Annotated in this window: 107 protein-coding genes, 2 tRNA genes and 2 pseudogenes (1 of these 111 only partly in view); 39 read left to right on the top strand and 72 right to left on the bottom strand. The window is 57.3% G+C overall.

Annotated elements, in window-relative coordinates; genetic code table 11:
- The 4 genes from HBO24_RS11525 to HBO24_RS11510 all read right to left on the bottom strand — a co-directional run.
- Positions 1-1,568 carry the 5' portion of a LeoA/HP0731 family dynamin-like GTPase gene (locus tag HBO24_RS11525; protein ID WP_047306887.1) on the bottom strand. 139 nt of this gene lie to the left of the window's left edge, so the window shows 1,568 of its 1,707 coding nt (coding positions 1-1,568); the start codon lies at positions 1,566-1,568; its stop codon lies off the left edge, out of view.
- Positions 1,568-3,778 carry a hypothetical protein gene (locus HBO24_RS11520; RefSeq protein ID WP_047306886.1) on the bottom strand — a complete coding sequence of 737 codons (2,211 nt, stop codon included), beginning with the start codon at positions 3,776-3,778 and terminating at the stop codon, positions 1,568-1,570. Before HBO24_RS11520 ends, HBO24_RS11525 begins: the two co-directional genes overlap by 1 nt.
- 499 nt (positions 3,779-4,277) lie before the next feature.
- A complete protein-coding gene (locus tag HBO24_RS11515) occupies positions 4,278-5,330 on the bottom strand; it encodes an ADP-ribosylglycohydrolase family protein (RefSeq protein WP_047306896.1) in 1,053 nt (350 codons plus the stop codon).
- An 11-nt stretch (positions 5,331-5,341) separates the two neighbouring features.
- Entirely contained in the window at positions 5,342-5,596 is a 255-nt protein-coding gene (locus HBO24_RS11510) for a hypothetical protein (RefSeq protein WP_047306885.1), read from the bottom strand.
- Positions 5,597-5,715: 119 nt separating this feature from the next.
- Here HBO24_RS11510 and HBO24_RS11505 point away from each other — a divergent pair, with 119 nt between their 5' ends.
- Positions 5,716-6,591 (top strand): WYL domain-containing protein, encoded by an 876-nt coding sequence (locus HBO24_RS11505; protein ID WP_047306884.1) that lies wholly within the window; start codon positions 5,716-5,718, stop codon positions 6,589-6,591.
- An 83-nt stretch (positions 6,592-6,674) separates the two neighbouring features.
- On the opposite strand, the gene HBO24_RS11500 is transcribed toward HBO24_RS11505, so the two are convergent.
- Together HBO24_RS11500 and HBO24_RS11495 are read right to left on the bottom strand one after the other, a co-directional pair.
- Entirely contained in the window at positions 6,675-7,352 is a 678-nt protein-coding gene (locus tag HBO24_RS11500) for a hypothetical protein (RefSeq protein ID WP_170059735.1), read from the bottom strand.
- A 210-nt stretch (positions 7,353-7,562) separates the two neighbouring features.
- Positions 7,563-7,802: pseudogene (locus HBO24_RS11495) on the bottom strand (transporter substrate-binding domain-containing protein); the annotation flags it as partial.
- A gap of 125 nt (positions 7,803-7,927) precedes the next feature.
- On the opposite strand from HBO24_RS11495, the gene HBO24_RS29340 reads away from it, so the two are divergent.
- Positions 7,928-9,268 carry a hypothetical protein gene (locus HBO24_RS29340; RefSeq protein ID WP_178124547.1) on the top strand — a complete coding sequence of 447 codons (1,341 nt, stop codon included), beginning with the start codon at positions 7,928-7,930 and terminating at the stop codon, positions 9,266-9,268.
- Positions 9,269-9,270: 2 nt separating this feature from the next.
- Here the strand turns inward: HBO24_RS29340 and HBO24_RS11485 are convergent, their stop codons facing one another.
- A complete protein-coding gene (locus tag HBO24_RS11485) occupies positions 9,271-9,705 on the bottom strand; it encodes a hypothetical protein (protein ID WP_106120184.1) in 435 nt (144 codons plus the stop codon).
- Positions 9,706-9,810: 105 nt separating this feature from the next.
- Here HBO24_RS11485 and HBO24_RS29825 point away from each other — a divergent pair, with 105 nt between their 5' ends.
- Positions 9,811-10,806: a WYL domain-containing protein gene (locus HBO24_RS29825; RefSeq protein ID WP_047303191.1), complete on the top strand. Its 996-nt coding sequence runs from the start codon at positions 9,811-9,813 to the stop codon at positions 10,804-10,806.
- A 71-nt stretch (positions 10,807-10,877) separates the two neighbouring features.
- Entirely contained in the window at positions 10,878-11,042 is a 165-nt protein-coding gene (locus tag HBO24_RS11475; RefSeq protein ID WP_170059734.1) for a hypothetical protein, read from the top strand.
- 36 nt (positions 11,043-11,078) lie between these two features.
- On the opposite strand, the gene HBO24_RS11470 is transcribed toward HBO24_RS11475, so the two are convergent.
- The 7 genes from HBO24_RS11470 to HBO24_RS11440 all read right to left on the bottom strand — a co-directional run bounded on the left by HBO24_RS11470 (position 11,079) and on the right by HBO24_RS11440 (position 31,524).
- Positions 11,079-15,335, bottom strand: coding sequence for a sensor histidine kinase (locus tag HBO24_RS11470; RefSeq protein WP_047303184.1), 4,257 nt, complete (start codon positions 15,333-15,335; stop codon positions 11,079-11,081).
- Positions 15,332-17,449: an exodeoxyribonuclease V subunit alpha gene (gene recD / locus HBO24_RS11465; RefSeq protein ID WP_057978566.1), complete on the bottom strand. Its 2,118-nt coding sequence runs from the start codon at positions 17,447-17,449 to the stop codon at positions 15,332-15,334. Before recD ends, HBO24_RS11470 begins: the two co-directional genes overlap by 4 nt.
- The gene (gene recB, locus HBO24_RS11460; RefSeq protein WP_047303180.1) at positions 17,446-21,141 is read right to left on the bottom strand and encodes an exodeoxyribonuclease V subunit beta; all 3,696 of its coding nucleotides are present in this window, start codon (positions 21,139-21,141) and stop codon (positions 17,446-17,448) included. Before recB ends, recD begins: the two co-directional genes overlap by 4 nt.
- The gene (gene recC, locus HBO24_RS11455; protein WP_170059733.1) at positions 21,138-24,617 is read right to left on the bottom strand and encodes an exodeoxyribonuclease V subunit gamma; all 3,480 of its coding nucleotides are present in this window, start codon (positions 24,615-24,617) and stop codon (positions 21,138-21,140) included. Before recC ends, recB begins: the two co-directional genes overlap by 4 nt.
- Positions 24,618-25,319: 702 nt before the next feature.
- Positions 25,320-28,517 (bottom strand): DEAD/DEAH box helicase, encoded by a 3,198-nt coding sequence (locus HBO24_RS29820; protein ID WP_170059732.1) that lies wholly within the window; start codon positions 28,515-28,517, stop codon positions 25,320-25,322.
- On the bottom strand, positions 28,514-30,304 hold the full coding sequence (locus HBO24_RS11445; RefSeq protein ID WP_057978568.1) for a phospholipase D family protein: 1,791 nt from the start codon (positions 30,302-30,304) through the stop codon (positions 28,514-28,516). Before HBO24_RS11445 ends, HBO24_RS29820 begins: the two co-directional genes overlap by 4 nt.
- A complete protein-coding gene (locus HBO24_RS11440) occupies positions 30,298-31,524 on the bottom strand; it encodes a DUF6361 family protein (protein ID WP_047303174.1) in 1,227 nt (408 codons plus the stop codon). The genes HBO24_RS11445 and HBO24_RS11440 overlap by 7 nt, the downstream gene beginning before the upstream one ends.
- Before the next feature lie 631 nt (positions 31,525-32,155).
- On the opposite strand from HBO24_RS11440, the pseudogene HBO24_RS29380 reads away from it, so the two are divergent.
- The 11 genes and pseudogenes from HBO24_RS29380 to HBO24_RS11390 form a co-directional block, all read left to right on the top strand.
- Positions 32,156-32,434 (top strand): annotated as a pseudogene (locus HBO24_RS29380) (hydrolase or metal-binding protein); the annotation flags it as partial.
- Between the two features lie 223 nt (positions 32,435-32,657).
- The gene (locus tag HBO24_RS11435) at positions 32,658-33,527 is read left to right on the top strand and encodes a WYL domain-containing protein (protein ID WP_047303172.1); all 870 of its coding nucleotides are present in this window, start codon (positions 32,658-32,660) and stop codon (positions 33,525-33,527) included.
- A 2-nt stretch (positions 33,528-33,529) separates the two neighbouring features.
- Positions 33,530-34,138 carry a DUF1819 family protein gene (locus HBO24_RS11430; RefSeq protein WP_047303170.1) on the top strand — a complete coding sequence of 203 codons (609 nt, stop codon included), beginning with the start codon at positions 33,530-33,532 and terminating at the stop codon, positions 34,136-34,138.
- A 25-nt stretch (positions 34,139-34,163) separates the two neighbouring features.
- Positions 34,164-34,739 carry a DUF1788 domain-containing protein gene (locus HBO24_RS11425; protein ID WP_047303169.1) on the top strand — a complete coding sequence of 192 codons (576 nt, stop codon included), beginning with the start codon at positions 34,164-34,166 and terminating at the stop codon, positions 34,737-34,739.
- 18 nt (positions 34,740-34,757) lie between these two features.
- On the top strand, positions 34,758-38,429 hold the full coding sequence (gene brxC, locus HBO24_RS11420; protein ID WP_170059731.1) for a BREX system P-loop protein BrxC: 3,672 nt from the start codon (positions 34,758-34,760) through the stop codon (positions 38,427-38,429).
- Positions 38,430-38,515: 86 nt separating this feature from the next.
- Positions 38,516-42,052, top strand: coding sequence for a BREX-1 system adenine-specific DNA-methyltransferase PglX (gene pglX, locus HBO24_RS11415; protein WP_047303165.1), 3,537 nt, complete (start codon positions 38,516-38,518; stop codon positions 42,050-42,052).
- Positions 42,053-42,074: 22 nt separating this feature from the next.
- On the top strand, positions 42,075-44,840 hold the full coding sequence (locus HBO24_RS11410) for an NERD domain-containing protein (protein WP_047303163.1): 2,766 nt from the start codon (positions 42,075-42,077) through the stop codon (positions 44,838-44,840).
- Positions 44,837-46,282, top strand: coding sequence for a tetratricopeptide repeat protein (locus HBO24_RS11405; RefSeq protein ID WP_047303161.1), 1,446 nt, complete (start codon positions 44,837-44,839; stop codon positions 46,280-46,282). The genes HBO24_RS11410 and HBO24_RS11405 overlap by 4 nt, the downstream gene beginning before the upstream one ends.
- Before the next feature lie 188 nt (positions 46,283-46,470).
- Positions 46,471-49,095 carry a BREX-1 system phosphatase PglZ type A gene (gene pglZ, locus HBO24_RS11400; RefSeq protein WP_047303159.1) on the top strand — a complete coding sequence of 875 codons (2,625 nt, stop codon included), beginning with the start codon at positions 46,471-46,473 and terminating at the stop codon, positions 49,093-49,095.
- A 14-nt stretch (positions 49,096-49,109) separates the two neighbouring features.
- Positions 49,110-51,149 carry a protease Lon-related BREX system protein BrxL gene (gene brxL / locus HBO24_RS11395; protein ID WP_047303156.1) on the top strand — a complete coding sequence of 680 codons (2,040 nt, stop codon included), beginning with the start codon at positions 49,110-49,112 and terminating at the stop codon, positions 51,147-51,149.
- Positions 51,150-51,401: 252 nt separating this feature from the next.
- Positions 51,402-51,734: a hypothetical protein gene (locus HBO24_RS11390; protein ID WP_047303154.1), complete on the top strand. Its 333-nt coding sequence runs from the start codon at positions 51,402-51,404 to the stop codon at positions 51,732-51,734.
- A gap of 879 nt (positions 51,735-52,613) precedes the next feature.
- Here HBO24_RS11390 and HBO24_RS11385 read toward each other — a convergent pair.
- The 33 genes from HBO24_RS11385 to HBO24_RS11225 all read right to left on the bottom strand — a co-directional run bounded on the left by HBO24_RS11385 (position 52,614) and on the right by HBO24_RS11225 (position 78,158).
- Positions 52,614-54,191, bottom strand: a complete 1,578-nt coding sequence (locus HBO24_RS11385) for a hypothetical protein (RefSeq protein ID WP_170059730.1) — start codon at positions 54,189-54,191, stop codon at positions 52,614-52,616.
- A gap of 23 nt (positions 54,192-54,214) precedes the next feature.
- On the bottom strand, positions 54,215-55,837 hold the full coding sequence (terL, locus tag HBO24_RS11380) for a phage terminase large subunit (RefSeq protein WP_170059729.1): 1,623 nt from the start codon (positions 55,835-55,837) through the stop codon (positions 54,215-54,217).
- Complete coding sequence (locus HBO24_RS11375; protein WP_170059728.1) at positions 55,827-56,165, bottom strand: hypothetical protein; 339 nt, start codon at positions 56,163-56,165, stop codon at positions 55,827-55,829. Before HBO24_RS11375 ends, terL begins: the two co-directional genes overlap by 11 nt.
- The gene (locus HBO24_RS11370; RefSeq protein WP_170059727.1) at positions 56,165-58,597 is read right to left on the bottom strand and encodes a hypothetical protein; all 2,433 of its coding nucleotides are present in this window, start codon (positions 58,595-58,597) and stop codon (positions 56,165-56,167) included. The genes HBO24_RS11375 and HBO24_RS11370 overlap by 1 nt, the downstream gene beginning before the upstream one ends.
- A gap of 60 nt (positions 58,598-58,657) precedes the next feature.
- Entirely contained in the window at positions 58,658-59,155 is a 498-nt protein-coding gene (locus HBO24_RS11365; protein WP_170059726.1) for a KilA-N domain-containing protein, read from the bottom strand.
- Positions 59,156-59,590: 435 nt separating this feature from the next.
- Positions 59,591-61,528, bottom strand: a complete 1,938-nt coding sequence (locus HBO24_RS11360; RefSeq protein ID WP_170059725.1) for a hypothetical protein — start codon at positions 61,526-61,528, stop codon at positions 59,591-59,593.
- Positions 61,528-63,534 carry a hypothetical protein gene (locus tag HBO24_RS11355; RefSeq protein WP_170059724.1) on the bottom strand — a complete coding sequence of 669 codons (2,007 nt, stop codon included), beginning with the start codon at positions 63,532-63,534 and terminating at the stop codon, positions 61,528-61,530. Before HBO24_RS11355 ends, HBO24_RS11360 begins: the two co-directional genes overlap by 1 nt.
- On the bottom strand, positions 63,534-64,094 hold the full coding sequence (locus HBO24_RS11350; RefSeq protein WP_262381517.1) for a hypothetical protein: 561 nt from the start codon (positions 64,092-64,094) through the stop codon (positions 63,534-63,536). Before HBO24_RS11350 ends, HBO24_RS11355 begins: the two co-directional genes overlap by 1 nt.
- Entirely contained in the window at positions 64,094-64,543 is a 450-nt protein-coding gene (locus tag HBO24_RS11345) for a GNAT family N-acetyltransferase (RefSeq protein ID WP_170059723.1), read from the bottom strand. Before HBO24_RS11345 ends, HBO24_RS11350 begins: the two co-directional genes overlap by 1 nt.
- 8 nt (positions 64,544-64,551) lie before the next feature.
- Complete coding sequence (locus HBO24_RS11340; RefSeq protein WP_170059722.1) at positions 64,552-66,702, bottom strand: hypothetical protein; 2,151 nt, start codon at positions 66,700-66,702, stop codon at positions 64,552-64,554.
- The gene (locus HBO24_RS11335) at positions 66,702-67,283 is read right to left on the bottom strand and encodes a hypothetical protein (RefSeq protein WP_222933241.1); all 582 of its coding nucleotides are present in this window, start codon (positions 67,281-67,283) and stop codon (positions 66,702-66,704) included. The genes HBO24_RS11340 and HBO24_RS11335 overlap by 1 nt, the downstream gene beginning before the upstream one ends.
- A 73-nt stretch (positions 67,284-67,356) precedes the next feature.
- Entirely contained in the window at positions 67,357-67,818 is a 462-nt protein-coding gene (locus HBO24_RS11330; protein WP_170059721.1) for a hypothetical protein, read from the bottom strand.
- Positions 67,819-67,860: 42 nt separating this feature from the next.
- Positions 67,861-68,721: a phage capsid protein gene (locus tag HBO24_RS11325; RefSeq protein ID WP_178124546.1), complete on the bottom strand. Its 861-nt coding sequence runs from the start codon at positions 68,719-68,721 to the stop codon at positions 67,861-67,863.
- A gap of 203 nt (positions 68,722-68,924) precedes the next feature.
- On the bottom strand, positions 68,925-69,779 hold the full coding sequence (locus tag HBO24_RS11320) for a hypothetical protein (protein ID WP_170059719.1): 855 nt from the start codon (positions 69,777-69,779) through the stop codon (positions 68,925-68,927).
- The gene (locus tag HBO24_RS11315; protein WP_222933239.1) at positions 69,776-70,027 is read right to left on the bottom strand and encodes a hypothetical protein; all 252 of its coding nucleotides are present in this window, start codon (positions 70,025-70,027) and stop codon (positions 69,776-69,778) included. The genes HBO24_RS11320 and HBO24_RS11315 overlap by 4 nt, the downstream gene beginning before the upstream one ends.
- The gene (locus HBO24_RS11310) at positions 70,024-71,625 is read right to left on the bottom strand and encodes a portal protein (protein ID WP_170059718.1); all 1,602 of its coding nucleotides are present in this window, start codon (positions 71,623-71,625) and stop codon (positions 70,024-70,026) included. The genes HBO24_RS11315 and HBO24_RS11310 overlap by 4 nt, the downstream gene beginning before the upstream one ends.
- The gene (locus tag HBO24_RS11305; protein WP_170059717.1) at positions 71,622-71,831 is read right to left on the bottom strand and encodes a hypothetical protein; all 210 of its coding nucleotides are present in this window, start codon (positions 71,829-71,831) and stop codon (positions 71,622-71,624) included. The genes HBO24_RS11310 and HBO24_RS11305 overlap by 4 nt, the downstream gene beginning before the upstream one ends.
- 4 nt (positions 71,832-71,835) lie before the next feature.
- Complete coding sequence (locus HBO24_RS11300; RefSeq protein WP_170059716.1) at positions 71,836-72,273, bottom strand: hypothetical protein; 438 nt, start codon at positions 72,271-72,273, stop codon at positions 71,836-71,838.
- Positions 72,274-72,324: 51 nt separating this feature from the next.
- Positions 72,325-72,537 carry a hypothetical protein gene (locus HBO24_RS11295; RefSeq protein WP_170059715.1) on the bottom strand — a complete coding sequence of 71 codons (213 nt, stop codon included), beginning with the start codon at positions 72,535-72,537 and terminating at the stop codon, positions 72,325-72,327.
- A gap of 77 nt (positions 72,538-72,614) precedes the next feature.
- On the bottom strand, positions 72,615-73,061 hold the full coding sequence (locus tag HBO24_RS11290; protein ID WP_170059714.1) for a lysis system i-spanin subunit Rz: 447 nt from the start codon (positions 73,059-73,061) through the stop codon (positions 72,615-72,617).
- Between the two features lie 2 nt (positions 73,062-73,063).
- Entirely contained in the window at positions 73,064-73,417 is a 354-nt protein-coding gene (locus tag HBO24_RS11285; protein ID WP_170059713.1) for a hypothetical protein, read from the bottom strand.
- 23 nt (positions 73,418-73,440) lie between these two features.
- On the bottom strand, positions 73,441-73,950 hold the full coding sequence (locus HBO24_RS11280; protein WP_170059712.1) for a glycoside hydrolase family protein: 510 nt from the start codon (positions 73,948-73,950) through the stop codon (positions 73,441-73,443).
- Positions 73,950-74,156, bottom strand: coding sequence for a hypothetical protein (locus HBO24_RS11275; RefSeq protein WP_170059711.1), 207 nt, complete (start codon positions 74,154-74,156; stop codon positions 73,950-73,952). Before HBO24_RS11275 ends, HBO24_RS11280 begins: the two co-directional genes overlap by 1 nt.
- 100 nt (positions 74,157-74,256) lie before the next feature.
- Complete coding sequence (locus HBO24_RS11270; RefSeq protein ID WP_170059710.1) at positions 74,257-74,580, bottom strand: hypothetical protein; 324 nt, start codon at positions 74,578-74,580, stop codon at positions 74,257-74,259.
- Positions 74,581-74,590: 10 nt separating this feature from the next.
- The gene (locus tag HBO24_RS11265) at positions 74,591-74,977 is read right to left on the bottom strand and encodes a hypothetical protein (RefSeq protein WP_170059709.1); all 387 of its coding nucleotides are present in this window, start codon (positions 74,975-74,977) and stop codon (positions 74,591-74,593) included.
- A 2-nt stretch (positions 74,978-74,979) separates the two neighbouring features.
- A complete protein-coding gene (locus tag HBO24_RS11260) occupies positions 74,980-75,255 on the bottom strand; it encodes a hypothetical protein (protein ID WP_170059708.1) in 276 nt (91 codons plus the stop codon).
- The gene (locus HBO24_RS11255) at positions 75,252-75,524 is read right to left on the bottom strand and encodes a hypothetical protein (protein ID WP_170059707.1); all 273 of its coding nucleotides are present in this window, start codon (positions 75,522-75,524) and stop codon (positions 75,252-75,254) included. Before HBO24_RS11255 ends, HBO24_RS11260 begins: the two co-directional genes overlap by 4 nt.
- Positions 75,521-75,964, bottom strand: a complete 444-nt coding sequence (locus tag HBO24_RS11250) for a RusA family crossover junction endodeoxyribonuclease (protein ID WP_170059706.1) — start codon at positions 75,962-75,964, stop codon at positions 75,521-75,523. The genes HBO24_RS11255 and HBO24_RS11250 overlap by 4 nt, the downstream gene beginning before the upstream one ends.
- Positions 75,957-76,148 (bottom strand): hypothetical protein, encoded by a 192-nt coding sequence (locus HBO24_RS11245; RefSeq protein ID WP_170059705.1) that lies wholly within the window; start codon positions 76,146-76,148, stop codon positions 75,957-75,959. The genes HBO24_RS11250 and HBO24_RS11245 overlap by 8 nt, the downstream gene beginning before the upstream one ends.
- The gene (locus tag HBO24_RS11240) at positions 76,141-76,860 is read right to left on the bottom strand and encodes a replication protein P (protein ID WP_170059704.1); all 720 of its coding nucleotides are present in this window, start codon (positions 76,858-76,860) and stop codon (positions 76,141-76,143) included. The genes HBO24_RS11245 and HBO24_RS11240 overlap by 8 nt, the downstream gene beginning before the upstream one ends.
- Positions 76,787-77,632 (bottom strand): DnaT-like ssDNA-binding domain-containing protein, encoded by an 846-nt coding sequence (locus HBO24_RS11235; protein ID WP_170059703.1) that lies wholly within the window; start codon positions 77,630-77,632, stop codon positions 76,787-76,789. The genes HBO24_RS11240 and HBO24_RS11235 overlap by 74 nt, the downstream gene beginning before the upstream one ends.
- Before the next feature lie 2 nt (positions 77,633-77,634).
- A complete protein-coding gene (locus HBO24_RS11230; protein ID WP_170059702.1) occupies positions 77,635-77,943 on the bottom strand; it encodes a CII family transcriptional regulator in 309 nt (102 codons plus the stop codon).
- Positions 77,944-77,945: 2 nt separating this feature from the next.
- Positions 77,946-78,158: a Cro/CI family transcriptional regulator gene (locus HBO24_RS11225; RefSeq protein WP_170059701.1), complete on the bottom strand. Its 213-nt coding sequence runs from the start codon at positions 78,156-78,158 to the stop codon at positions 77,946-77,948.
- A gap of 104 nt (positions 78,159-78,262) precedes the next feature.
- Between HBO24_RS11225 and HBO24_RS11220 the strand changes: the two genes are divergently transcribed.
- From HBO24_RS11220 to HBO24_RS11175, 11 genes are all read left to right on the top strand, one after another.
- A complete protein-coding gene (locus HBO24_RS11220) occupies positions 78,263-78,931 on the top strand; it encodes a helix-turn-helix transcriptional regulator (RefSeq protein WP_170059700.1) in 669 nt (222 codons plus the stop codon).
- 564 nt (positions 78,932-79,495) lie between these two features.
- Complete coding sequence (locus tag HBO24_RS11215) at positions 79,496-79,738, top strand: hypothetical protein (RefSeq protein WP_170059699.1); 243 nt, start codon at positions 79,496-79,498, stop codon at positions 79,736-79,738.
- A 25-nt stretch (positions 79,739-79,763) separates the two neighbouring features.
- On the top strand, positions 79,764-80,051 hold the full coding sequence (locus HBO24_RS11210; protein WP_170059698.1) for a hypothetical protein: 288 nt from the start codon (positions 79,764-79,766) through the stop codon (positions 80,049-80,051).
- Positions 80,048-80,281 (top strand): hypothetical protein, encoded by a 234-nt coding sequence (locus HBO24_RS11205; protein ID WP_170059697.1) that lies wholly within the window; start codon positions 80,048-80,050, stop codon positions 80,279-80,281. Before HBO24_RS11210 ends, HBO24_RS11205 begins: the two co-directional genes overlap by 4 nt.
- Positions 80,278-80,412 carry a hypothetical protein gene (locus HBO24_RS29535; protein WP_262381516.1) on the top strand — a complete coding sequence of 45 codons (135 nt, stop codon included), beginning with the start codon at positions 80,278-80,280 and terminating at the stop codon, positions 80,410-80,412. The genes HBO24_RS11205 and HBO24_RS29535 overlap by 4 nt, the downstream gene beginning before the upstream one ends.
- Before the next feature lie 125 nt (positions 80,413-80,537).
- Positions 80,538-80,813 (top strand): hypothetical protein, encoded by a 276-nt coding sequence (locus HBO24_RS11200; RefSeq protein WP_170059696.1) that lies wholly within the window; start codon positions 80,538-80,540, stop codon positions 80,811-80,813.
- Positions 80,814-80,868: 55 nt separating this feature from the next.
- Positions 80,869-81,630: a recombinase RecT gene (locus HBO24_RS11195; protein WP_170059695.1), complete on the top strand. Its 762-nt coding sequence runs from the start codon at positions 80,869-80,871 to the stop codon at positions 81,628-81,630.
- Positions 81,617-83,260: a YqaJ viral recombinase family protein gene (locus HBO24_RS11190; protein ID WP_170059694.1), complete on the top strand. Its 1,644-nt coding sequence runs from the start codon at positions 81,617-81,619 to the stop codon at positions 83,258-83,260. The genes HBO24_RS11195 and HBO24_RS11190 overlap by 14 nt, the downstream gene beginning before the upstream one ends.
- 2 nt (positions 83,261-83,262) lie before the next feature.
- Positions 83,263-83,463: a hypothetical protein gene (locus tag HBO24_RS11185; RefSeq protein WP_170059693.1), complete on the top strand. Its 201-nt coding sequence runs from the start codon at positions 83,263-83,265 to the stop codon at positions 83,461-83,463.
- A 9-nt stretch (positions 83,464-83,472) separates the two neighbouring features.
- The gene (locus HBO24_RS11180) at positions 83,473-84,294 is read left to right on the top strand and encodes a DNA translocase FtsK (RefSeq protein WP_170059692.1); all 822 of its coding nucleotides are present in this window, start codon (positions 83,473-83,475) and stop codon (positions 84,292-84,294) included.
- A gap of 61 nt (positions 84,295-84,355) precedes the next feature.
- Positions 84,356-84,967 carry a 3'-5' exonuclease gene (locus HBO24_RS11175; RefSeq protein ID WP_170059691.1) on the top strand — a complete coding sequence of 204 codons (612 nt, stop codon included), beginning with the start codon at positions 84,356-84,358 and terminating at the stop codon, positions 84,965-84,967.
- Between the two features lie 88 nt (positions 84,968-85,055).
- Here the strand turns inward: HBO24_RS11175 and HBO24_RS11170 are convergent, their stop codons facing one another.
- Positions 85,056-85,568: a hypothetical protein gene (locus HBO24_RS11170; protein ID WP_170059690.1), complete on the bottom strand. Its 513-nt coding sequence runs from the start codon at positions 85,566-85,568 to the stop codon at positions 85,056-85,058.
- An 82-nt stretch (positions 85,569-85,650) separates the two neighbouring features.
- On the opposite strand from HBO24_RS11170, the gene HBO24_RS11165 reads away from it, so the two are divergent.
- The 3 genes from HBO24_RS11165 to HBO24_RS11155 all read left to right on the top strand — a co-directional run bounded on the left by HBO24_RS11165 (position 85,651) and on the right by HBO24_RS11155 (position 88,852).
- Positions 85,651-85,962 (top strand): hypothetical protein, encoded by a 312-nt coding sequence (locus HBO24_RS11165; RefSeq protein ID WP_262381515.1) that lies wholly within the window; start codon positions 85,651-85,653, stop codon positions 85,960-85,962.
- Positions 85,959-87,218 (top strand): DNA methyltransferase, encoded by a 1,260-nt coding sequence (locus HBO24_RS11160; RefSeq protein ID WP_170059689.1) that lies wholly within the window; start codon positions 85,959-85,961, stop codon positions 87,216-87,218. The genes HBO24_RS11165 and HBO24_RS11160 overlap by 4 nt, the downstream gene beginning before the upstream one ends.
- Before the next feature lie 437 nt (positions 87,219-87,655).
- Entirely contained in the window at positions 87,656-88,852 is a 1,197-nt protein-coding gene (locus tag HBO24_RS11155; RefSeq protein ID WP_170059688.1) for a tyrosine-type recombinase/integrase, read from the top strand.
- 69 nt (positions 88,853-88,921) lie between these two features.
- On the opposite strand, the gene HBO24_RS11150 is transcribed toward HBO24_RS11155, so the two are convergent.
- The 9 genes from HBO24_RS11150 to thrS all read right to left on the bottom strand — a co-directional run bounded on the left by HBO24_RS11150 (position 88,922) and on the right by thrS (position 96,376).
- Positions 88,922-88,998 (bottom strand) — tRNA-Pro (locus HBO24_RS11150).
- A 90-nt stretch (positions 88,999-89,088) separates the two neighbouring features.
- A complete protein-coding gene (locus HBO24_RS11145; RefSeq protein WP_003174972.1) occupies positions 89,089-89,445 on the bottom strand; it encodes a MerR family transcriptional regulator in 357 nt (118 codons plus the stop codon).
- Positions 89,426-89,728 carry an integration host factor subunit alpha gene (gene ihfA / locus HBO24_RS11140; protein WP_002553164.1) on the bottom strand — a complete coding sequence of 101 codons (303 nt, stop codon included), beginning with the start codon at positions 89,726-89,728 and terminating at the stop codon, positions 89,426-89,428. Before ihfA ends, HBO24_RS11145 begins: the two co-directional genes overlap by 20 nt.
- A gap of 3 nt (positions 89,729-89,731) precedes the next feature.
- Entirely contained in the window at positions 89,732-92,110 is a 2,379-nt protein-coding gene (pheT, locus tag HBO24_RS11135) for a phenylalanine--tRNA ligase subunit beta (RefSeq protein ID WP_115128621.1), read from the bottom strand.
- Positions 92,111-92,136: 26 nt separating this feature from the next.
- A complete protein-coding gene (gene pheS / locus HBO24_RS11130; protein WP_057438636.1) occupies positions 92,137-93,153 on the bottom strand; it encodes a phenylalanine--tRNA ligase subunit alpha in 1,017 nt (338 codons plus the stop codon).
- A 108-nt stretch (positions 93,154-93,261) separates the two neighbouring features.
- A complete protein-coding gene (gene rplT, locus HBO24_RS11125) occupies positions 93,262-93,618 on the bottom strand; it encodes a 50S ribosomal protein L20 (protein WP_003174975.1) in 357 nt (118 codons plus the stop codon).
- A gap of 29 nt (positions 93,619-93,647) precedes the next feature.
- The gene (gene rpmI / locus HBO24_RS11120) at positions 93,648-93,842 is read right to left on the bottom strand and encodes a 50S ribosomal protein L35 (RefSeq protein ID WP_002553160.1); all 195 of its coding nucleotides are present in this window, start codon (positions 93,840-93,842) and stop codon (positions 93,648-93,650) included.
- A 60-nt stretch (positions 93,843-93,902) separates the two neighbouring features.
- A complete protein-coding gene (gene infC / locus HBO24_RS11115) occupies positions 93,903-94,454 on the bottom strand; it encodes a translation initiation factor IF-3 (protein WP_169960276.1) in 552 nt (183 codons plus the stop codon).
- Positions 94,454-96,376: a threonine--tRNA ligase gene (thrS, locus tag HBO24_RS11110; RefSeq protein ID WP_057960165.1), complete on the bottom strand. Its 1,923-nt coding sequence runs from the start codon at positions 96,374-96,376 to the stop codon at positions 94,454-94,456. The genes infC and thrS overlap by 1 nt, the downstream gene beginning before the upstream one ends.
- A 349-nt stretch (positions 96,377-96,725) precedes the next feature.
- Between thrS and HBO24_RS11105 the strand changes: the two genes are divergently transcribed.
- Both HBO24_RS11105 and HBO24_RS11100 read left to right on the top strand, forming a co-directional pair.
- The gene (locus HBO24_RS11105; RefSeq protein WP_029294244.1) at positions 96,726-97,037 is read left to right on the top strand and encodes a hypothetical protein; all 312 of its coding nucleotides are present in this window, start codon (positions 96,726-96,728) and stop codon (positions 97,035-97,037) included.
- 289 nt (positions 97,038-97,326) lie between these two features.
- The gene (locus HBO24_RS11100) at positions 97,327-97,539 is read left to right on the top strand and encodes a cold-shock protein (protein ID WP_007905882.1); all 213 of its coding nucleotides are present in this window, start codon (positions 97,327-97,329) and stop codon (positions 97,537-97,539) included.
- A gap of 72 nt (positions 97,540-97,611) precedes the next feature.
- Here HBO24_RS11100 and HBO24_RS11095 read toward each other — a convergent pair whose 3' ends face one another.
- Together HBO24_RS11095 and HBO24_RS11090 are read right to left on the bottom strand one after the other, a co-directional pair.
- Positions 97,612-97,932 carry an I78 family peptidase inhibitor gene (locus HBO24_RS11095; RefSeq protein ID WP_057438633.1) on the bottom strand — a complete coding sequence of 107 codons (321 nt, stop codon included), beginning with the start codon at positions 97,930-97,932 and terminating at the stop codon, positions 97,612-97,614.
- Between the two features lie 147 nt (positions 97,933-98,079).
- The gene (locus HBO24_RS11090; RefSeq protein WP_057438632.1) at positions 98,080-98,385 is read right to left on the bottom strand and encodes a hypothetical protein; all 306 of its coding nucleotides are present in this window, start codon (positions 98,383-98,385) and stop codon (positions 98,080-98,082) included.
- 135 nt (positions 98,386-98,520) lie between these two features.
- Between HBO24_RS11090 and HBO24_RS11085 the strand changes: the two genes are divergently transcribed.
- Entirely contained in the window at positions 98,521-98,733 is a 213-nt protein-coding gene (locus HBO24_RS11085; RefSeq protein WP_029294233.1) for a hypothetical protein, read from the top strand.
- 33 nt (positions 98,734-98,766) lie between these two features.
- Here HBO24_RS11085 and HBO24_RS11080 read toward each other — a convergent pair whose 3' ends face one another.
- From HBO24_RS11080 to HBO24_RS11050, 7 genes are read right to left on the bottom strand one after another with little or no spacing between them, the layout of a single operon-like run.
- Positions 98,767-99,795 carry a nucleoside hydrolase gene (locus HBO24_RS11080; protein WP_057438631.1) on the bottom strand — a complete coding sequence of 343 codons (1,029 nt, stop codon included), beginning with the start codon at positions 99,793-99,795 and terminating at the stop codon, positions 98,767-98,769.
- Between the two features lie 28 nt (positions 99,796-99,823).
- Entirely contained in the window at positions 99,824-100,225 is a 402-nt protein-coding gene (rbsD, locus tag HBO24_RS11075; protein ID WP_057438630.1) for a D-ribose pyranase, read from the bottom strand.
- Positions 100,222-101,139, bottom strand: a complete 918-nt coding sequence (gene rbsK / locus HBO24_RS11070) for a ribokinase (RefSeq protein ID WP_169960202.1) — start codon at positions 101,137-101,139, stop codon at positions 100,222-100,224. The genes rbsD and rbsK overlap by 4 nt, the downstream gene beginning before the upstream one ends.
- A gap of 22 nt (positions 101,140-101,161) precedes the next feature.
- Positions 101,162-102,184 (bottom strand): LacI family DNA-binding transcriptional regulator, encoded by a 1,023-nt coding sequence (locus tag HBO24_RS11065; RefSeq protein WP_057960167.1) that lies wholly within the window; start codon positions 102,182-102,184, stop codon positions 101,162-101,164.
- 3 nt (positions 102,185-102,187) lie between these two features.
- The gene (locus tag HBO24_RS11060; RefSeq protein WP_057960168.1) at positions 102,188-103,165 is read right to left on the bottom strand and encodes an ABC transporter permease; all 978 of its coding nucleotides are present in this window, start codon (positions 103,163-103,165) and stop codon (positions 102,188-102,190) included.
- Positions 103,162-104,715 carry a sugar ABC transporter ATP-binding protein gene (locus tag HBO24_RS11055; RefSeq protein WP_169960203.1) on the bottom strand — a complete coding sequence of 518 codons (1,554 nt, stop codon included), beginning with the start codon at positions 104,713-104,715 and terminating at the stop codon, positions 103,162-103,164. The genes HBO24_RS11060 and HBO24_RS11055 overlap by 4 nt, the downstream gene beginning before the upstream one ends.
- A gap of 58 nt (positions 104,716-104,773) precedes the next feature.
- Positions 104,774-105,733, bottom strand: a complete 960-nt coding sequence (locus HBO24_RS11050; RefSeq protein WP_057438626.1) for a sugar ABC transporter substrate-binding protein — start codon at positions 105,731-105,733, stop codon at positions 104,774-104,776.
- A 517-nt stretch (positions 105,734-106,250) separates the two neighbouring features.
- Between HBO24_RS11050 and HBO24_RS11045 the strand changes: the two genes are divergently transcribed.
- The 3 genes from HBO24_RS11045 (at position 106,251) to HBO24_RS11035 (ending at position 108,478) form a co-directional block, all read left to right on the top strand.
- Entirely contained in the window at positions 106,251-107,339 is a 1,089-nt protein-coding gene (locus HBO24_RS11045) for an asparaginase (protein ID WP_057438625.1), read from the top strand.
- 193 nt (positions 107,340-107,532) lie between these two features.
- Positions 107,533-107,784, top strand: coding sequence for a DUF1654 domain-containing protein (locus HBO24_RS11040; protein WP_057438624.1), 252 nt, complete (start codon positions 107,533-107,535; stop codon positions 107,782-107,784).
- 4 nt (positions 107,785-107,788) lie between these two features.
- A complete protein-coding gene (locus HBO24_RS11035; protein WP_057438623.1) occupies positions 107,789-108,478 on the top strand; it encodes an endonuclease I family protein in 690 nt (229 codons plus the stop codon).
- Positions 108,479-108,515: 37 nt separating this feature from the next.
- Here HBO24_RS11035 and HBO24_RS11030 read toward each other — a convergent pair whose 3' ends face one another.
- Complete coding sequence (locus HBO24_RS11030) at positions 108,516-108,890, bottom strand: SPOR domain-containing protein (RefSeq protein WP_115128626.1); 375 nt, start codon at positions 108,888-108,890, stop codon at positions 108,516-108,518.
- 248 nt (positions 108,891-109,138) lie between these two features.
- Here HBO24_RS11030 and csrA point away from each other — a divergent pair, with 248 nt between their 5' ends.
- The 3 genes from csrA to HBO24_RS11015 all read left to right on the top strand — a co-directional run bounded on the left by csrA (position 109,139) and on the right by HBO24_RS11015 (position 110,153).
- On the top strand, positions 109,139-109,333 hold the full coding sequence (csrA, locus tag HBO24_RS11025; protein ID WP_007920550.1) for a carbon storage regulator CsrA: 195 nt from the start codon (positions 109,139-109,141) through the stop codon (positions 109,331-109,333).
- Between the two features lie 211 nt (positions 109,334-109,544).
- Entirely contained in the window at positions 109,545-109,811 is a 267-nt protein-coding gene (locus HBO24_RS11020) for a hypothetical protein (RefSeq protein ID WP_057438621.1), read from the top strand.
- 21 nt (positions 109,812-109,832) lie between these two features.
- Positions 109,833-110,153, top strand: coding sequence for a hypothetical protein (locus HBO24_RS11015; RefSeq protein WP_057438620.1), 321 nt, complete (start codon positions 109,833-109,835; stop codon positions 110,151-110,153).
- Here the strand turns inward: HBO24_RS11015 and HBO24_RS11010 are convergent.
- The 5 genes from HBO24_RS11010 to HBO24_RS10990 all read right to left on the bottom strand — a co-directional run bounded on the left by HBO24_RS11010 (position 110,140) and on the right by HBO24_RS10990 (position 113,841).
- Complete coding sequence (locus HBO24_RS11010) at positions 110,140-110,820, bottom strand: HAD family hydrolase (RefSeq protein ID WP_170059687.1); 681 nt, start codon at positions 110,818-110,820, stop codon at positions 110,140-110,142. The genes HBO24_RS11015 and HBO24_RS11010 overlap by 14 nt on opposite strands.
- Positions 110,821-110,918: 98 nt before the next feature.
- Positions 110,919-111,557: a pyroglutamyl-peptidase I gene (gene pcp / locus HBO24_RS11005; protein WP_120733619.1), complete on the bottom strand. Its 639-nt coding sequence runs from the start codon at positions 111,555-111,557 to the stop codon at positions 110,919-110,921.
- 7 nt (positions 111,558-111,564) lie between these two features.
- Positions 111,565-112,515: a DUF979 domain-containing protein gene (locus HBO24_RS11000; protein WP_057438618.1), complete on the bottom strand. Its 951-nt coding sequence runs from the start codon at positions 112,513-112,515 to the stop codon at positions 111,565-111,567.
- Positions 112,512-113,237 carry a DUF969 domain-containing protein gene (locus tag HBO24_RS10995; RefSeq protein ID WP_170059686.1) on the bottom strand — a complete coding sequence of 242 codons (726 nt, stop codon included), beginning with the start codon at positions 113,235-113,237 and terminating at the stop codon, positions 112,512-112,514. The genes HBO24_RS11000 and HBO24_RS10995 overlap by 4 nt, the downstream gene beginning before the upstream one ends.
- 527 nt (positions 113,238-113,764) lie before the next feature.
- Positions 113,765-113,841, bottom strand: a tRNA-Val gene (locus HBO24_RS10990).
- A 183-nt stretch (positions 113,842-114,024) separates the two neighbouring features.
- On the opposite strand from HBO24_RS10990, the gene HBO24_RS10985 reads away from it, so the two are divergent.
- The gene (locus tag HBO24_RS10985) at positions 114,025-115,308 is read left to right on the top strand and encodes an FAD-binding oxidoreductase (protein ID WP_057438616.1); all 1,284 of its coding nucleotides are present in this window, start codon (positions 114,025-114,027) and stop codon (positions 115,306-115,308) included.
- Positions 115,309-115,343: the final 35 nt, after the last annotated feature.

The following is a 115,343-nucleotide window of genomic DNA, read 5'->3' as shown; positions in this document are numbered from 1 at the left end:
GCAAAGAAGCGTTCGGAAAAATCCGGACCATTGATCAGGCCTAGCAGTTCAGAGCGTTGCTGCTCGAAGTTCTCCACCATGCTGGCGATGGCTTCACGGAACGCTTTCTCCCGCTGGCTCTGTTCCCAGGAGTCCCAGGCTTCCAGCGCCAGTCCGAAGACAGCCAGCGCGCCGTTGATGTTTTTAGCTAGGTTGACGGCACCCCAAGGCTTGAACTTGAGCATCTTGCCCAAGTCCAGTCCAACCGTCTTGGCGACGGCCACGATGCCGTCGCGGGTCGCCAGCACCGTGCCGTTGTTGATCAGCTTGCTCTTGAGTGCGTAATCGAGCCCCTGCTTGCCTAGGTTCCTAACCGAATCGTTGAAGTGGTTGACCTCGGCTTCGAAGCCCACCTTCATCTTGTCGAGCTGCAACGTGGCGGAACGGAGCTGGCGTTCGAATTCGCTTTGCAGTCGAGCATTTAATACAACGCCCTCGCTGCCGATCTCCCGCTCGAAGAAGTCGGTGAAGGTGTTCTGGCTCAAGCCTTTAGCCTGCAGTATCAGGCCGGAAAAGTATCGGGTAACAAAATCACGCAGGTTGCCGCGCGCGTCCATGATCTGCCCTTGGGAGGAAATCAGCTGCTTCTGCAGACGAACGTTCACGGTCTCGAGCTTGTCGACTTCTTCGCCAATCCTGATGTCGTTCTCGATGGCAACCGGCAGTTGTTTGGTCAGCACATCGCGAATGATGGTCTTCCGAGTTTCCTCAACCACTGCCGCCACACCGCCATTGGTGTCGATTTTTACCGACGTCGCCTGCTGCAGGGTGCCAATATGTGACAGGGTCCTGAATTTCTCGGGATTCGACAACCAGTACTCGGTCCCCATGTCGAACGGGTTGGCCGCGACCGCAACGATCGCCAGCGCGCCGGCCTCCTCTGGCGTCAGCCCGATCAGGTCGTGCAGACGGCCGATGACGTTGTCGCGCTTGATGGCTAGGCTGCCTTGGTACTCGTCCTCGTCCTCTACATCAGCCACTTCGTCAAAGCGACTCAGTACGAAGACCGTGCGCGCAAGCAGGTTCAGATCCCGGAACAACCAGGCCAGATCGTCCTTGTGACTTTCCTTGATGGGGTTGGTCGAGTTCATGACGTACAGCAACAGGTGAGCTTCGCTGACGTACTTGCGCGTGGTGTCCTTGTACTTCTCTATCGCATGGGTTTGCGCGTTGAACTGCTCCTTGAAGCCGAATAGTCCGGGGGTATCGATCAGCACGAAGTCAGAATTCACGTCATAGACTTTGACTTCGTTGGATGACTCCTGCTGACTGATGTTCATGCTCGAACGATCCAGCCGTTCCATCCAGGCTGCAGCGATGGAGGTCTTGCCTTCGGAGAATCCGCCGACCAAGGCGATCTTCAGTTTGTCGTCCGCTACATCGCGTATGGCGGTATGCAACTTGGACTTGAGGTTGGGGTCAATCTCAACGCCAGCGTCCTCGCCCTGCTGCAGGAAGGCTTCAAGTTTCTGCAATACGTCCAGCGCCTGCGATTGCTGCGCCTTGAATGCACCTAATGTCTGTTCCATTACTTGATACCTGCCGCTGCAATAGTGTTGGAGAGTTTGCTCAGTTCGACGACGGACTTGACCACCGCGTCGTTGATGCTGGCTACCTGCCGGGCAGGCTCGGCCAGCACTGCCTGGATCGATTCGACCCTAGTTTCCAGCTCGGGATAAGCCTGAGTCAGATTGGCCCGGATGGAGTCGCGAATATCGTCAGCGATGGTATACAGGTTGTCATCGACGGCCTTGCGCTGCTGTGACTTCTTGTAGTCGCTGTTGAAGAATCCGTATAGGGCCTTGCCGATACCGAGCAACAAAGCCGCCGCGCCAGTAGCCAGAACGAACCATCCTGCGGGGTTCCAGAACATGAGCGCGCCACCAACCAGTGCGCCCAGCAGATTCTGCACCTTGATGCCGTTGTCGATGTTGATCTTCAGGTTGATCTTGTTGTCGAGCCCAGCTATTCCGATCTTCCCGTAAGCGTTCATCAACTCCTGAACGAACTCTTGGAAGCGTTCGATCACTTCGGCAATGTCGTCGGCGAACCTTTTAAATTCGTTTTTCAAGCGCTCCGGTAACTCGTGCTTGATCCGCTCCTGCGCCGTTTCCAACGCCTGCTCGAACACTCGCTTGAACTCGTCATTGCCGATGTCATTGTCGATCTGGTCATAAACCTCCTCGCGCACCGAGCTGGTGAAGCTGTCGATCGCCAGCTCGACCTGATTGTCTAGCCGGCTTTTCAGACCGCTCAGGCAGATGTCCAACTGGGTACAGGCATCTCCAGCATCCTGCTTGAGCTTTTCGCGCAAGGGCTTAAGGCGCCCCCGTTGAAGGGAGGCGAACTGTTCGGCGGCATGCTTGACCAGCAGATTGGCCTTGTTGAAGTTCGAGCGACGGATCTTGTTCCTGTAATCCCTGACGAAATCACCGGTCAACAGTTCATGGAAATACAGCATGTTGGATTTCGCCAACAGTGCTTCCCTACTGAACTGGCCGAGGAACTTCTCCCGACTTTTAGCATGGGAAGAACCTGGCACCAGGCAGTCGGCGATACCGAGAAACGCCGGGTGTGCGCTCAACGGCAAGCTGCGCTGGTAGTGATCCCCCAACTGCTCGCGCATTTTTTCATCCAGCACGTTCAGACTTCCCTGTTCGTCCTCGCCGATCAGGGTGTCCTTGGACAGGTGCATCGGATGGGTAACACGCTTGTTGTAGATCGACCAGACCTCGGTCTGCGATCCCAGGTGCTCCTGGATCTTTTCCAGAGTCCCTTTTTTACCTTCATCGCCCTTTTGCGGTGCAGCGGCCTTGGAGGTCACATAGAAGACGGCGTGGGCTTTCTGCACCGCTGCCCAGACCTCCTCATTCACCTTGCCTTCATCGCCTTCGATACCGGGGACGTCGAGCAATGCAAACTTCTGCTTGCCGGATTCGAATTGATACAACTGGGTGGCGAGGGTAAAGTCCGAGCGCCCGTTGCCGATGATGCCGCCATCGGCAAGAGGTTCGAGACGATCGAGGCAATTGAGGGTGGCCTCCAGGCGCTCCTGGGCCTGAACCGCTTCGTCCTTGCGGGCCTGAGCCTCTTGCTGCTGACGCGTAAGGTCGGCGGTCACCATGGCCTTCTCGGCTTCGAACACCTGCACCTGGCGGGCGGTGTCGGCACTGGCCTTTTCTTCCGGAAGTGTGCGGAACAGGTTCATCAGTTTCTGCCAGAGCGAGGCCGACTGTTGCTTCTCGACCACCAGGTCCTGCAAGCGCTGCAGCTCGCCCTTCAGGGCCGCTTCACGTTGATCGAATTGCCTCAGCAGCGTTGTCAGCTGCGCCTGCAAGTCGCTGATGAGCTGTACGCCCTTGGCGATGGCATCACGGGCATTATCCAGGTTTTCCTGGGTCAGCCTGTGCTCGCTTTGCAATGCCTTGAATACCTGTCGCTCGTCGACCTTGGTCCTTTCCCCGAGCAGGATTCGCAAGGTCTCAATAATGGTCGACTTACCGGCGTTGGTTTCACCATAGAAGGCGATGGTGAACGTATCCCACTCCGAATGACTTTTCAGCTCGTTGATACGCTTATCCAGGTCTTTCTGAACGCCTGTGAGCAGCTCCCGAATAGAGGACTGCAGCTCCGAGACCTCTCGGTCATCGGAAACGCCGCCCAATGTATTCAGAATGCGCTCCACCTCGCGCGAGACATCCGCGTAGATGTTCATTGGCGACTCAAGGTCGATACTCATTGGAAAATCCATTTACAGGTTTTGATAAGAGAGAAATCGCCAGCGGCCGTGTCTCAAAGATGCGTGGATCCTACTTCCGAAACTGGCTTTTTGCCACCCCGTACAAAGGATCGGGCCACATGCCATAACGTTCAGACTGCAAGCGGCAATGTCTGAAGGATTTCGAGCTTCCGTTGCAAATACTCCATATGGAGCCCCAGCGATGTCGTCGTACGATGTTCGATGGGGCGCCATTTTCAATGACCGTACTAGCGCTCACAGCCGCCGCGTAAAAAATTCCGCCAAGGTCCGACTCACCCACCCCGCCACCTCCTGCTTCAACTCCCCGTTTCCGCACTTGGGGCACTTATCAAACCATTCCCCCGGCCCCAACGCATCACTCTGCGGAGCCACCGTTTTCTTCCAACCACACTCAACACACACAAACGTAAATGGCCTCGGTTTAATTGGCATCGCTGCTCTCCTAAAAATTTATCCGTACTCAACGCCATCAGCGCCCTCACCTGCCGGGATACGTCCGTTCGATCTGCTGATCAAACTCTCCGCCATACCCAGAATACTCACGAGGAACGCGCTCAATATCCTCGGCGACCTGCACGATCACCTCGCGCAACTCCAATTGTCCGTACCACCGAGCAGGAATCGCCGCAGCACCATACTGAACACCCAGCAGGTGCCCGGTGATCAGCCCAGTGCTGTCGCTGTCGCCACTGTGATTCACTGCCGTGATCACGCCCTCCTCGAACGAGCGCGCGGCCAGGGCGCACCACAACCCAATAGCCAACGCCTCTTCGGCGACCCAACCGCCGCCGAGTTCGCCTATGCGTTGCGGGGTGGGTTGGTAGCCCTCGTAAAAGAAGAACAGCACGCGCTCGATGAGACTACGTGTTTCTTCCATACCGGGCTTTTGCCCGTAATTGACCAAGCTTTGAGTGACTGCGTGCTCCAGGCTGTCTTGCCGATCGACAATGCGCTGGAGAATATCGGCAAACAGCCCGGCCGCCAGGTAACCCGTAGGGTGCCCGTGAGTCAGGCGCCCTGACTGGGCAGCGTAGTCAAAGGCATTAGCAAAGAATGCACAGGGCGCAACGCGCATCAAGGCGCCACAACCTTTGCTGTTGTTCTCGGCAACAGCGCCCAGCCGTGGACTGGCCTTGAGTGCACTGATGCAGGTAGTGCCTGGAGCGCGGCGAGACCAGAGTGCCAGTTGCTCGATCAACCACCCGTCCCGGCTGACAGGCATCGTCGTAGGGCAATCCTGGGTCATCAGCCAGCGCAGCAACGCATGATGGATAATGCTCGGAACGTGGCAAATCCCTCGCGAACTGCCGCGAACATAAGCCCGCAGCAAGCCTTCTGCGGTGAAAAGCATCATCTGCGTGTCGTCGGTGATGGCGCCGGTGATACCGAAAGCAGGGGCAAAATCAACGATACCTTGTGGACCGAATTTAGCTTCGATTGCAGGCCATTCGAGGAACTCCACCGGGGCGCCCAACGCATCGCCGACGGCACCGCCCAGCAGACAGCCTTTGATCCGTTCAAGTCTGTTCATGTCCTTCCCCCTCACACTGCCGGTATCAATTCTTGCAAAATCACCAGCTTTCTTTGCAACTGCTCGATGTGCGCTTTCTCAGCTCGCAGCGCCGAGCGCAGCTCCCGGTTCTCCACCTCCCAGATCCGTGCCCAGCGCACGTTCTTTTGACAATCAAGAGCCATTTTCCAGAGTTCACGCAACCTCAGGCACTGCAGCAGAAGCACCAGCAGGATTGCCCCCATCATCAGCAAAGCACCTGTCGAAACCGCTTCCGACATACTCATGTCCACTTCCTTCCGTGAGTTCGATTCATCTCGAAGACAAATACACGATATGTAGTGATTAGCGACAGGTCTAGAATGTAGACTTATACAGGTAAAGTATTCGCGCACATGGAGAGGTTATGAAACGCAAGCAGTCCATCGAACAAGTCCGCTGGGACCTGGCACTTCGCTATCGTTTGATAGAAACGGTTGCCTGGTGGGAAGGCCGCCTGACCACGGGGCACTTGATGCAGAGCTTCGGCATCAGCCGACAGCAGGCATCCAAAGACATCAACACCTACATCAACGAGCATGCGTCTAAAAACCTTACATATGACAAAAAAATAAAGGGCTATGTGCCCAGCAAGGCGTTCAAGCCGCTGTTCATTGACGACAGTGCCAGCGCCTATTTGCACCTGCTGTATCAAAACAATGCGCGCGCGCCGCACGTTGAGGGCCTGGCCCTCGCTTATGCCCACACCAAGGTGCTGGAAGTGCCGGATCGCTCGATCAAGGCGGAGATCCTTCGGCCGTTGCTCAAGGCTTGCCGCGACCACCTGCGCCTGGACATTGACTACGTTTCGCTGAACAGCCCAGACCCCGAGGGCCGCACGATCGCGCCGCACACCCTGGTGTACACCGGCATGCGCTGGCACGTTCGCGCCTACTGTGAAAAAAACCGTGAATACCGCGATTTTGTTCTGAGTCGACTACGCGGTGTGCCCGACGTCCGGGATGATGAAACCGAAAATGGCATCGATGGAGATGATGTCTGGAACACCGAGGTGGCGGTGATCATCAAGCCCGACGAACGCCTGACGCCGGCGCAGAAGGCGATCATCCAGACTGATTTCGGTATGATGGATGGGCAGATAGAGATTCCCAGTCGCCAAGCGTTAGTGAAGTATGTGTTGCAGCGGTATCAGATCGATCCCAAGAATCTAGACCCAAAGCCGGAGGCGCAACAGATAGTGGTGGGGAACCTGAAGGAGTTGAAACCCTGGTTGTATGACTGAGGGAGTCAGGCATACACCTCCATTCCAGGCAGCGCGTTCCCTGAACTTGCGCATTGCAGCGCAATACTCAGGGACCGAACGCGTCAGAAGTCGTCATAAATCGAGTGGGCCTGGGCGAGGTCGTTCTTGGTTAGCTGGAAAAACCCACGCTCCACATCTGCCACCCGGTATCTCCCACCGTAGTAAGTCGAACTGATGCAACGGCACTCAGAGCGCCACAGATCGTACACCTGCTCGTTGGCTTGGGTAATTGGAATGCTTGTCGGATATAGGGTCAGTCGATCCAAAGCCCTACTTATTGGCCGCGTCTGTTTCTTCAGCTTACTGATTTGCAAATCCAGCACGCAATACTCCTGCGGGTTCAGGAACATCAGAATCTTGGACACGAAAGAGATATTTGAGTAGCTGGGAAACCCGAGTCGCTTGAGCGCAGCCAACGAGGGGGTACCTGTGCTAACCAGGCCATTGAACGAGGCGTAAGGAGCAAACGAGCCAATCAGTGAGTTAAATTTTGCGAATCGGCTATCTCTGTAGCCGGCCGTCGCGTTTCCCCAATAAATGATGTTGCCCAGGCCTTGCTCGATATCGGTAGGCACCGTCGACCGCAGTTGGGTCTGAATGATCGACTCCAGTTGCTGAATACTGCTCGCTACCTGAGGGTTCTGCTGTTTCGGCAATGCGTGATCGTAGTAGTCCAAAGGGAAGCTATAGGTATGGATGGAGTGCTGCAGGGCCTCTATCTGGGTCCGGTTTAACGACATAGGTTGTTCCTTTAAGGGTCAACAGAGGGCAGCGCCAGTTGCGCCAAGGGCGTTACCGATGAGAGACGTATCGACACGAAGTCATGCATCTTGAGTTTGCTGCATTGGATGAATGGGGGAGGATGCTTGCTTGAACTCGCTTTAGGTTCCGGATATCGCAGCCGGTCCACGCTCTAGAATCACATCAAGCCTTTCCGTCACACTCATCTACGAAAGAATGCCGTCGAACTTCCTCGCTTTCAGCCCCGGGATGACGCTGCCCCTGGGACTTTCCATCGATACGCATTTGACCTTGAGCTGGGCACCGATGGCGCTGCCGATATCGATGTCGAGCCCCACTAGATTACCGGCGGGAGCCTTTGACTCGAACGGCGCGAAACGGGGATCGACACCGAAGCGAATGACAGTCCAATCCTTTGCATAGAGTCGGGCCAAACTCAGGCAGCTCAGCGAATAACCGGAGCAATCGCACGGTCAGCGCCTTTTCACTCATAGGAAAAGTGTCACGACAGGAATTGTCGCAAGCTTGGCGATAATGGAACCTCACCGCAAAAAACCGATCACAGGGGCCTCTCATGACGCGCAATGACTACCTTACTAATCCGACCGTAAAAGATTTCATCGAGTGGCTCAGCGGCAACCTGGACAACGCCACGATTCGTCATCAGTACCTGAATCGACAGAGTAAGACCTTGTGGTATTGCGACAGCCTTGCCGACGCTTACTCGGTATACCAATGGCAACATCCTGCAATCAAGCGCCTGCAGGTTCCGGCGGGTAAAACCGCAGTGAGCAACGATGTAGCTCTCAGCGCACTAAAGGCCGACCTACAGAAGGCGTTGGCACTCGCCCCAGCGGTCAACGATGGAGCGTGCTGCCAAGCTGCTATCGACGTGATGATATGGGGCGGTGTACAGAGCAATAACGTTACCTGGCTCCATATGAACGTGCGCGGCCTGGCAGCTACCCTATCAGCCACCCGTGACGCCATCGACGCTGGCGTAACCGACGTCCCCATCCTTCAGGCCAAAGACCTCCGATTCAACGCAGGCATGACCAAGGTCTACTCGCTGGTCTGCAAGGACTTTGTCATTTATGACAGCCGTGTCGCAGCAGCGCTTGGCTGGGGCGTAGTGATGTACTGCAAAGCTCGACAACTGAAGACTGTGCCGGAAACCTTGACTTTCCCATGGGCACCAGCGAAGGAAACCGGTAAGCATTTCGTGAAATCCCGAAACCCATCCGAAGGAAAGCTTCGTTTCCCCCGCCTGAAAGCTGGTTCCCACCATGCGGAATGGAACATGAAAGCAAGCTGGATTCTCAGCAGTGTAGTTGCCCATCCAAACGCTGCTGCGAGCGCATTCCTGGCCAGTGACGGAACTAACGTTGATCCACTCCGCCGCCTGGAGGCCGCTTTATTTATGATCGGGTATGATCTTTGGAATTACCCAGAGGAAGACCAAGGATCAACTCAACAGCTCGAGCAGGATCTCTCATGGATCGATTGCTGCACACCCACTCGCCGCAAGCCCTTCCGTTACAAGCTCACCGATGAAGGTTTCAGCGTTGAAGGAGGTCCATACTTCCCTATCGGGGTCGTAAACAAAACCTTGGGCAACCTCCAGAAAACGTTCGGCATCCAGCCTTTCCCGTTAGCCAACAAGGCCGATAACGTACGCAATGGTGATAGCGCCGAAGGGATCGGAACCGCATACCACCACGCTACAAACGGACGTGGCAACATCCCCGACACCAGCAAGCTGGCGGCGATTCTCGAAAGTCTTGGGGTACTCATTGTAAATCACAGCACCAAACTATGGGCGCTGAACGCAGACCTGTTAGCTACGAACGTCGACGGGCAGCCCGACATCGCGCCGGTCATTCTGCGTACGATGGATGAGGATACGATTAGCTGACATTAGTCCATGGGCCAAACGAACATCTTCTCGGTGATAATTGTCGGGCGGGCATCTGAGCCGACAGTCTCCCCCGGTGTCAGGATAGTTGTCGCCTCTCCGGAACCAAGAACGAAGGCTAACTTGAAAAGCCGTCGGGCCAGAGCAGGCTCAAACAGTACTCGACTGCCATTGAGCCATCGCATCACCACGCAGAGATTCATAGTGGACTCGTAACCTGCCAGGTTCGACCATGCCGCGAAGCGGATTGGCGGCCTTGATTTGATAGTAAGTCGCCAGGCAAAAATCGTTGGCTTGGCTGATCTCCAAAATTCGTAGAGAAGGAATACCGATGCCGGCATAAGGGCCAGCACGTCGTCCGGCTCGAAAAACCGGATGCTATTGACCATGGGCAATATGCCCTCCAATAGGTTGAACACCTGGGCGTCTTTGGTCATGCTCATGTCCTGATCGGCGAACTTATTGGCCCGACCAATCTCCAGACAGGCGCGACAACCTGTATCGCATAGCAATCCAAATAATTGAAAGTCAGGGATATCGCAGTGGAACAACTCTTTCGTCAGGAAGTGCTGCTAGGTTTGCTACCCCGCATGGAAAGCGCCATCGACACAAAAACCATCCATGAACGCCTCGAAAATCAAGGAATATCTGTCGACCTACGCACCCTACAACGCCATCTACGCGAGTTGGAAAAACGCTTCCCTCATGTAAAAAGCAAACCTAAATCACCTAAAGCCAAAGCCAGGATCTGGTGGGCAGACAGATCACTTTCTCGCCTAAGCCTGCTACCGACCGATGCGATGAGCCTAGTGATGATCATGGACCACGCCAGTCGGTTTGGTATGGCGGCCCAAGTCACCAATCTTTCGGCACTGCATGAATATGCCCGGTCTTTGATGCGTGAAGCCCGGCCGTCTCAGGACTGGTCTAAGAAAGTCATCAGCAATACCCGCTTCATCACTTTAAGGCCGGGCAAAGTAGACCCTCAAGTGCTCGAAACCCTTCAAAAGGCGCTGCTTGATGACTACGCTGTTGAAGCTCAATACCTCAAGCGCGGCGCACGCGAAGCTAAGTCCTATCGTCTTCTACCGCTTGGATTGTCCTATCAAGATTCCAACATTTACCTCTCCTGCGTATTTGCGAATCAAAAAGACACCCGGCCAGTGGCCTTGCCACTACATCGGTTCATTTCAGTCACAACAATTCCAGAAACAATAGCGGCCCCTGAAAACTACGATATCAACTCGGTTAGCACACAGCGTAGCCTGATCAGCCTTGCGTCGGATGAGCCGGTACCGCTACGTCTGCTTTTAAGCCAAGAGATGTACGAGCGACTAGCGGAAAACCCACTCACAGAAGATCAACAACTGCTCGATGAAAATGGCTGCCGTACGATGGTAGGCAGCACCCACCTAAGCCAAGGCCTAGAGCTTTGGCTTCTCAGCCAAGGTGACAATCTTGAAGTGGTCGAACCGTCTATCCTGCGCGAGAAAATGGCAGCCACAGCACAAAAAATGGCGGCACTTTATTTGAAATAATTAGAATACGACATGGCGTGTCGCACGTTGCGTAAAGACTCTTCTCCTACCAAATCCAAGGAGTCTTGACGATGAAAACCTACAAAGCCTTCATGCAACGTGTCACGCCTAACGCAGGTCCAGCGGCCAATTTCACCATCACAGTGCAAGCCATCACCTCGGCTATGGCTAAGGTGACGGCTGAAGCCCAATACCCCGGCTATAAATGTCCCAACAGTCCGGTGCGGGTGCGTTGAGAAAACCAACACACGGGGTCGTGGGCTGGCTCAGTGTCATTCCTTGAGCACAAACATCCATTCACTTGGACGTAATCCATCGTTCGCGAGTGTTTGCAACGCGTCGCTGTGCTTGTCAAAGGTATCCATCACCTCGGTGACATCCCGTGATTTTCCATCACTTGAGACCAGCCAAAGTCGCCAACCGAGTTCTCGCTGGCGATATTCCAGCGCGCGCCGTCTTTCGTTGTCAGACACGAAGAACCTGCCGCTCTTCAATTGAGCGACTCGTTTGACCTCGACCTGCAGAAAGCGCCTGTCACGTGGAACCAACACATCGAATCCGGCGTTACCGACGTATTCTGCGACGTGAAGCAAGCTGCGCATTTGCTCTTCGCGGGTTATCAGTGTCGAGCGCCGCTGACCTTCATCCCCAAGAAACGCCAGAGGCGCGGCCAATGCCTGGTGAAAGCCTTCCGGGTCCTCTTTGAGCCAACGCATGGCTTCAGGTACGCAATGGTCCAGAACGGCCTCCTCGGCCCGTAACCCACCTGTCGCCTTGCGTCGGGCATCACGAATGAAATGATCCTCATCCTGAGGAGCATCGCGGGCAATCATACTGACGCGCGTTGCACTGAACGATTTTAAGCCCAACTTATCAAGAGCTTCGGGCAGCGCACTTAGGACCAACTTCCCGCTCGCAAATGCCAGAGCATCCGTTGAGGGCGCCTGGTCTTGCGGCTCAATATCCAACCGACGATGCAAGATTACCTGGGGATCGAAATCCATCATTTTCAGCTGTGCGCTCTCGTCGGCATGCTCAACCCTGACTTCCTTCTGCAACCCTTCCAGCAACGCTTCAATCCAGCGTTCACGAGGAGTCGCTTCAATCGCAGCTGCCAGAGCAGGCAAGGTGTCGGCCAGCGCCAACGCCGATGCATGCGTGCCTGCGAAGTCGACAAGCGGACGAAGCTTGCTGATCCCGGCCAATGCCTCTGTCACCTCATCTTCTGCGACATTCCGGGCATTCAAAAAAATCTCCGGTCTGATCACCATACCTGGAAATGGCTCGCAGCTCAGGCCCGACGCGAAGCTTTGCAGTACTTCACGAACCGACGCCACCCACAGCAACCGCTCTTCGGCAGTCAACACAAGGGCGTCAATACGCAACCGGAACTCCGCTACCTCCTGATCGGAAATTCCATACTCACGACGAAAGCGCTGAACGGCTCCCGACACTCGCCCGTCTTCACCGACAGAATCCGCAGCATTGCTCCACGCATGCAGCCCATCCTTGAACAACGCACCGAATGCCCGCTTTTCTGTCAGCAGTTGGCTCAAGGGATGCGCGCATTCGACCAAGGGCACATCCGGCCCATCGAACCAGAGCTCATGCGCCCCCTGTTGCGTGACGTGTTCAAAGACATCACCTACCGAGTCTTTGCCCAGGCAGCCGAGCTTGCCGTCAAACGACCATTCGATCCAGACATCGTCATAGTGGCGGATGATCAATCTGGCGAAAACCTCCAACGCCTTGCTGGCATTGAAATCGTTGTGCGCCGCGCTGGCAGCGGCCATCAGATCCGGCATAGCCAAATGCAACTGGCTACGCAGCTTCACCGCCAGCGGATCATTACTGTCACCGTGGCAGCTGATTTTTGCGGTTTTCGGTTCGAAATGCTCCAAACCGTAGCGGCAGGCGTTCTCTTTGCTCAGTTTTCTGACCACCCACAATTTGATGTCGTTGAACGAGAGCAATGCGGTGGGATTTTCCCCACTATCGTGCCAGATGCGGTCCCCTGCGCTGCCCCACGCCAGTCCTTGTTGGCGCCCCGCTTCGCCGACGACTCGATAGAGCAAGGGCGGTGTCAGGCTTTCGTGCTTGAGGGTCAAATCCATCAGACTGCGATACAGCTCGCGCAAATCACGCAGCGCCGCCGAGTCCAATGTGCGCGGATCAATGTGCCGCAGGCGCTCAAAAGCGCGGCGCACCCGCTCGGCGCCATTGGTCTCCAGTGCATTGGCAATCCCAAGCTGGGCGTACCAGGTCGTGTCATTGCCTCGTTCTACTTCCAAACGCGGCAACAACAAGGTTCTGAACCCCCCACTGCTCCGCTGGCGCCAGATGTCCAATGGCGCATAGGGACCCTGGCCATGCAGCCCGTCACGGATAATCACCGTGCCGCCGCTGTGCAGCCAGCGGCACCGCTCCAGGGCAGCCAACAGATGCCGGCCTTCCTCTCGGGCGAGAAAGCCGGAAAGCAATGGCCAGCGCGCAACAAGCTCGGTCATCGTTTCGACCGGCAACTCATCGGGCAATGCGATCGTTTCAGGGTCGGACAATGGAATAGGGCCAATCCCCAATAGCAGACACAGATCATCGATGGTGGGCGACGGCACAATACCGTCCACAACTTCAGCCAGCCAGAGCTCATCCAGTTGCGGCCACGGTCCTTTGACTCGTGCACACGCCTGTGCGGCATGCCAATGGCCATCCATCCCTTTCACCATCAGGCTGGCCAGGCTTGCACCAGCACTGGCGGCAGTTTCCTTGCTAACAAAACGCCAGGCCGCGCCGACACCACGCTCCTTCGCCCGACGCAAAAACGAGCCAACGCCGCCAGTGCCCTCATGACCGGCCAAGGCCAGCGCGGCGCAGACCAGCTCGACATGATCGTCTTCGTTGTCCCCAGGACGCAGTTGCGCGAGTATTTCTGGTCGATCAAAGTTGATCAGTCCTTGTTGCGCGAGTGACATATCCAAGGCAGGCGTGAAGGTCGTGATAAAGGACTTCTGACGCATGATCACTTGAGCCAGCTCGGTTTGATTTTCAAGCCCTGAGCGGCGGTAGTAGATGCGGTCGCCTTCGGCACCGCGATGCTGCCCCCTGGCAATTTGAACCAGCGGCTGCGCGCGCAGGACAGGCGCATTCTCCTCCAACCCCTCGCTGACAATCGGCAGGACCTTGGCGCCACTGGCCTGAATCCGCGCTAGCAGATATTCACGGTGCGATGAAAGATAACCGAGCTTCAGGTTGCGATAAGCGTAATCCGCCCAGGCTTCAAGCGCCTCGAACAGCTGTCGGTAGCGCACCAGAGGCCATGTCCGGCCAGTCGAAAAACTCTTCTTCACCATGCTTTCAAATACCGCTCCGCGCGCCTGCCAGAACAGTGTGGCGACTTCGCGTTTCAGGTGCGGGCAAGTACAGGCACGCGGCGTGGCGTATTCCCAGAATGTTTCAGCCAGGCAAACGTCCGGCGTTTGCCAGAGCTCAACGATGCACTCAGCGGCCAGACGCACCAAAGTCGCATTCCACCCAGCCGGGTCAGTCGCTTGCCCGGTGCCTTCCAGTTTTCGCAGCGTCAGGTGACGGCGCGAATTGCTTAAGTAGAAGTCGCCGTGAATCTGAACGCCAAACCCGGCAGGCTGTTCGGTGGGCAAATAGGACCAGTAGCGCGAGTTGCTCGGGTCATTGGACGCAATCACCCGCACATCAGCGACGTCCAGATCCAACCCGGTACTGGCACGCACTTCGACGGGGAATCTCATGTGCCGCTGCGCCATCGCCAGGTAATTCTTGGCGTCGGTAACATGGGTGACGTCCTGCTCCCCTGCGACACTCAAGGTAATGCGCAAGCCAAGTGCGGAGCGCTCCTGCAGGAAGGCCAGCGGTCCACGGCTCAACTCCGCCATGGATGCCTCAATGCTGGCAACGACCTCAGGTTTTCTGATGTCCTGCAAGCGAATCAGTGTGACATGCTCTGAATCGAGTTCTGGCTGGGCCGAGAGCATCAGCGGCGCGTAAAAGCTGGCCGCGTCCTGGCTGATCCAGCCGTCAACGGCCACCGCGAAGCGCGCCGGATGTTGCAGATGCATGCCCCACCAATGGCCATCTTCAGCACGACTCCAGACCTCGACCTGACTGCCGGCACCAAATACCGAACGAAAGCCGACACCTTTATTGCCAATGCTTTCGCCAGCTGATTTGCTGCTCGAATGCATACTCAGCAACGCCTGAATATCGGAGCGACGCCCGTCCACGCTCTGGGTCGTGATCGCGCGTCCATCGTTGGCGACTTCGAGAATCTGTCGTTGTCGATCCCAGCGAAGCAAAATATGACCAGTAGCGCGATCAAGGGCGTTTTGCAGCAGCTCGAAGACAACCCGTCCCGAATAATCCTGCACCACCGCTTTTTCCGAGCCCAGGTCCCGCAGCCGAGTACTTTCCGGTAGGTGCCGATGTTCTTCGAGATGCGCGTGCAACAGGGCCCGCACCTGTGCAAGGTTGCGGGGTAATCCCTTGATACCGATCATCGTTGAGCCTCTTTGGACAACTCAGCCTTTAACTGCAATGCCAGCCCACTCAAACGCTGTACATTGCGGCTCACCGCGCCCTCAAACACCCCAGGGCCGGCCTCAATCAGGCTGAACCAGTTTTTCGCGCGGGTAATGCCGGTGTAGAGCAGCTCCTTGGTCAGCACCGGGTTTAGCGCATCAGGGAGCAGCAACGCGGTGTGGTTGAATTCCGAGCCCTGGGATTTATGCACGGTCATGGCGTAGACCGTTTCGACTTCAACCAGCCGGCTGGGCAAGACAAAGCGTACATCGCCAGTGCCGTCATTGCGGGGGAACGCCACCCGCAGGCTCATGCGTCCGGGTTGACTGTCATCGGGCACAGGAAGGTAGAGCGCTATGCCGATGTCGCCATTCATCAATCCCAGGCTGTAGTCATTGCGGGTGACCAGCACTGGTCGGCCTTCGTACCAGCCATGGTCGGTGTCGATCAGTTTGCGATGTTTCAGCTCGCCGGCCACGCGCAGGTTCAATCCTTCTACGCCCCAAGGGCCACGGCGCAAGGCGCAAAGCAGCCGGAACTCATCGAAGGCTTTGAGAACATTGCTCGCCCATTGCACCCAGCCATCGCTGTTCCAGACAGTGCCAGTTGCCGGCCGCAGCTGTTGCAGTTGCTCCAGGTAATAGCGATAACCCGGGGGCTTGCCGTCAGCCTCGGGATGACCATCGATAATCAGACGGGTAAGTATGCTGTCTTGTTCGCCTCGCAGTTTCAAGCTGAACAGTTGTTCCGGCGGATGTTCGAGCAGTTGTCGAGCCTCGCCAGCATTCTTTTCGTTTACCAGCTTTGCCAGGCGTCCGATGCCTCTGTTGGCATCGAAACGTCGCGAGTAACGCAGCATCACTGTCTGCTGCGCCAACGGGTCGCCCAGGCCCTCGCCAAGTTGCAGGCCCGTCGCTTCAACTGCTTCGTGGGTGTGTTCAGTGAGCCAGGCGCTGGTCGCCGCAGAGTAACGCCCAGCCTCGGCGTCGCGACACAGGTCACCCAGCACGGCGCCAGCATCGACAGAGGCCAACTGGTCCTTGTCGCCGAGCATGATCAAGCGTGCCTGCAGCGGCAAGGCATCGAGCAGGCAGGCCATCATTTCCAGATCGATCATCGATGCTTCATCGACCACCAACACATCCAGCGCGAGAAGATTGTCCTGATGGTGGATAAAGTTGCGCGAGTCGGGACGACTGCCCAGCAAGCGATGCAGCGTCGAAACATCGGTGGGGATGGCCTGGCGAACGTCGTCCGTCACTTGCAGTTCGCTGACCGCCTTGCCGATGGACTCCGACAAGCGTGCAGCCGCTTTGCCAGTCGGCGCGGCCAAGCGAATGCGCAAGGGTTTGCCAGCCTCGACGGCCGGGGTCTGCAGCAGCCCCAGCAGGCGCACCACCGACGTGGTCTTGCCGGTGCCAGGCCCGCCGGTGATCACGCTGAAATGCCCACGAGCAGCCAACGCACAGGCCAGCTTTTGCCAATCGGTGATCCGCTGACCACCGTCCTTGGCCGATTCTGGAAACAATTCATCGAGCCGTTTGGACAAATGATCGGGGGTGATCGACGGCTGAGTCAGTCGAGCGCTGAGCGCTTTGGCAATTTTCTGCTCGTAGTTCCAAAAGCGTCGCAGGTACAAGCGTTGCCCGGCGAGCACCAAGGGGCGCTCCGGGTAACGTCGTAGGGTGTCGCGATCCTCGACCAGACCACTGGCAGCCAACGCCTGACGCCAGGTGACCGCATCCACGCAGTGCAACCACTGCGATGGTAGCTGTCCGCCCTCATCGCCTTCAGGCGGCAGCGAAAGGACGAAGTCCGGCGCGCTGAGGGTTGCCGTCAGATCGAGACAGGAATGCCCTCGGCCCAATTGATGGCTGGTCATCGCAATCGCCAACAGGACACTTGGCGGCGCTTGGGGGTCCTGCTCCAGGACGAACGCGGCCATTGAACGATCCAGGGCGCGCAGCCAACCGCGGGTCACCCAAAGCTCCAACTGCTGCAGCAAATCCTGGCTAGAAGCCTGAGACAGGGCAATCGCAGGTGCGTCGCTGCTGCGCTGACTGTCACTGAGTTGTTTGAGTGTCAGGATCATACTGCCACCTCCGTGTGCTGGCCCATGAAAAGTCTGTCCATTTGTTCGATGAGTTGGCGAGGCGGTCTTTCGAAATGCACACCCTGGCTGGCGGAATGGTGCCCGCGCACGAATAGATACACAGCACCGCCCATGTGCCGGTCGTAGTCATAGTCACGTAGGCGCAACTTCAATTGCCGATGCAGGGCCAGCAGATAGAGGCAGAACTGCAGGTCGTAGCGCTTGCTGAGCATGGTTTCGGCCATCGCTGCAGCGTCATAACTGTCGTCATTGCGGCCCAGCCAGTTGGACTTGTAGTCGGCCACGTAGTAGCGCCCCTGATGTTCGAACGTCAGGTCGATAAAGCCTTTGAACATACCGTTCAGCTGGCCGGGATTGAGTACCGGTCGCGGTTCGCCATTCAAGGTATATTGGCGCACCAATTTGTCGAGCTGCTGGACATTTACCGACTGACTGGAAAACCAGAACTCCATCTCCACCTGATAGGTGCTCAAGGCACTCAGGCTGACCGAGCTGCCGTCAAAACGCAGCGGTGTACTCAGATAGGATTTGAGCCAAGCCGCCAGTGGTTCGATCCAGGTTTCCCAGCTTCGCAGGTTGCAACGGCGGCCAACTGTGCTGTCGATCGACTCGGGCATGGCCTGAGCTTTCGCGAAGCCTTCGTTACCCGCCCACTCGAACAACCCATGCAGGAAAGTACCGGGGCCTGCGCCACGGGGAAAACCGTGAATGCCCGGACCCGCAGGAAGCGTCGCGACTATTTCATCCACAGCAAGGCCTTCCTCGGTGAGGTTCGCCTCCAGGGCCGTGGCAGGCTCAAGCCGCTGACCGGCTTCGGCGCCCATCAATTGGTTGCCGTCGGCGATGGACAGTGCCGAGTAGCTGGCGATCCACCAGTTTGAGGCGGGCTTATGCAGGGGGATCAATGCCTGGCTGAGCTCGGCTTTTAGTGGTGGTGTATAACAATCATCTGTGGCCTCGGGTGCTGGTTCACAGACGATGTGTTCGCAGTCCCCGCACAGGTCGGACAAAAGCGACTCAAGTTGCCCGGCAACAATCTTGTCACCGCCAGCCAGCAGATAACCCAGGCCGCCTTTATCCAGATCGGTCGCCTTGCCATTGGAGCGACCCACTGCTGCGATACCCAGCCAGGTGGCGTAACGGGCACGGGTCAATGCCACATAGAGCAGACGCATTTCCTCGCCCAGACGCTCGTCGTTGGCTTTTTCATACGCCACCCTGGCTGCCTCGGACTTGCCCAATTCGATGCACAACTCGCCGTCATCGTCGCCATGGAACATCGGCGGCGACTTGCTGCGACCATTGAGTTCAGTCGCGTTGCAAATGAATGGCAGCAGAACCAGTGGATACTCCAGCCCCTTGGATTTGTGGACGGTGATGACTTTAATCAGATCGGCATCGCTTTCCAGACGCAGTATTTCTTCTTCACTGGCAGCTTGCAGCTGCTCGGCCAAGTGACGAATCAATGCATTTTCGCCGTCCAGCTCAGTGGCGCTACGCTGCAGCCATTCGGCCAGATGCAGCAAGTTGGTCAGGCTGCGTTCGCCGTCGGTCTGCAGCAACAAACGCGCGGGTATCTGAAAGTCTGCCATCAGTTTGCGCAGCATCGGAAGCACACCTTGCTGCTGCCAGAGATGACGGTAATCCCGGAAGCGTAAAACCTGTTGCTCCCAGTAAAGTTCGTCATGGTTGAGCTGCTCCAGCGTCAGCCAGCTTAAGCCAATGCTGCGCGTCGCCAGCGCCGCCCTGAGCAGCCGATCCACTGAAGGCTCAGCGCAGGCACGCAGCAGATAAAGCAGGTCCTGGGCTTCTGGACTGTCAAACACCGAGTCGCGATCAGACAGATAGACGCTGGCCAGCTTGCGCTGGGACAGCGACTTGCGGATGGCCTCGGCTTCGGTTCGATTGCGCACCAGAATCGCGATGTCGGCCGGTCTCAGGGCAACGAAGCTGCCATCGGCCTGCCGCAGACCTGCTTGCTGGGCACCACCCGGCACCAGCCAGGATTGAATAGCCGAAGCCGCTGCTTCTGCCATGCCTCGCCGGTACGCCCCGGTGCTGATCATGCCGTCAGCGCCGGGTAGTATCCACAACGTCATCGCGGCAGTGGCCCCACCGCCTATTTCCAGACGCGCCTCGCGACCCTTGGCAAGCACGGCGGAAAACGGCACTGGGTTGGCAAAGCCTTCCCGGGCAAACCGAAAGGCCGCTCGCGGATGTCCTTCGGCAAACTCGAAACAGCGGTTGGCGGCCGTGACCATGGCTTCGGTGGAGCGGAAGTTTTTACCCAGGGTGTAATGCCGTCCACTGGTGGCTTCACGGGCGCTCAGGTAGGTGTAGATATCCGCGCCACGGAAGGCATAGATCGCCTGCTTGGGGTCACCGATCATGAACAGGCCGCTGTCCGGCGAGTTGTCGGCGATGCGGTAGATGCTCTCGAAAATCCGGTACTGCACAGGGTCGGTGTCTTGAAATTCATCGATCAAGGCAACCGGATACTGCTCACGAACAGTTTTTGCCAGTCGCTCACCCGACTGCCTCTGCAGCGCCGCATCGAGCCGATTGAGCAGATCATCGAAGCCGATTTCGGCGCGGCGCAGTTTTTCGGTATCGAAACGCTCGCTGATTTCAGCCAGCGCATGAAGTAGCAACTGGGCCCGAATGTCCTGCTTGCTTGCTTGATGGTCCGCCAAGGCGTCGATGGCTGCGAACGCTGGATGCGATGGGGCCTGTGCGCCACCGGTGAGCTTGAAACGCTCCTGACCAAACTTGCTCAGATTGCCAGGTGCGGTCTGGCCCTGGCTCCAGTTCGCCAAGGCCTCAAGCCACCCGGCAAATACCTGATCATCCTTGACGCCCCGATAGGTATTGCCATGCAGCTTGCTGCGCATGCCGTGCAGCAATTGTTCAATCTGCTGCCGGTCATCGCGCCATGCCGTTCGTGCGAGCTGCTCCAATGCAGAGAGGCTGACCTTCCAGTCAGCAGGCGCCTTGAGCAAGGCCGCCAGGGTTCCGGGGGCAGGCAATACTGCGCCGCCATGCATGAAGCTCGCAGTACGTCGCGCCAGCAAGGACGAGAGCAGCTGACCCAACTCTTGAGGCCCGCTGAAATAGTCGGCGATCACCTCAGCCTGATCCAGCGATAGCCCATAAAAATGCCGCCGCCAGTAATCCCTCACCACCTCGGCCAGCAATTCGCTCTGATCGGTTTCCAGCGTCTGGGTGAACAGGCTGCCGCTGTCGAAGGCATGCTCACGCAACATCCGATAACACCAGCCATGGATGGTCGAGACCGCCGCCTCATCCATCCACTCGCCGGCTAGTTGTAGGCGACGGGCGCAATTGGGCCACTGCTCAGCCGGATAATCAGCGCGTAGTTGCTCCAATAACGAATCGTGATTACCGAGGGGCTCGGCGAAACAATGCGCGGCTTCACTCAAACGCAGGCGGATACGATCCCGCAATTCCTGAGTGGCGGCGTCGGTAAAAGTCACGACCAGAATCTGCGGAGGATTGAGCGGCTCTTTGAATGCATTCGCGCCGCCGTGCCCAAGCACCAGCCGCACATACAGCAACGCAATAGTGAATGTCTTGCCGGTCCCGGCGCTAGCCTCGATCAGACGGCTGCCGTGTAACGGAAAATTCAGAGACTCCAGATTCACGGGATTCATAGGTCGCTCCCTGCGCCAGCAGATGAAAGATGGTTAAACAGAGGGCCATACAGTTGTTCGGCCAACAACGTAAATCGTCCATCACCAGACAATGCATCAAAGTCGGGATAAGCGCGGCGCAAGACGGCCGAACTGGCGACCTCTCCGGTCACCATATAGCCGCCCTCGAATGTTTCCCTGGCCTGGTCCAGAGCCGCGCCCCCACTGCCCGACAACCAGGCGAAAGCAGTCTTGCAGCCAACCGGCAGCGGTTCGCACATGCCCTCGACCCAGTATTGCAACAAGTGCTGCAGATGGTCTCGCGCAGTGGCCTTGCTCAATGGCGGGAACAGCACATTGCCGTTGAGACAAACCAAAATCGTCGTGCACGGCTCGGTACCCAGCTGCAAAGCAATGTGCCGTACCCAGAGACGGACAAGGTTATGCCAACGAAAACCGTCGTCGGTGAGCAGTTTATTGCTGACCAGTTGCACGTAGGCCAAGTCCTTCCCGGCGTTACGGCGCAGCCCGCCCAGCCAGTCGACGAAGCCTGGCGTCGAATCCGTCGGCTCGCACCTGAGCTCGATCTGGCCTGGCTCTACCTCGCTCCATTCCTGAATGGCCGCGTGGTAACGCGCCATCAGATCAGGAAGCGGTCCAGCAAGCTTGGCCGCACTCAGTGAGCCGAATGCCGCCAAGGGCAATTTGCCCTCCCGTTGCAAACGCTGCACATGCTGTTCCAGCTGGGCGTCCATATGCTCAGGCTGATATGACTCCTCGACCCAGCGTTTGAGTGATTGGCTCAAGGTTTCCTGATGCTGCCAATTCTCCAGCGCGTCCAGCTCAAAAGGCTCCTCATCGCGGCTGACCATTTCATCACTGTCGAAATGTACCTTGAGGCGCTGTTGAAAGAACGCAGCCACCGGATCGCGCAGAAAACCCGCCAGCTGGCGCAGGTTCAAAGGCGTGTCTTGCTGGAGCGGTGTCAGCTCGATCGGCGCCTGCACTGCCTCGGCAACCGTATGGACGTTGCGCCACTCATGGGAATAGGTGAACAGACCGTCCGGCCCCGACAAATTCGCAAAGTACGAAGGGCTAAAGGGCTGCAGCGGGTGTTCCAGGGTCAGAGCGTCAATCAGTGCCTTCGGATTCTCCTCGCTACCGCTCAGTCGCCAACCGGTCGACAGGTGATCGCGCAGTTGCCCGATCAAAACCGATGGCACCCGCTCACTGTTGTCGCGGATATTGCGCCCCACCCAACTGACATACAGCTGATCCCTGGCCGACAGTAGCGCCTCAAGCAGCAGGTAGCGGTCATCCTCACGGCGGGAACGGTCACCGGGACGGTAGTCATGACGCATCAGGTCGAAGTCGACGTGGGACTGCTGGCGAGGGTAGTCGCCATCATTCATGCCAAGCAAGCACACCACCTTGAAGGGGATCGCACGCATCGGCATCAAGGTACAAAAATTCACCGCGCCCGCCAGGAAGCGTTGCGACAGGCCGCCCTGATCTATGCCGCCAAGCCAGGTTTCGTGGACAACACTCAGCGGCACCGCCTCATCAAACTCAGCCTGGTTGCAGGTTTTCAGCCAGTCATCGAGAATCTTCAGCAGTTGGTTGACGAGCAATTCATCGGCCTCGCCAACGGGCCGGAAAAACACCTTGAGCAGCGACTGTAAACGCTCAACCCAAACCTTCGGCACTGTGGGTTGCTGCAAGTCCAGACGGGCGATTTCCATGTGATCGAGCAGGGTCAGCAACGGGCCTGCCAGCGCGGCTTCGAGGCCGGAGACTTCGTCGTAAGGCTCGATGCCGTCCAGCGCCGGGCCTTTGCCCGCGGCATATCCCAGCAGCATGCGGCGCAAGCCGAAGCGCCAGGTGTTTTGTTCAAGCCCGGCTGGCATGTCCAGGCTTTCACGCTGCGCCCCATCGAGTCCCCAGCGGATACCGGATCCTTCAATCCAGCGATGCAGCGTAGGCAGATCGGCCTCGGTGACGCCAAAGCGGGCACGAAGCGCGGGTACATCAAGCAGGTCAAGAATATCGCTTACCGCAAAACGGCTCTGCGGCAGCTTGAGCAAGTGCTCCAGCGCGATTAACAGCGGCTCGCGACCACGCTGCCCTTGGTCGGCGAGAGTAAACGGGATGTAACGCGGGTCGTGGTAAGGCACTTGCCCGAAGACTGCCTCGATGTGCGGCGCATACGCATTGATGTCCGGGACCATGACAATCACATCACGCGGGCTGAGCCCCGAGTCTGCACTGAAACGGGCCAGCAGCTGGTCATGGAGGATTTCCACTTCTCGCTGGGGGCTGTGCGCCACATGGAAACGTACCGAGCGATCCTTGTCCGACAGTACCGGCGCCCAGTGTTCGCGAGTTTCAGCCAGTGGGCGCAGTTCCAGAATGTCGTCCTGCAACTGCGATAGCAGCGTCGGTGCCTCCTCTTCGCTGAACAGGTCGATTCGTCCGCCGTTCACGTCGTCAAACAGATGCCGGTAGCTGGAGGGGGCATCGTAGCTGTCGAGAAGATTGATATAGTCGCGACCCTGCTTGCCCCAGGCGGCCAGCAACGGCTGACCATTTTGATGCAGCGAATCCGCGCCCAGTGCCGGGCTAACGACCTTATGCTGCTGACGTTTGTAGCTGTGCAGCAGCAGATCCTTGTCGGCGACAATATCGATCCAGTGGTGACGACAGGGGTTATGCACGCAGAGCAGTACCTGACTGAAACGCGAGAGCATCGCCAGAGCTTCGAGCACCTGAGCCGGCATCGACGAAATACCAAACACCACGATCCGCCGCGGCAGGCCCTGCGGAGCCTGCTCCACCGACTGCAAGCGGGTAACAAAGCGCTTATGGACACCTGCTCGGCTGCGCTCAAGCGCGCCTTCGCCGACATTCAGCAACAGCTCGCGCCACAGGTCAGCCTGCCAGAGATTATCGGCATCCAGCGGGTTGGGTATGCCATTAATCTGCTTGAGCTGGTCGCGGACTTCAGCCCAGTCTTCCAGCCAGTCCGCACGGTACACCTGGTACTGATCGAACAAATCGGCCAGACGCTCGGCTAACTGATGACGCTTGCGCAGATCGTCGTCCTGCTCCAGAAACCGCTGCAGGCTCTGGAAATTAGGCTTGCTCATCAGCTGCGGCAGCAAGCGCATCAGCCGCCAGCTCAGGGGAGCCTTGTCCAGTGGCGAGGTTTCAGGTGTTGAGTCCTTACCCAGCACTGATCGATAGGCTTGCCACAGAAAACGTGCCGGCAACTGCACATCCAGCGCAGCTGCAATGCCGCAACCGCCTGCTTGAGGGTCATCGGCCAGGGCCAGCTTGAGCCACTGAGAAATACCATTGCTATGGACCAGCACAACTTCGTTTTCCAGTGGTGCCAGCGGATAACGCTGCATCCAATTCACAGCCAAGGCTCGCAAATCATCAAGACGATTGCTGTGGATAATCATGAAGCCTGGCTTCAACTCGTCAGCGTCCTGCATAAACCACTCCCACATTCTTAGACTGTCGCCAACACCTGGGTGCCGGCATCGGAAAAGCTGTTAGTACACTAGGGCCAGATTCGCCCTGAACGCCTTCAAAATCGGAACCAGGCCAAGCGCAGCTGCTGAGCGCAGACCGGTTTTTCGAGCCAAAAAGAGGTGTTTCGATGACCGACCGTAATGACACGATCGGCACTCACAACCGCATAACTGTTGCGGGATTTTTCGGCGAGTTGTCGGTCCTGTCTGCACACGCTTTGTAGCAGGCCATCAAGTCCAACAAGATCAAACAGTTAAATCTCGGCGCCGTACTTCCAGATTCGCACACCAAATTTGCGAAACCACTCATCCTGAAGCGCACGAACTCCCCGCTGGGTACAGCGCTGAACGGCATGATCACTGAACTCCATACCCCCTTTCGCCCGCCTGGCGATGATCTGCATGACATAGAAAACATCAAATCCTCCTTGATTTAGGCTCCAGCGATCGGGGCCAAAATTCCGAACACGCAGACGATATGTCGTTAAACACTACAGGGGAATATTGGGCGGATATACAGGTCAAGTTTTGCAGCAGGTTCCTCGTGCAGACAGGGAAAAAAGCAGCATACGGCGGGCGGAGATCCATTGTTGTGTGCGTTTTGTTGACGGTTGACCACTGTCGGTCGTGATCAAATGAAGGCCACCACAACCCCGCCAAATGTTATGCCGGAGCGTCCTGACTTTCATCTTGATAAAGAATAGGGGCCAGCTGAATCATGAGCCGCCGCTTCAGCTTCTCCAGATCGTCGGTGCACAGGTTGAGGGTCTTGAGATGCTCAAGCAGCTCACTCTGACCAGGCTGGCCGAATGCCAGGCGATACAGAGATAAGATTTTCAGCATCTGCGGATAGCGTTGTTGCTCCTGACTCATCGCCATGACTGGAACCAGACGACGAATCTGAGCATCGCCTTCGGGATAGTGCCAGTAAGGTACTAGGTCGGTTTTCCAGGGCATTTTTGCAGCGGTCTCAAAGAGTACTGCCCACCGCTGGGAGGAGTCGATCTCTCTGGAGAGCGCCTGGACCACCCGCCGTCTCACGACCAATGATTGGTAGCGATTCACTCGTCCTTCACGCTGTTCCAGGTCGATGGGATTACTTGGCAGGTTCCAATGCACGACATCACTACAATACCAATGGAAATCTAGTCCTTCTTGACCAATCGATGTCGAGGCGAGAACAAACGGACGAAACGGCGAGTTGAAGCTCTCACGGATACTGACGACCCGTTCCTGACCTGCTTCATCACTGGCCTTCTGCGTACCGAGTTGCACTGCATAGTGACAACGCAAGTGAGTGCTGTCATCGATCGGACCGGCTTTCCAGACTTTCACGCTGGACGGCTTGGTGCGCAGCGAATTATCGATGGCTTTCACCGCGTCATCGACACCGCTCGATGAGGAGAGCATGTAGAAATACTCCTCCAGCATCGCTTGCAGCCCCCCTTCAGCGCAGTATTTGACAATGCCTCGCCAGTGCTGTCGTTTGCTGATGCGCTTGATGACGGCGCTACCGCTGACCCCATTGAACAAGCTGACGAACGCCAAAGCGATGGAGCTGGCATGCCCGGAATTCACCGTTGGATCATCTTCGCTATAGGTCAGAGACAGTGCGCGATAAGCACATATAGCGGGTGAACCAACAGACAACCAGGCGAGATACTCTGGCAAATCGGCAGGCATTTCACCGAGCTCTTTAATGCTGTCCAGCCGCTGAGAGATATCGTCCACTCGCCCTAGAGCGTTTTCGTGAAAATCAGATCCGTCGCTGATACTCGCGATCCAGTCCTCGTACCAATTGTCGTTGTGCATGCGGTCGAGCAACATTGGTCCCAGCACATACCAGTGATTCTGATTGCGACTTCCGCTATGCCCCGCCGCAAGCGGTTTGAGCAATCCGGCAAAGTGTTTGATTCTCTCGGCAAGCAAATCTTTGAGCGATGCATCACTTCGCTTCAGCGGGACATCGATCAACGCTTTGCTCGGATAAACCAGCGACCAGTACGCAAGATCGCCAGCCTCCAGCCGGATCAGACGATTCAGATCATGATGGCTGGCGGAGTCATCTCGCGCCTTACTCCTTGTCTTACGCGGAAAATAATCAGCCTCAGGCTGGCGTCGACCTAACACCCGCCTCTCGGACTCATAACTCAACAAACCACTGAGCATCCGCGGGACCATGGCCCAGGCAGAAAATAACAGCGTCTTGCTGAATGCTTCGTGGCCGACAAAGACACCTGCCAGCGGATAGTGGGGCATGCTGGGTGGTACCCACAGCAGCATTTCCGGTCCACTTTTCTTACCGTCACCAAACAAATGAGTAGTCAACGACCGCACCCGAGGATTGGGAGCATCCCGTGCGACATTCAACTTATAGTCGTTGACCTGATCCCGAGGCAGCCAAAAGCTCTTGCTGCGTTTTACCCACTTGCGCACTTCGGGATCACTCTCGAACTTGCTCTGCAATACATCTTGCAGTTTGTAGCCTGTGCTAAACGACAGCGGCCATGCGGCTGACTTGTAGAAATCCATCATCTGCCGAGAGAAACTCATGTTGCGGTCCTTCTCAAGCAATCTCCCCAGTCGATCCAGCTCTATGTAAGCGTTGATGTCCTCGGTACGCACTTCAGCGCTGCAGTCGAAAGGGGGCGCATCGATCAGGCGGTTTACGTCGACGGCTATCTGGCTTCGTTCGGTACGGACAATAAGCGGGCGCAGTAGGCTTTCAACCTGCTGGCGAGGGCGCTCATCCAGATCATCAACTTTCACACCGGTCTGACGCAGGCGCTGCAATTCCGACTTCAGCATTTTGCGCACAGGTTCATAGGCCGTGAGCGGGGTCAGGTTCAGAAAACTCAGTATTTGCTCCAGCTTGGCAAGGTGTCCGTCGTCGTTTTCGTCATCGGGGATGGTGCTCAGAGCCTTGAACGGTGTCGCCGAGAGTAAGATGATCTTGCTGCGGCGGTTCTTGCGGAACACCTGCTGGGCAATCATCGAGTGCTCGTTGCCCTCAGACTGGTCGAGCAAACTTTCAAACCGCTGAAACTCGTCGAGGATGAACAAGTCCGCCTGCAGGTGTGCCGCGCAAGATCCAGCAAAAAGCACGCGTAGCCGACGCAACAGGTTGTGTTCTTCGGGGCTGTCTCGATTTACGCCAGTCTGGGCGACCTTCGTCAGCACCTCCATGTTTGACCGGGCCTCACCCGGAGCAACTTCCATTAGCTTGTGATGAAAGTCCTCGATGATCTTTGTATTAAGTCCGCGGCCCTGAGTTTCCTGAAGCCCGTACTCCCAACCCTCGACGTCCTGCACCCGATCGCGAAACAGATCAGACAATTTGCCCTGCAGTGGGGCGATATCTTCATGTTGAAGGAGGGCTGCAAAAATAACCAATCGTTCGCGTTTGTTGCCCGCGCCGTAAGTCATCGAAAAAGAAGTACTGGGCGTGAGCGTACAAACTTCCAGCAAGGCTCCGTCACCAAGATCCGGTTGAGGAAGCAACGCAACTTCTGCCAGCCTCGAGAAAGAGGGCTCGCGCACCAGTTTCGCCATGCTCGGGTCTTTGAAAACCGCAAGTTTTGAGCGGTTTTCAGTCGCCAACGCTAGGTTGGAACAGATGTACGTGACGCGAAACGGCCGGGGCTCATGCCAATCCAGTAACAAAGATGCGATGACTCCCTTGGCAACGATGGTTTTACCCAGTCCCACCTCATCGGCCACTAAAATCCGGTGACTATGGCTGGGGTCATTGAATAAAGAAGTTATCCGTTGCACCGTAGCCTGCTGGAAATCCTTGAGCCCATTGAGCGTGGACCTTAACTCCAGGCATGCGCGCTCATGCGTCGTTATGCTTGTATTCACGCTTTTTCCGTCCCTAGAAATGCTTTGTAGTTGTCCCATAACCGGTTGAAGTCATCGGGTATACGACCTTCCACAGATCGCAGATGACTGAGTACCGCCTCTATTCGCTGCAGCCTTTCGGGCTGCCGGGCTGCACACAGCAGTAGCGACTCGTAGATGGGCCCACCCATCAGATGGCTCAACAATTCGTCAGAGCCATCTAGTGCTGAAACGCCAGGGTCGCGGGCGAACCATTCAGTTTTTTCATGATCAGGCTGCAGCACCATTCGTATGTACGCCAACAGCTTATGCGGACTGTCGATCAAATCGCTGACAATTTTCTGCTCTCGACCGTCGCCACCGTCAATGATGAGTGAGGCTTTGATTACCCGCTCGATAACCTTGTCGCCAACACGCACTTTCACGACCAGAAAGGCACTGACCTGCAAGAGGCTGAGTCGATCCCACACCAACGTCGCCTTCAGGTCCTGGTAGCCAGTCACGTCCAGAAACCGCACCTGGACCGATTCGGAGCCTGCAAGGAGCGGCGCTGAACAGTGAACTTCACACCTGTAGGTGAAGTCGGCATTGACCTTTGCCCTGACACTCCAATCGTCCTTAATCAAGGTGTGCAAAAGTTTGCGCAGCCCCTCCTCGTCCGAGCTCTGCGCTTGCTGCTCTTCATTCTGGAACGAGTGAGGAATGAAAACTCCCGTCGGATTTTCCTCGCTACCGATCAACTCCAATTTCAATTGTTCGGCCGACTGGGCGATACCCGAGCTTGAAAGGCGCAACATGAATTCAGTGTTACGAGGCGGTGCTTGCCTGAGACCACCAAGCGCTGCCTTGGTAGCATTGGCGGAGCCCACGTGCCAGTGACTGGTAGCGCCGTTCTGGACCAAAACCAGCTTTGCATGCAGGTTTTGCGTTTTACCGTTATCCAAGTGATCTTCGCCATTGACAACCCGCTGGTTAAGGGCAAAACACTCCCAACCCGCCAGTTTCTCAGCCCCAAGTCGTTCCAACTCTTCAGCACGACTGAATAACCAATGGCGCTCGCCACGCTCTTTGAGCATGTCGAGTGCCTCCGCATGCAGAAAAGGCGATATCACCAGCACAGTGTTCGTGGAGCTACCCAAGTCCAGCGGAACTTGCTGTGCCTTACCCAACAAGGTTTTTAGCTCTCGAAAACCATTGGGTTTTTGCCAAACGACACGAGGCAGTTCTTTCTTGAATAGAGAGAAGGCCGGGGCGAAATCCAACGCTTTGTCTTTATGCCTAGCGAAAGGTGCGAGCTCCTGCAAAAGCTCCAACAGACCTTCATTCTCCCGACTGCTTTCCTTGGCCACCTCCCCCTCAAGCGCGACCGCCAGATCCCAACTGCGGTCAAACGTCAGATTACGAGACAGCACCAGTAGCCGGTAGCGCACCTGCCGGGTGTCATTGGTGAACCGCAGCAGCCATATCTTGGGGTGGAAGGAGCTGAAGCCGCCGCTTGGAACCATAGGCACCAAACATGGTTCGAGTAGCGTAAACAGTGGGGTAAACGTACTGGGAACCTTGATATTGCCTTGCTGAAAAAAGACTTTCAGTCGACCTTTAAGTTGGCGGATGCCCTCAAGCGCAGCCAGCTTGCCGCCATGCGGATTTCCCTCCAGCGTGCCGTTCAAGGACAGTGCCAGGGGTAGGCACAGCAAGGTATCGAGCTCCAGTGAATAACTGGTTGCCACCGCGTAGCTCAGCTGAAACCCTTCTGGGGCCTGCAGTTTTTCGCCGTAGTCAAGACGATCGACGCTCGGATTTAACATGGCAAACCCTCCTGAATATCGCCCAGGATGGTGCGCACTTGAGACCACCGGAAATCAAGACGGCTCATGCCGATCCAACGGTAGTTATCAGGCAAACGCTTTTTCAGAATTGATCGCTCTTTTTTGTTTCCCAAAGCCTGTTTTTCGACCAGAGCATCAAGCACGACTACCGATGCGTTGTTGGCAATGCGCTCGCTCCATTCCATCAAGAATGCCCCCACCCGGCCTTGCAGCGTGATGTTAGTGGCTGCCAGCCATTGCATAACCTGTTCAGGTCCAGCCTGACGAACCTTACGCCAGTCGAGCCAGTGCGACTCGTACTGATCGAGCAAATCCTCGCGCTGATTATTCCTCGCAACCAGAATGTTGAAGCGAAGATGGGCACCGTAGATCAGCTCACTAAATGCATGAGCCATCTTTACCGTGTCGCGGGTGCTCTGAGCCAAATCGGACTTTGCCGCTACCCACCCGGCAAGTTGAGCGAAGCCCGCCAGATCCTCATCTAAAACCTCTTTCAACAGGCCGCTGAGCTCAAACTGCGATGGCAGACTATTGATCGGACCGTTTTGAAGTTTTTCGCTGAGAAACACCGCCTCGGACTCGGTCAAGGTGATGTGAACATCCTCGATCCATTGCGGATCGTATCGGTCAAGGTGAACCCTGCTATCAGTCGAGACGCCATCGGCATCGTCGCCCTCATCTGGTAGGCTGCTTCCCAAGCTGCTTTCGGGCGGTTTGACTGACCTCAAGAATTGATTAAGCGAAGCTTGGGTATTGATGATGCCCCAAGTACGTAATGCCACCCAATAAACAGACGATGGCAATCGCGCAACCGACTCGCCTTCCTTCATCGTTGAGCCGATGATGCCGGTCACACCCTCATTCTGGTGTTGCAGGGTCAGAGCCCTGGCAAGCTGATTTTCCTGTTGTTCAAGATACTGCTGCAGTGACTGCCTGCGTTGTTGCGCTGGCTTGAGCGCCAGATAATCGCGAATGATCCGTGGAATGGTTATTAGGTATTTAGCGCGGGTTTGAATGGTCGAAAATCCAGGAAACATAAGGTCGGCAAAACCATCGCGCAAGGCACCGATTCCGAGTTCATCAAGGGTTCCAGGCTCCGAAAGCTGCTTGATCACATCCCTGACCCGATCCCTGTCCTCGGATGAAAAATCCACCCAACCCATTTCACTTTTATTCAGCATACCGATGACCTTTCCCATGGCGTCCCACTGACGACATCCTTGCTAAAAATCCTGCGCCAGCATGCAGCAGGCTCTAGTGCATAGCAATTAGCCATTAGCACCGATCATTCAATAAATAAAAGAGTGACTCCTGGCTAGGACAGAATGAGTCGCGAGCGATCTGACCTCCCTTCCGGTGATAGCCTGTTCCTGGAAAATACGCTGCTGCTTCGATCCTGATGAAGACCGCGATGCATTGCGCCCCCCATAGCCCATGATCGTGTCTCTTCAGTATCAGGAGTAGCCGCTGTGCCTCTTCCGCATTCGCTCAACCGCAGCAAAGTACGTAGTTCTGGCCCGCACAAAGCAGACATTTGTACCCAGACGCTTAAATGGTTGTTCATACCCGCCTCACCCGCCGCGTCAGTCTAGCTATTGCGTGAATTGATTCGATAATCTTTGGTCAGTGGGCGAAAGGATAATTAGCTATTGATCGCCCGGAACGGCCAACTGCTGATTCCGACCCGCAGGGCGCAGGTGAAATATGTATTGCAGCATTTATCAGATCGACCTTAAAAAAATGGAGTCCCCAAGAAGCTCAGCAGATCATCGTGAAAAATCTGACTGAACTGGAGCCATGGTTGTATAGCTGATCCACAGCTGGGCGGGGCCGGACCTGTACCTCCGTGCTGAGTACAGCCTGTCTGAACATGCAACGGGACGACCGCTCTACGTGGGCAATAGCGAAACTTGCAAAAACCAGTGCGAGGAAGGCATCAAGTCACTCCCCTACCCTTCGCTGGCCAAAGGCAATACCTGCAAACCCTACGGGGGACTGAATGTGGTAATCGGCGACTGTGACCCACTGGGCAGTTTCGCCCTTCGCAATACAGGCTTCAACAGCATCCACACCACAGCAGCATCCATGAGTGTTGTGCGCTTTATTTCTGTTCAAGCTACTGACAATGCGGCCCGGCCAAGTGAACTTGTAAATAGAGCCTACGAGTTTCGACCGTTAAAAATCGATCGACGCTATTTTCACGCATCGGACGCCGACGCTATCAGCCATCCACGCGAAATCACTCAAAACGCAAAAAACTTTACAGTAAATAAATTTACACCAGCCCCTCGTATCAGGCATCATCTGGACCAGCTCACATTCAGGAATGCCAATGCCGCTCCCCAAACACGAAGCCCTCCTCAGGCTACGCGCGATAGAGCTAATCAGCTATTGGGAGGGTCGCCTGGTCACCACTCAGTTGATGACATGGTTTGGCATCAGCCGCCAGCAAGCTTCTTCCGACATCAATCGCTATAACAGCGAATTCAATCCAGGCTCGCTAATTCACAGCCCTGCAGTTAAAGGCTATGTCCCGACGGCTGGCTTTCAGCCCGTACTGAGCGCTGGGCACATCAATGAGTACATGGCACTCATCGGCGATCAATCTGATCAGCCCGTGTCTGAAATTTTGGAAGCTCACCCCAGCGTCACTACTGTCCAACTTCCAGACCGTGCAGCCCGCCCTGAAGTGGTTCGCGAGTTAATCAGAGCCTGCCGCAATGCCGGCAGCCTGAAAATACTCTACGCCTCCATGTCCAACCCGCAAATTCATGAACGTGTGATTTCACCTCACACTCTCGTTTATACGGGTTTCCGTTGGCACGTTCGCGCTTGGTGCCATAAGCGCCAGGCCTTCCGCGATTTTTTACTCTCACGTATCTATCGCTCGCCAAAATCGTGCGACGCTCACGCTCCCTTATCGAGTACAGACAATGGCTGGCACGACCAAGTCAACCTGACACTAATCCCTAATGAACTACTCAGCGATGCCCAAAAGTCTTTAGTTGAGCGCGATTTCGGTATGCCAGAAGGCCGCCTACAGCTGACAGTTCGTACAGCACTTGCCCACTACACCCTTCAACGATATCAGGCTGCCATCACCTCAGAAGAAGCCGAGCGAGTACGCGAGCATCCATTGCAATTGCTTCCCACTGATCGCGCCAAGCTAACTCCCTTCCTCTTTAGCAGTGATGGGAAATAGGCATGCATAGCTTCCATTACGACTCCGACTTAATCGGCGGCTCGTTGCAGGTGCGTGAATCACGCATCGTTGCAGACCTGCTGCTGCAGGACGCTAGCCCTGAGCAATGGCATGAGGTCATACAGCAACAGAACCGGCTGCAGAAACGCGCACCAGCTTCGGCCAAGCGTGTGGCTCAAGCCATCCGCAAGCGTCTGGAGCGATTGGATGCCCCTTTCTGGCGGGCAATTCGAGATGGAGATGATGAACTCGCCACTCAAGTGGTGTTCTGCTCGGCCTTGGAGCGCAACCTGCTCCTCGTCGAATTCATCGAGACCGTCCTCAAAGACGCTTTCGTCACCCGCGCCGGCGTGCTCGAATCCTACCACTGGAATGAGTTTCTGGATGAACGCAGCCATCGAGATTCGGCCATCACCACCTGGACGGAGTCCAGTCGCAAGAAGATGGCGCAGGTCGTCTATCGCATGCTGACCGAGGTCGGCCTGTTGAAAAGCACCCGCAACATGAAATTACAAAACCTGATGATTCGGTCAGAGGTCCGCGTATTGCTGGATGACAGCTACCGCAATCGCATAAAAGCCTGTTTGGAAGTATCCAATGCCCCCGGATAGTAGGCGTGGAATAAGGAGTGTTCGCATGAATCAGCAACTGCAGGATCGGCTAAACCAGATCCCAGACAAGATCCTCACCGAAGAGTTCTTGAGGAGCCAAGGATTGGGCAATGAGCTCGGTTTCTGGATCTTCGACTACGCCCCCGAGGATGAGCTGCAGGTGCGCGAATACCTCAGTTTTCTACAGGGGTTCCTCGCCAAGAAGCATAGCCAGCTCAAAGTGGCTCATATCAATTTGCTGCAGGCTATGCGCGAATACCTGGATCAACGCAGCTTCACTGAAAAAGCCATTCAGATGCAGCAAACCAAAGGTGACCTCGCGTTGCTCAAGGCGCTGTCCGGACCGCTGCATATGGACAAATTCGCGCCCTTCCTAATGGAACACAGCGACGCCGATCAACACGACGTGGTGCTAATCAGTGGCGTTGGCTCAGTTTGGCCGGTTCTTCGCGCCCACAACCTTCTCAACAAGCTACACGCGCTGCTTGGCCACAAGCCTCTGGTTCTTTTTTACCCCGGTCATTACTCAGGGCAGTCACTCGCCTTGTTCGACCGCATTCCCAGCAACAACTACTACCGCGCCTTCAAGCTGGTTCCCTGATAAATAAGGACGATTGCCGTGAGCATTAAAGATATTTTCTTCAAGGAACTCGATCGCCCGATCAACGGCGTGGTTAAGGCGGATCAGTCCGACGACGCAACCGTGCACCAAGAGCTGGATGAGTACGTTGTCACCAACGAGCTGGAAAAACACTTCCGCAGCTTCTTCGAGTCCTACAGTACAGACTTGAACGATCCCTCCATCGCCAACCGCGTGGGCGTATGGATCAGCGGTTTCTTCGGCTCGGGTAAGTCGCACTTCCTCAAGACCTTGTCATACCTGCTGGCCAACATCGAAGCGCGCGACGACCAGGGCAACGCTCGCAAGGCTGTTTCCTTCTTTGATGCGAGCAAACTGCGTGATGCCACCATCCGTGCCGACATCGACAAGGCCGTTGCCAACAGTGCCGATGTCATCTTGTTCAACATCGACAGCAAAGCCAGTTCCAACGATGCTGGAAACCCGATCCTCAATGTCTTCCTACGGGTGTTCAACGAACATCAAGGTTTTAGTGGCGACCATCCCCACATCGCCCACATGGAGCGTCACCTGGCCCAGCGCGGCGTCTATGAGCGATTCAAGCGAGCCTTTAATGATTCCACCGGGATGGACTGGACTGAGGAGCGTGATGGCTATCAGTTCTACCAGGATGACATTGAGCAAGCGGTAGCCGCTGCCCTCGACCTATCTGCTGAAGCCGCGCACAAATGGTTCGAAGACTCCGAACAAACGTTCAGCGTCTCGGTCGAAAACTTCTGCAACTGGGTACGCGAATACCTCGACACCCAGCCAGCCAAACACCGCGTGCTGTTCCTGGTGGACGAAGTTGGCCAGTTCATCGGCAGCGACACCAAGCTGATGCTGACTCTGCAGACTATCACCGAAAACCTCGGCACCATCTGCAAAGGCCGCGCTTGGATCATCGTCACCTCTCAGGCCGATATGGATGCCGTACTGGGTGAGCTGTCCGCCTCCAAGGCCAACGATTTCTCGAAAATTGCCGGGCGCTTCAAAACCCGACTTTCGCTTTCCAGCTCCAACACTGACGAAGTCATCCAGAAGCGTCTGCTGCGTAAAACTCCGGTAGCTGAAGCCGAGCTGCGCACCCTCTGGGACCAGAAAGGCGACATCCTGCGCAACCAGATCACCTTCGACCGCTCCGGCCCGACCCTGAAGAACTTCGATGGTCCGGAAAGCTTCATCAGCAACTACCCCTTTGCGCCGTACCACTTCCAGCTGGTGCAAAAGGTCTTCGAGGAAATCCGCAAGGTCGGTGCCACCGGAGCGCACCTGGCCTACGGCGAGCGCTCCATGCTCGATGCCTTCCAGATGGCCGCCATGGCCATTGCGGATAAACCGCTCGGAGCGCTGATTCCCATGTACAGCTTCTACCGCGCCGTCGAGGGCTTCCTAGATACAGCCGTCAAACGCACCATCGACCAAGCAGGCGAGAGCAGCGTCCTCGACGCCTTCGACGTACAGATCCTGCGCACCCTGTTCATGATCCGCTATGTAGACCTGATCAAGGGCACTCTCGACAACCTCGTCACCCTCTCCATCGAACAGGTCGACGAAGACAAACTGGCTTTACGTCGCAACATCGAAGAAACCCTCCAGCGCCTTGAAAAGGAAAGCCTGATCACCCGCAACGGTGACGAGTTTGTCTTCCTCACCAACGAGGAGCGCGACATCACCCGCAAGATCAAGGCCACAGAGATCGCCGGTTCCGAGGAGAACAAGGCACTTTCGGACCTGATCTATAAAGACCTGCTCAAGGACAAAAACAAGTTCCGCTACAGCGTCAACAAGACCGACTACAGCATCGGTCGCTACCTCGACGGCCACAGCCTGGAAGGCCGTTACGAGCACGACCTCCGTACCGAAGTGATCTCGCCACTGGATCTCGACTACACCCTCTATGGCGAAGCCGGCTGCATCAATAAAAGCAACGAAGCTCCTGTCGGCATGGCACTGTTCAAATTACCCGATAGCAAGGATTTCTTCACCGAGCTGCGCACCTGGCTGAAGACCAACAAGTTCATCCGCCTCAACGACGACGGCAGCCAGCCTGAGCTGAGCAAGATCCTCGCCGAACGCGGTCGCGAAAACCAAGAGCGTAAAAAGCGTCTGCGCTTGCTACTTGAAGAGCTGGCCGAGCGCGCAGAGGTCTATGCACAAGGGCAGCACCTGAAACTCAAAAGCAACAATATTATTAGCAAGTTCGACGAGGCGTGCCAGTACCTCCTTGAAAACACCTTCACCAAATTAGGCTACTTGCGAGTATTACAGCAGGAGCCCGAACGTGAACTCCACGCCATTCTGCACACTAACGACATAGGCCAACTCGGCCTGACCCTCGATGGTGATGAAGGCAATCCGCAGGCCATCAAGGAAGTTGAACAATTCATCTCGCTGCGCGCCTCAGGCAACGAACGCTTACTGGTCGCAGACATCATCGAGCGTTTCAGTAAGCGCCCCTATGGCTGGCCGGACGGAGAAATCCTGCTGGTCCTCGGTCGCCTGGCCGCTTCCAGCCGTATTTCATTCCACTCCGCGGGCCCCAGCATGCCGCTGCCGGACGCCTTCGAGTACCTCACCAACAGCCGTAAGCGCCGTGAAGTCTCGGTGCAAAAGAAGCGCCAGACCGACGAAGGGCTGCTCAAGCAAGCACGTAATCTGACCCAGGAGCTGTTCAACGCTCTTGGCCCAGCAGGCGAGAAGGAGTTGTTTGAGTATTACTGCGTGCACTTCGGCAGTTGGCGCACCAACCTGGAAAAATACAAAGCAACGGTTAGCGCCGGCCGCTTCCCTGGCAAAGAGTCCATAGAACAGGCCTTGCTCAGCCTGCAGCGCCTGCTGAGCAACACTGATAGCGTCGACTTTTTCAAGGCCGTGGTCGACAACAAGGATGACTTGCTGGATCTGGAAGAGGACTACCGGGATCTACACGAGTTTTTCACCAACCAGTTGCATACCTGGCAGCAACTGCAGCTGGCCTTGCGTCGTTTCGACAAGAACAAACCAGCGCTGGATAAAGACGAGAAAGCCCGCAAAGCGCTCGCCGAGCTGAAAGCCATTGAGCAGAACACCACGCCCTACGGTCAGCTGCACCAGGTCGCCACACTGGTTGAAACAGTAGAAACCATTAACGCCGCCATCTTGGCTGAAAAGCGTCAACATGCCCTGGCCCGTGTCGACGAGAAAATCGCCCAATTACAGTCCGAGATTGCCAAAAGCGGTATCGAAACCGCTGAGCTGAGTAACCGCTTATTGCGTCCCTTGCAGCTGGTCAAGGCGGACCTAGAGACCGAAACCAGCATCGCCAACATCTACATGCTGCAAACCCAGACCGCTGACGAGCGCCTGAACGACGGCGTATTCGATCTGGAGCGCGCCATTCAGGCCGAGGTTGAACGCCTGCAGAAGCTTCAGGAAGAGCAGGCCAAGGCCGCACAGGCAGCCAACACAGCTAACGGCGTCAAGGAAGACCGAGCGCCTGCCCTGGTGCCACCCCCCAAACCTGTAGCGCCGCCCAAACCGGTGGTCGAGGTGGCAGCGACCAGTGTGTTCAACAAACTAGGGAACGGCTTGTATCTAGAAAGCCAGCGCGATATCGACGGATTTATCGACGCCCTCAAGACCGAGCTGGAAAGTGCCATTAAGCAAGACAAACGCATTCGTATCCGCTGACCCAGTGCAGCTTGGAAGAGGGCAAAGCCCTCTTCCAAGCTGCAGACAGCGCCATGGCCAGCTCAAAAAGAATTAGGAAAAATCACATGAACACCAACAACATCAAAAACTATGCCCCCAAGGCGCGCGCTGCTTTTATCGCCGCGATGACCAAGCGCGCCGCGCTGTTTGGTATTCGCGAAGCCAGCATCCCCGCCATGGGCATTGCGCCGCTGGAGCAAAAGGGCGATCTGGCCCTGATCGGCGAGCGGGCCTTTCCGACCAGTATCATCCGCCCCCGCGCCGCGCTGGTGAAAAAGGTCGAACACCTGGGTTTTGCCCAGGCCATGGAACAGGCCGCCTACAGCTGGTTCAACCGCCTGTGTGCCATCCGCTATATGGAACTCAAGGGCTACCTCGACCACGGCCGTCGCGTGCTCAGCGCCGCCGACGGGAGCGCTGCCACGCCGCAGATCCTCGGCGACTGCCTGGATATCGATCTCCCGGGGCTCAACAAACAGCGCATTGCCGAGCTGAAACTCGACGGCAACAAGGACGAAGAACTTTACCGCGAGCTGGTGCTGGGCCAGTGTCACGCCCTGCATCAGGCTATGCCGTTCCTCTTCGAAGCAGTGGATGATGCCACCGAGCTGTTGCTGCCAGACAACTTAACCAAAACCGACTCGCTGATCCGCGAACTGGTCAGCGCCATTCCCGAAGAGGACTGGGCCAATATCGAGATCATCGGCTGGCTCTACCAGTTCTACATCTCCGAGAAGAAGGATCAGGTCATCGGCAAGGTGGTTAAGAGCGAAGACATTCCGGCAGCGACCCAGCTTTTCACGCCCAACTGGATCGTCAAGTACATGGTGCAGAACTCGCTGGGTGCGCAGTGGCTGGCGACCTACCCTGATTCGCCGCTCAAGGCGCAGATGGAGTACTACATTGAGCCCGCCGAGCAGGTCGACGAGGTCAAGGCGCAGTTTGCCGCCATCACGCCCGAAAGCCTTAACCCCGAAGAGCTGACCCTGATCGACCCGGCCAGCGGCTCCGGGCACATCCTGGTGGAGGCATATGACCTGTTCAAGTCCATCTACCTGGAGCGCGGTTACCGCCAGCGAGACGTGGCGCAGCTGATCCTGCATAAAAACCTGTTCGGCCTCGACATCGACGAGCGCGCCGCCCAACTGACCGGATTTGCTCTGATGATGAAGGGCCGCGCCGACGACCGACGGCTGTTTGAGCGCAGGGTAAAGCTAAATGTGATGGCACTGGTGGATAGCGCAGGCTTTGATGCCGAAGTATTGGCTAACAGTGTAAAGCTCTCGGACTACGGGCTGCAGCTAGGCGATCTCACGGAGCTGAAGCGGCTGTTCGAACACGCCACGACCTTTGGCTCATTGATTCAGGTGCCGGAAGAATTGGTGAAGAAGCTGCCGGGGCTGAAGCAACTAGGCGAGGCGAGCAGCCGGGATCTGTTTGTAGCGGATGAACTCAAGCGCTTGGACCCGTTGGTTCAGGCGGCTGAGTTGCTGGCGGCGCAGTACGACGCGGTGGTGGCAAATCCACCGTATATGGGTAGCAAGGCTTACTGTAAGGAGTTGAAAGCATTTGTAGGCTCGGCTTACAAATATGGTAAATCGGATCTTTACGGCGCGTTCATAATTCGCAACGTCGAGTTCTCGAGGGCAAACGGGCACGTTGGGATGATTACGATTCCCAGCTGGATGTTCCTTTCCTCTTTTGAGCAACTACGAGAATTAATCTTCAAGGCCGCTCCCATCTCAAGCCTCGTTCACAATGGAAGAGGAGTTTGGGGGTCTGACTTTGGCAGTTGCTCGTTCGTACTTAGAAAAACGCTCGTATCCGATCTTGGCGGCCGATTTCTAAGGCTCTTTGAGAAGCAGGGAAGCGTTGCCGCGAATGAAGAGCTTGAACGCCGTTTTCATTTGAGTCCGAGATTCAGTATCTCCAACGCTGAATTCAAGAAAATTCCAGGCAGCCCGATTGCTTATTGGGTGAGTAATGCTGTTCGAGACGTGTTCCAGAATGGTAAGCCCTTTGCCGCGGAGGGATTTCCGAAGGTCGGAATGCAGACAGCCAACAATGACAAGTTCTTGCGCCTCTGGCAGGAAGTCAGCTACGACGAGTTTCTTGAATCCGGCACAGCTGCGCCGAAGTGGATCAAGTACCTAAAAGGTGGGAGCTTTCGGAGATGGTTCGGAAACCTTGAATACTTATTGCGATATAACCGTAATCCAGACTTCATAAAGCAGCAGCAGAACGCGACTGTGCTGCCAGAGTCGAAGTTGACCGAGCCAAAGTGCACCTGGACAGACGTTACAAGTGGACGTTTCCATGCACGGTACGCACCTGCCGACACATTTCATGACATCTCGGGCCACTGCTTTTATCCACCAAAGAGTTTGCAGTTCTCGCTATTGGCATTCTCGAATACTAAGCAGTTCAATTCTTTTCTGGCACTGATCAATCCTACAATTCATTGCCAAGTAAGCGACGTCGGAAAGATGCCGCTGCTACCCGTGGGAACAAGGGCCTCTGACATTGCGCAAGTTTTGGTTGCAAGGTCTGAATTTGACTGGAATTCCTATGAACGCTCTTGGGACTTCCAATCCCTCCCGATCCTTACGGCATCCTCCGAGCCCACACCCACCCTCGAATCCAGCTACAGCGCTTGGATTACTCAGAACCGCGCCATCATCGCCGAGATGCAGCGCCTTGAAGAGGAGAACAACCGCCTCTTTATCGACGCCTACGGCCTGGCGGACGAGCTCACCCCCGAGGTACCCATCGAGCAGATCACCCTCACGGTCAATCCGGCCTACCGCTATGGCAGCAAGCTCAGCGAAGCCGAGTTGTGGACGCGTTTTTGCGAGGACACCTGTTCTGAACTGGTCTCCTACGCCATTGGCTGCATGATGGGCCGCTATTGCCTCGACGAGCCTGGCCTGATCTACGCCCATAGCGGCAACCAGGGCTTCGATCCAAACCGCTACGCCACTTTCCCAGCCGATTCCGACGGCATCCTGCCGCTCACTGATAAAGAATGGTTTGCCGACGATGCGGCCAATCGCCTGATCGAGTTTGTCTCATTGGCCTGGGACAAGGTACACCTCGAAGCCAACCTGCGCTTTCTCGCGGACAACCTCTCGCCGAAAAAGACCGAGTCAAGCCGCGAAACCCTGCGCCGCTACCTCTGCGACAATTTCTACAAGGACCACCTGCAAACCTACAAAAAGCGCCCGATCTACTGGCTGTTCAGTAGCGGCAAGCAAAAGGCCTTCCAGTGCCTGGTTTACCTGCACCGCTACAACGAAGGCACCCTGGCGCGCATGCGTACCGAATACGTCATACCGCTAAGCGCAAAGCTCAACACCTACGCCAATAAGCTTGAGCAGGACATCGACGCCAGCGCCAGCACCGCCGAGAAAAAACGCCTGGAAAAAGAGCTCGCCACCCTGCACAACCAACAAGCCGAACTCGCTACCTTCGACGAAAAACTCCGTCACCACGCCGACCAGCGCATCAGTCTGGATCTGGATGAGGGTGTGAAGGTGAACTACGGCAAGTTTGGAGATTTGTTAGCTGAGGTTAAGGCTGTAACGGGCGACAAGGGCGACTGACCATCCGCATGGAGCATTACCGATGGCACTGAAAGCATTCCGAGGCAGCCCCTTCGAGCATACGCACGAGAATCGGGCCTTCAACGAGCTGTTTGATTTACTCGACGCACATTGTTCGGCTTCTGGTCACGACTGGTACCTGCTGGGCAATTTCTATGTGGGCAGCCGTGAACTGGATGCCATGGTGATCAAGTCAAATGCGGTGATCATTCTCGACTTTAAGGAGTTCCGAGGAAAATTACAGTTTTCTGAAGAGGGCCCTTGGCTGATTGAGGATGAGGAAGCGGGTAGCAATGTCCAAGTAAAGGGCGGCGCCAGCATCAATCCGCTGCGCCAGTTGCGTATCAACAAAGGGGTCATGCTTGATTTTTTGGGTCGCAATTTTACTGACCTTAATGCGACCTGCAACTGGCGGCATGTCGCAGCTCTGGTAGCCTTTCAGGGGCCGATTGAATTCGATCATCGCCACTTACCCGGTTCGATAAAGCCTTGGTTCCATATCAGCGATATGGGACGGATCGTTCGCGATTTGGACGCCATTGTCAGCAGGGAGATCTTTCTCTCGCGCGAAAACGTGGAACGCCTCACTGCTCAGCTTGGTATTGATCCTTTTGTACCGGCAGGCGCCCCCAAGCTAAGGCAATTGAGTGGCCAGGCGGCTTCAGGACCTGACGAAAGCAGATTGACTCAGCAGCAGAGTCAGGCACTAGGCGAGTTTTCGACCTGGCTGAAATCTAGCAGTGGCGTATTTCGTCTCACCGGCATGGCCTCAACTGGCAAACGCTTCATCTTTCGGCACATAGTAGGCGCCTTGGAAGAAGCCGGTATCGAATTGCTTCTATTGACCCCAAGTGCACGGATTTCTTCGACCTATCAACACCCTTTAGCTCAGCCCGTCTCTATCTATACTTGGCTGTACAGCCAACTACCCAATCGTTTTGAGATCAAAGACGGTCGCAAAGTAGGGATTCACGAGATAAGAGAGGATCACCTTTTACATGGAAAAATCCCTGTATTGGTGGATGCCCATCTGCTGAGTGACGAAGAGTTTGATGTGGGGGAGCGGCGTTATGGCTCAGGTCGACTAATTCATGACTTTCTCTCGGTCATTGCAAAGCAAAAAGCGCCTTTTGTGGTTATCGGCGATCCCTATCAGATGTCTAGAGGATCACTGCAGCGTTCCCTGATCAACGGCAACATGCTGGAGCAGTTAGGGCTCAGTGTTGTCAGCTACCTGTTGACCGAACAGATTCTAGATGACGGAAATGACGCGCTGAACAAGCTGCAGGCGCATCTCGTGAATAGCTTAGACAAAGACCGCTTCAATAAGCTGCCACGCCTGTCAGGCAAGCGTCTTGAGATTCTTGAAAATGTCAATTCAAGGGGCTGGGTGCCGGACATCTCCAATGTACGCGCTGAATCCATCCTGGTTTGCGGCACTCATGAACAAGCCGCCAAGGTCAATTGCGCGGTGAAAACAAAGATTCTGGGCCATCTCAGTCCGAGCAAATTGGCGGCGGGTGATCGGATTGACTTCCACAACCGCACGCCGATCCTGACGTCCGAGCCAGATGCGCTCAATCAAAGTACGATTCGCTGGGTCAGCTCCGGCGAAATCGGTCTTGTCGACTTTGTTGAGGAGCGTATTGAAACCCATTTTGTTGAGCTTCGTGGGCGAAAAGAGCCAATACGCCTTCACTTCCAGCGCGCTAGTTGCCGACTCCCCGGCCTAGGTGAAGTGGAGTTCCGCTACTTGGTCGATTACTTTGAAGCTGATCGGCCTGACATTACCGCAGACCAATACCTGGCGCTCCAAGTGCTTGCTCGGCAGCTTGCCAAGCCAGAGCTTGAAGCGCACAAGCAGCGACTACCGGACAATGCTGATCCCCGCTATAAGCAGGCAAGGGCCGAATATGACAAGCTTGAATACCAGGTTCTGCAGGCACATGGGTATCTGTCTGCAGCGCTTATCCGTCCAGCTCATGCATTGACTCTGCATCGTGCTCAGGGACGTCGTTGGCCTAGTGTCTGGGTAAATGCATCACGCAGCGCTTCGAGTGAAAAACCCAATAACGCGGACTATTTCCGCTGGCTGTATACCGCCTCCGTCGGTGCCGACGAGATGTTCACTGTCCGTCAGATGCCCTTTCTCAGCCCCCTGAGCAATGCAGTCGTGAGCCGTGCCCATGACATCGGAATTGGTACCTTCCCGCTCAAGCATGGTCTGTTTTATGATGCATCTCGCCACCCCACAGAACAGGAAGCCTCGATGGTTATGCCGTCGGGTTTCAGCGAAATGGCATTGCGCCCGCTGTTTCTTGAGCTGAGCGAACGGCTTGCCGATTCAGACTGGAGCCTTAGCGACTGGCGTGAGTACAGCTATCAGGTGGTCATCACGCTCTCCTACCAAACAGCCGCTACAAACATTCGAGTCAGGCTGCATTACGACAAAAAACTTGCCATTACCAACGTGGTTTTTCTTGACGGCAGCAATAGTGAGCAGGAAACCATCAGCAAGCTTCTGATGAAGCCTTTCAAGCCACAAAGCGAAACCTTGGCTGAAGCTGTCGAGACACTTCAGGAGCTGCTGGCTGCGCATAGGTTCATGATAGTCGAGGGGACGGAGACCAGTTATCGAGTGCAGTTGACGCTCGCCGTTGATAACGAAGCCATTGAAATCCAAGTTAATGCTGACAAGGAAGGAATGATCAGCTCCATACGGGTCTTAAAAGCGTCATCAGAAAGCATCGTGCAACAGCTGGAGAAGGCTTTGGCGGTGCAGGCATGAGCATTTTTGATGATATTCGGGATCACAAATCGCGTGCGGATTTGGAAGGTGCCTGGCAGGTAGGTTCCAAGGCATTAGAGCAAGATTCTGGTAACGCTTTCCTGAAGACTTCGCTGTTTTGGGTGATTTATGCAGAGCTGAAAAAACTGCTGGAGCCTATCAAAACACGCGATAACAAAATGCCCCATCCCAATGAGCAGCGGATGATTGATCTATGGGCTTCACGCATTCCCATGCTCCAATTAGAACTGCCCAATGAGAATATTGACTATCGGCTTTGGAATCTTTTTCGTGAGACAGGTAAATTTTGCGAGCCTATCTGCCTGTTCATCTTGCAGAGCGGAAGTGCGCTATTCAACCAAGATGACCACAAGCCATACAATTCAGAGAAAGGGGAGTCACCCAGCGCTGTACTGAAACTGGCACGCATGGTGGCCGCTAATTACCTTCACAAAGGTCAGCAGAGTCATCTTCCTGCAAATCGAGTCGTCGCACTTATAAAGTACGCCTTGAATAAGGCAGGAGATTTACCACAAAGCAAAGTATGGCTTGAATATGATAAAGCCAGAGTATTTGTATCTGCTGGCGATATTGCCAGGGCTCGTGAATCCTACCTATCGGTACTTAGAAACAAGCGTGGAGAGTCTTGGGCGTGGTTTGGCTTGGCCATGACCTATGAAAACGAACCGGAAAAAGCTATTTGCCTAGTCTCTTTCGGCTTAACCTGCGCTCACGATCCCAAGTTCAGCATCCCCGGACTGGTGCGACTGGCGGAGTTACTTGCCCAGACAGGCGTGCATGATTACGCCTCAAAGGCACTGGTAAAACTGACAAAAATCTACAGCAATAATGGCTGGGCGCTTAAAGACAGCATCGTTGAGCTTACGTCATCTGCATGGTTTGATGCATCGCTGGATACCAGTGATCTTGATGCTCATGTAGAGGAGCTCGCAATAGGTGCCAATCAGTACGCCATGGCCAAACCAACCTACTTGTCAGGTGTACTCCTTTCAGTACACGAGTCAGGTAAAGGCGCCACGATTTATATTCACAGGGATCTTAAATTTTCTGCGCGAAAGGCTGTATTCGAAAATCGAAAAATCCCTAAGCCTGGAACTCTTGTGAAGATTTTTTGCGACATGGGCTCTGAGAGTCAGGATGTCGTTTCGGTTGAGAACATACAGGTGATTGAAACTCAGGATATCCGTTCATTCAAAGGAAGCTTGAAAGTAAGCGAAAAAGGATTTGGGTTTGTAAATGGCGACATTTTTGTCCCGCCAGGTTTGGTTGAAGGCGTACAGCGGGACACCGATGTTGCCGGCGCAGCCGTTATGTCTTTTGACAAAACAAAAAACAAATACGGGTGGAAAGCTATTACCCTGTTTAAAGAAGTCGGCTCACCAAACTCAGGTGAACTCGGACCATTGCAAGGCCAGCCATGAATTACAACTATGGTGACAACCCTGGTTTTTCAAGAAATAAATCTCTGAATGTTTTCAAGGACGACATCTACGCCCAAAAAATGTACATATTGATGAGTTCCGGGCCGTCAGGGATGCATTGTTGTCTTACGATGAAATTTCCCACCCTGACCTCTCGTTTCCTGTTTCAGGCTTAGGCGAATAAGTGCATGAACACCCAACAACTGACCCAAGGCCTGAACCAGGCATTCTTCAAAGAAAACCACCGCATCGTTTTCTGGTACGACCCTGAGCAGGGCTTCACGGATGAGCTCGGCCAGCTTGATCTGCCCGGCGTTCAAGTGCTGAACATGCAGGGGCATTCCACCTTCGGTACCAAGCTCAAGCTGGAGCTTGAGGACACTGAAGGTAAGTACCTGCTCTATTTCCCTTGCGCCGAACCAGACGCGAATGATGACTGGCTGCTGGACATCAAGCTGTACTCGCGCAGTTTCTACGCTGACAAAGTGTCACTGATATTCAATGACCTGGGCTTACACCAGCAGATGCTCCGTGAACATCTAGCCAAGCGTGAGCGTTTCCTTGGCAGCAAGGCTCGTCTATCTGCCCTGAAGCGTTTGATCCAACCAGCGGACACTGAGCATGAGTTGGATCTGGCAATGATTGCCGTTGTGCTGGGTGCAAGTGGCAGTGACGTCATGACACTGCTTTGCACTTTGGCCAATGGTACCGTACGTGACGATTTGGGTCTTGAGCAGAACCCAGCGGTCATCGATGAGCTGTACAAGCTCAACCTGATGCCTGCGTTGCTACAGGCCCTGCGTGACGAGGTAGGCTATCCAGCCTCCATCGAGGAAATCAGTGGCGATAAACCCTTCAGCTTTGGGCATTTCCTAATTCGACTGCTGGCAACCGGGTTCTGCGAAAGTATCGGCGATATACCCAACTGGGCCTCAGCGATCGCTATCCCCTCAGCCAGCGCACGCGCTACTTCACGTGCACTGCTTTCCCGCTGGGGTGACAGCTCACGGTTTTACCAAGCCTATGATGAGATTTCCGGCTGGGTCGGTGAGGCCCTGCATATCACTCAGAAAATTTGTGAAATTTCGTTGGAGGGCCTGGCCAATGTTGCAACCTTCGAAGCCGTCGAGCGGCAGATCATAGTCGATCTGACCAAGGCTATTCCGGAGGCAGATCCGCGTGACCTCGATCTGTTTGCGAAGATCATTTCCGAGCGACTGGATAACTATTGGGCAACTCGCCATAAGGACGATGAGACACGCCGCAAGTACCGGCTGCTATACACGGCCCTGTCGGCTGCGATCGACCTGTTTACGCAGCGTCACCAGTACGCCGCTGGTTTCCACTTCACCAGTTCAGAGGCACTGTACAAAGCCTATGAGAGCGAGTTGTATCGCTTTGACACGGCTTACCGCCATTATTTCGCTGCCTCCCAGCGCGCCCACGTCGAGCTGCTGAAGAAGCTCGATGAGGCCGTCGAGCAGTGCTATGCGTATTGGTATCTCGATCAGCTCGGACGCTCCTGGGGCGACCGCGTTGAGGCCGAACAACGCTTGGAGCACTGGAAAATACCTGGCATTCCTAACCAGCATAATTTCTATGGGCGTTGGGTAGCGCCCTTGTTGGAGGGGCATCGTAGCAAGCGCGTTGTAGTGATCGTCAGCGATGCCTTCCGCTATGAAGCCGCCGTCGAGCTGTGCCAGCGCATCAATGAAAAGCGTTACAGCAAGGCCAGCTTGAATAGCCAGTTGGGCGTACTGCCGAGTTACACCACGTTGGGCATGGCGTCCCTGCTGCCACACCAGACGCTGGAGTATCGCGAGGGCAGTGATGGTGTTTTTGTAAACGGACTCAATACTGGCAACACCATCGCTCGCGACAAGGTTCTTGCCCAGCATGGCGGCATGGCCGTGACCGCACTTCAAGTCAAAGAGTGGTCCCGTGACGCTGGGCGTGAAGCTCTGAAGGATCAGCAGCTGGTTTACGTCTATCACAACGTGATCGATGACCGCAGTGACAAAGGTGGCGGCTCCGAGGCGGATACTTTCCACCACGTCGAGTTCGCCATTGAGGAGCTGACCGAGCTGACCCGCAAGATCCTCATGCACTTCAACACCAGCACGGTATTGATCACGGCCGATCATGGGTTCCTCTTCCAGCAGAGCAAGCTTGAGGCAGCGGATCGCACCTCACTCGCAGAGAAGCCGGATAGTGCGATCAAGAGTAAGAAACGCTATGTCATTGGCCATACGCTGCCTGCTGCCAAGGATGTCTGGCAGGGATCGACCAAGCAGACTGCGGGCACAACATCGGACACTCAGTTCTGGATACCCAAAGGCGCGAATCGTTTCCACTTTGTCGGCGGTGCACGCTTCGTCCATGGCGGAGCCATGCCTCAGGAAATCGTTGTTCCTGTGCTGACGGTCAACCAGTTACGCGGTGAGAAAGCGGAGAAACGCACCAAACGCAAAGTCGGGGTGATCTCGCCGAAGTCAGCCCTGAAGATGGTCACCAATATCCAGCGCTTTGACCTGATCCAGACCGAGTCGGTCAGCGAACAGGTGCTGCCGGTTACGGTTGCAGTGGCGATCTACGAAGGGGAGCAGCCGGTCTCCAGTGAGGAGGTTGTGACGTTCGACTGCGCGACGGATTCCATGAGCGAGCGCCTTAAACAGGTACGCCTGTCACTATCAGGCAGCGACTTCGACCGGCAGAAAGATTACTTCCTGGTGATCCGCGATAAAGATCTGAACACTGAGCTTGAGCGCTACCGTGTGACGATTGACCTGGCCTTCACCGACGACTTTTTTTGAGAGCACGAGACTAAATGGAAACCCAAGTGGATAAAGATCTCGATCAGTTGCTCAACGAGCACTTCGCCGGTCGCGTGGTGCGCAAGGATCTGACCAAGCTGATAAAGGAAGGTGCGAACGTACCGGTTTACGTCCTTGAGTACCTGCTGGGTATGTACTGCGCGTCCGATGACTCAGAGGTGATCGAACAGGGCCTGAAGAACGTCAAGACGGTTTTAGCGGAAAACTATGTTCGCCCGGATGAGGCTGAGAAGGTCAAGTCTCTAGTTCGCGAGCGCGGTACGTACAAGGTGATTGACCGGGTCACCGTGCGATTGAATGAGAAAAAAGATCGCTACGAAGCCTCTTTCAGCAACCTCGGCATTAAGGACGCTGAGATCTCTGCCGGCATCGTCAAGGAATACGAAAAACTACTTGTGGGCGGCATCTGGGTGATCGCAACCCTGAGCTATTACCACGAGGAAGGCCAATCGGGGTCGCCTTTTGGCGTCACGCTGCTCAAGCCGATCCAAATGCCGAACATGAACATGCAGGAGCTGTTCGCCGGGCGCGCAGCGCTGAATACACTTCAATGGCGCGAGGCTTTGATCCGCTCCATCGGCATGGAGCCCTCGACCCTGGATGAGTCCGTGCAGTGGCATTTACTGGCCCGCATGGTTCCCTTCGTGGAGAACAACTACAACGTCTGCGAACTCGGCCCACGCGGTACAGGCAAGAGCCATATCTACAAGGAGTGCTCACCGAACAGCATGCTGGTGTCCGGCGGCCAAACTACCGTCGCTAACCTGTTCTACAACATGAGCAGTCGCCGCATCGGTCTGGTCGGTCTTTGGGATGTGGTGGCCTTCGATGAGGTGGCCGGCATCAACTTCAAGGACAAGGACGGCGTGCAGATCATGAAGGATTTCATGGCCTCCGGTTCGTTTGGTCGCGGTCGCGAGCAGATGGAAGCCTCAGCCTCCATGGTCTTCGTAGGTAACATTAACCAGAGCGTTGAATCGCTGGTTAAAACCAGCCATCTGCTGGCCCCGTTCCCTGAGCAGATGATCGACGCAGCCTTTTTCGACAGATTCCACGCCTACATTCCTGGCTGGGAAATCCCGAAAATGCGCCCGGAATTTTTCACCAACAGGTACGGACTAATCGTCGATTACCTGGCTGAATTTTTCCGCGAAATGCGCAAGCGCAGCTTCGCCGACGCCATCGACAAACACTTCAAACTGGGTAACAACCTTAACCAGCGAGATGTGATCGCAGTACGCAAAACAGTATCCGGTCTGCTCAAGCTGCTCTACCCACACGATGTGTTCACCAAAGAGGACGTGCGCCAGTGCCTCGAATACGCACTTCAAGTCCGCCGACGGGTGAAAGAACAGCTAAAGAAGATCGGTGGAATGGAGTTCTACGATGTTCACTTCAGCTACATCGACAACGCAACCCTCGAAGAACACTTCGTCACCGTGAAAGAACAAGGCGGTGGTGGTCTTATCCCTGAAGGGCCAGGAAAGCCCGGTTTTATCCACACTATAGGCTTGAGCGGCAAAGGCATGCCTGGGCTGTATCGGATCGAACTGCAGGTGACCAAGGGTACTGGCAAGCTAGCTACCTCAGGTCTATGGAACTCCAGCTCTGCCAAAGAACAGGTGAAAATTGCCTTTGACTACTTCAAGGCCAACGCCTCGCGCATCAGCGCTTCAGCAAAGGTGCTCGACCATGACTTCCACCTGCATGTGGTTGAGCTACAAAACACCGGCCCTCTGACTCATATGGCGCTACCAAGCTTAGTCGCCTTCGCCTCTGGACTGATGGGCAGGCCTGCACAAGGGCAAATGATCGTCCTCGGCGATATGAGCCTAGGCGGCAGCATCACGCCAGTTGAAAGCATCGCCGAGTGCCTGCAAGTAGCTTTCGACGCGGGTGGTAAACGTGTAGCGCTTCCAATGAGTAGCGCCAAGGACATCCCCAGCATACCAGCCGAACTGTTCACCAAGTTCCAGACCAGCTTTTATGGTGAACCCGTTGAGGCTATTTTTAAGGCAATGGGCGTAGATTGAAACAAGTCCTTTTATTAGCCCGCTTGCGACTTTGAGGCGGGCTGTTGGAAACACCACTGATTCCGCAGACACCTCCAAGCCTCATTGGACTACCGGTACAATAGACGTCCCTGGCCTACACTTCTCTTCTTCAGGAATAACGGCCGGTAGAGAAGCATGGCAAGCATCCGCCTTGAGCATCAGTTTTCGAAATGCTGGCTTGGTTCATTGATTCACCCTTACAATTCCACTCTAACCAAGGAGTGCAATCGGATGGCGTTTTACATCGAAGGTATGGGTGAGGCTGTGATCAGCCTTCAAAATGAGGAATTTCGGGTTGACTCCGACACCTTGAAGCAAGGTGATACTGTCCAGACAAGTCAACAAGCTTATGATGAGGACGACGTCGACTTCGAAACTTCGTTCTTCACTACGTCGCAGGGTGAAACCACCGAAACAAGGCAGCTCTTCACTTGGAAGGTGAGGTACACCCAAGATTTCAGCACCGGCAAGCTTTCTATTAACGCCGCTCAGTGTGTAACCCCAGGCGTGATAATGATAAAAGACCTCGGTTTCAGCGCTGTAGCCGTGGATGAAAATGAGTAGTTAAAAAATTTGCACCGGGCGTTTTCTGTTGAGCGCCCATAGCCTCAGCCATTGCGTGCAATGACAATGGATGACCGCATAGCTACATCGAACCCACTCAATTTAACGAGCGTCGAGAAAGCCTTACCTTGTCAGTCGCTTCGAGCTTTGTCTGACAACACCATCTCGGGCCTTCCTCCGAACTCCAGAAAAACCGCCCCCTCTATAACGCTCACCATGCGACGATCTCCACTCAATTGATGCCAACGCAAAGGGGTCCCGCCTGCGCCGCCCCCCAAGCCCTCTCACTGACGCCAAAAGCACCTCACTGTTGCGGATGGTACGGAACTATGCCACCCGCAGTACAAAAACACCTGCCTTACACAGTTGGTGATCGATCTCACCCTGATTTGCCATATCCTTCAGGTGGTGATCAGAAAAAAGTGCTGAGTACAACTCCTCGTGCCGATATCAGCCAGTACCCGTCAAGAGAAAGTTCGCGACAAGGAACAGACCGCAGCCAATACAGTCAGGACTGGAGCTTTGACAGAGCTCAACGCAACGATGCCCTGTATGGCACTCTACGAGCCTTTTGCTAACGGTGACCCAACGGTGACCAAAATGATCAAACCGCAGAAACAACAAAGCCCGGTCGTTTCCGAACCGGGCTAAGTCATTGAAAAATATGGTCGGGACGGAGTGATTCGAACACTCGACCCCTAGCACCCCATGCTAGCGGACGTGCCGAAATGCCTTAAACAGCAACACCTTACGCAGGCGCCCACTGCAATCGACGCCTAACGATGTTTAACGTGGATTCACGAATCCCCGCAAATCTCCCTACAGGCTTTCACCATGAAAGTCCCTGCCCCGGCGTCCTGCCGACGAACACCCAACCATCTACGATTTGCCGGCCTTCAACCGTAGCCGCCAAGAAGCCGGAGTCATTGCAACCACCGCCCTGGTAGATTTGTTCGCAATAGCTAACCCCTGAGCCGCAATGTTCATTATCAGCTGAGTTGCTGAAATCTCAGTGCTAAAACCAAAATTGTTGGCCCCGCTGACCAAACACTGGTGGGTTCCAAGATCGACAACCGAGCCAACTGCATACCCAGCGTCCGCCGTGGTGCACTCGGCTTCAACCGATGTTCTTACTGGTCGCGCCGCCAAACCATGGTTTAAGGTGATCGTGCCGCCGATGCCCCAGGTTTGGTTGGTCGAAATGTAACCAAACTCTAAGGCCGATATGCGAGATGCAAGCGATGCATACGCGGTTGCCAGGGACGCAGCCTCGGCCGAGCCAAGCGCCGTGATAACCCCGAAAAGTTTGGTCATCCAGGCGCCGGCTGCGTGAGTCGGGAAGGTCTCCGTGCCGGTCCGGACAACACGAGAGGCGTCAAACGTAAGGTTCCGCAAACCGAAGTTCGTACCTGCTGAACCTGCCGCCGAACTGGGGATTGGACTCATACCGAATGCACCGCTAGGGGTGATATTTGGATTCGCGGTGGGGATATCACCGGCGAGAGTGGCAGTAATGTTCTGAATTTGGTCCTGCTTGATCAGCACGGCTCCGCTGCCGCCACGTTCGAACGCTGCACCCAGAGAGCCAGGCGACACGCCGTTACGGTCACGCATCCGGAACTTACCAGCACTTGAGTTTGCAACGAAGCATGCGCGGTTGGCTGGATCAGCATTCCACTGGGCTTGGGTCACGGTGGGCAACAGGCCAGCGTCGAGCGCGGCGGCGAAATCCGGGTAAACCGCTCGATCCAACTCCTGTCCATCGTCCAAGGCATGGCCCGCGAAAGGCTGTGCACGATAACCCCATGCTGACATGCCGAGCTGCACCGCTCCGTTGACAACCGACTGCGCAGACGCAGCAGATGCGGCGGCGGCGGAAACGGATGCATTCTTAGCATCGGTCGAGACTGCAGCAGCCTCACCAGCAGCAAGCGCAGACGCGGCAGCCTGTTCGGCAGCTTCAAGGGCAAGTGCCGGCTGTTGCTCCAATTGGGCCATGGTGAGGTTGGACGTAATCGGATTGCCGTCCGAATCGAAAGCCAGCATTTTCAATGCTCGAGCGGCCTTCACAGGTAATGAAGGAATTCCTTCCGGCTCCAACAGGCTCACCGTCAGCGCCAGATTGCTATCCCGGCTCAACTGCTTGACCGCCAGCCACAACCGGTCAAAGTCCGGGTTGACCGTCGATGACTGGAAATCCCCATTCATCTGATAATCCGTCAGACGCTGGAACGGCATAACCATCTGGAAAAGGAGGTCGCCGGCGGGCGGCACGGAAAACGTGCAAGAGCTTTGCGGGTTTCCGATCCCAGCTAAGGTGAAGCCATTCGTCACCAGCACGCCATTCAGCGTGATTTGCAGGTCAGTAGCGGCCAGCAACAGAAAGGGGATGGTGTATACGGTCGCCACGCCATTGGCCGCGTAGCGTTTGAACGTTGGTCCAGGTTGAACTGACATGGTGAGCCCCTAATGGTGGCGGGCTAGTAATCGACCTGCACATCGTGCGTGCCCGCATCTGGACGCCAATTGTCCCGGCGGGTCTCTGTCGGTTTCCCGACTATTCGGCCAATGCGGACTGGGGTCTGGGCGATGCCGCCGGCACCGGAGTCGATGTAGTCGTCTTCCTGATTGGTCAACGCTGGGTTGAAGTCACGCATTTGGTCCCAGATGATTTTCAGCACCTCGATATGGGCCCACAGGAAACGAGCTGACAGCGGGGATTCGAAGGCGTCCAAGATACGCTTTTGCTTGTTGGCGCTGGAATGCTCTTCCCCTACCCCGCAGCCGGTGCCCTTCAATGCCTGCTTCAGGATCGCAGGGGCGAAGCCGCCCGGGCCGTTGGTCTCGATGATCACGCGCGGGATTTGGTACCGAACCACCAGTTCGCGGATCTGATGGACCTGGCCCCCATTGATCCTGCCCTTTTCATCGAACTCAGCGATTTCCCCGGTGAGCCCCACGGCCAGGTGCCAATAGAGCTGCCCGCGCGCGTCGGTCAGGATCAGCGAGAAGGCCGAGGCGTCAGACTTGATTTTGCCCAGGGAGCAATCCCAATACGCAATCGCGCCAACGATCTGTGTTGACCCCAGGTACATGGCAGCCGCGTTGTTGGCGTAGCGCATAACTGGCTGAACGTCGTAGGGGATGATGCGCGCAGGGTCCAGGCGAACCTCTGTGACAGGTTTCGAGTGGAGCTGATATTGCGAATCCCATTCGTTGATGGTGCGGGTTTCACGGCGCCGGGTTTCCAGGGTAGCCATGTCGAAACGTTCAGGCCAGGCGCTGCCCGCGTAGCAGTCCACCAGGGTGCCGGGCGGCGTAAAGAAGGCGATGCCTGTTTTCGTCTGCTGGTAATCCTTGCCCAGCACCAGCACGCGGGCGTGCTTGCCGATACCGGAAAACACCACCTCGGGTACGAACGGCACGTCATATGCGTTCTGCTTGGCGTCCTCTATCCGGTGTTCCTGGGCGAACATGCGAATGGTCAGGCAGTCCGCCCCCATGCTTTCCAGTTCGTCGTACAGGCTGTCATGCGTGTGCGGCGTGCCGATATAAAGCTTGCTGCCCCCAGGCACCAGAATGTGCGTCTGCTCACCCAGGCGGTAGCGCAGCTTCTCCCGCGCCTCGGGCGTCTGGATGTTGCGCGGCACCTCAACGTCGTCGTTCTGGCACTCGTCCGCACGGGCTGACGTGACGTTCGACAGGATGCCCTTGGCAAACATGCTGGCGTTACGGAAGTCCGACGCACCCTCAACCCACCACTGTTCAACCGTGCCCTGATTAGGCGGCAACAGGTGGCGGGTAAGTGGATGGTTGCGGATAACGTTTTGCGTGTCGCGACTGGTCTTGTAAGCCGTGGGGTCCGACTCGGACTGGTGCAGGATTCGATAGGTCGGGTCTTTGTAGTACAGCCAGGCGTTATAGATCGCCAGCAACGTCGATTTGCCGAAGCCCCGGAAACAACGCAAAACGGCCAGAGGCCCTTTAGCCTCCAGCCATATAAGCGCTTGCACGTGGATAAACGGCACATCCCAACGCATGCGCCGCGCCCACAGCATGAAGAAAACCAGCAGGCTGACTTTCTTCTCTGGGTCAGTGGGCATTCCCGGCCTTCTGCATCCGATCGATAATGGCCTGGGCCTCACGCTCGGCGGCAGCAAGTTCGCCGTCCAACTCGTCAACAGCATGACCAGCGTCCGGGGCTGGCTTCTGTCGGTTCATGATGCCGGCGATGTTCACCACCTTGAGCAGCAGGGTCATGGTGGCGGCCGCGTTCTTCTTGCACCAGTAACGGTCCCCGCGTTCCTGTTGGGTCAGTTCGGTTGGGCCCTTCTCTGCGCCTGGCCAGTTGTGAGGATCCACCTCGGTGATAACAACTTCGCCAAGACGCTCGCTCAATGCCTGAAGCCGGGTGATCTGATCGTCGCGCATTACTTCTCCCCCACTGCTGCGCCCAGGTTCGGCGCGCGATCTGGTGTCATGTCGCCCGGTTCCCACCAGAACTCCTGATCGAAATCTTGAAGGGCTCTCTTCTGCATGCGCCCCAGATATCCTGGAGACAAGGTCTCCTGCATGTCCTGTATCAGCGCATGCTCAATCGCCGACTTCGTGTACCAGCTGCGCAAAAACGGAGTGTTTTGCCAGCCTATACGCAGCAGATTTGCTCCTACGTCGGTCGCATCGGTATTTTTTTTGAAAATTGGGGCTCCTGCTGTAAGCATCAGATCGGCCAAGGTGCCAAATACCGGCCCGGCAAGACCGGTGATGTTCGGTTGCCCACCCTTGTTATTGCCGCCAAGTCCTGTGTCAAACAAATCCCCCAATATCCCCACCCCGCCACCGCGCAACATTGCCTTCCACCAGAACATAGGCTTGGTCATATCCTGCGGGTCACGGCCGTTCATGATGTCGAGAAGTTGATTGGTCACCGCGCCAGCCACCAGAAGTCCGGACGCTATAGATGCTGAATAGGCAAGCTTCCCTCCCGTCGTCTCGATCTGGGCGGCACGCCGCCAGTGGCGCTCAAACATGGCCACGCCGAAAGACTTGAAGAGCGTGAGATCACGCAGCAGTTCGCCACCGTGCGTGCCAGACTGGGTGCCTTGTCTCATTGTCGCGCGCGTCATCAGGCCAGGGCTGATCGCTGTAAATTCAGATTCTTCCTGGATATATCCAAGTAATTTTCCAATGGCAGCATTCTTTTGCTTTGCGCTGAAGCCTGTCAGGCTCGCAACTGATTCAGGAGTAAGCATCTGCTGCCCCCGCCAGTCTTCTGGGCTGGCAGCCTGCCATACCTCCCAGTCCTTTTCCGTGACCCCGTATCGCTCAAGCCGGCCCTGAAGTTTCGCGTCTTCGCCCCACGCCTTGCGCGTGTCGCCAGCCATGCGGGACATGATTTTCACAGAAAACCCACGCCTGAGAGCATTGGTCCATGCCTGGAGAACGGTCACCTTCATGGTTGCGTTTGCGAGCTTACCGGTCCATCCCTGGGCCAGGTTGTCTGAGTGGAAGTTCACCATGTCATTGGTGATGCCATCCATCGCCAGAGCCATCTGCGCGGCCTCTCGGCGGTAGGCAGGGCTGATGCTTTTCATTGCCTCTACCAACGTAGAGCCTGTCGGTACTCCGTGGTAAGCCGTAGTTCGGGCCAGCGATATGATGTCGCCGGGCACGGAAGAGATAAGCGTCGCCTGCAATTTTGCTGCGGTCATAAAGTTGCGGAGCCCTTGATGGAACTCTGCAATGCGTGCATTGGCAGGAGTGCTAAGCGTCCCATTTAAGGTATTCCACACCATATCTGGAGTGGTGAAAAACTCCATCTTGGCGCCTTTGTCCTTCTTGGCGGCCGTGTCATTAAGTAGACGGTAAGTCTGAGCAGAGTTTGGTCCAAGCTCTTCTATCATTACAGTGTCTTTGGTCATGGACCGGATAGAGTTTTGCATGGCCTCGAACACCGAGGTCGGTCCGAACTCGGTCATGTAATCGAGATAGGCTCCCCCATCTTTGAAGTGGATCTGCCGGTGGGCATCATCAAACTTTCCGCCTCGACTAGATCCGTGTCCGACGCCCGGCGTCATTTTATTAAGTCCGTTGGTGGCGAGCGTTTCGTGCGCGGCGGCGAGGAAGTCCATAACCCCGGCGTCATCCATCTGCGTGCCGTCCTCATTGAGATATCGCCGGCGATCAAGGCGTGGAAGCACAAACGACGCCCAAGCATCCTGGCCAGCTTTGACGATTTTGCGCATGTCATGTGGCTGAGGCAGCCAACCATAATCAAGTCGCCCAATTGCAGCACCGGCCGCATTCAGGCGCTCGCGTACAGCATCCATCTGATCGCGCCACACCTTCGCAGCCTTCGCCGCCACGCTGTTACCAGTGTCACTCCCATAGACTTCGTTTACGAAATCTCGCTCTGCCGCCTTGTTGGTGATCAGGCCAAGAAACTTTGGTGATGCGGCTTCGATAGTCTCCATGATCGAACTGACCGTGCGGTTCACCTCTCCCTTTATGCGACTGTCCACTTGGCGCAACCGCTCAAACAGGGCTGAGTGGAATGGTTGCTTTCCGCCCAGCTTTGCAGCCCGAGAATCGAGATTCGCAAGTTCTTTGGTTTGAGCAAGGATATTCAGCCCCTTGCGCTGGGCGGCCTTATCAACTGCGGCCATGTGATCAGCCATTGCAGCCTGAGCTGCGTGCAATTGACGCTGGCTTTCGGTCATAGAGTTAAAGGTGGTGGGGTCGGTGCGGGAAAGGTCACGAACGTGAAAGCTGATTTTATCTTCGATGGCCTTGGCCTCGCCGGCCTTGAGGGGGCGGCCTATGGCTTGCTCGACTTCGGTGATGCATTCGGGGCGCATGGGCATGGCGCTGCCTCCTGTTGGGTTGGAAGGCAGCGTATGCGGGTGACAGTGTCGGCTTCCCGACTATTGAGGGTATGGTTCGAGGATCAACTGCAATTGCTGGGCAAGTCGCTCGACATCGCGCCGCTTGGCTTCCTTGCTCCAGCGCCAGCGCGCCAGACTCTCAGCGCTGCTGCTGGCCACCTTGGTTCCTTCGCTCAGGGCCTCACAGGCTTTGGAGTATTGACCGACCACATCAGGCTCTCCGCGTAGCAGGGCGTCGATGTGCATGTCGCACCACACGGCGAAATTGACATCAAGCCAACGAGCGAAGCCCACAGCAAGCTTTGGATGGAGCCATGTACCGCCATTACGGCCGCGCTGAGCATAGATTAAATCCCCGGAATTCCGGGTATTTAAGGCATCAGCAAGTGCAGCAAGATATTGCTGGGTTTCGGAGTTGGCAAGCCAGTGATCGACGCGCTTACCGAAACGCTTTGCTGCGTCCGTAGCATTGATCCACCCGCTGCTATTGAAGCGGACGGGCTCGCCGGCGTACTGGAAGGGAATAATCTTAGACATATCGTGCACCTGCTCCCAGGGAAGGGGGACAGGCACGAACGGTGGGAGCACGATTGGCGTTCGTTTTCGGGAGCGACCCTAGCCTGTCACCACCACTCTTTCGAAGTGGTGATGACAGAAGAGTCAAGCGAGCAGGGTGTCGGTTTCCCGACTATTTGACGAATCAATAAGGCTTTGGGACAAACCAGGACAATACAAAAATCGTTGCTAACGTTATGCCCGACGCCTGCCATACGCCTTCTATTCTAAAAACCAACGCAACTAAGAACACTGCTATTGATACGCCCTGAGCGGCATAAAACAATGTTGTTAGGCGACGTCCTCGCCCTAATGCCAATGGCTCCCGCAGAAGCTGATAAACCATTTTTGCAAAGAAAGCGGCAACAATGAGTAGCAACAAGCATCCGACGAAATAGACCGACGTCCTGTCCATATTCAGCCTCTCAATAAACACTTCACGGCAGCCATGAACGACTGCCCCTCCTTGACACCCAACTGGTGCTCGGCCTCTATCTCGGCCAGGGCATCCGCCGCGCGAACCTTTATTGGGTTGCCATCGGCATCGTAGCCGGAATTTACCATGACCTCGGGGTTACGACTTACAGCATCGCGTACAAGGTCGATTTCAGAAGCCTGAGCATTCGCAGGCGACTCAGCGTCACCTGTTACAGATCTGCCGGGCTCGCTTATCACTCCAGCCTCAGACTTATCAGAGGCAGTAACTTTTTCCGCAGGTGCTTTACCAGCCTGTTTGCCACCTGGGTTGCCTGCAACTGCTTGCTTCTCTACATCGTTCGATTCCTGATTATCTCCCGACCGGGCCCTGACCTCTGGTTCGTTATGGCCGATATCCCTAAGTACACCATCAAGCTCGACTGATAGCTGCTGCTCATGTGTCTGCCGAACACCCTCTTTCACAGCATTGGTAATTTTGGATGGCTCAAACCCCCTGATGATGGTATCCGCGCGCTGTGTGATGCGATCTTGAAAGCGCTTCGGAACCTCGCCCCGGTCCATGGCATTCAGATCGGCCCGCGCCTGTTGGGCTGAGCGGTTGCCGTCCAGGCTCTCCGTCAGCGCTGATTGGCGGTCCGTTAGTTGGGCGCGTTCGTCGGCGATAGCTTGGCGCGCCGCCTGCTCGGCCTGCTTGCGGGTCTGCCCCTGCTGCTGGAAGTCCTTGGCCCGCGCCTTGAATGAATCGTCCAGACCGTCAAGCGACTTGCGCAAAATCGCAAGTTCACCTTTCACATCTTTCACGTTTGGCAAGATGCCGGCGGCTTCCTGCTCGAGCTCGACGCGTAGCTTCGGCTCCAGATCCTGGCGGGCGGTGGCTAGGGCAACATCACGTGACGGGGCAACAGGCTCTACCGATGTTTCCTTGCGAAGAAAATCACCCCTGAACCCATCAATAACAGTGACCGGCTCGCCTCGATTGAGCTGAGCTAGAGCTTGTGACAGTTGCTCTCGGTGCATGTTTGCGCTTGCAGGGTCGACCGGGGCACCGGGAGCTGCCCCGTCCTCGAAGTGGACAGCTTCATTTTGCACCAGCGCAGAATCTACCTGCTCTTGCGTTGGGCGGGGCCGCCCAGTAACGGCGCCTTTAATATCTCCAGCGCGGCCAGCTCCAAAGAAAAAAGCCCCCATAATGGCGTCTGCAACCATTGCCTTACCGTCCAAGGCTCGATATTGAGCAGCCTGAGCGTGGTACCCATTACGATCCAACAGCTCGGCAGAAGCGGCGCGCTGAGCGACTCCGATGCCGACGTTCGCCCCCACGGCAATAGCAGCATCTCCCGCCAGATTGCTCACGAACTTTGCGCCCGGCAGCCCTGCCCCAATCGTGGTTGCAACCCCCTCAATAAGACCGTGAGCAGTTGCCGTGGCGTCATCCACCCCATCCGCCTTGGCGATCTGCGTTGCGGTGTATCCCGCTGGCGCGCCAGCTGCCAGAGGGCCGGCAACAATCCCAGCAGGGCCAGCAAGCACTGTCGCAGCAACCGTGCGCGGCAGGATTTCCGCTGCGCTGTTGAGTATCTGGCCGGCGATCCCAACTGCCCGAGGATCCGGCCTCAGCGTCTTGGCAGACTCAGCAGTATCCTGACTTAATCGCGACTGCTCATTCTGCTGAGCCTGAATCTGCTCTTCTGCTCCGTCAGGGAAGTACAGGCTACTTAGGTTAAGGTCCTGCTCAAACGAGGCTGAGCCGGCTGACTGCGCAAAATTGCTGAGCGATATCCCACCCAGCAACAATGAGTTACCAGAGCCCTTGCCAAATCCTTGCCAAATCCCTGGTTCTGGCAATTTATCGGTGCGCTGAATACGGTTATCCAGGTTGATGGCATTCGCCTCATCGAATCCGTCGAGCCAGCTCATTAGGGTTTCACCATAAGTTCTTGACCGGTTTGTGGGTCCCGCTGAATCTCGCTACCGTTCATTAGGTAGTAAAAGCCAGGGCGTCTGGGCGCTGCCATCAGCGGCATACCTCTGAGGAGGTCAGCTGGGAGCCTCGTACGCCCAGCCATTGCTTCGATCTGGGTGCCGACCGAACTGGAAAAATCCTTGTCAGGCATGCCGTATGGCTTGATCACCTTGCTGCCAGCCCATGTAGTGACACCGCCGGTCGCCGCCTGAATGGCCTGCCTGGAGATTTCAGAGTCCAAGGTAGCGCCATTAAACTTCGTGGCCTTGCGCTCCGACAGTGCGGCGTATGACGCTCGGTAAGCTTGAAACGCCCTATCGCGCTGGTCAGACCCAGCCGGCATAGAAAAGCCAACATCCTTGTCAAATCCGGCAAGCAGCAAGTCATCACCAGGCATTGGCTTTGATTTGTCGCCAAGGATTTTCCGGCCCTCCATGATGGTCTCGGCCAGGCTTGATCCGTCTGGCAGCTTGTAGCCTTGAAACGCAGCTCGCCCAGCGGTATCGGCTAGCTTGTCATCGCCAACAAACGGATGAATCGCCGCCGCATATTCAGCCTTGTCCTGGGTTGCCGCGCCGATTACGCCGAATATCTGGATCTTGGTTTTGTCATCGATTGACGGGGCGGCGGACTGGATCATCCCCCGCTCTGCCTCGGTCCATGGGCTCGGATTGACAGTCGTGCCGTCTTTTCTGCGAATAGAGCCAGCGATAAGAAAGCGCTCGCCGAGTTGGGCTAGTAGCTGCTGTTGCCCTTCCGGGGTCGCGACACCTGCCATGTTGATGGGCTCTATTTGCGTGCCGTTTGTAATTGCGCTGTAACTGATAGGGTCTGAATTGCGCAGCTTTTTCCGCTCTGCGCTCGCCGACTCCAATCGATTTAAGTTTTCAACGTCTGCAGCGCTGCCTCCGTTTTGCTGAATGTTGGCCTTGAGCTGCGTCAAATATTGCTCCTGCTGGGTATCCGGCAACTGCAGAAGCCACTGTGATTTATTCATCTGCTGGATTCGAGAGTCGTATTCACCTTGCATGGATGTACCGTGCAAGCTGGCCTTCCATTGCTGCTGTAGCGCTGGAGTCGGTGGCACTCCCAGTGAAGCTTGCTTGTCCATTTGCGCGAGGGTTCGCTCGGCTTTCATTTCTCGCATCATGGATTGCTGCTGCTGATGCTGCTCAACCTGGAAGATTCGGCCGGTGACGGTGTTGAGCAGTTGGTTACGCTTGTCCGGATCCAACTTGCGGGCGTAGAACCCGTCTTCAGCGGTGAGGTCGTGTTCAAGTTTCTTCAAACTGTTGATGCTTTCCCGCGACTCGATAACCCGCTGAGTGGCGTGCGTAGTCCAGTTGTTGTCCTTGAACTGCTGCTTCTTGCTGGCCCATGCCTCACCAAATGCCAGGTGGCCGGCGGTGTCCACGTCTTCGGCGTCCATGCGCTTGTTGATCAACTCGACATCAGCACCAGGCATTGCGGCATCTTTGCCCAGCATATCCATGCGGGACGATAGGTCGCTCTGGGCGGAAAGGATCCTGCCCTTGGCCGCTGACGCCTCGATGTTGGCCAGGCCGCCCAGCTGGATGCGCTTAAGCGAATTGCCAATCTCGCCCTGTTGGGCAGCATCAAGCCCGGGCGTGTCGATGGGATCGAGCTTGGCCACAGCAGCGTTGTAGGCTTCTGGTGCCTTTTCATAGCTGAGCTTGCCCGTGCGCATCTGCTCATCAAGGTCCGTGGCAATGGTCTTGATCTGCGATTCACGATCGATAAGTGAGTTGCTGGCCTTCACCCGGGCTAGCGCCTGATCCTCCCTGTTGCGCTGATCAATGATGCCGAAACCGACGTTTTGCAGCGTTCCGGCAATCTGCTGGTTGGCTCGATCTTGGGCGCGAGTATCCGGAGCGATAACCCGATTCTGCGCAACCTCAGTCTGTACGCGGGTGCCTGGGCCAAGTGGTATCTGAGCCATTAGGAGTTCCTCACCCATGCCGCGTTGGTATTAAGCCCCTGATCTTGGCCCTGCATATTTCGCCCAGCGGCCGATGCCTTCCACCCCGAATAGATTTGGGCACCACCCTGCATCACCGAGCTTACCGACTGAGCATTTGCGGTGGACCTGGCCTGTGTGCCAGCGAGTCGCATGTTGCTGGAGTCCGCATAGCCGCGAGCCTTCTGGTTTTGCCCGTTGAAGATGGTCAACACCGCGTCTTCCTCGGCATTACCGATGATTTCCTCGTTGATGTTGATCGCGGAACCTTCACCGGTCTCAACGCCAGAGCCTGCAAGCGCCGCGTTGGCTTCACTGACCTGATTGCGTGCAAGGCGACGGATACGGTCGGCCTGCACCGTGGCGGCGCTTGCAGCTGCATCAGCGTCCAACTGGGACTGTTCAGCCTGGGCGTCTGCGGTTTTCTCCGCTGCCTTGCCAGCCTGTTGCGATGAATAAACGGAATACGCCGTGCCCGCGACAGCAGCGCCGGCAGCGATGTATCCACCATATGCAGCCATAAACGCAGCGCCGGCGGCCATTATTTGAACTCCATTTGAAAGAGGGGCGCGAACACTTCGAACCCCAATGATTGATACAGCTTCGATGTGCCTTCGACGTTGAGTTTCGTGCCAATGCCAAGCTGCACGTGGCGTGCGCCACGGATACGGGCCCACTCGACAAACGCCAGGATCAAACGGCGCGCAGTGAACCCGCTGCGGCGCGAAGGCTCAATGAACACTGAGTAGTCATAGGCGATGGTCTCTTCACTGAACCATTGGTCAACGATGCCGCCAGCCATGCCACCAACGACTTCACCGTTGATTTCAGCCACGAACACCACGCCGTTGTGCCCGTTGATCAGCTCATGCAGGAAGGCCGCCGACTTCTCGGGGGAGAACGCCAGGGCGGAATAGCTGCTGATGTCGTGCAGCATGGTGCCCAGCTCGATCAGCCGGGGTACGTCGGAGTGTTTCGCGGCTCTGATCATGGTGGGCCTCAGTCGTTGAAGGTCATTTTTTTAATGACGCACAGCAGGTGGAACGGCAGTGGCTGGTTTTGCTCGATGACGATTGAGGCCCTTCCACGATCCCAGCCAAGGGTCTCTATTCGCTTGTCACCGGTGAACAGCTCGGGCGGCTTGTCCAGTTCCTGCGAGCCCAGTTCCCGGAATGCCAAGGGTTGTCCGTCGACATCGCAGCCGGTCGTTTGCAGGAAGCGGAGCGTGATTTCGGCAATGCGCATGCTGTTGCCCTGGGCGCTGCCGGTGTTGCCCTGAATTTCTGGTGTGAGGGTTTTGATCTTGGTCTTGAACGGCAGGCCGATCTGCACCTTGAAGGCGTTGCGCGGAATCGTTACCTGCCCGCCGGTGACGGTTTGCTGCTGCATGACCACGTCGTCAGCGACGATATCGACCACCTTCCCTTCCAGATGGGCAAGCCCAGACCACACGGCGGCGCCTGGCTCGCTGGTAGCGCTGATACCGCAATCAACCCGAATACCGGATGTGAAGCGCTCAACGTAGCGCGTCTGCACGCCGTTGACGGTTCGGTTCACGATGGCCCACATCTGCTCGCCAGTTTCCGTCGGGATCGATGCAACCGATTCAAACTGGCCGTCCGTGATTTGGCGGGCCCAGCCAACAACGTCCTGATCCCGGTCAACAGTGAGGGTCGCGATCACGCCATCGTTGCGCACCAGGAACAGGATCGACTCCGGTTCTTGTTGGTACGCCATGTCGATGATTCCGCTCTCCGTAGCGTGTTCAGACAGCACGGACATATCGGGGGAGCCGTAGCTGTCTGAGTCGTACTTGTAGGCCATTGCGCGCAGCTTCCGATTGCTACGCTGGATGAAATACAGCTCGTTCCCGATCCGCACAGGCTTCACGTTGTTGCAGCCATACGCCGAAGGGTTCTTGGTTTGCACATTGGTCGGAGTGATTGGCTTTTCAACACCACCGGTGATGGTGAATTCGCCGCCATACGTCAGCGCTATCAGTGCGTTGATCTGCGCCATATGGGTGATTGGGTTGATCTGGTCACTGGAAAGGGTGAACGAGAGCGCGTCGTCGTCTTTGGTGCCAAGTTCAAAGTTCAGGTATTCGCTTGTGCGCGATTCCCACCATGTCTGTGGATAGTTCGGCGAACCGGCCGCGACAAGGCGCTGCTGATACAAGGTGCCGGTGGATGGATAACCGTCGATGTCATTCCAAACTGAGCCCTCGACCGACCAGGCGTTGGCCGGGGATGCCACGGCGGACGTGATTGCGCCGCGAACAATGCCGGAAACCACGGTGGTGCTGGACACCGACTGAATCTCGACAAGGCCACTGTTGACCTTGACGAACTTGCCAGCGTCATCGCTGCGCCATCCTGCTGCGCCCAGCGTCAGGCTGATCACACCACCAACAGTGCCCACCGCGCTCGGCGTCAGGGTTGTTTGCGGGGATCCCTTGATTGACCAGGCCGCCATGGGGGTAACCGGGAACTGGGTTACCACTTGGACGGTGGCCACCGTGGCGCTAACAACCGCTGTGATCTTGGCGATGCCACCGCCTGACCAGATTTCACGCCCTACGTCAGCCGCCAGGAACGCCGCGACAGACGATGTAAAGGTTCGCCCGGTGCCCACCGTCACATCACTGATGGTAGCCGAGGTGATGAAGCTGATGCCCTTTTCGTCGAAAGGCTTGGTCACGAACGGGGCGGCCGCCAGGCTCCACTGCAAATCCGCAATCCGGCGCAGGCGCTGGATGGGCACCTGCGTGTTGAAGATGAACATGGTGTCGGCGCCCTGCACGTAATCAATCGTGCTGAGCATCGCCTCTGTGTACGGGCTCACCAACTCGACACCCGTGTACGTGCCATCCAGGTAATAGATCCGCACGTACAGATCGCCGAACTCGCACATGTAGGCCTGGGACTTGTTGAACACATACGGTATGAGGCGGGAACGCTTGGCGGGGAACTTGGTGACAGCGGCGAACAGGGTGCCGTCGCGTCGGGTGCAACCGCCATGCACCAGGGGCCAGGCGTTCTGAATAATCTCGGCGCCGTTCTGGTATCGGGCGATATCGACACGGCCCAGCATGCGCGGCGAAAGCTCGCCGGCGGTGAAGTTGGTTTGATTGATCGTCAGGCGGGCCATTATCCGTGCGCCCCGAAACGAGCCGCGTACAGGCGTTCATCGCCCAGGGTTTGCGGGGGATCTTCCTGGCCATCGACAGCACGGGCCACCTTCTTGGCCATGGCCAGCTTTTGATCAAAGCCAGCTTGCAACGCGGCTGACTGAGTCAGCGGATAGGCCATTGCAGCCGCCATTGCGAGGGTGAGCAGTTCGACCAGGTTGGCATCCCAGGTGTTTTCTACTTCGTTCAGGTACACGTATCGCAACTGCACCGACGTGGCGTCAGCAAGGATGCTGCGCCCCTCAACCAAGTAATCGATCTGCAGTCCAGCCTCGCCCACCTCGAGCACGCGCAGGAAGTCGGCCGGCAGCTCAAACTGATTGGCGTAGCCGAACGCTGGCGGCGTGGCATCAGGGGCCAACAGCACGCGCTTGATCGTGCAGTTCCATGGATGGGTGCGCAGCAGGCCGTCACGCACGGTCGGATACAGGTTGGCCGCCAGCTTCGCCCGGTCTGTCGGCTCATTGAAGTCGTTGATCGTCTGGGCGCCCAGCATCAACAGGGCGTTGGAGCAGATCGAAACGCCGGTCGCCATGCTCATCGTAAAACCTCCAGATAAAAAGACCGGGGCACGCGGCCCCGGTAAATGTTTTGCCTTCCATGGCCACCGCGAATCAGTTTTGGCCGGCGTAGAACGCAACCAGGGTAAGCACCTGGCCAGCAAGCAACGTCGCACCGGCCACGACAGAACGAAGCTCGCTGGTGTCGGTCGCATCACCAGGCTTGATAACGGTCACCTCGGCCAGTGCGCCGTTGGCGAACTGAGCTTCGGCCGGCAACTTGGCGGCTGTAGCGGCAGACGACGCGGCCATGTAGCGAGCCGGAGCTACAGCGTCACCCAGGTTGATGGTCGAGGACGCGGCACCGGCGGCGCAGAAGATGGCAGTGCCAGGCATCAGGCGGGCACCAAAGGGCAAGTAGCCCCAAGAGATAATGTCTGCCACAGGCTGGCCGCCGGCCGGGACGGTGTAGGTGCTAATGAAGGTCTGGATGTCCGCGCCTTGCAGGTTCGGTTTCACCAGGGTTTGCGGGTAAGCCACTCGGGCTGCCGCGAGACTTGCGAGAACTGTTGCCATGTTGAAAGCTCCTGAATCAATGGGGTTGAAGGTCAGCTCGCTTTATTCAGCGCATGCGATTTCCACGACCTTTTCTTCTTCCACCCGCACGGAACCGATGGACATTTTCGCGTAAACGCGAGTGTTGAAGCCCTTGCCCGAGTCCTCACCAACACGAGTGAAGATGTCGGCGCCCTTGCCCAGCGTTACGCCCGACTTGGCGTAGGCGTACAGGAAGCGGGTTGCGCCGCTTTTCGGGCAACGCTCGGTAGGGATCCAGTTGAAGCCCATCCACTTGCCGCGCACGCTACCGTCACGCAGGAACTGCCCCGACAAGTAGTCGGCACTGGTCAGAGTGGTATCGGCCAAGATCGCGGCTGCGGCGCTGGCGCTGTAGAGCATGAACAGCTCTTCACCGGCTTCCTCGTCGGCTTCGTTGGTGCGGAACAGGGTTTTGGCCTGGATGATCTTGGCCTTGGTCAAGCCGGTACCACCCACTGCAATCTTTTGCGAGGCTGGCAGCAGGATGCCGGCGGTGGTGGAGCGGGAACTACCACCGAGGGAGCTGATGATCACGTCGTCTTTCGCGCGGTTCAGCGAGTTGACCATCGCTTTCACGTAGTCAGACGTCGGGTCGACCAACATGCGGACCTTGTCCTGGTCATCGATCATGTCGCCATCTTCCCAGTCGTAGAGGTCCACGAACCGGGTGCTGTGCGGTTGATCGTTGATCGGGGTGTCGCCGTGGCGTTGAGTGCGACGGGTAGCGGTGCGCTGACCCAGACGGTTGATCGACTTCGACATGCCCACGATATTGGGCTCGATGGTCACGGTCGATTCAAGGCGGCTCATGCTCTGTTGAGCGACGTGTTTGAAGTTGTCCGCAAACTGCTGGACAAAGGCTTCGGTAATTTGCTGAGACATACAGTGCACTCCAATGCAGATAGGGGGATTGCCTGCCGGGTGTCCGCATCGCGGGCCGGTGTTCCTGGCGTGCATCGGCTGTGCTGCGCCTCGGGGCGTTCCGGGTATCTGCGTGCCATCGCAGGCCGGCCCATTGCTGGGATGCCTGCGATGTTTGTGCATGGGGGGTGTCGGTTTCCCGACTATTTGAAGCAAGGGGGGGGTTACAGACGGGACTGAGTCTTGCCGTATCGCTTGTTGTACATATCGTCCAGCTGCGCCTGGATGCCTGGGCGCTTCGGATCGTGCGCAGGCAGGTCCTGCAACTGCTGACGCAATTCAGCGGTCTTGATGGGGAAATCAGCCTCACTGACCTGGGCACCGCCGTTGATGGCGCTGTCTTCCTTGAGCTCCTTGCCGATGTTGGCGGCGAATGCAATGAAGTCAGGGTCCTTCCCATACTTATTCATGAGAACTTCCAGATTGCCCGGCTTGCCTGGCTCGCTGGCAAAAGCCTCGGCGGCCCGGTAAGAGGAACGAAGGTTGCCAGCCATTGCCTGTTCGCCGCCCCAGGCGTCCTTGAGGGTTGCAATGCATTCGTCACGGTCAAGCACGGCAGCGCCGCCAACGAGATTTGGGGCCGCTTTCATGTACTCGCCAATGACGTACTCGACCTGGTCATTGGTCAGGCCCTTGGCGTGCGCGCCCTTCAAGAACGACTGCGTATCAGGGTCGGCCTTGAACTCGTTCCAGTCGAAGCCCTCGACCCCTTCCAGCTTGACCGTGTATTCATCGGCAGTCTTGGGCGGAACGTCACCGGAACCCAGGCGGGTTTCGAGGTGCTTGTAGGACTCGGCCAGCTTGCGGCTGGATTGGTCCAGGTCGAGCGAGCCGTCTTCCTTGTTGACGCGGTACTTTTCCGGGATGTAGTCGGTGGTCTCGGCTCCGGCGGCCAGCACAGAACCTGCGGCAGCAGGGGCTGGTGCAGGGGCTGGTGCAGCCCCCGTGGACGGATCACCGCCCTCGCCTGCCTCGGCCATGTAGAAGTGGCCAAGACGGCCATGGGTAAACATGTTCATTGTGGTTCCTCTTGGTCGTTAGGATCTTCTTGCACGCCGTTGGCGCGGTTGATGCGGAGTGCGACGTGATCCAGGACCTCGCGGGCCCCGGCTTGCTTGTAGGTGGTGAGGATGGCGTCAATGCCGCCAACGGTGCAGGCGTTCTTGGCAAAGCGCTGAATCAGCAGTTCGAAGCACATGGCGCCCTCGTGGTGATCCTCGAATACGCGCTTGAACATCGCGTCGATCTGTTCCGGTGTCATGCTCATGCAGCGTTCCCCTGTTGTTTCATTGCGGCTTCACCGGCCTGTTGCTGCAGCATTTGCTGTTGCGCCTGTTCCTGGGCTTCCTGCTGGGCCTGGGCACGGTCTGCACGCAGCTTGTCCCTGGCTGCGGTGCTGCGGATAACTGCGGAAGGCACGCCCAAGGCTTCGCCCTTGAAGCGCTGGGCCTCGTCCATGTCGATGTTGTCCATGATGTCCGAGGTCGGATCAGCCGCTTTGATCGCCATTGCACCGCCGACGTAGGTGTCGATCGCCGTGACCTCTTCCAGCTTCTGGGAGCGGGCCAGGGGCGACAGGTAGCGCACGGTGAAGTTGCGGCCGGCCAACGATTCCGGGGCCTGGCCCAGAATGCCGGCGCGATAGGCAATGCCGAAACACCGCTCAATCATGGGCTGCAGGTACTCGGTTTGCAGTCGGCCATACACTGGGCCCAACAGCTGGCGAATCAGGTTCACCCGCACGTGCACCTCGGTGGCAGTCATCGCCGGGCCGTCCTGGGCCTGGAGCTGGTCGGCCATCAGGATCTTGCGGATAGAGCCCTGCAAACGCGCAATCTTGGTTTCGGCGTATTGGAAGTTGGAGCCGCTTTGTAGGGGCTTCATGCTGTCAACCGAGTTGGCCACGATGATCTTGCGCGGGCCTACCTTGACCGTGCGCGGATTCAATACGCCGTCATCCTCGGCAATCCACATGCCAGCGATGGCCAGGTCGCCGGCTGCCAGGTCCATCCGGCACAGTTCGTTCAGGGTGCGAGAGTCCGGCAGCGCATCGAACACCGGGCCCACGGCATACACGCTGTCCGGGATCATCATCCAGCGCGGCACGACCACCGGCATTTCGTGATAACCCGACTCGCTGACAAGGCGTTGCGCCTCGACCTCGACCTTGCACGAGGCAATGGGCATGTTCTTGGCCAGCCTTGCGCCGACCATGTGCGTGGTGCGTGGGTAGATGGCATGAACGAACCGCACCATTTCCTGCGGCTTGTCCTTGGCCAGCTTGCGGGTGGCATCGCTCAGGTTCTCTTCGCCGAACTCGTTTACGGCCTGCTCGGCGGTGAGCTTGTACTCGCGATACACGGTGTCGATCTTGCCCCCTGCCTTGGAGGCCGACGCGTACACGCTCGCGATGGGCCACAGGTCGAAGGTGAAGCCGCCCTTCTCCATGTCCTGATCGATGTACAGGGCAAACCAGCCAGCGCAAACAACGTCGATAAGCCCCTCAAAGGCGGCCGCGTCGAAGTTGGATGCGTGGATGTTCTGCCACAGGATGTCGGCAGAGTCGTCCAGCCACCGGCGTTCATCTTCGCTTTCCTGGCCAACGTCCATGCCGAACCAGAGCGAGTTGGCCGGGGTCAGGCCCGACATGATCCCGGACGACAGAATCCGCGCTGCGTCCGTGGTGGTGCCATCGATCATCCTGGCCTTGCGCATCTGCGCCTCCATGGCCGTGATCTGCTCAGTGCAAAAGCCACTACCCCGAATCGGGTAGCTGTGGTCGAAGCAATCGCGCCAGACCGACTCATGCGGCGAGCGCAGCGACTTCAAGGTGCTCAACGTTTTGGCGATCTGGGATGCATTCATGATCCGAGGGTGCTCTTGCCTTGGGATAGGACACTGCCAGTGCCAGCGGCGCCGGACGTGAGCAGGCTGCTCTCGGCCTTGCGCTTCTTGCGCGTGGCGGTCTCTTCGTTGGCCTTCACGGCCGCGGCGTCCGCTGCCTTTTGGGCCTCGATGGCTGGATCGGGCGGAGCAACAACGGCCGGAGCCTTCTGCTTCTTGCTTCCCATGTCGTTACCCCTTGGCTACAGGCTCGGGGCACAACCAGCCCTCGGGCGTCATGACCGCCTGTTTGAGCGTGGTTGCGTCGATGGTGCCGGTGCTGGCCGTGGCGATGGCGGCTGGCTTCGACTCGTTCTCGCGCTTGGGGTCCAGCACCAGGGGCTCGCCGCCTTCGAACAGGCGTGTAACCTCGGCCAGGGCTTCGTCCTTGGTGCCGGTGAAGTCGCCGATCTTCACGTCTTTGCCGTCCACCTGCGGGGCGTTGGCGTCGATCACGATCCAACGACCACCACCGTTATGCTTGGCGGTGAAGTCCTTCACAGCTGGCGCCTGGGCGTTGGCGGTGGCCTGCTCGTTGGCATCCGGATTGCCGGTGCTGGCCGTGGCGGTGCTGATGGCATTGGCGAGCGGATCGCCTGGGGTCTGCGGGGTAAGTTCTGGGGCTGGCATGTGCCTTCTCCTGATGCGCAAAGCCAGGCGAGTGGCCGGGCGATGGGGTTGTTAGATCAATGGCTCTTCTGCTGGCGGCAGTTCGGTTTTGATCAGCTCCTTGACGTAGGCCGCCATGTCCACCAGCAGGGTGTTCACAGATGCCTGTACCTCGGCATTGTTCGAGCCCGGGAAGGCGGTGATCAGGCGCGACATGGCGTCAGTGACCTGAATAGCGGTTTTGAGGTCGTCGTGGGAGACATTGCGCAGGCTTGCTACTGGCATGGGTGTTGCCCTCTTGCTGATGGGGAATCAACTGATTGAGGGCCAAGGATCAGGTGGGCAGGCTGTCGGGTTCCCGACTATTTCGAGGTGGTGCGCTTGCAGGTGCGTGCGTAGTCCTGCAGGCCGATCACCTGGGCGGTGACTTTGGCGTGGGCTGCGACGAGGTCGGCATAATCCTGTCGAGCATCTGCTGCAAGTTCGGGGGCGGCTGCATCAGCGCCGCCGGCGGACTGGGGATTGGCTGGCACACAGGCGGCACGGACGTACACGCGCTTAACGCCAGCATTGAGGTCACCAACAAGAATCGGCTTCGATTGCTCAGCATTGCTCAGGGCCTCCAGATACTGGGTGTCGATGGAATCGCGGACGGTCAGGGCTTGGTCGTATGCCACCGCCTGCTCTTGCAGCAGGTCGGCACGCGCCTTTTCGGTGTCGAGGCGTGTGCTGATGTGATCCAGACGCCAGAGCGCCAGCACCAGCGCCATGGCAAGCCCTGCAACGAGATAGCGAGCCACGGCGCCCATGGTCAGGCGAACTTCGAAGTGCGGGTGTTGATGATGCCGAGGTACAGCACCATCGCATCGGCCTGCATCTTGAGCAGCTGCTGCTCGTCGTCGGGCAGGCTGGCGTACAGATCGGTGTGCAGGAACGCTTCCAGCTTCTCGATGCGGTCGGCCAGCTGTTCACGCTCGGCAATCACGCGCTGCTGGTGCGGCGGCAGATGCCCGACGTGACCGATAGCGACGTTGGCTTCTTCGAACTGAGCCTTGGGGCACCAGCTGGTGTAACCGTCGCTGTACTTGACGGTGTAGCCGGGTTGGCCGTCCTTGTCCTGGGACCAGGCCATAACGATCTTGGTGCCGACGTAGTGTTGAGTCATGGGTGTTGCCTCGGGTTGGGGAATTACTGCGCAGCCATGCACTTGGCATGGCGTTCAAGCTGGCGAGCCCAGACGCCCGCGCACCGCTTGTTGCCCGGTGTGGAGCAGTCGAAGCCAGCGGCATAGCGGTACTTGAGCAGGTCGTGGCAGGCCTGGGCGTAGTTGCCGGCCAGCAGGTCACGACGCGGGGATCCGGCGCGCCAGGTGCCAATGCCGTACTGGCCAATGAAGTCCATGTAGATATCGAACTCGTCCTGATACAGCTTCACGCCCGGGAGGGACGCGGCGAATTGCTTCTCGGCCTGGCTGTTCAGGTTGCGGGCCAGGACTTCGGCGCGTTGCGGGGTGATGGTGTCGCCCATGCGGACTGTCGACCCGTCCTCGTAGCGAGTGGAGCCGTGGCCGATGGTGGGAACGTCGCCCTTGGTGGGGATAACAGCGACAGGCGTGAAACCCTCGCTGGCCTTCCATGCGCCAAAGCCCGCCAGACTCATTGTCAGCAGGCCCACGGCAACACGCTGGCGAACGCCCATCAGCCTTCCGACCCATTCGGACGAACCCAGTCACGGAACTGCGCCCAGTAGCGTGGCACCAGCAACCCAATCTGCAACACCAGGTACAGCACAGTCAGCGCTGTGACCCACTCGGCAGGCGTCATGCCAAACAGCATTGAGCCTGACACGATGATGGGCGGTGCCGCTTTGGTTGCCTCGATGGCCACGTCTTGGGATGCGTTCAAGGTTACTTCTCCACGGCAAAAAAAAGCCCAGCGCGAGTGGCTGGGCTGCGATGACCGTAAGAGTCGTCGGGGTCAGGTGTCGGAATCCCGACTATTTCGGCTAGGCCTGAATTGCCGACTGCGTCTCGCAAGCTGCCTGCCAGCACCACCAGCGCTCTCGAGTGCCGCTCGACACGTACTCGCCACGGTGCTGCTCAACGTTCAGGCCCTGCCCCTTCGCCCAGGCATCAAACGCAACCTGGGAAGGGTTAATTTCAGCTGCTACGGTCACGGATATGCTGCTCGATGACGCTTCATCACCGGCGCGGAACAGATTTTTGGCCTGCTTGCTCAGCTGCTCGGCCAGCTCAGGCATCCCGTTGTTAAGGGCTCGCCCTGCGGCGTCCGTCAGTTCAATGGCGCGGCGTTCGTCTTCGTAGTTCATCGGTATTCCCTCAAGCCTTGGAGTGATAAGCCCACCAGTCGCCGACGGCGACCATGGGCAGTTTGGAGCGATCCCGGCGCATGACCTGGCACCAGAGGGTTACCAGGCGCTCACCTTCGGTATAACGCGGCTCAGCGCCTTGCTTCCATCCAATCAGGGTGGAGCGTGGGACGCTGATTGAATCTGAAACCATGTGCGGGGATTGCCCAGCACGGGACAGCTGCGTGATGACCTTGAACCAATCAACCCGGCGCTCGGCCTGGGGTGTTGGGCGCGGCTTCTCGCGCAGAGGTATCGACAAACGAGCGACCACCTGCCCGTGGCGAGCATCCGCAACGGTGTCTGCTGCCTGCGTGAAGCACAGTGCGAGCTGATCGGGGTGGGCCTGGGCTCGCATGGCTAGGGCTCCTGATCCGACAGGGTGAAGCCCTCGCGGCGCAAGTAGCGGCCCACGGCGTCCTTGCAAAGGGCCTCGATACGGTCCAGCGCGGCCTGCACCTCTGGCGGGTAGCTGGTCTTGATCAGCACGTGGCCGTCCAGATTCGATACCTCCATGGTCGGCATGTACGTACTCAGGATGGCGACACCCTGGGCAATGTACGGCTCAGCGATTCGCGCAGCCTCAGCGCGGGCAGCCATGCACTCGACAAAGGTCTTGGGCTGGATGGCGTTCATTGGGCACCTCCAAACGCGTGCGCGCGCGAGGCAGAGTGGGTTGTCGCACTCACCCCACACCCTCTGCGAATCAAAAAATCCATTTCGGATATAACCGCCGCAAACGCTATAACCGGATTGGCAGCCTCGTCGAACTGGAACGGATGTACCGCTCTTCGTAGCCCCATCAGCATTTCGGGCTCACCTGGTGCGGACAGGTCCACGTCTACGCCGATCATCACCCAGCCGTCGTTAAGCTCGCGGCAGGACCACTTGAGCAAAGGCTTCATGAGCTCTCCCCCACCAGTGGCACAACTCGCACGGTTACGCCTGGCGTTGCGCTGAACCGCTTGCTCAGCGAGACGTTGACCACCTGGACGTCATCCTTGAACACGATGCCGTTGATGCCGTCGCAGATCGCTTTCAGCACGTTGTCGGCGTCGGGCTTCTTGGTTGGCATGACGTCGCCGGCGAGCGCGGCAGCGGACTTCTTCTTGGACCAGGACGCGGCGACGGCCACACGAATGGCCAGTTCCATCATCACGGGGCCTGCGATCAGCTCACGGCCGTTCATGGCCTGCTGTGCTGCCATGGCAATCAGGGTTTCGTAGTTGGCGGTTTTCTTCGGCGTGAACATGCGTGCATGCCCACCAATGGTGGATACACGTGGCCGGCCTTTGCCGATGGCCTCACCTGGCACGAAGAACGAAACCGGTTTGAGGTCAGTCATTTGCTGGCGTTCCGAGCAATGCCTCGATCTTGCTCCGCAACCCGCGGCGCTGTTCCTGGAGTCGCTCCGCTACCGACAATTGCCTTTTGCCCTCGGCGATGCAGGCGTCAACCTGGCGGCCAAGGTTTTCGCACTGTTGCTCAAGTGCGTGGATGCTTTCGAGCTGCTCTGTGTGATCACGCATGGTCATCTCTCCGAATCTTGAGCTGTGCCAGCAGCATGGCGCGGCAGGCTTTGGGGTCTTTGGGGATATCGAGAACGTCGACGATCCGATCAGCCTGTTGGCGGGAGTACTCCAGCTGGACCTGCTCACGTGGTCGCATGCTGTCGTGGCTCAGGCCCTTGGCGATTCGCCCTTCCAGCGGCTGGCCTGTCTGTGCGCGGCGCATGACGATGGCGTAGTTGCGTTCGAAGCGCTGGAACAACGGCTTGTCGCTGTGGTTCGCTGCTCGCAGGTCGAACGTGCTGGTGGCTTCGGCAGCAACCTTGACGGCCTTGTGCGTGTAGCTTCCGCGCAGTGCTTCGTCCCAGGCTTGCTGGATGCACGGCAGGTCATCAACACGCTTGCACAGCTCCATGAAGTCGCTTGGCGATGGTGGGAACTTGCATTCCAGCACCATGCGCTGCAGGCCACGGTCTACGGCTTCGTCGCCCAGTTCTTGGATGGCCAACATCCACACGCGGCGGGCCAGGGTTTCTGCGCGCTTGTCGCCATAGTGCTTTTCGTACCAAGCCGGGAACGAGATTTTCAGCGTGGTGAACACTCGGCGTACTGCACTGCGTGCGCCCTGGTCCAACGGGGTGACGTTCTCGGCGGTCAGCTCACCAGTCGGGGTCTGTGAGGATGTCGTGAGCGTTGCGCGTGCGGCTTGGAGCAGTTCGTCTACCGGTTTCATTGGGTATTCCCCCGTTGGCTTGCTGGGTGCGGACTTGGCGTTTCAGTTGCTGGGCGAGCGCGTGCTCCCACTGGGCCTGGGTTTTCAGGTCGTCGGGTCTGCTGATCCAGTACGAGCGGAATTCAAGAAGCTGGTCGGCTTCGAAGGTTTGGTTTGCCATGCCATTGCGGAACAGGACGGCGGTGAACGTGGTTGGGTCGGGTTCCCAGGCGTCGTGAAGCGAGAATTTCGACTGCGCGGTATGTGTGTGTAGCTTTTGATCTTCTCTTCTCTTATCTAATCTGTCGTGACTTTGCGTGACACTGCGTGACGCATCGTGACAACCGTCATTTTCAGCCTGTTGCTTCTTGCGCTCCCGCTCATCACGCTTCCGCTGTCTCGCCGATTTTGGCCCGTATTCATTGGTTCCGGCGTCCTCGCGCTTTGGCTGGCGCGACTCCCAACCTGATACAAGATCTCCGTCTAGCACGCGCCCCTGCATGGCAGTCAAAACAGATTCGATATGCTGAATGTCAACGTCTAGAGCAGTGGAAATGCCCTCTACAAAATTGATTTCGTGACATGTCACAGATGTCACGTTTGTCACGTTTTCGCGTGACATGTCGTGACATGTGATGCCGTCGACGTGACCACGATCAGGGTTTGAGGAAGCCATCACGAGCAAATGGCAATAGATGGCCATCACCTCAGATATAGGGCGTCCAGATACGCGGGCAATCGTCCTCCACTTGGGATCATTGGGCATGTCGTGCCAGAGCCTGAGCCAATCCACGGCTATTCCTCCTGCAACTGGTCGACGTTCTGGATCAGATCCATGTACCGCTTTGCCTGGTGCAGAAGGGTCTCAATGTCCCGCTTGTCGAAGCACTGCATAGCCTTGGGCACAACTTTCAGATCGAGCACCGCCAGGATCTGGCAGAACTGCTCAAACTTCTCCGGCTTCATCCGACTGATCGTTGCTTCATCGCAACCGACTGCAAGCGCCACCGGCGCATTGCCGACAGATGCAAGCGCCTGCATGAGAACGACGTAGTTCCTGCGGGCCCTTGCGGTCTGCTCTTGGCTTAATGGGCTCGTAGACATGGTCAGGCGACCTCTATGTCGCGACTGCCCTGAGACTGCGATGGGAATGGTTTGATTTCTTCGGCTGAAAAGGATCCGTCGCAATGGGCGATAACATCGACCTTGCGACCAATCCGCAAAGCCTTGCTTAGGGCGCCCTGAGTGATGTTGAGCTTTTTAGCCGCGGTGGTTTGGCCATGAACCTCGCAAAAATCGGCCAACGGGATACGTTCCATGGTGACACCTCGTGTGAATGACCACGGAAGTATTTCCTGCGGAATTATTAATGTCAATGCCTGCGGAATTTGCCGGGCATGCCCTGCGGGAATAGTCTGCGGCGATGAACCAGAAAAAACGTGTACTTGAAGATTGGGAGCGCAGTGAGTGTGCGGCCTTGAAAGAGGCTATCGCGGAATGGAACCGCGCCCGCCCCAAAAATGAACGAATTACCCAGGAGCAGGCCGGAGAGTTTCTCGGCATGAATCAAGGGTCGTTCAGCAACTATCTGAATGGCAGGACGGCGCTAAATTTTGATTTCGCACTAAAAATAAAGAACTTATTTGGCATCCCGATAGAAAGATACAGCCACCGCCTTGCCAAAGAAATTAAAGAGAAATATGAAATATTAGAAAGAAAGCAAGCCGAAAGAAACGGTAGGGCTCATGAAGCAATATTCGACTCTATGCCTCAGGGTGACGGGCGGACACAGATAACGTTCCTGGAGCTAAATCGCTTTTTCGAGAGCTGTGAGGAAGACGGCCAAGCTAAGCGGCGCGCAGTGGTGAGGAGCGCTCGTAACCATGCTGTTCACGGCGCTCCTAATGAAAGTAGGCTGGCACGTATCTATCGGCTGTTCTATTCAATAGCTTCAGCGGAAATTGACGGACATCTAACTGAGCAAGATCTTGTCCTATTAAATTATCTGCTAGTAAATATTGATGCAAAGTACGAGCAACAAGAAATAGCAAGCAATCAAACGGAACGAACTAACATTTCAGGTGAAACATAATGGAATACAAGGAAGTTTTCCTATATAGCTACAGTCTTGCTTTATTCGTCATGTTTGTTTTCTTGTTTGGAAAACTTCTTATGATGACACGGCGACTTCGCTGGAATGGAGTTGACTCAGCCAGGGCGATAGGTTTTTTTTGGGGCCGGGTTCCCATGACTGTTATGGTCTGGATATGGTCTAGCTTTTTGTTCGGCTCCCTGCTTGCCGCGATCTGGTCCGCCCTCAACTGGCTGACGCGCTAACCCCTCCCCCCCCTCCACCGGTCAGTTCAAGCCCGCATTCGCGGGTTTTTTTATGCCCGCAAGAAAAATTATTTCCGCAGGCATTGACCAAAACAAATTCCTGCGGCAATAATTTGAGCATCGCAGCAATACGCGAACAGCTCTTTAACAACCAGCCGCAACAAAGCGTCGACCGGGAAAGGCTTTGACGCATTGGGCGTGGGCGACTCCCACCCTGATGCGCCGTATAGACCTCGGTACGTCGGCGTGCAAGACAACGGAAATTTTCACTGATGCACCTGGCGACGGGTGCATTGGGAAAACAACCGGAGCAAAACCAATGGTTACCCAAGAGACAGCAGAGCAAATGTGCAAAAAGCTGGTTGAGGCCTATATCAACGCCTGCAAACCGCGCGATCTGGACGACGTGCACAACGTCACGGTCAAGCTGATCAGCATGGCGGGCATGGCGCTGGCGGCAACGCATGGCAGCGAGGTCGCAGTAACAGCCATCAAGGCCGTGGCCACCTACGTTGGCGAAAACGCCCACCGGTCCCGCGCCGAAATCATCCGCAGTCACTGAAACCGATGACTCCACCGGAGGCACCATGGAACACGAAATAGTTGTTGAGGGGTTTGTCCTCCAGGTGGAGGTGACCCATTGCTTGAATGAACCGCCCTGCCCTGGCAGCTGGAACAGCGACTGGGACGCCCAGGGCGAACGTGAACTGGAATTCAAACTGGTGTCGGGCATCTGCTACGACGAAGACGGCGTGCGGATGGATGTGCCGGACTACCAACTGCCGGTGCTGGCTCACCAGTACGGGCCGCAGATCGCGCTGGCGCTGTGGGTCGAGATTGACGCCTGCCAGCGCCGGCAACGGTGGGCAGCATGAGCAGCCAACACGAACTGGCCGCAGCCAATCACGAACTGGCCGTCGGCATGCTTGAAGGGTACATCGCTCGCGTGATCGATCCCGAATGCAGCGCCGTCGCGGTCAAGGCTTCGGCCAACACCGCCCTGCTTATCTTTCGCACCCTCGGCGTGATCGACGCCACCGAGGACGCCTACTACACCGAACGCCTGCACCGTGTTTACGAGCGCCGGCAAGGACGGGATGCATGACGATCATCTGCCGAACCGTTAACGAACTCAGAGACGCCCTGCACAAGCAGGGCTTTTTTCTGGTCGCCGATCTACCCCGCCCGCTGCGCATCGAGATTCGTCGGGGCATGTTGGTTGCGAGGTTTACATGACAGCCCGCCAGCGTGACCGGCGGCGCGCCATCCGCTGGACCTCGGCCATCGTTGGCCTGACCTTCCTCACCATCGTTCTCTTGGGCCCCGCCATCGGCGGCCTGATCACTCAATAGGTAAACACCATGAGCAAGCACACACCAGGGCCGTGGCGCTCAGGCAAATGGGGCGCATCCATCATCGCCAGCACACCCATCCAGGGCGGCATTAACGGCAGTGATGCTGTCGAGTCCTACGGCGGACATCTGATCGCCGAGTCGATATCGGAATGCAATATGGCGCTGATTATCGCGGCGCCGGATCTTCTGGCGGCACTGCAAAACCTCGAAAACGATGACGGCAAGATCCCCGAGCACGCCTGGGCCCTGATCCAGTCGGCCATCGCCAAAGCAATCGCCTAAACCCTTCCCCCTTCACACCCCTCAATGTTGCGCACGTCGCGGCAAGGAAACTCTTGTGTCCGAATTAACCATCAAGCCCACGTTCAGCCTGGCGCCGCAAAACCTCGATGATGCGTTGAGGTTCGCCGACTTCCTCGCAGCCTCCGACATTGTCCCGAAGGACTTTCAGAAAAAGCCCGCCAACATCCTGGTGGCCGTGCAGTGGGGCATGGAGCTGGGCCTGCAGCCCATGCAGGCCATGCAAAGCATTGCGGTCATCAACGGGCGCCCATCGCTTTGGGGTGACGCGGTCATTGCCCTGGTCCGCAGCTCGCCGCTGTGTGAGTACGTGTACGAGACCGACGACGGCGAGACAGCAACCTGCCGGGTGAAGCGTGTCGGCGAAGAGGAACAGGCCCGCACGTTCAGCATGACCGACGCCCAGCAGGCCGGCCTCAAAGGCAAGCAAGGCCCCTGGGCCCAGTACCCGAAGCGTATGCGCCAGATGCGCGCCCGCTCGTTTGCCTTGCGTGACGTGTTCCCTGACGTGCTGCGCGGCATGCCGATGGCCGAAGAGGTCCAGGACATCCCGACCGAGCGCGAGCTCAACCAGTCCCTGCCCCGCAAAACCGAAGAGCCCAAGGTGCTGCCGGCTTACCCCGACAGCAAGCTCGACGAGAACGCGGAAAAGTGGCGTGGGCTGATCGCCGCCGGCCGCGCCACCCCAGACCACATCCTTTCCAACATCACCAGCAAATACGCCGTCACCCAGGAGCAGGAAGAACGCGTTCGCTCCCTGGCCCCAATCGAAGGAGAAGCCACCAATGAAAGTGCATAACGTCCAGCAGGGCACGCCGGAATGGCTGGCCCTCCGCGCATCCCACTTCACTGCCTCGGAGGCGCCCGCAATGATGGGCGCTTCGAAGTTCCAGACCCGCAACGATCTGCTGGCGATGAAAAAGACCGGCATTGTTCCGGACGTCACGCCGCAGCAACAGGCCGCGTTCGACCGTGGCCACGCCACCGAGGAAATGGCGCGCCCCCTGGCCGAGGAAGACATCGGCGAAGAGCTGTACCCAATCGTCGGCACCAGCGGCAACCTGCTGGCCTCGATGGACGGCGCCACGATGCTGGGTGACGTCCTGTTCGAACACAAGTTGTGGAACGAGAAGGTCGCCACGCAGATCCGCGCCGGCGAGCTGGCGCCGCACTACTACTGGCAGCTTGAGCAGCAACTGCTGGTGAGCGGTGCCGAACGCGTGCTGTTCGTCTGTTCGGATGGCACGCGCAATAAGTACGTCAGCATGGAATACAGCCCGGTACCGGGACGCCGTGAAGAACTGATTGCGGGTTGGGCACAGTTCGAACAAGACCTGGGTGAATTCGTCCCGCAGGAAGCCAAGGTCGAGGTGATCGGCGCCGCCCCTGATCAGCTGCCGGCGCTGCGCATCGAGGTCACCGGCATGGTGACCGCCAGCAACCTGGACGCCTTCAAGGCCCACGCGATGTCCGTTTTCAGCGAGATAAACACCGATCTGGCCACTGACCAGGACTTCGCCAACGCTGAAACAACGGTCAAATGGTGCAGCGAGGTCGAGGACAAGCTCAAGGCTGCGAAAGAACACGCCCTGAGCCAGACGGAAAGCATTGACGTGCTCTTCAAGGCGATTGACGACATTACGGCAGAGGCCAAGCGTGTTCGACTCAATCTGAAAAAGAGCATCGACACGCGCAAGGACAGCATCCGCAGCGACATCGTGATCGAGGCGGCGAAGGCCTTGCAGGCGCACATCGACCAGATCAACGAAACGTTGGGTGGCCGGATCCGCATGCCGAAGGTGATAGCGGACTTTGCCGGCGTAATCAAAGGCAAGCGCACTATCGCTAGCCTGAAAGAGGCTGCCGACGCCGAACTGGCACGGGCCAAGATCGAGGCCAGTCGCATTGCTGACCTGATTCGGGTGAACTTGAAAAGCCTTAACGAGCTGGCTATCGACCATAAATTCTTGTTCGCGGATGCTCAAGAGTTGGTCATGAAGGCCAACGATGACCTGGTGGCGCTGATCAAGGTTCGGATCAACGAGCACGAGCAGCAGCAGGCCGAGCTCAAGCGGCTGGAAGAGGAAAAGGCACAGCAACTGGCAGCCCAACAGCAACAGCAGGTCGCTGAGCCAGTTGTTGAGCAGCCGGTGAAAGTCACCGAAGAGCCGGCGCCGGTGGCTGCCACGCCGATCAAGACGGCTGCAGTAGTTCAGCAGCCAACGGACGATGGCCGACACTTCAAGCTGGGCGACCTTAGCGACCGCCTCGGCTTCGTCGTGTCTGCCAGCTTCATGAGTTCGCTTGGGTTTGAACCTGCTGCCCGTGAGCGCGGGGCAACGCTGTACCGCGAATGCGACTTCTCGCTCATCTGTACCGCCCTGGTCAACCATATCCAGGCGGTCCAGGCCAACCTGGCCGCAGCCTGATCATGGCTGCCCAATCCATCCTCGACACCTACGACAGTGTCGAGGAGTTCGCCGGGATCCTGGCCTCCGCTGAGCTACACGCCAGCGGGGAATGGGAACTGGAATTCGTCGAGAACATCCGCGCCAGCTTCAAGCGTTACGGCGCCCACACCAATCTGAGCCCGGCTCAACAATCGAAGCTTGAGCGCATCGCCAAGCACTGAGGAATGCCCATGAAAGCTGAACACAATGCAATTATCGAGCGCGCAAAGATTGGCGGATATGAGCCGTCCATGATTGCGCATGAGTTGCTGGTGCACGACCTGGTGCAGGCCGCGCTGTTTGAATTCCGCAATGTGCGTGCGCCGTTTCACAGCCTGAACGAAGGCCAGCAGCAGGAAGTTATCGACCGCGTGACGGAAGCGGCCCAGAAATCGGTTTACAACGCGATCAGCATTATCAGCTCCCGCAACGTCGACACCATCCCGGTGACCATCGTTGACGCGAAGTTCAAGGCCAAGGCGATTACGGTCACCGCGGCGATTGATGCCCAAGACCCAAACCGTCATGGCCTCATTGATGTGGCCGGCCGCTTGTGTCTGCTGGTGCTGGCGCCGAACGATTACGCCGAGGGTTTGGACGGCATCAAGGCTGAGCGCGACCAACCGGACTTGCCGCTGCACGTCAGTGACCTGACCGGCAGCCTGTTCGAGCACCGGGCGACAGGACCAGACGAGCCCGACGGCCAACACCCGCTGGGCAGTGCCGCTGAACTGGCCGAGCGCACCGGCGGTGCTGGCGACACCGGCGCCAATCTGGATAAAGAGTTCGGCGAGTTCACCTACGACGATGCCAAGCAACTGATCGTGCTCAAGTCCAACAGCAAGGCGTTCAAGGGGCATTGGGTCCAGAGCCGCCTGGCCATCGATAGCGACAAGACAGCTACCCTGCTGCTGCGCCTGCTCGATGACAAGGTGCTTGAAATCGAAACCGAGGGCGAATCAGCGTTTGATCACAGCTTCAAGGTCATCGCCACCCTGGCAGACGTTACCTAAACCCATCCCTGCAATACCACCAGGCGCCTACGGGCGCCTTTCTTGTGCCTGGAGAAAACCTATGTCCGAGTTGATTTGCTTCTTCGATACCGAAACCACTGGCCTTCCACTGTTCAAGTCGCCCAGTGATCACCCTGATCAGCCCCACATCGTCGACATCTGCGCCCTGCTGTACACCCCTGAAGGTGTGCTGGTGGACTCGTTCGAAGCGATGGTCCGCCCTGATGGCTGGGTAATCCCGAACGAGGTGGCGGTGATACATGGCATCACCACCGAAATGGCCCTAGAACACGGCATTCCAGAGCGTGAAGCGGTCGCCGGTTTCATGAGCATCATGGCCCAAGCCGGCCTGCGCGTTGCTCACAACGTCTCGTTCGATGACCGCATCTTGCGCATCGGCTTGAAGCGTTTCATGGACGAAGCCACGGCTGACGAATTCAAGGCCGGGCCGAAGTACTGCACCTGCCAGGCCGCAACCAGCATCGTCAAATGCCCCCCGACCGCACGCATGATCGCCGCCGGCCGTGGGCGTCAGTTCAAACAGCCATCGGTTGCCGAGGCCCTGTTGCACTTCACTGGCGAAGAACTGGTCGGTGGCCACCGCGCGCGGCCAGACACTGAGGCATGCGCCCGCATCTACTTCGCCATGAACCCGCCTGCTCAGGTGGCTTAAGGATCTAGGATTGGAGCGGCCTACAAAACCAGTATGCCGCCCTATCCCGTGCAGCAGCCTCGAACCCTGACCAATTGTTTGCGAGTCGCTAATTAGCAGGCGGTAGCGGGCGCTGAGTGAGCATGCGAGCAAGCTTCCCTTTGGCAATTTCCAATTTTACTGGGTTGGCTTGCAAATCAGTTAGAAACCACATGACTCCTGTTAGGTAGCTCGTCACAAGGTCTTCGACCCGAACGAACACGATGCCTTTTGATTTGTTCGCCAGCTCTGGAGTGTTGCCGTAGACGTAGCAGACAAGCCTGATTTCGCTGCTATCACGGTTGGCATAAGACTCTGCAGTGCCCATGTGTAAAAGGCCATTTCTCGCTTCCCAGATTTCGCGTGCAGTGCATGGTAATTGCGCATGAGGCTGCATGTATTTGTTGACCCAGTCCTGAAAGTCCGCAGGACCAGACCTCAACGGTTCCACTGACAACCAGGCCATTTGCTCGATAGCAACGTAGGTCAGCATTGCCGCCTGTAAGTGATGCCCCCCAGCACGTAGGCACATAACTGAATCAGTCATCTCGTTAGCGAAAGAAAAAATTTCTTCTGCGCTCACTCAACTCTCCTTTATCCGGCCCCATGCCGGTAACCCCTGATACCCCATATCAACGAATCACGCCAGCCGCCGAGGCAATCAGATGAACTCACTTGCACAGCAGGCGCTTGACCGCGCCCGCCAGGCGCCTGCGCGCGCTTCCAAGCTTCTCCCACCCGTCCTGGCCAACGAGCCGTTGCCCGACTTGGTCATCACCGGCCCAATCAACCGCGTCATGGAGGTGGCGGGCAAGCGGTGGGCCCTCGACTTCGTGCAAGCCCTTGGGTCATCCATACGGCGCGAGCCGGTGCGGACCAAGGCCATCGCCGATCTGACCCGATACGCAGTGCAGCAGCCGGCCAGCGTGGCCAGCGGCGTGAAGATCGTTATCGACTTGTTGAAGGAGGCGGGATGAACCATCACACCATCCTTATCGGCGACTGCATCGAGCTTATGCGGCATATGCCCGACAACTCTGTTGACAGCGTCGTGACCGATCCTCCCTACGGCATACGTTTCATGGGCAAAAGCTGGGATGGCCAGGACATCGAGTCCCGCGCGGCCTACCGCGACAGCATGCCGTCGGCCGATCAGGCTTGCGGAGCCACTGGCGGACATCGGTCGATGGCCGCCGAGGCCGGAAAGTACGACTTAACACCTGGTGGTATGAAGGCGTTTCAGTCGTTCACGCTGGAGTGGGCCACCGAATGCCTGCGCGTTCTCAAGCCTGGCGGTCACCTGCTTTCTTTCGCAGCAGCCCGCACTTACCACCACATGGCGGTGGGCATTGAGATGGCCGGGTTTGAGATCCGCGACCAGATTATGTGGGTGTTCGGGAGCGGCTTCCCCAAGTCGCACAACCTAAAGGGCGCACGCCAGGGATGGGGCACCGCGTTGAAACCTGCACATGAACCAATCTGTGTGGCGCGCAAGCCGTTCAGTGGGACCGTGGCGACCAACGTTGCACGGTGGGGCACCGGGGCGCTGAACATCGACGGTTGCCGCATCGGTGTGACCGACGAGGCATACGCCCGCAACTGTTCGGGCGACCGTGGCGCGGCTGGTACTCGATCGATCGAACAGCAAGGTGCGACCAACATTCGCGCTGGGGGCGGGGCAGCTGCATCAGGCCGCTGGCCAGCGAACCTGATTCATGACGGCAGCCAGGAAGTGGTGGCCATGTTTCCCGCCGAAGCCGGAGCGAGTGCGCCGGTGCTTGGAACCGAGCCCACCTCCAACGGTTTCAGCGGCTCCGTGAAGTACTCCGGCATGCGCGAGCGAGTCGCGGGCGCCTTTCACGGCGACAGTGGCAGCGCTGCACGCTTCTTCTACTGCGCCAAGACCAGCCGCACAGACAGGCATGAAGGGCTTAGCAACCCCGGGCCTCAGTTCAAGATGGGCACCACCCTGCGCAAAGTCCAGACAACCGACACGAAGGGAAACAACCACCCAACCGTCAAGCCGACTGACTTGATGGCCTACCTGTGTCGCCTGGTTACGCCTGCAGGCGGCGTAGTGCTGGATCCGTTCATGGGCAGCGGAAGCACAGGCAAGGCTGCCATACGCGAAGGGTTTCAGTTCATTGGGTGCGAGATCGATCTGCAGTACGCAGCTATTGCTCGAGCGCGCATTGAGCATGAACAGGAACAGCCACGGCAGTTGGCGTTATGAGCAGCACCGGCGAGCCCCCGCCCACCCAGAAAATCCTAACCCCGCCCAGAAAAACTTAATTCTCGGCCCTCTTCCTCACTTTTTATTAACTCACCGCCTTCCGCTATAGCGGCAAGGACCCCAACCCAATCAATCCACCCGGCAACGGCGTGGCGAGGCATTCCTATGGCCAACACAAAGTTAGCGCCGGTCTTAGAGACCGCGCCCCGCTTCATCCGGGCGATGCACGCCCCGGCTTACCTCGGCATGTGCCGAGAAGAATTCAAGACCACCGTCCGCCCCTACGTCCGCGAATTCCCCATTGGAAAACAGGGCGTTGGCTTCGACCGCCATGAACTGGACGCATGGGCAGACGCCTACATCGAGTCCATGGCAATTGAAAAGCAAGCCAATCAGGACAACAATCCGCCCCGCAGTGGGCGCCCAGGAGCAAAACCATGGCGCGAAAAACAATGTCGGGCCTCTACCAGAGGAACGGGATTTGGCACATCGACAAAGTCGTCCGAGGTAGCCGACTTCAAGAAAGCACTGGAGCAAGCGAGAGGGAAGAAGCCGAGCAGTACTTGATTCATCGGCTGGAAAAAATGCGGCAGGAAAAGATTTACGGCGTGCGCCAGGTGCGAACCTGGCGCGAGGCTGCCACCAAGTTCCTGGTGGAGTTCAAGGACCAGGCATCAATTGGTCTGTCGGCCTCCCATATCGAGCAACTTGACCCGTATATCGGCGATCTGCCGATCACGCACATCGATGACGGGGCCTTGGCCCCCTTCGTCCGTGCCAGGCAGAAGCCGACCAAGACGGAAAAGGGAAGGGTCAAGCCGGGCGTATCGAACAGGACGGTCAACATTGCCCTGCAACGAGTCGTCAGGATCTTGAACTTATGCCACCGCAAGTGGCGCGATGCAGAAAAGCGGCCGTGGCTGGAAAGCGTGCCGATGATATCGATGCTTGAGGAAACAAAGTCGAGCCGCAAGCCGTACCCAATGTCATGGGACGAGCAGGCCCTGCTGTTTCCGGAGCTGCCCGACCATCTGTTGAGAATGGCGCTGTACAAGGTCAACACTGGGTGCAGGGAGCAGGAAGTGTGCAAGTTGCGGTGGGATTGGGAAATACGGGTGCCGGACCTGAACACCAGCGTGTTTCTGATACCTGCCGGGTTCGGCGGGCGAAGTGAGAAGTCGGGTGTGAAAAACGGCGACGAGCGTCTAGTGATCCTGAACAGGGTGGCGATGTCCATCATCGATGGTCAGCGAGGCTTACACCGAGATCTAGTATTCCCGTATGGGCATCCAGATCAGTTCGGGCCAACTGCGATTCACAGGATGAACGATACGGCCTGGAAGAAAGCCAGGGTGCGCGCAGCAGACAAGTGGGAGAAGGCCCATCAGTCGCCAGCACACCCCGGATTCAGGTCGATCAGGATTCACGACTTGAAGCACACCTTTGGCAGAAGGCTACGTGCAGCGAGTGTGACAGAGGAAGATCGGAAAGCGTTGTTGGGGCATAAGAACGGCAGCATTACGAGCCACTATTCTACCCCGGAGCTGCAGCATCTGATTGAGGCTGCAAACAAAGTGTCGGCAACTGACTCTCGTGGGCCAGCGCTGACCATATTGAGGAGGAAATTGGGATGATCCCCCGCAAAAGTCCCTACGCGTAAAAAAGCCGAACTGGCTAGAGTTCGGCTAAGTCACTGAAAAATATGGTCGGGACGGAGTGATTCGAACACTCGACCCCTAGCACCCCATGCTAGTGCGCTACCGGACTGCGCTACGCCCCGACTAGGCGTGAAACTGGGTTCGCTTCGTAACGAAGCGATCAGGAATATACCGCAAGCATTTGAAATGTGGAAGTATTTTAAAGGCTTGTTTCACTTTTTCAAAACCACCAGTACATCTTCCAGTTCGGAGATCATCTGGCGGATCAATTGCTTGTATTGGGTGGTGTCGTCTTTGGCTTCATCACCGGACATACGCTGGCGTGCGCCGCTGATGGTGAACCCCTGGTCGTACAGTAACGCGCGGATCTGTCGGATCATCAGCACATCCTGACGCTGATAATACCGACGGTTCCCGGTGCGTTTGACGGGGTTGAGTTGAGGAAACTCCTGCTCCCAATAGCGCAGCACGTGCGGTTTTACCGCACATAGCTCGCTGACTTCACCAATGGTGAAGTAGCGTTTGCCTGGGATGACGGGTAGCTCGTCGTTATGACTTGGTTCCAGCATAAGCCTCAACTCGGGCCTTCAACTTCTGCCCTGGACGAAAGGTGACCACACGGCGAGCCGTGATCGGGATTTCTTCTCCCGTTTTTGGATTGCGGCCAGGCCGCTGGCGTTTGTCCCGCAGGTCAAAATTGCCGAAACCGGACAATTTGACCTGTTCGTTGTCTTCCAGAGCGTGCCTGATTTCTTCAAAAAACAGCTCGACCAATTCCTTGGCCTCGCGCTTGTTCAGACCCAACTCTTCGTACAGACGTTCCGCCATCTCAGCTTTCGTCAAAGCCCCCATACGTCACTTCCTTAACGTGGCGTTCAACCTTTGTTCGAGCGAGGTGAGGATATTTTGCGTCGTGGTATTCACCTCATCGTCATTAAGAGTGCGCGATGGATGCTGCCAGGTCAAGCCAACTGCAAGGCTTTTTCTATGCGGATCAATGCCTTTACCCTGATAGACGTCAAATAGCCTGAGGTCCGTCAGCCATTCGCCTGCATTTTCTCGGATTACTTCCAGCACGGCACTGGCCGCCACATCACGATCCGCCACCAGAGCGAGGTCACGACGCACTTCCGGGAAACGCGACAGCTCGCTGAATTTAGGCATCTTGCCCGCAGCGACTTCAGCCAACACCAACTCGAAGACGAACACCGGACGGTCAAGACCGAGGGTTTTCGACAGTTCAGGGTGGATAGCGCCAACGAAACCGACCAGGCGGCCTTCACGCTCGATGCGCGCAGTCTGGCCTGGATGCAATGCCGGGTGGCTGCCCGGAACAAATGCGAAGGCATCCAGCGCGCCGGCAAAGCCCAGCACCGCTTCCACGTCAGCCTTGACGTCGAAGAAGTCCACCGGATCGCGCCCCTGGGCCCAACCCTCAGGCAGACGGCTGCCGCAGACCACACCGGCCAGCATCGGCTCCTGCTTCAAGCCGTCCAATTGGCCGACAAAGCGCAGGCCGCTTTCGAACATGCGCACGCGATCCTGCTGACGGTTCAGGTTATGGGAAAGTGCTTTCACCAGGCCTGGCCACAGGGACGAACGCATAGCCGCCATGTCGTTGGAGATCGGATTGGCCAGCAACAGCGGCTCGACACCCGGGCTGAACAGTTCGAACTGCTTGGGATCAATGAAGCTGTAGGTCACCGCTTCCTGATAACCGCGGGCGACCAGCAGACGACGCAGCTCCGGCAGGTGCGCACGGGCTTCGGTCTTGGGCTGTGGGGCCAGGCGCGCTTGCGGGTAACGAACCGGCAGACGGTTGTAGCCGTACAGGCGGGCCAGTTCTTCGATCAGGTCGACTTCAAGGCTGATATCGAAGCGATGGCTCGGCACTTCTACGCGCCACTGCCCTGCCCCATCAGCGCTAATGCCCAGGCCGAGGCCGGTCAGCAGACTGACGATTTGCGCTTCTTCGATCACCAGGCCGAGCATCTGCTCGACGCGCTGGGCGCGCAGCGTTACCGGTGCAATCGACGGCAAGTACTGCTCGTTGACAGTCTCGGTAATCGGGCCAGCTTCACCGCCGGTGATTTCCAGCAGCAGGCCGGTGGCACGCTCCATGGCTTCACGGGCCAGTTGCCAGTCCACGCCACGCTCGTAGCGGTGCGAGGCATCGGTGTGCAGGCCGTAGGAACGGGCCTTGCCTGCCACAGCGATCTGGTCGAAGAACGCGCTTTCAAGGAACACGTCACGGGTCGTCGCCGACACGCCACTGTGCTCACCCCCCATCACACCGGCAATGGCCAGGGCGCGGGAGTGGTCAGCAATCACCAAGGTATCGCTACGCAGGGTGACTTCCTGGCCATCGAGCAAGACCAGCTTTTCGCCTTCCTCGGCCATGCGCACGCGAATCCCGCCGTTGATCTCGGCCAGATCGAAGGCGTGCAGCGGTTGACCCAGCTCCAGCATCACATAGTTGGTGATGTCGACGGCGGCATCGATGCTGCGCACGTCGGCGCGACGCAGGCGCTCAACCATCCACAGCGGGGTCGGCCGGGACAGGTCGACATTGCGAATGACACGGCCCAGGTAGCGCGGGCACGCGCTTGGCGCCAGCACTTCGATGGAACGCACTTCGTCGTGGACTGCCGGGACCGCGGTCACTACTGGACGTGTGACAGGCACGCCGTACAGCGCACCGACTTCACGGGCCAGACCGGCCAGGGACAGGCAGTCGCCACGGTTCGGAGTCAGGTCGACTTCGATGCTGGCGTCTTCCAGGTCGAGGTAGGCACGGATGTCCTGGCCCACGGGCGCATCGGCCGGCAGCTCCATCAAGCCATCATTGCCTTCGCCCACCTGCAACTCCGCCTGGGAGCACAACATGCCGTTGGACTCGACGCCACGCAGCTTGGCTTTCTTGATCTTGAAGTCACCAGGCAGTTCGGCACCGATCATCGCGAACGGGATTTTCAGGCCCGGGCGCACGTTTGGCGCACCGCACACAACCTGGAAGGTTTCAGCGCCGTTGCTGACCTGGCACACACGCAACTTGTCGGCGTCCGGGTGCTGCTCGGTGCTGAGCACCTCGCCCACCACTACACCGCTGAAAACACCGGCGGCCGGCGTAACGCTATCGACCTCAAGACCGGCCATCGACAGACGAGCAACCAGCTCATCGCGATTTACCTGCGGGCTTACCCAGCCACGCAGCCATTGTTCACTGAATTTCATCCTGCTCTCCTAAAGGTTCGTTACGACTAGCGAAATTGCGCGAGGAACCGCAAGTCGTTGTCGAAGAACAGGCGCAAGTCGTTCACGCCGTAACGCAGCATGGCCAGACGCTCGACGCCCATGCCGAAGGCAAAGCCCGAGAACTCTTCCGGGTCGATCCCGGACATGCGCAGCACGTTGGGGTGAACCATCCCGCACCCCATGACTTCCAGCCAGCCGGTCTGTTTGCAGACACGGCATCCTTTACCGCTGCACATCACGCATTCCATATCGACTTCGGCGGATGGCTCGGTGAACGGGAAGTAGGACGGGCGGAAACGTACCGCCAGCTCTTTTTCGAAGAACACCCGCAGGAATTCTTCGATGGTGCCTTTGAGGTCGGCGAAATTGATGTCGCGATCAACCAGCAGGCCTTCGACCTGGTGGAACATCGGCGAGTGGGTGATATCGGAGTCGCTACGGTACACACGGCCTGGGCAGACGATGCGGATCGGCGGCTGCTGCGATTCCATGGTGCGGACCTGTACCGGCGAGGTATGGGTGCGCAACAGCATGTTCGCATTGAAATAGAAGGTGTCGTGCATCGACCGGGCCGGGTGATGGCCTGGGATGTTGAGCGCCTCGAAGTTGTGATAGTCGTCTTCGACCTCAGGGCCTTCGGCAATGCCGTAGCCGATGTGGGTAAAGAACTGCTCGATACGTTCCAGAGTCCGGGTCACCGGATGCAGACCGCCAGAGGTCTGGCCGCGGCCAGGCAGGGTCACGTCAATGGACTCGGCGGCGAGCTTGGCCGCAAGATCGGCCTCCTCGAACAACGCCTTGCGCGCATTGAGAACCTCTGTGACACGCTCCTTGGCAACGTTGATCAGCGCACCGACTTGCGGGCGCTCTTCGGCCGGCAGATTGCCCAGGGTCTTCATCACCTGAGTCAACTCACCTTTCTTGCCAAGGTATTGAACCCGGATTTGCTCCAGGGCATTGATATCTTCAGCGCTTTGCACAGCCTCAAGAGCTTGAGCGACCAGCGCGTCCAGGTTTTCCATGTACAGACTCCAGATACAAAATAGGGGAAGAGCTTGAAGGCTCTTCCCCTATTTATGACGTTTACCACCTTGGACTACGGAGTAGCCCAGGGTGACTGTCGGGGGTACTTAAGCCAAGGTGGCTTTAGCTTTCTCGACAATCGCAGCAAACACCGCTTTTTCGTTCACGGCCAGTTCAGCCAGAACCTTACGGTCGATTTCGATGGACGCTTTTTTCAGGCCAGCGATGAAACGGCTGTAGGACAGACCGTTAACACGAGCACCAGCATTGATACGAGCGATCCACAGAGCGCGGAACTGACGTTTTTTCTGACGACGGTCACGGTAGGCGTATTGGCCTGCCTTGATTACCGCTTGCTTGGCAACACGGAATACGCGTGAACGCGCGCCGTAGTAGCCTTTAGCGAGTTTCAGAATTTTTTTGTGACGCTTACGGGCAATGACGCCACGCTTTACACGAGCCATGAGTTACTTCCTCTATTCTTGATCCAAAATTAACGAAGGCGCAGCATGCGCTCGACTTTTGCCACGTCAGACGGATGCAGCAAGCTGCTACCGCGCAGTTGACGCTTACGCTTGGTCGACATTTTGGTCAGGATGTGGCTCTTGAAAGCGTGCTTGTGCTTGATACCGTTAGCAGTTTTCAGAAACCGCTTAGCAGCACCACTTTTAGTCTTCATCTTTGGCATGTTCGGATACTCCGCATTCAGTTGATAAACATAATCAGAAGGCCTGCCGTGCCCTATTGATTACTTCTTCTTTTTCGGGGCGATGACCATGATCAGCTGGCGTCCTTCCATCTTAGGATGCTGTTCGACGGAACCGTACTCCAGCAGGTCAGCTTCAACCCGCTTGAGGAGTTCCATACCCAGCTCCTGGTGGGCCATCTCACGGCCGCGGAATCGCAAGGATACCTTGGCCCTGTCCCCATCACTCAGGAAACGTACCAGGTTGCGCAGTTTTACCTGGTAATCCCCTTCCTCCGTCCCTGGACGAAACTTGATTTCTTTAACCTGGATCTGCTTCTGGTTTTTCTTGGCTGCGGCAATCTGCTTCTTCTTTTCGAAGATCGACTTGCCGTAATCCATCAGCTTGCAGACAGGAGGTACAGCATCGGCGGAAATTTCCACCAAATCGAGCTTGGCTTCTTCAGCCTTAAGAAGCGCGTCTTCAATTGACACAATCCCAAGCTGCTCACCCTCAGCCCCAATTAACCGAACCTCGCGTGCCGAGATATTCTCGTTGATCGGGGCTTTCGGTGCAGCTCGTTTATCTTGTCTCATTTCACGCTTAATAGTAATTACTCCGAATCTGGGCGACCACGCCGGGAAACCGCTTGCGCGAGGAACTCAGCGAACTGGGCGACGGGCATCGAGCCCAGGTCAGCACCTTCACGAGTACGCACAGCGACAGTCTGCATCTCGACTTCCCGATCTCCGATAACCAAAAGATAGGGAACCTTGAGCAAAGTATGCTCGCGGATTTTAAAGCCGATCTTTTCATTTCTCAAGTCGGACTTGGCACGAAATCCGCTTTCGTTGAGTGTTTTTTCAACTTCAGCAGCAAAATCGGCCTGTTTATCAGTGATATTCATGATCACTGCCTGAGTCGGAGCCAGCCACGCAGGGAACGCGCCCTCGTAGTGCTCGATCAGGATCCCGACGAACCGTTCGAATGAGCCGAGGATCGCCCGGTGCAGCATAACCGGGTGTTTACGGCTGTTGTCTTCGGAGACGTATTCGGCTCCCAGACGGATCGGCAGGTTAAAATCGAGCTGCAAGGTACCACATTGCCAGACACGGCCAAGGCAATCTTTCAGCGAGAACTCGATTTTAGGACCGTAGAAGGCGCCCTCACCCGGCTGCAGATCGTACGCAAGGCCCGCACTATCTAGCGCAGCGGCCAGTGCAGCTTCGGCGCGATCCCACAACTCGTCGGAACCGACGCGTTTTTCCGGACGAGTGGACAGCTTCATTTCGACGTCGGTAAAGCCGAAATCGCGATAAACGTCCATGGTCAGCTTGATGAACGCGGCGGATTCGGCCTGCATCTGCTCTTCGGTGCAGAAGATGTGGGCGTCGTCCTGAGTGAAACCGCGCACACGCATGATGCCGTGCAGTGCACCCGATGGCTCGTTACGGTGGCACGCACCGAACTCGGCCAGGCGCATTGGCAGCTCGCGGTAGCTCTTCAAGCCCTGATTGAACACTTGCACGTGGCAAGGGCAGTTCATCGGCTTGATGGCGTAGTCGCGGCTTTCCGACTCGGTGGTGAACATGTTGTCGGCGTAGTTGGCCCAGTGCCCGGATTTCTCCCATAGGCTACGGTCAACCACTTGCGGCGTCTTGATCTCCAGATAGCCGTTTTCACGCTGCACCTTGCGCATGTACTGCTCAAGCACCTGGTACAGGGTCCAGCCGTTCGGGTGCCAGAACACCATGCCCGGCGCTTCTTCCTGGAGGTGGAACAGGTTCAGGCGCTTACCGATTTTACGGTGATCGCGCTTCTCGGCTTCTTCGATGCGCTGGATGTAGGCCGCCAGCTGCTTCTTGTCAGCCCAGGCGGTGCCATAAACCCGCTGCAGTTGCTCGTTTTTCGCATCGCCGCGCCAGTAGGCACCGGACAGCTTGGTCAGCTTGAACGATTTGAGGAAGCGCGTATTCGGCACGTGCGGGCCACGGCACATGTCGACATATTCTTCGTGGTAATACAGGCCCATGGCCTGTTCGTCCGGCATGTCTTCCACCAGACGCAGCTTGTAGTCCTCACCACGGGCAGTGAACACGTCGATCACTTCGGCGCGTGGCGTGACTTTCTTGATGACGTCGTAATCTTTCTCGATCAGCGCGTGCATGCGCGCTTCGATGGCGGCCATATCGTCCGGCGTAAAAGGACGCTCGTAGGCGATATCGTAATAGAAGCCTTCGTCGATGACCGGGCCGATCACCATCTTCGCGGTGGGGTACAGCTGTTTGACCGCATGGCCAATCAGGTGCGCGCAAGAGTGGCGAATGATCTCCAGCCCCTCTTGATCCTTGGGCGTGATGATTTGCAGGCTGACGTCGCTGGTGATCAGGTCGCTGGCGTCAACCAGCTTGCCGTCGACCTTGCCGGCCACGGTGGCCTTGGCCAGGCCTGCACCAATGGATGCGGCGACCTCGGCTACGGAAACCGGATGATCGAATGAACGTTGACTGCCGTCGGGAAGAGTAATAGTTGGCATGGCGCCTCCTCTCCTAGTGGTGACCCCTACCAAAGGTCACGTGGGTTGGGATGAGCCAGTACAAGATCCAACACCAGGCCGCTCATTGCTGAACGCCTGCCTTACAGCGGCAGGAGCCTTTCGGCCAACCGATAATCGAACCAGAGTGACTGGAGTTAAACAAAAAAACCCGGCACGAAAAAAGCCAGGTCGCTGATGCTAGCACAGATGAACGGTCATAGCGCCGCCCCACCGCCGCGCAAAGGCAAACTCCAGGCTTTTACAGGCAAAAGTGAACTTGGGCTGTACGCCAGGCCTCAAACACACTGAAAATCGCAGTCCGTCATCTCGACTCAAGGAGCATCTAACCATGCGCAGCACCTCGATCTTCGCCCTTGCCGCTTCCCTGGCCCTGTTCTCCATTGGCGCTCAAGCCGCCGCCCCGTCCAACTGGCCTGCAGGCGCCCGGGATAGCTTTGTCCAGGACTGCAGCGCCGCAGCCAGCCAGAACGTTGATGCCAAAACCGCCAAAGCCCATTGCGAATGTGGCGCGGATAAAATCAACGCCGAATTGAGCACTGCGGAAATCAAGGAACTGATGACCAACCAGAACGCCAGCGCGGAGCTGAAAAACAAAGCCGTCGCAGCTATTTCGTCCTGCAAGGTCGTGAAGAAAAAGTAAGCGTGGCGAGAAATCAGACCGAAAAAATGGCCTGAAAACCCGCTGAAAACTGCTATTTCTCACAATTTACATTGCTTTTACGGCTTTTTTTACTAGCTGATATTTCTCGCTAAAGCCCCGTAAACCGGGGCTTACAGCCATCCAGGGCACTGAAGAAAACGCGTTTGATTGGCAAACAGTGCCTTGGGGGGGCTCCCAAGCCGGACATTTCGACTATGATAGCCCAGTGTGCCCAGTTGGCCTGAGCAGCACAGTACTACTGAAAATATATGTTTCTTGGAGATACACCATGTCTAATCGCCAAACCGGCACCGTTAAATGGTTCAACGATGAAAAAGGCTTCGGCTTCATCACTCCTCAAGGTGGCGGTGACGACCTGTTCGTACACTTCAAAGCTATCGAAAGCGACGGTTTCAAAAGCCTGAAAGAAGGCCAAACCGTTTCCTTCGTGGCTGAGAAAGGCCAAAAGGGTATGCAAGCTGCACAGGTTCGCGCAGAGTAATCTCTACGCCGATCTAAAAAACCCCGTCCATGTGACGGGGTTTTTTATGAGCGACACAAAAGTGTTGTGTTATCAGCCGCAGTTGACGCGGGTGATCACTAAATTGTCATCGGTGTTGAGGTTCAGGCGATCGGAACGGTATTCGAGGGTGATCATGTCGTTGGGCTTGAGAATACGGGCATTCTGCGCACCGGCACGGGTACGGGCCTGCTCCAGCAATTGCGGCGAGGCCTTCTGGCCGATGGCGAACTGCGCAGCCTGCGATTCACAGCGCGTGTGAACAGGCTCAGCCGCGGCCGTGTCTTTGGCCGGCTCGGAGGTACCCGAAGTACTGCAACCCGCGAGGACGGCTGCCGCCAACAAGGTACCGAATGATGCGAGCTTCCAAGGCATGAAGCCTCCTTTGATAAAAATGGACAGAGATCGTGCGACCGTGATTTGGCCAATTGGTTTCAGAATTGTCACAATTGGCTGTAGGCGAGTCTGCCTGACTCTACGCCACGGCCTGATGAATCAATCGTCACCAGATATGAATAAATCTCAGTAGATGTCGATGTAGTCAAACGGCGGCTTTGGCCAGTTCTGCTTCAGCGCATTGAAAATCTGCATCACCCACACCTCATCACTGGCCGCCACCTTGCCGACATAGCCAGACCCAGCTGCCCAGGTCTCCAGGCGAAACAACAACCCATCAATCTGCATCCCTCCCACCACACAGGAAGAGATATAGGCGATACCGGCCTTGGTAACCCGTAGCTGGGTGTGCTGATCGTCGCTGGCACTGGCAATCATTTGGCGAACAGCCTCCAATGTGAGGCTCTTGGGGTTGGTCAAGTCGATGTGCACGTGGCGTGTCCTGGTAATTAAACAGGGGGCCAGTGTCGCACAGCGTCCCCCTCATGCCTAAGTAGCAGTGCCAAACGCAGCGCAAAATGGTTAACTCTGCAGGCCTGTCCAGCCTTTGCGAGCCGCGAGAACCCGATGACCATCGTTACCATCAATGCCGACATCAAAGCCAAGTGGCCCCAAGGGCAAAGCTCCTACAGCCCCGGCAGCCCGGAAGAGTTGGCGATCATCGGCATCGACCTGCTGGTCAAGGAGCTGGGCACCCAGGCAGCGCAGGCCTTTATCGGCCAGATATTCGAGAAATACCCGGCCGACCATATGGGGGTCGAAGACCCTCTGCGCGAATAGTTACCGGTCGACGAGTGCCGACCGGCAGGCAGCTTACTTCAGGCGCGCAAGGCGCTCGGTGAGCAAGTCGAAAAAGCCCTGGGCGTCGCCGTTTTCCACCCAGAACACGTTTTTATCGTGCTTGAGGCCATCGTACCAATCGACGATGGTCTGGCCGAACGTCGGGCCTTCGCGGCTATCGACCACCATGTTGGCCTGGCGTCCGGTGAACAGCTCGGGCTTGAGCAGATAGCCGATCACGGTGGCGTCATGCACCGGGCCACCCGTCATACCGTAGTGCTCCATATCCCCTTTGACGTATTCGTTGAGAATACTGCCCACTATCTTGCTGGCGTTGTTGTTCAAGTCGGCGATCTGCTTCAGGCGCGCTTCGCTGGTGAGGATCTTGTGGGTCACGTCCAGCGGCAGGTAAGTCAGCTTGACGCCACTTTTGAGGACGATTTCAGCAGCCACCGGATCGGCAAACAGGTTGAACTCGGCCACCGGCGTAATGTTGCCGCCGTTGAAGTGCGCGCCGCCCATGACCACCACTTCCTTGATGCCCTGGGTGATTTCCGGTGCCTGGGTCAACGCCAGGGCCAGGTTGGTTTGTGGGCCTAGCATGGCAATGGTGATGCTATGGGGCTTGGCGGTGCTCAGGGTCTTGATCAGGTAGTCGACCGCATTGCCTTCGGCCAGGCCTTTTTTCGGCTCGTGCACGGTGACACCGGAAATACCTTCCTTGCCATGGATATTCTCGGCATAAATCGGCGTGCGCAGCAGCGGCTGTGGCGCGCCGGCATACACCGGAATCTCTTCACGCCCTGCCCACTCACGGGCCAACCGTGCGTTGCGCGAGGTCTTGTCCAGCCGCACGTTGCCGGCCACGGTGGTCAACGCCCGGATATTCAGCTCCTGCGGGGACGCCATCGCAAACAGCAGCGCGACCACGTCGTCAGCGCCCGGGTCGGTATCAATGATCAGGTCGATTTTTTCCGCCGCCTGGGCGCTTGCAGCAGTTAGCACGGACAAAAGCAGCACACTCCGAAACAGGTGTCGCAGGGTTGGGGTTCTACGTTGCATGACGCACTCCTTGTCATTGTGGGAAACGCTAGAAAGTCACGCCAGACACCAGCGCGATATTACAGTAGGGCTGGCACTCGCCTGTGCGCACCACCGCGCGCGCCTTGTGGCTGAGCAGCTTGAACGCGTCATGACTCAGCAAGCGACGCTCACCCAGCTCGCCCTGGTCCAGGGCATTGAGGTCAGCCAGCGCCGGTGGCTGCTTGTGCAAGAGTTCCTCGGCCAGTACGTGGCTTTCCACCTGCATCTCGCTGAGCACCACGCGCAAGGTGCTGATGAAGTCAGGAATACCCTGGGTCAGCGCCAGGTCGATCAACTCCACACCCGGCGGCACTGGCAGGCCGGCATCGCCGATCACCAGGATGTCGCCATGGCCAAGGGAGGCGATCAGCCGCGACAGGGCAATATTGAGCAATGGGGTCTTTTTCATGGGCGAACAAAGCCTTCGACGTCATGCAGCGTAGGAATAGAGGGTTGGGCTCCGGCGCGGGTGACCGACAGGGCCGCCGCGACCTGGCCAAATCGGATGGCCTCGGCCTCGCTCTGGCCGCTGGCCAGCGCTGCCGCAAAGCCACCGACAAAGGTGTCGCCTGCCGCCGTGGTATCCACGGCCTGCACTTTGGGCGCCAACAGGTGCTCGAACCCTTGGCCGTCGGCGAACAGCGCCCCCTGCGAACCCAGGGTCACGATGACCTTGCCCGCCCCGGCTTTGAGCAGATGGGTCGCCGCAACCTTGGCGGAGTCCAGGGAATCGACCGGCACCCCGCTCAAGGCCGATGCTTCACTTTCGTTGGGGATCAAGTAGTCAATGCAGGCGTACCAGTCTGCCGGCAGCGGGCCGCTGGCGGGCGCCGGGTTGAGGATCACCGTCTTGCCCAACTCACGGCCACGCTTGAGGGCATACCCCACGGTGTCCATAGGCACTTCGAGCTGGCAGACAATCACCTCGGCCGCCTGCAACACGGCGTCGAACGCCAACAGCGACGCGGGGGTCAGTTGGCCGTTGCTGCCGGCCACAATCACGATCGCATTCTGACTGCTGTCATCCACCACAATCAGCGCGACACCACTGGAACCCGGCACCTCACTGACGGCCTGACAGTCGATCCCTTCCACCAGCAATGCATCGCGCAATTGAGCGCCGTAGGCATCGCTGCCTATGCAGCCGATCATCGCAACCTCAGCCCCCAGGCGCGCCGCAGCGACCGCCTGATTGGCGCCCTTGCCGCCCGGGACAGTGGCAAACGACTGGCCAACCAGGGTCTCACCGCCGCGAGGCAGCCGGCTGGCCCGGGTCACCAGGTCCATGTTCAAACTGCCTACTACCACTACTGTTGCTGGCATACGTCAATACTCATCAATTCGTTCAGCGGTTTGAGGCAAACACAGCAGCCAACGGCGCCGTTGACTCACGCAAGACAATGCTCGGCGTGACAATGCGCTGGTCAACCGGCAATTGCGGTGTCGCAATCCGTCGCAGTAACAACTCCGCCGCCGTTTCCCCCAATTGCAGGATCGACTGACCCACAGTAGTCAACGCGGGGTACACATAGCGGCTCATTTGAATGTCATCAAAACCAATCACCGACAGCTCGGCGGGTACCCGCAGGTTGCGCTCGGCGGCCGCCCGCAATACGCCGAAACCGATCATGTCGTTGCCGGCAAATATCGCGCTGGGCGGGTTGTCTGCCAGCAACTGCACCGCCGCCCCATAGCCACCGGTGCTGGTGAAATCGCTTTCCAGCACGCGACTGGCGGGCACCGCGATCCCGGCCTCCTGCAACGCACGCTGGTAGCCGGCCAGGCGCATCTGCGCCACACGGGTATGGGCGGGCCCGCCAATACAGGCGATATCCCGGTGCCCCAGCGCCACTAAATGCCGGGTCGCCAGGTAGGCGCCCTGCTCGTGGTCAATGCGCACCAGGTCCACATCCACGCCTTCCAGGCCCCGGTCGACAATGACCATGGGCGTGCGCACGCCTTTCAAGCCAGCGGCCAGGCCATCGTCATCACCACCGACGGAGGTGACGATCAAGCCGTCGACACGCTTCTCCAGCAACACCCGCAAATAGTTGCGCTGTTTCTCGGCGTTATCGTCGGAGTTGCACAGGATCACGCAGTAGCCATTGCGCTCGCAGTAATCCTCGATGCCCCTGGCCAGCTCCGCGAAATACGGGTTGAGGCTGTTGGGCACCAGCAGGCCGATGGTCGCCGTGGTCTTGGCCTTCAGCGAACGGGCGACCGCGCTGGGCACATAGTCCAACTGCTTGATCGCGGCTTCGACCTTGAGTCGCACGGGCTCGCTGACCGGGCGTGTCCTGTTCACCACATGGGACACTGTGGTGTAGGAAATCCCCGCAAGCGCCGCCACATCCTTGATGGTTGCCATGGCTTAGCCCCGCCGACTGGCGCGTTGACTGCGGTAGGTGTCGAGCACCACGGCAATCACGATAACGGCGCCGGTAATGATGCGCTTGGTCGGCTCGGTCGCACCGATCTGCGCCAGACCGGCCGCCAATACAGAAATAATCAGCACCCCAAAGAATGTACTGATCACCGAGCCACGCCCGCCCATAAGGCTGGTGCCGCCGATCACCACTGCGGCAATCACCTGCAGCTCCAGGCCGGAGCCAGCGTTCGGGTCGGCCGCTTCCAGGCGCGAAATCTGGAACAGCGCCGCCACCCCGGCCAACAGCCCCATCAGGCTGAACACCAGGATTTTGTAGGGTTTTGGATTGATACCCGCCAGGCGCACCGCCTCTTCATTGGTACCGATGCCGATCAGGTAGCGACCAAACACGGTACGCGTCAGTACCGCGTGGGCCACGATAATCACCAGCAACGCAATGATGAACGACGGCGAGATACCAAAGGCCACCGGGTTGGACAGCCAGGCAAAGGAGTCACCGATATAGGCAGTGCGCGACCCGGTCATCTGGTAGGCCGCGCCACGGGCCATTTCCAGCACCCCCAGGGACACAATGAACGACGGAATCCGCCAGGCCACGGTGATCGAGCCGGTGATGGTGCCGGCCAGTGCCGCGCAGCCCATGCCGAGCAAGGCTGCGGGTATCACGCTCCAGCCCCAGCCGAGGATCGCCACGCTGACCGCAGACGCGGCCAGGGCCAATACCGAGCCCACCGACAGGTCAATGCCGCCGATGATTAGGATGAACGTCATGCCCACAGCCAGCACCATCAAGTCGGGAATCTGGTTGGCAATGGTGCTGAAGGTGCCATAGGACCAAAAGTGGCTGCTCAGCGCCGAGAACAGCGCAATCATCGCCAGCAATGCACCAGCCAGACCCAGATAGGTGCCCAGGCCGTAGAAATTACCGCCGGCTTTTGCGGTTGGAGTTGCTGTTTTCATGGGTTTGTCCTGGGCGCGGCTTCGTTGAGCAACGCATCACGTTTCTGATAGCCGGCAAATGCGGCAGCAAGCAATTCATCCTGGGTCCAGCTGGCACGCTCGAAGGTCTCGATCAAGCGCCCGGCAGACAGCACACCGATGCGGTCACAGATCAGCATCAGCTCCCGCAGGTCGCTGGACACCACCACCAGCGCCTTGCCCTGGCGAGTCAAGTCACCCAGCAGCGCATAGATATCAAACTTGGCACCCACGTCGATGCCACGGGTGGGTTCATCAAACAGCATCACTGCGCAATCACGCTCCAGCCAGCGGCCGATCACCACTTTCTGCTGATTGCCACCCGACAACTCGGACACCAATTGCGCCGGGCTGGAGCTGCGGATACGCATGGCGTCAATCTGCCGCTTGGCCAGGGCCGTTTCGTCGCGCCCATTGACCAGGCCGGCGCTGGACACCTTGGCCATATTGCCCAAGGCCGTGTTGGCGCTGATGGACTGGCTCAACAACAGGCCCTCGCCCTTGCGATCCTCGGTAATCAAGGCAATGCCATGGCCTACAGCATCCACCGGCGAACGAATGCTCACCACCCGGGCCGGCGAGCCGATGGCTACCGTGCCACTGTCGGCCAGGTCGGCACCAAAGATCAGGCGCAGCAACTCCGTACGGCCGGCACCGATCAAACCCGAGATACCGTAGATTTCACCGGCTCGCACTTCAAAGGACACGTCGTGAACCTTGTCCGCTCGGGTCAGGCCCTTGACCGTCAAGGCCGGCGCGCCGATGGTGCGCGGGCCGAGGTCGATGTGCTCACCCAGCTCACGACCGACCATCAACGTGACCAGTTGTTCGCTGTTGTAATTGGCCATCGGTTCGACACACACCAACTGGCCGTCACGCAGCACTGCAATGCGTTGGGCTACCCGTGCCAGCTCTTCCAGCCGATGGGAAATATAGATAATTGCCACGCCCCGGGCCTGCAGGCGGGTGATTTGCTCGAACAGCATCTCGACTTCACGGGCGGTGAGCATCGCCGTCGGCTCGTCGAGGATCAGCACATGGCAATCGCCGATCAGGTTGCGGGCGATCTCGACCATCTGCTGATGGCCAATGCCCAGGCTGCCGACCAGGGTGTCCGGGTCAATGGCATCCAGGCCCACGTGTGCCATGGCCTCGATCGCGGCCTGGCGCAACTGCTTGCGGCTGATCCAGCCACCGCGGCTGGGCAGGTTATCGAGGAACAGGTTTTCGGCCACGGTCAGGGTCGGCAGCAGGTTGAGCTCCTGCATCACCATGCGGATCCCCTGCTTTTCCGCCTGGGTCCGGCTGGCTGGGGTGTATGCCTGACCATTGAACTGCATCTGGCCAGTGGTTGGCGTGACCAGACCGCCGATGATCTTCGACAGGGTGCTTTTGCCCGCGCCATTCTCACCCGTCAACGCCAGCACCTCGCCGCGATTAAGCGTCAGGGTGATGTCGGACAGGACGGGCTGGGCATAGGTCTTACCGATACCACTGACCGAGAGGACAGGGGTCGGTGCGGAAGATGACATAAGAAAATCTCCAGGCGCCCGCTCCATGTGAGCGGGCGCTGTAGTGCGCGGCCAGGGGTTATTGCTTGAGGACGAGCTCTACCGGCGTTTCGATCACGCCGTCCACGGACTCGACTTTTTCGCCCTTGACCAACTTCAGCGCATTCTGGATACCAAATACGGCTTGCTGGGCAGCCGCCTGGTCGGCGGTGGCCAGGACGCGACCGTCGTTGAGCATTGGCTTGATCGCAGCGATGTTGTCGTAGCCAACCACTTGGACCTTGCCCGCCATGCCCGCTGCGCGCACCGCTGAAACGGCGCCCAGGGCCATGTTGTCGTTACCGGCCAGCAGCGCCTTGAGGTCCGGGTATTCGCTCAACATGGCCGCCGCCACCTTGTTGCCCTGGTCGATTTCCCAGTTACCGGACTGCACGGACACAATCTTCATACCGGCCGCACCCATGGCGTCCTTGAACCCGGCGGTGCGTTGCTGGGCATTGGTGGTGGTCGGGACGCCTTCGATAATGCCGACTTTATCGCCACTCGCCAGCTGTTTGGCCAGGTACTCGCCGACCAGACGCGAACCCTTGCGGTTATCCGGGCCTACAAAGGGAACCTCGAGGTTTTTGCTTTTCAACACTTCAGGGTCCAGGCGGTTATCAATGTTGACCACCTTGATCCCGGCATCGGAGGCTTTCTTCAGCACGTTGACCAACGCCTTGGAGTCGGCGGGTGCGATGACGATTGCGTTGACTTTGGCGAGGATCATCTGGTTGACGATATCAATCTGCGCCGAGGTATCGGTTTCGTTCTTGATCCCGTTGGTGATCATGTCGAAATCGGCGGCATGGGCTTTCTGATAGTCCTTGGCACCGTCTTGCATGGTGACGAAAAACTCATTGGCCAGGGATTTCATCACCAGGCCGACCTTGGGTTTGGCGGCGGTGTCATCAGCGAATGCAGAGGAGAGAGGCAGGGCAGCGGATGCGGCAGCCAGCACGGCGGCAGCAAGCAAACGTCCAGCGAATGGAAGCTTCATGGGTTCACTCCGATCTTATGATTATTGTGAGCAACGCCTGCACCTTCACTTCACTCACCGAGTGCCGTGAAACACCTCGCAAACGTTTGCGCTAAACAAACTATGCGAAGGCTGCCGAATTTTGTCAACGAAAGAAAAGGGCTTTTTCTTCGTTGGCTCTACCTCCTGCCCTACAGCTCGACCAGCTCCAGGCTAAACATCCGGGCGGGGTGATCGTTCTCTAAAAACGACAGATCGGCAGGAACACCTCAGAAGGATGCTGCTGATTTTCCCAGGGCGATTTTCGGACAACCGAACACCACAGCCCCCTGCGTTCGGATATTCGGACACGAGCTGAAGCCAAGAGATCACGCAACATCAAAAAATATGATTTAAATCAATAAGTTAAAATCAAACCCCAAACAAAATCCCGCTGGTACAAATCCTGCTCTTAATCAGCACCTTGTGGCGCTCAGCGCAGCCCGGGGTGTTCTGGATGAACCTGCACAAGCACTCATCAAAACTAGAGAGAAAAATAATGAAATCTGCACTCAAGAACTTTGTTCCGGGCGCTTTAGCCCTGCTGCTGCTCTTCCCCGTGGCCGCCCAGGCCAAGGAAGTTGAATCCAAGACCAAACTGTCCAACGTAGTCGTGCTGGCCACTGGCGGCACCATTGCCGGCGCTGGCGCCAGCGCGGCCAACAGCGCCACCTACCAGGCGGCCAAGGTGGGTATCGAACAACTGATCGCCGGCATTCCGGAGCTCAGCCAGATCGCCAACGTGCGCGGCGAGCAAGTGATGCAAATTGCTTCCGAGAGCATCACCAACGAAAACCTGCTGCAACTGGGTCGTCGTGTCGCAGAACTTGCCGACAGCAAAGACGTGGACGGCATCGTGATCACCCACGGCACCGACACCCTCGAAGAAACCGCCTACTTCCTCAACCTGGTGGAAAAAACCGACAAGCCAATCGTGGTCGTGGGCTCCATGCGTCCAGGCACTGCCATGTCGGCCGACGGCATGCTCAACCTGTACAACGCTGTGGCTGTTGCCGGCAGCAAAGACGCACGCGGCAAAGGCGTCCTGGTGACCATGAACGACGAGATCCAATCGGGTCGCGATGTCAGCAAGATGATCAACATCAAGACCGAGGCCTTCAAAAGCGCCTGGGGCCCACTGGGCATGGTCGTAGAGGGCAAATCCTACTGGTTCCGCCAGCCGGCCAAGCGTCACACCATGAACTCGGAGTTCGATATCAAGAACATCAAGAGCCTGCCCGACGTTGAAATTGCCTACGGTTATGGCAACGTCAGCGACACCGCCTACAAAGCCCTGGCCCAGGCTGGCGCCAAAGCCATCATCCATGCCGGCACCGGCAATGGCTCGGTACCGGCCAAGGTAGTACCGGCCCTGCAGGAACTGCGTAAGGAAGGCGTGCAAATCATTCGTTCTTCCCACGTCAATGCCGGCGGTTTCGTTCTGCGCAATGCCGAGCAGCCTGACGACAAATACGACTGGGTTGTGGCCCATGACCTGAACCCGCAGAAAGCCCGCATCCTGGCCATGGTCGCCCTGACCAAGACCCAGGACAGCAAGGAACTGCAGCGGATGTTCTGGGAATACTAAGTTACTGACACACCGCTAACACCCTTGTAGGCGCCGACAGGGACAACAGGTCGTTGTCGGCTCCTGCAAAAAATCCTCGCTGTACACCAATCCGCGTAAACCGTTGTCACACGGACTTCTTGAATTTTAAGCAGTTGCGAATTTACTCACAGTTAAATACTGTATGTTCGTACAGCTAATTAAGGACTCCTCCGTGGCCAAGCCCTCCTCTGCAGCACCGACACCGCCCGACGCCTATCAACGCCTGGCGATCCGTGTGCAAAAAATCATCAATTCCACCAACGCCCAAAAAAACAAGGCCGCGTTGATTTTCCGTTTGCCGGAGGAACCCGAGGACGAGTGGGCACGACTACTGGAGGAAATCGCAGAAAACGACAACGTCACCCTCGCTTATCGCGATGATGGCGGCGTGCAGATTTTCTGGGTCGTACCGAAGGAAGATTGAGTCAATGAGTGTCCGTTTTATCGCCCTGTTCTGTGTTTTTTTTGCTACCGCCGCCCACGCCCAAGCCCCACGCACCTTCAGTGAAGCCAAGAAAATCGCCTGGAAACTCTACGCCCCGCAATCCACTGAGTTCTATTGCGGCTGCAAGTACACGGGTAACCGGGTCGACCTGAAAGCCTGCGGCTACGTTCCGCGTAAAAACGCCAACCGGGCGGCGCGCATCGAGTGGGAGCACATTGTCCCGGCCTGGCAGATCGGCCATCAACGCCAGTGCTGGCAAGACGGCGGACGCAAGAACTGCACGCGCACCGACACCGTCTTCAAACGCGCTGAAGCTGACCTGCACAACCTGGTACCGAGCATCGGCGAGGTCAATGGCGATCGCAACAACTTCAGTTTTGGCTGGTTGCCGGTGCAGAGCGGGCAATATGGTTCATGCCTGACCCAGGTGGACTTCAAGGCCAAGAAAGTCATGCCCAGGCCATCCATCCGCGGCATGATCGCCCGTACTTATTTCTACATGAGTAAACAATACGGCCTGCGCCTGTCGAAACAGGACCGCCAACTGTATGAAGCCTGGAACCGTACCTATCCCGTGCAGCCCTGGGAGCGCCAGCGCAATCAAACCGTAGCCTGCGTGATGGGGCGTGGTAATGAGTTCGTCGGCCCGGTGAACCTGAAAGCCTGCGGATAAACATGAGCGGGATCCACGGATCCCGCCAACCACCGTATTACGGGCGGGCCTTGTGCTCGATCACCAGCGACTCGGCGTCGGTCTTCTTCTTTTTCACCAGTCTTTCCTGCAACTGAACCTGGCGGGCCTCAGCCTCGGCCTTGCTGGCGAACGGCCCCAGCAGCACCAGATCCTTGCCGTCTTCCTTGGCCAGATAGAATGTGAAGCCGTTTTCCAGCAACCAGGCGGTCAGGTCGGTCAGCGCCTGTAATTTATTGTCGGGCGAGCGCACCAGGATATCCCACTGCACAGCGGCAACCGCAGGAGCCTGGGCCTTGGCGGCTTCAGCCTTGTCTCGGGGGGTGTCGAGATTGGGCCCGTCACCGCATCCGGCCAACGCCAATACCACAATTGCCATCGCTACTTTACGCACTGCCCTGCCCCTTTAAGGTTCAAAGAGGCAACTTTATCATTCACTGTCTATTCTGGCCGTCATAAACGTTGGCTTAAACATTGCGAAGGATGTTTCCCAGACCTGTATGATGGCGCCATGGGAATTAATGCCGCCTCCATGCGTCCTAAAAGAGGCAGCCACAGGGAAGCGCTTCACAGTAAGCTACACATAACCGACATCCGCCCTGTTAGAAACATGCGTCCTTCAAAGCAATCAAGGAGAAGTCCATGCTGATACTCACCCGCAAAGTCGGTGAAAGCATAAATATCGGTGATGACATTACGATCACCATTCTGGGCGTTAGCGGCCAGCAAGTAAGAATCGGCATCAATGCTCCCAAGGATGTTGCCGTGCATCGCGAAGAGATTTACCAGCGCATCCAGGCAGGCCTGACTGCACCGGACAAACGCGAAACACCTTGAAGCCTCCCCAGTAGCCAGCCCGCTCGTCCCCTGTAACGGCTGGCGAAAGCCCCCTTGGCCTGTCTACGGTATCCCGTGATCAGCGCAGCTCGCGCCAGGCCCTGCCACCGGTTGTCAGCATGCAGGTTCAGCCACGGAACTTGCTGACCGTATCGCAGACAAACCCCTCCAGGAACGTAACAAAACCTTACAGTGCCTTCGGAGCGCGTTGATGAGGCGATCCCGCAAAGAGCCCTACACCTGCAAATCCTGGATGATCGCCCTACTGATTGCCCTGGGTTTTGTGACAATCGGATACGGCCTCAGGCTGTACATGGAAGGCAGCACCACCGCGCAGGATGCCGATACATGGCCTGACCTGGCGCTGTTTCTCGGTGGTTATCTGTTCTGCTTCTGCCTCAAGCCCATTCAGTCTGCGATCCAGCGAAAACTCAACCGCCGTGCGTTTCGTCACGCTCGTCAGAAATCCCCCTCCTGACGCACCGATTGGATCCTCTACTTGAAATATGAGGAACTATCCGCCCCGGTAGCACCCATACCCTTACACTTCATAAAAAACGTTATCGATATGGACATAGAACATAACGCTAAAAACCTACAGTCCTTGATCGAACAACTTTCAATAGATAAGCCGAAATCTTCCAGCGAACTGCTGGGCAAGCCCGAGGAAATCCTCGCCGGCCTGCGCGAGCTTTACCTGTTGAAACTGATCACGGGCACTGTCATCCATGGACACATTAGGGATCCACTGGGCTACCAATGGATTGGCGCCGAGAACATCCTGCTGACCCGGCGCGGCGCGGCATTCAAGCCGGTGTAGAAGGCCGCAGACGCAACAGGCCGGCCGCATCACACTGCACGCGCACGCCGTCATAACTGGCAATCGTCGGATGTTCCGTCGCCATCGGCTCCCAATGCGTCGATGTCACCACCACCACGTCCGCGCCCGCCGCCTCCCCAGCACGGATCCCCACCGACGCGTCCTCAAACACCAGGCACTCGCCTATTGGCACCCCCAAACGCCTGGCCCCCAGCAGGTAACCGGCCGGATCCGGCTTGCCATTGGTTACATCCTCAGCCGTTACCATAACGGCCGGCGGCACCAGCCCTGCCGCCTGCATACGGCGCAGCGCCAGGGCCTTGGGCGCGGACGTGACCACCGCCCAGCAATGCGCGGGCAAGCTCTGTAGAAACGTCACGGCTCCAGGGATCGCCACCACGCCCGCCACGTCCTCGATTTCTGCCTCGGTAATACCCCGCGCCTCGGCCTGCGCATCTACCCCTGGCAAAGCCTGACGAGTGATGGTGTCGATGGCGCGTACGCCATGGATGGTGGTCAAGAACGCCTCGACGTCCAGGCCATGGCGCTGCGCCCAGGCGGCCCAGACCCGCTCTGCGGCGGCGATGGAGTTAAGGAGAGTGCCGTCCATATCAAACAGGAATGCACGGTATTGACGATCAAATACGGCCGATTCTTTGGCGGACACTGCAGGGTTTCCTCTTGCACTCGTCGCCCGTTGTCGGGCCCTGATGCAATCTACGGATCGGCCCCGAGCTTGTAAACGAACGATGACGCATCAGCGCATCAGCACACCTGGCCGCCGCTCTCGGCAATATCACGCGGCGTACTCCAGGCCGCCAGGACCGCAACTCTCAGCCCTTCAACCGTTGTCGCCAACGCCATCGAAGGCTGAGGCTCAGCCGCCTGCCCTGGCAGATACGGAACATGGATAAACCCACTGCGCACACCCGATCCTACCAAGGCATGCTGCAAGCGGTAGAACACCTGATTACATACAAAGGTGCCCGCCGTTTGCGAAACCGAGGCTGCGATTCCGGCCTCGCGCACCGCCCTGACCATGGCCTTGACCGGCAAGGTGCTGAAGTACGCAGCAGGCCCCTCGGGGGTCACCGCCGTATCCACGGGCTGGGCACCGAGGTTGTCCGGGATCCGTGCATCAATCAGATTGATCGCAACCCGCTCGATGGAAATATCACTGCGCCCAGGCCCCAGCCCCGTGGCAATCACCAGTTGTGGCTGATGCTCGGCCAGCAACTGGTTCAAACAGCTGCCGGCAGTGGCGAAGGCACAGGGCAATTGACGGGCGACGATGGTCACGCCTTCTTGCAATTGCACCCCATCCAGCAGGCGCACCGCCTCCCAGGACGGGTTGATCAGGTCTCGATCGAATGGCTCGAACCCCAACAGCAACACAGTTTCCATCTCGACCTCACATCAACAGATAAAGCAGGACGATATTGACCAGCAACATCATCAATGCCGTGGGTATCTGCGCCTTGATCACCGCGTTTTTGTCCGGTAATTCCAGGAGCGCTGCAGGCACAATATTGAAGTTTGCCGCCATCGGGGTCATCAGCGTACCGCAGTAGCCGGAGAACATGCCGATGGCCGCCATCACCGCCGGGTTGCCGCCATAGATCCCCACCAACACCGGCACGCCCACACCACCGGTCATCACCGGGAAGGCGGCAAAACCGTTACCCATGATCACCGTAAACAGCGCCATGCCCAACACATAGACCATCACCGCAACCAGCTTGTAATCCAGGTTGATGTAGGTGGTGGTGACGTGAGCCACGGCCGTGCCAACGCCGGCTTCGTTGAACAACAGACCAAGCATTGCCAGCATCTGCGGCAGCACCATGGCCCAGCCCAGGGCTTCGGTCAGGCGTCGCGATTCACGCAGGGCCTGCACCGGGGTGTCGCGGGTCAGCCAGCAGGCCAAGCCCAGAGCAATCAGGCAGCCGAGACCAAGGGACACGAACGTGGTGTTTTTCGGGTCCAGCAGCGGCACGCCGCCAATCTCGGTGTGCTTGAGCAGCACCGAGCCGATCACCGTGGTCAACGGAATGGCCAGGGCCGGAATAAACAGTTTATGACCCAGCCGACCAGCACTGGCGCGGGACTCCTTGTCATGCAACTCGACATGGGTACCACGCCCTACCCCGCCGAGCCCGGCGATCAGCGCCATCAGCACCACGCCAACACCCACCACCACCGACGGCAGGTGCTCACCCACCAGGAACGGAATGGCGAACAGTAACCAGAAAAACGCTGTTGACCAACGCTTGGGGTGGGTGCGGTCAGCCAGGATCATGCCTGCAGTAATCAGCAACAAAACGCCGGCAAGCCAGTACAAGTATTGAATGGAAATGATCATTGCGCGGCCTCCGGCTGAGCGTTAACGGGCGCAGTGGCCGTCAGCTCACGCGTCAGCCTTAGGTCAAACCGGTGTAAACGGATGGCGTGCACAATGAACGCACAAATCGCCGTGGGGATGCCCCAGACCGCAATGTGCAGCGGCTCGACATCAATACCAGAGCCCAGCAGGAAGGTGTGCATCAGGGCAATCGCACCAAAGGCCACGAAAATATCTTCACCAAAAAACAGCCCCACGTTGTCCGTGGCGGCACACATCGCCAGGACCTTGTGCCGCACCTTGTCCGGCAGCTTGCCGAAACGCTTCTCGGCAGCCCCTTCCGCCATCGGCGCCAGCAACGGGCGCACCATCTGCGGGTGCCCGCCAAGACTGGTCAGGCCCATCGCCGCCGTGGACTCGCGAACAAACAGATAAATGATCAACAGACGCCCGACGGTGGCCCGCTCGAAACGTGCAATCCAGTTCTGTGCGTGCAGACGCAAGCCATGGCGCTCCAGCAGGCCGATAACGGCCAGGGGCAGCAGCAGGATCAATTGCAAGGCGCGAGTCTGCAGGAAGCCATCGCCCATGGTGGCGAGGATTTTTTCCAGGGGGAAATGCGCGGCAAACCCGGTGGCAATCGCCGCCGCCGTCACCACCAGTAATGGATTGAAGCGCAACACAAAGCCGACCACGATGACGAGCACGCCAATCAGCGGCCAAAGGTTCACAACAGTTTGCATGGCGTTGAGTCCTTGATTGCGTGCTACGACGCCTGCATCGCTGATAAGCGATAACGGGCAGCCCGACGCGGATTTTTATTATTGACCGAGTAGGTCGAGGGTCACTGGCGGGCATCTTTGCTGCTTGGGGCGGAGGGTGTCCAACAAGAAAAATTGTTGCTGCAAATCAATAAAGTTTGTGAGGGGATGTAAGCCAACCAGGGTCACGTCAGGATTTGCGCGCTCAAATCCTGGCGTGGCCTTTTGGGGAAACCTGCTTGATCAGGGCTGCCAAGCCTTGGAGTTGGCTGCGGCCTTGAATTGGGCGCTGTGTTTAGGGGTGGCCGGGGGCCCGAAGTCGCCGAAAATACTGTACGAGCAACAGAAGCTCCCGAAGGAAGACACTCAAGGCGCGACGAAAAGAAAATCAGAGGACCTGGAGACGGGTACGGAACTGGCGTTTTGAATGAGGCCTTTGCAAACCGCAACAAAAAAGGGCCCACCTTTCGGTGAGCCCTTCTAGACCGCCCAGCAGAGCGGATTTTGTTTGGTAGGCGCGATTGGACTCGAACCAACGACCCCCACCATGTCAAGGTGGTGCTCTAACCAACTGAGCTACGTGCCTGCTGTGAGGCGGCATTCTACGGAATTCCCGAGGGGTGTCAACACCTTTTTTGCAGCTAAGCCTATGAATATGCGAATTTTTTATTTTTTATCAGCAGCGCTGCTTTTTCGAGTGGCTGGCAGGGCATTTTCAACTCAGGTAGGATCGGTGCACTCGTAAAAAATATAAAACAGAGGTTCCAGTATGGCGAACACCCCCTATCCCCAGTCGTATTACGCCGCGTCCGCCAATGCGGCTCCTCCGCGGCCAGTGCTGCAAGGTGAGGTTGAAACCGATGTGTGCGTGATCGGTGCTGGCTATACCGGGTTGTCGAGCGCGCTGTTTCTGCTGGAGAACGGCTTTCGCGTAACGGTACTGGAAGCCGCCAAAGTGGGTTTCGGTGCGTCCGGGCGCAATGGTGGCCAGATCGTCAACAGCTATAGCCGTGATATCGACGTGATCGAACGCAGCGTCGGCCCCCAGCAGGCGCAACTGCTGGGACAAATGGCGTTCGAGGGCGGCAGGATCATCCGTGAGCGGGTTGCCAAGTACCAGATCCAGTGCGACTTGAAGGACGGCGGTGTATTCGCAGCGCTCAATAGCAAGCACATGGGTCATCTGGAGTCGCAGAAGCGCTTGTGGGAACGCTATGGCCACACCCAGTTGGAGCTGCTCGACGAGCGGCGCATCCGCGAGGTGGTGGCCTGCGAGAACTACGTGGGCGGCCTGCTGGACATGAGTGGCGGGCATATCCATCCGCTCAACCTGGCATTGGGTGAAGCGGCGGCAGTGGAGTCCCTGGGCGGCACCATCTACGAACAGTCCGCCGCCGTGCGTATCGAACGTGGCGCCAACCCTGTCGTCCACACGGCGCAAGGCAAGGTGAAGGCTAAATTCATCATCGTCGCCGGCAACGCCTACCTGGGCAACCTGGTGCCCGAGTTGGCGGCCAAATCAATGCCTTGCGGCACCCAAGTAATTACCACGGCGCCACTGGGCGATGAACTGGCCAACCGCCTGCTCCCCCAGGATTTCTGCGTCGAAGATTGCAACTACCTGCTCGACTACTACCGACTGACCAGCGACAAACGCCTGATCTTCGGCGGTGGCGTGGTGTATGGCGCGCGGGATCCAGCGAACATCGAAGCGATCATCCGGCCGAAGATGCTCAAGGCTTTTCCGCAATTGAAGGATGTAAAAATCGACTACGCCTGGACCGGCAACTTCCTACTGACCCTTTCGCGCCTGCCCCAGGTCGGTCGCATCGGCGACAACATCTACTATTCCCAGGGCTGTAGCGGCCATGGCGTGACGTACACCCACCTGGCAGGCAAGGTACTGGCTGAAGCCCTCAGAGGCCAGGCAGAGCGTTTTGATGCGTTTGCCGACCTGCCGCACTACCCGTTCCCGGGCGGCCAACTGCTGCGCACGCCATTTGCGGCACTGGGCGCGTGGTACTACGGGCTGCGGGACAAGCTGGGTTTCTGATCAACAGCCTGTAGGAGCCGGCTTGCTGGCTCCTA

This window comes from Pseudomonas sp. WS 5410 (assembly GCF_012985645.1).
Classification (GTDB): Bacteria; Pseudomonadota; Gammaproteobacteria; order Pseudomonadales; family Pseudomonadaceae; genus Aquipseudomonas; species Aquipseudomonas shahriarae.
Note: the sequence above shows the minus strand (reverse complement) of the source record. Positions and strands in the feature narration are given on the sequence as shown.

Coding starts and splice junctions, on each gene's coding strand:
- HBO24_RS11510 (WP_047306885.1), bottom strand. CDS start 5,596: ATGAGTATGTCGGAAGCGGTTTCGACAGGTGCTTTGCTGATGATGGGG.
- HBO24_RS11155 (WP_170059688.1), top strand. CDS start 87,656: ATGGCGCGAAAAACAATGTCGGGCCTCTACCAGAGGAACGGGATTTGG.
- thrS (WP_057960165.1), bottom strand. CDS start 96,376: ATGCCAACTATTACTCTTCCCGACGGCAGTCAACGTTCATTCGATCAT.
- HBO24_RS11270 (WP_170059710.1), bottom strand. CDS start 74,580: ATGAACTACGAAGACGAACGCCGCGCCATTGAACTGACGGACGCCGCA.
- recD (WP_057978566.1), bottom strand. CDS start 17,449: ATGATCCTGACACTCAAACAACTCAGTGACAGTCAGCGCAGCAGCGAC.
- HBO24_RS11280 (WP_170059712.1), bottom strand. CDS start 73,950: ATGGGCGTTCGCCAGCGTGTTGCCGTGGGCCTGCTGACAATGAGTCTG.
- HBO24_RS11365 (WP_170059726.1), bottom strand. CDS start 59,155: ATGTCTAAGATTATTCCCTTCCAGTACGCCGGCGAGCCCGTCCGCTTC.
- HBO24_RS11145 (WP_003174972.1), bottom strand. CDS start 89,445: ATGCTGGAACCAAGTCATAACGACGAGCTACCCGTCATCCCAGGCAAA.
- HBO24_RS11210 (WP_170059698.1), top strand. CDS start 79,764: ATGGAACACGAAATAGTTGTTGAGGGGTTTGTCCTCCAGGTGGAGGTG.
- HBO24_RS11440 (WP_047303174.1), bottom strand. CDS start 31,524: ATGGGAAAGGTCATCGGTATGCTGAATAAAAGTGAAATGGGTTGGGTG.
- HBO24_RS11225 (WP_170059701.1), bottom strand. CDS start 78,158: ATGGAACGTATCCCGTTGGCCGATTTTTGCGAGGTTCATGGCCAAACC.
- HBO24_RS10985 (WP_057438616.1), top strand. CDS start 114,025: ATGGCGAACACCCCCTATCCCCAGTCGTATTACGCCGCGTCCGCCAAT.
- HBO24_RS11245 (WP_170059705.1), bottom strand. CDS start 76,148: ATGCGTGATCACACAGAGCAGCTCGAAAGCATCCACGCACTTGAGCAA.
- HBO24_RS11295 (WP_170059715.1), bottom strand. CDS start 72,537: ATGCCAGTAGCAAGCCTGCGCAATGTCTCCCACGACGACCTCAAAACC.
- HBO24_RS11290 (WP_170059714.1), bottom strand. CDS start 73,061: ATGGGCGCCGTGGCTCGCTATCTCGTTGCAGGGCTTGCCATGGCGCTG.
- HBO24_RS11020 (WP_057438621.1), top strand. CDS start 109,545: ATGAGGCGATCCCGCAAAGAGCCCTACACCTGCAAATCCTGGATGATC.
- pglX (WP_047303165.1), top strand. CDS start 38,516: ATGAACACCAACAACATCAAAAACTATGCCCCCAAGGCGCGCGCTGCT.
- rplT (WP_003174975.1), bottom strand. CDS start 93,618: ATGGCTCGTGTAAAGCGTGGCGTCATTGCCCGTAAGCGTCACAAAAAA.
- HBO24_RS11410 (WP_047303163.1), top strand. CDS start 42,075: ATGGCACTGAAAGCATTCCGAGGCAGCCCCTTCGAGCATACGCACGAG.
- HBO24_RS11060 (WP_057960168.1), bottom strand. CDS start 103,165: ATGAAAACAGCAACTCCAACCGCAAAAGCCGGCGGTAATTTCTACGGC.
- HBO24_RS11160 (WP_170059689.1), top strand. CDS start 85,959: ATGAACCATCACACCATCCTTATCGGCGACTGCATCGAGCTTATGCGG.
- HBO24_RS11330 (WP_170059721.1), bottom strand. CDS start 67,818: ATGGCAACAGTTCTCGCAAGTCTCGCGGCAGCCCGAGTGGCTTACCCG.
- HBO24_RS11300 (WP_170059716.1), bottom strand. CDS start 72,273: ATGCCAGCCCCAGAACTTACCCCGCAGACCCCAGGCGATCCGCTCGCC.
- HBO24_RS11375 (WP_170059728.1), bottom strand. CDS start 56,165: ATGCGCGACGATCAGATCACCCGGCTTCAGGCATTGAGCGAGCGTCTT.
- HBO24_RS11230 (WP_170059702.1), bottom strand. CDS start 77,943: ATGTCTACGAGCCCATTAAGCCAAGAGCAGACCGCAAGGGCCCGCAGG.
- HBO24_RS11335 (WP_222933241.1), bottom strand. CDS start 67,283: ATGAGCATGGCGACCGGCGTTTCGATCTGCTCCAACGCCCTGTTGATG.
- rpmI (WP_002553160.1), bottom strand. CDS start 93,842: ATGCCAAAGATGAAGACTAAAAGTGGTGCTGCTAAGCGGTTTCTGAAA.
- HBO24_RS11000 (WP_057438618.1), bottom strand. CDS start 112,515: ATGATCATTTCCATTCAATACTTGTACTGGCTTGCCGGCGTTTTGTTG.
- pheT (WP_115128621.1), bottom strand. CDS start 92,110: ATGAAATTCAGTGAACAATGGCTGCGTGGCTGGGTAAGCCCGCAGGTA.
- HBO24_RS11255 (WP_170059707.1), bottom strand. CDS start 75,524: ATGAAGCCTTTGCTCAAGTGGTCCTGCCGCGAGCTTAACGACGGCTGG.
- HBO24_RS11325 (WP_178124546.1), bottom strand. CDS start 68,721: ATGTCTCAGCAAATTACCGAAGCCTTTGTCCAGCAGTTTGCGGACAAC.
- HBO24_RS11080 (WP_057438631.1), bottom strand. CDS start 99,795: ATGCAACGTAGAACCCCAACCCTGCGACACCTGTTTCGGAGTGTGCTG.
- rbsK (WP_169960202.1), bottom strand. CDS start 101,139: ATGCCAGCAACAGTAGTGGTAGTAGGCAGTTTGAACATGGACCTGGTG.
- HBO24_RS11205 (WP_170059697.1), top strand. CDS start 80,048: ATGAGCAGCCAACACGAACTGGCCGCAGCCAATCACGAACTGGCCGTC.
- HBO24_RS11250 (WP_170059706.1), bottom strand. CDS start 75,964: ATGACTGACCTCAAACCGGTTTCGTTCTTCGTGCCAGGTGAGGCCATC.
- recC (WP_170059733.1), bottom strand. CDS start 24,617: ATGCAGGACGCTGACGAGTTGAAGCCAGGCTTCATGATTATCCACAGC.
- HBO24_RS11355 (WP_170059724.1), bottom strand. CDS start 63,534: ATGGCTCAGATACCACTTGGCCCAGGCACCCGCGTACAGACTGAGGTT.
- HBO24_RS11085 (WP_029294233.1), top strand. CDS start 98,521: ATGACCATCGTTACCATCAATGCCGACATCAAAGCCAAGTGGCCCCAA.
- HBO24_RS11185 (WP_170059693.1), top strand. CDS start 83,263: ATGGCTGCCCAATCCATCCTCGACACCTACGACAGTGTCGAGGAGTTC.
- HBO24_RS29535 (WP_262381516.1), top strand. CDS start 80,278: ATGACGATCATCTGCCGAACCGTTAACGAACTCAGAGACGCCCTGCAC.
- HBO24_RS10995 (WP_170059686.1), bottom strand. CDS start 113,237: ATGCAAACTGTTGTGAACCTTTGGCCGCTGATTGGCGTGCTCGTCATC.
- HBO24_RS11350 (WP_262381517.1), bottom strand. CDS start 64,094: ATGGCCGCCGGCGCTGCGTTTATGGCTGCATATGGTGGATACATCGCT.
- HBO24_RS11175 (WP_170059691.1), top strand. CDS start 84,356: ATGTCCGAGTTGATTTGCTTCTTCGATACCGAAACCACTGGCCTTCCA.
- HBO24_RS11315 (WP_222933239.1), bottom strand. CDS start 70,027: ATGAGCATGACACCGGAACAGATCGACGCGATGTTCAAGCGCGTATTC.
- HBO24_RS11320 (WP_170059719.1), bottom strand. CDS start 69,779: ATGAACATGTTTACCCATGGCCGTCTTGGCCACTTCTACATGGCCGAG.
- HBO24_RS11385 (WP_170059730.1), bottom strand. CDS start 54,191: ATGTCAGTTCAACCTGGACCAACGTTCAAACGCTACGCGGCCAATGGC.
- HBO24_RS11065 (WP_057960167.1), bottom strand. CDS start 102,184: ATGGCAACCATCAAGGATGTGGCGGCGCTTGCGGGGATTTCCTACACC.
- HBO24_RS11285 (WP_170059713.1), bottom strand. CDS start 73,417: ATGACTCAACACTACGTCGGCACCAAGATCGTTATGGCCTGGTCCCAG.
- HBO24_RS11340 (WP_170059722.1), bottom strand. CDS start 66,702: ATGGCCCGCCTGACGATCAATCAAACCAACTTCACCGCCGGCGAGCTT.
- HBO24_RS11470 (WP_047303184.1), bottom strand. CDS start 15,335: ATGATCGGTATCAAGGGATTACCCCGCAACCTTGCACAGGTGCGGGCC.
- HBO24_RS11165 (WP_262381515.1), top strand. CDS start 85,651: ATGAACTCACTTGCACAGCAGGCGCTTGACCGCGCCCGCCAGGCGCCT.
- HBO24_RS11370 (WP_170059727.1), bottom strand. CDS start 58,597: ATGCCCATGCGCCCCGAATGCATCACCGAAGTCGAGCAAGCCATAGGC.
- HBO24_RS11100 (WP_007905882.1), top strand. CDS start 97,327: ATGTCTAATCGCCAAACCGGCACCGTTAAATGGTTCAACGATGAAAAA.
- HBO24_RS11390 (WP_047303154.1), top strand. CDS start 51,402: ATGGCGTTTTACATCGAAGGTATGGGTGAGGCTGTGATCAGCCTTCAA.
- HBO24_RS11475 (WP_170059734.1), top strand. CDS start 10,878: ATGAAAACCTACAAAGCCTTCATGCAACGTGTCACGCCTAACGCAGGT.
- HBO24_RS11265 (WP_170059709.1), bottom strand. CDS start 74,977: ATGCGAGCCCAGGCCCACCCCGATCAGCTCGCACTGTGCTTCACGCAG.
- HBO24_RS11515 (WP_047306896.1), bottom strand. CDS start 5,330: ATGAACAGACTTGAACGGATCAAAGGCTGTCTGCTGGGCGGTGCCGTC.
- HBO24_RS11105 (WP_029294244.1), top strand. CDS start 96,726: ATGCGCAGCACCTCGATCTTCGCCCTTGCCGCTTCCCTGGCCCTGTTC.
- HBO24_RS11445 (WP_057978568.1), bottom strand. CDS start 30,304: ATGTTAAATCCGAGCGTCGATCGTCTTGACTACGGCGAAAAACTGCAG.
- pheS (WP_057438636.1), bottom strand. CDS start 93,153: ATGGAAAACCTGGACGCGCTGGTCGCTCAAGCTCTTGAGGCTGTGCAA.
- HBO24_RS11095 (WP_057438633.1), bottom strand. CDS start 97,932: ATGCCTTGGAAGCTCGCATCATTCGGTACCTTGTTGGCGGCAGCCGTC.
- HBO24_RS11220 (WP_170059700.1), top strand. CDS start 78,263: ATGAACCAGAAAAAACGTGTACTTGAAGATTGGGAGCGCAGTGAGTGT.
- HBO24_RS11505 (WP_047306884.1), top strand. CDS start 5,716: ATGAAACGCAAGCAGTCCATCGAACAAGTCCGCTGGGACCTGGCACTT.
- rbsD (WP_057438630.1), bottom strand. CDS start 100,225: ATGAAAAAGACCCCATTGCTCAATATTGCCCTGTCGCGGCTGATCGCC.
- HBO24_RS11500 (WP_170059735.1), bottom strand. CDS start 7,352: ATGTCGTTAAACCGGACCCAGATAGAGGCCCTGCAGCACTCCATCCAT.
- HBO24_RS11485 (WP_106120184.1), bottom strand. CDS start 9,705: ATGACCAAAGACGCCCAGGTGTTCAACCTATTGGAGGGCATATTGCCC.
- HBO24_RS11050 (WP_057438626.1), bottom strand. CDS start 105,733: ATGAAGCTTCCATTCGCTGGACGTTTGCTTGCTGCCGCCGTGCTGGCT.
- HBO24_RS11260 (WP_170059708.1), bottom strand. CDS start 75,255: ATGAACGCCATCCAGCCCAAGACCTTTGTCGAGTGCATGGCTGCCCGC.
- HBO24_RS11180 (WP_170059692.1), top strand. CDS start 83,473: ATGAAAGCTGAACACAATGCAATTATCGAGCGCGCAAAGATTGGCGGA.
- HBO24_RS11305 (WP_170059717.1), bottom strand. CDS start 71,831: ATGGGAAGCAAGAAGCAGAAGGCTCCGGCCGTTGTTGCTCCGCCCGAT.
- HBO24_RS11240 (WP_170059704.1), bottom strand. CDS start 76,860: ATGAAACCGGTAGACGAACTGCTCCAAGCCGCACGCGCAACGCTCACG.
- HBO24_RS11215 (WP_170059699.1), top strand. CDS start 79,496: ATGGTTACCCAAGAGACAGCAGAGCAAATGTGCAAAAAGCTGGTTGAG.
- terL (WP_170059729.1), bottom strand. CDS start 55,837: ATGCCCACTGACCCAGAGAAGAAAGTCAGCCTGCTGGTTTTCTTCATG.
- HBO24_RS11520 (WP_047306886.1), bottom strand. CDS start 3,778: ATGAGTATCGACCTTGAGTCGCCAATGAACATCTACGCGGATGTCTCG.
- HBO24_RS11360 (WP_170059725.1), bottom strand. CDS start 61,528: ATGAGCTGGCTCGACGGATTCGATGAGGCGAATGCCATCAACCTGGAT.
- ihfA (WP_002553164.1), bottom strand. CDS start 89,728: ATGGGGGCTTTGACGAAAGCTGAGATGGCGGAACGTCTGTACGAAGAG.
- brxL (WP_047303156.1), top strand. CDS start 49,110: ATGGAAACCCAAGTGGATAAAGATCTCGATCAGTTGCTCAACGAGCAC.
- HBO24_RS11045 (WP_057438625.1), top strand. CDS start 106,251: ATGAAATCTGCACTCAAGAACTTTGTTCCGGGCGCTTTAGCCCTGCTG.
- HBO24_RS11310 (WP_170059718.1), bottom strand. CDS start 71,625: ATGAATGCATCCCAGATCGCCAAAACGTTGAGCACCTTGAAGTCGCTG.
- HBO24_RS11435 (WP_047303172.1), top strand. CDS start 32,658: ATGCCGCTCCCCAAACACGAAGCCCTCCTCAGGCTACGCGCGATAGAG.
- HBO24_RS11055 (WP_169960203.1), bottom strand. CDS start 104,715: ATGTCATCTTCCGCACCGACCCCTGTCCTCTCGGTCAGTGGTATCGGT.
- HBO24_RS11190 (WP_170059694.1), top strand. CDS start 81,617: ATGAAAGTGCATAACGTCCAGCAGGGCACGCCGGAATGGCTGGCCCTC.
- HBO24_RS11405 (WP_047303161.1), top strand. CDS start 44,837: ATGAGCATTTTTGATGATATTCGGGATCACAAATCGCGTGCGGATTTG.
- recB (WP_047303180.1), bottom strand. CDS start 21,141: ATGAATCCCGTGAATCTGGAGTCTCTGAATTTTCCGTTACACGGCAGC.
- HBO24_RS11345 (WP_170059723.1), bottom strand. CDS start 64,543: ATGATCAGAGCCGCGAAACACTCCGACGTACCCCGGCTGATCGAGCTG.
- csrA (WP_007920550.1), top strand. CDS start 109,139: ATGCTGATACTCACCCGCAAAGTCGGTGAAAGCATAAATATCGGTGAT.
- pcp (WP_120733619.1), bottom strand. CDS start 111,557: ATGGAAACTGTGTTGCTGTTGGGGTTCGAGCCATTCGATCGAGACCTG.
- HBO24_RS11430 (WP_047303170.1), top strand. CDS start 33,530: ATGCATAGCTTCCATTACGACTCCGACTTAATCGGCGGCTCGTTGCAG.
- HBO24_RS29340 (WP_178124547.1), top strand. CDS start 7,928: ATGACGCGCAATGACTACCTTACTAATCCGACCGTAAAAGATTTCATC.
- pglZ (WP_047303159.1), top strand. CDS start 46,471: ATGAACACCCAACAACTGACCCAAGGCCTGAACCAGGCATTCTTCAAA.
- HBO24_RS11425 (WP_047303169.1), top strand. CDS start 34,164: ATGAATCAGCAACTGCAGGATCGGCTAAACCAGATCCCAGACAAGATC.
- HBO24_RS11035 (WP_057438623.1), top strand. CDS start 107,789: ATGAGTGTCCGTTTTATCGCCCTGTTCTGTGTTTTTTTTGCTACCGCC.
- HBO24_RS11200 (WP_170059696.1), top strand. CDS start 80,538: ATGAGCAAGCACACACCAGGGCCGTGGCGCTCAGGCAAATGGGGCGCA.